107 protein-coding genes and 4 pseudogenes (1 of these 111 running past the window's edge) are annotated in these 114,413 nt (G+C 57.0%); 52 read left to right on the top strand and 59 right to left on the bottom strand.

The features are described 5' to 3' along the window. Positions 1–185 carry the 5' portion of a zinc-dependent alcohol dehydrogenase family protein gene (locus IEX86_RS11100; protein WP_188866181.1) on the bottom strand. It extends 832 nt beyond the left edge of the window, so the window shows 185 of its 1,017 coding nt (coding positions 1–185); the start codon lies at positions 183–185; the stop codon falls past the left edge of the window. A 193-nt stretch (positions 186–378) separates the two neighbouring features. On the opposite strand from IEX86_RS11100, the gene IEX86_RS11095 reads away from it, so the two are divergent. Both IEX86_RS11095 and gloA2 read left to right on the top strand, forming a co-directional pair. Then, complete coding sequence (locus tag IEX86_RS11095) at positions 379–1,548, top strand: lactonase family protein (protein WP_188866180.1); 1,170 nt, start codon at positions 379–381, stop codon at positions 1,546–1,548. Next, entirely contained in the window at positions 1,548–1,931 is a 384-nt protein-coding gene (gloA2, locus tag IEX86_RS11090; RefSeq protein ID WP_188866179.1) for an SMU1112c/YaeR family gloxylase I-like metalloprotein, read from the top strand. The genes IEX86_RS11095 and gloA2 overlap by 1 nt, the downstream gene beginning before the upstream one ends. Before the next feature lie 63 nt (positions 1,932–1,994). On the opposite strand, the gene IEX86_RS11085 is transcribed toward gloA2, so the two are convergent. The 3 genes and pseudogenes from IEX86_RS11085 to IEX86_RS11080 all read right to left on the bottom strand — a co-directional run bounded on the left by IEX86_RS11085 (position 1,995) and on the right by IEX86_RS11080 (position 4,665). Continuing rightward, positions 1,995–3,053: a methyl-accepting chemotaxis protein gene (locus IEX86_RS11085; protein WP_444544329.1), complete on the bottom strand. Its 1,059-nt coding sequence runs from the start codon at positions 3,051–3,053 to the stop codon at positions 1,995–1,997. Between the two features lie 24 nt (positions 3,054–3,077). Continuing rightward, a pseudogene (locus tag IEX86_RS25910) lies at positions 3,078–3,620 on the bottom strand (MCP four helix bundle domain-containing protein); the annotation flags it as partial. A 103-nt stretch (positions 3,621–3,723) separates the two neighbouring features. Beyond that, the gene (locus IEX86_RS11080; RefSeq protein WP_188866177.1) at positions 3,724–4,665 is read right to left on the bottom strand and encodes a choline sulfate utilization transcriptional regulator; all 942 of its coding nucleotides are present in this window, start codon (positions 4,663–4,665) and stop codon (positions 3,724–3,726) included. Between the two features lie 112 nt (positions 4,666–4,777). Between IEX86_RS11080 and betC the strand changes: the two genes are divergently transcribed. Continuing rightward, positions 4,778–6,289, top strand: coding sequence for a choline-sulfatase (gene betC / locus IEX86_RS11075; protein ID WP_188866176.1), 1,512 nt, complete (start codon positions 4,778–4,780; stop codon positions 6,287–6,289). Positions 6,290–6,357: 68 nt separating this feature from the next. Next, positions 6,358–7,278, top strand: coding sequence for a choline ABC transporter substrate-binding protein (locus IEX86_RS11070; protein ID WP_188866175.1), 921 nt, complete (start codon positions 6,358–6,360; stop codon positions 7,276–7,278). Positions 7,279–7,807: 529 nt separating this feature from the next. Here IEX86_RS11070 and IEX86_RS11065 read toward each other — a convergent pair. Next, positions 7,808–8,452, bottom strand: a complete 645-nt coding sequence (locus IEX86_RS11065; protein ID WP_188866174.1) for an HAD family hydrolase — start codon at positions 8,450–8,452, stop codon at positions 7,808–7,810. A gap of 97 nt (positions 8,453–8,549) precedes the next feature. Between IEX86_RS11065 and IEX86_RS11060 the strand changes: the two genes are divergently transcribed. Then, positions 8,550–9,308 carry an SDR family oxidoreductase gene (locus IEX86_RS11060; protein ID WP_188866173.1) on the top strand — a complete coding sequence of 253 codons (759 nt, stop codon included), beginning with the start codon at positions 8,550–8,552 and terminating at the stop codon, positions 9,306–9,308. 125 nt (positions 9,309–9,433) lie between these two features. Continuing rightward, entirely contained in the window at positions 9,434–9,973 is a 540-nt protein-coding gene (locus IEX86_RS11055) for a hypothetical protein (protein ID WP_188866172.1), read from the top strand. A gap of 435 nt (positions 9,974–10,408) precedes the next feature. Here IEX86_RS11055 and IEX86_RS11050 read toward each other — a convergent pair whose 3' ends face one another. Further along, entirely contained in the window at positions 10,409–11,776 is a 1,368-nt protein-coding gene (locus tag IEX86_RS11050; RefSeq protein WP_188866171.1) for a glutamine synthetase family protein, read from the bottom strand. Between the two features lie 22 nt (positions 11,777–11,798). Further along, on the bottom strand, positions 11,799–13,190 hold the full coding sequence (locus tag IEX86_RS11045) for an aspartate aminotransferase family protein (RefSeq protein ID WP_188866170.1): 1,392 nt from the start codon (positions 13,188–13,190) through the stop codon (positions 11,799–11,801). Between the two features lie 173 nt (positions 13,191–13,363). On the opposite strand from IEX86_RS11045, the gene IEX86_RS11040 reads away from it, so the two are divergent. Both IEX86_RS11040 and phoA read left to right on the top strand, forming a co-directional pair. Next, on the top strand, positions 13,364–13,987 hold the full coding sequence (locus IEX86_RS11040) for a glutathione S-transferase family protein (RefSeq protein ID WP_188866169.1): 624 nt from the start codon (positions 13,364–13,366) through the stop codon (positions 13,985–13,987). A gap of 191 nt (positions 13,988–14,178) precedes the next feature. Continuing rightward, positions 14,179–15,648: an alkaline phosphatase gene (gene phoA, locus IEX86_RS11035; RefSeq protein ID WP_188866168.1), complete on the top strand. Its 1,470-nt coding sequence runs from the start codon at positions 14,179–14,181 to the stop codon at positions 15,646–15,648. A gap of 117 nt (positions 15,649–15,765) precedes the next feature. Here the strand turns inward: phoA and IEX86_RS11030 are convergent, their stop codons facing one another. After that, entirely contained in the window at positions 15,766–16,248 is a 483-nt protein-coding gene (locus IEX86_RS11030) for a GNAT family N-acetyltransferase (protein ID WP_188866348.1), read from the bottom strand. A gap of 218 nt (positions 16,249–16,466) precedes the next feature. On the opposite strand from IEX86_RS11030, the gene IEX86_RS11025 reads away from it, so the two are divergent. Genes IEX86_RS11025 through IEX86_RS11015 form a run of 3 tightly spaced genes read left to right on the top strand, consistent with a single transcriptional unit; the run spans position 16,467 to position 19,825 of the window. Further along, positions 16,467–17,837 carry an aspartate aminotransferase family protein gene (locus IEX86_RS11025; protein ID WP_010796407.1) on the top strand — a complete coding sequence of 457 codons (1,371 nt, stop codon included), beginning with the start codon at positions 16,467–16,469 and terminating at the stop codon, positions 17,835–17,837. Between the two features lie 4 nt (positions 17,838–17,841). Then, positions 17,842–18,954, top strand: coding sequence for a GNAT family N-acetyltransferase (locus tag IEX86_RS11020; RefSeq protein WP_229685308.1), 1,113 nt, complete (start codon positions 17,842–17,844; stop codon positions 18,952–18,954). After that, positions 18,926–19,825 carry an arginase family protein gene (locus IEX86_RS11015; RefSeq protein ID WP_229685307.1) on the top strand — a complete coding sequence of 300 codons (900 nt, stop codon included), beginning with the start codon at positions 18,926–18,928 and terminating at the stop codon, positions 19,823–19,825. Before IEX86_RS11020 ends, IEX86_RS11015 begins: the two co-directional genes overlap by 29 nt. On the opposite strand, the gene IEX86_RS11010 is transcribed toward IEX86_RS11015, so the two are convergent. From IEX86_RS11010 to IEX86_RS10970, 9 genes are read right to left on the bottom strand one after another with little or no spacing between them, the layout of a single operon-like run. Further along, on the bottom strand, positions 19,798–21,048 hold the full coding sequence (locus tag IEX86_RS11010; protein WP_229685306.1) for a DegT/DnrJ/EryC1/StrS family aminotransferase: 1,251 nt from the start codon (positions 21,046–21,048) through the stop codon (positions 19,798–19,800). The two genes, IEX86_RS11015 and IEX86_RS11010, sit on opposite strands and share 28 nt — an antisense overlap. Next, positions 21,029–21,412: a DMT family transporter gene (locus tag IEX86_RS11005; RefSeq protein ID WP_188866166.1), complete on the bottom strand. Its 384-nt coding sequence runs from the start codon at positions 21,410–21,412 to the stop codon at positions 21,029–21,031. Before IEX86_RS11005 ends, IEX86_RS11010 begins: the two co-directional genes overlap by 20 nt. Further along, entirely contained in the window at positions 21,409–21,783 is a 375-nt protein-coding gene (locus tag IEX86_RS11000; protein WP_188866165.1) for a DMT family transporter, read from the bottom strand. Before IEX86_RS11000 ends, IEX86_RS11005 begins: the two co-directional genes overlap by 4 nt. Further along, on the bottom strand, positions 21,780–22,634 hold the full coding sequence (locus tag IEX86_RS10995) for an alpha/beta hydrolase (protein ID WP_188866164.1): 855 nt from the start codon (positions 22,632–22,634) through the stop codon (positions 21,780–21,782). The genes IEX86_RS11000 and IEX86_RS10995 overlap by 4 nt, the downstream gene beginning before the upstream one ends. Further along, the gene (locus IEX86_RS10990) at positions 22,631–23,380 is read right to left on the bottom strand and encodes an MtnX-like HAD-IB family phosphatase (protein ID WP_229685305.1); all 750 of its coding nucleotides are present in this window, start codon (positions 23,378–23,380) and stop codon (positions 22,631–22,633) included. Before IEX86_RS10990 ends, IEX86_RS10995 begins: the two co-directional genes overlap by 4 nt. Beyond that, entirely contained in the window at positions 23,373–24,278 is a 906-nt protein-coding gene (locus IEX86_RS10985) for an efflux RND transporter periplasmic adaptor subunit (protein ID WP_188866163.1), read from the bottom strand. Before IEX86_RS10985 ends, IEX86_RS10990 begins: the two co-directional genes overlap by 8 nt. Beyond that, positions 24,278–25,018, bottom strand: a complete 741-nt coding sequence (locus tag IEX86_RS10980) for an ABC transporter ATP-binding protein (RefSeq protein WP_188866162.1) — start codon at positions 25,016–25,018, stop codon at positions 24,278–24,280. Before IEX86_RS10980 ends, IEX86_RS10985 begins: the two co-directional genes overlap by 1 nt. A gap of 4 nt (positions 25,019–25,022) precedes the next feature. After that, positions 25,023–26,159, bottom strand: a complete 1,137-nt coding sequence (locus tag IEX86_RS10975) for an ABC transporter permease (RefSeq protein ID WP_188866161.1) — start codon at positions 26,157–26,159, stop codon at positions 25,023–25,025. Then, positions 26,156–27,556 (bottom strand): efflux transporter outer membrane subunit, encoded by a 1,401-nt coding sequence (locus IEX86_RS10970; RefSeq protein ID WP_188866160.1) that lies wholly within the window; start codon positions 27,554–27,556, stop codon positions 26,156–26,158. The genes IEX86_RS10975 and IEX86_RS10970 overlap by 4 nt, the downstream gene beginning before the upstream one ends. Positions 27,557–27,836: 280 nt before the next feature. On the opposite strand from IEX86_RS10970, the gene IEX86_RS10965 reads away from it, so the two are divergent. The 6 genes from IEX86_RS10965 (at position 27,837) to IEX86_RS10940 (ending at position 34,717) form a co-directional block, all read left to right on the top strand. Beyond that, positions 27,837–28,562 carry a response regulator gene (locus IEX86_RS10965; RefSeq protein ID WP_188866159.1) on the top strand — a complete coding sequence of 242 codons (726 nt, stop codon included), beginning with the start codon at positions 27,837–27,839 and terminating at the stop codon, positions 28,560–28,562. Next, positions 28,547–29,704 (top strand): ATP-binding protein, encoded by a 1,158-nt coding sequence (locus IEX86_RS10960; RefSeq protein ID WP_188866158.1) that lies wholly within the window; start codon positions 28,547–28,549, stop codon positions 29,702–29,704. The genes IEX86_RS10965 and IEX86_RS10960 overlap by 16 nt, the downstream gene beginning before the upstream one ends. A 149-nt stretch (positions 29,705–29,853) precedes the next feature. Beyond that, positions 29,854–31,347, top strand: a complete 1,494-nt coding sequence (locus IEX86_RS10955; RefSeq protein ID WP_188866157.1) for a YdgA family protein — start codon at positions 29,854–29,856, stop codon at positions 31,345–31,347. A gap of 218 nt (positions 31,348–31,565) precedes the next feature. Next, entirely contained in the window at positions 31,566–31,883 is a 318-nt protein-coding gene (locus IEX86_RS10950; RefSeq protein WP_188866156.1) for a hypothetical protein, read from the top strand. A 37-nt stretch (positions 31,884–31,920) separates the two neighbouring features. Beyond that, the gene (locus IEX86_RS10945) at positions 31,921–32,250 is read left to right on the top strand and encodes a four-helix bundle copper-binding protein (protein ID WP_188866155.1); all 330 of its coding nucleotides are present in this window, start codon (positions 31,921–31,923) and stop codon (positions 32,248–32,250) included. Between the two features lie 106 nt (positions 32,251–32,356). After that, positions 32,357–34,717, top strand: coding sequence for an FdhF/YdeP family oxidoreductase (locus IEX86_RS10940; RefSeq protein ID WP_188866154.1), 2,361 nt, complete (start codon positions 32,357–32,359; stop codon positions 34,715–34,717). 29 nt (positions 34,718–34,746) lie between these two features. Here IEX86_RS10940 and IEX86_RS10935 read toward each other — a convergent pair whose 3' ends face one another. Next, a complete protein-coding gene (locus IEX86_RS10935) occupies positions 34,747–34,947 on the bottom strand; it encodes a DUF2905 domain-containing protein (protein WP_188866153.1) in 201 nt (66 codons plus the stop codon). Positions 34,948–34,969: 22 nt separating this feature from the next. Here IEX86_RS10935 and IEX86_RS10930 point away from each other — a divergent pair, with 22 nt between their 5' ends. After that, positions 34,970–37,612 (top strand): mechanosensitive ion channel domain-containing protein, encoded by a 2,643-nt coding sequence (locus IEX86_RS10930; protein ID WP_188866152.1) that lies wholly within the window; start codon positions 34,970–34,972, stop codon positions 37,610–37,612. 116 nt (positions 37,613–37,728) lie between these two features. Here the strand turns inward: IEX86_RS10930 and IEX86_RS10925 are convergent, their stop codons facing one another. Further along, positions 37,729–38,280 (bottom strand): gamma carbonic anhydrase family protein, encoded by a 552-nt coding sequence (locus IEX86_RS10925; RefSeq protein ID WP_188866151.1) that lies wholly within the window; start codon positions 38,278–38,280, stop codon positions 37,729–37,731. Positions 38,281–38,461: 181 nt separating this feature from the next. Between IEX86_RS10925 and prlC the strand changes: the two genes are divergently transcribed. The 4 genes from prlC (at position 38,462) to IEX86_RS10905 (ending at position 43,213) form a co-directional block, all read left to right on the top strand. Then, positions 38,462–40,513, top strand: coding sequence for an oligopeptidase A (prlC, locus tag IEX86_RS10920; RefSeq protein WP_229685304.1), 2,052 nt, complete (start codon positions 38,462–38,464; stop codon positions 40,511–40,513). Next, entirely contained in the window at positions 40,510–40,782 is a 273-nt protein-coding gene (locus IEX86_RS10915) for a YheV family putative zinc ribbon protein (RefSeq protein ID WP_188866149.1), read from the top strand. Before prlC ends, IEX86_RS10915 begins: the two co-directional genes overlap by 4 nt. Beyond that, entirely contained in the window at positions 40,782–41,555 is a 774-nt protein-coding gene (locus tag IEX86_RS10910; protein ID WP_188866148.1) for a DUF1835 domain-containing protein, read from the top strand. Before IEX86_RS10915 ends, IEX86_RS10910 begins: the two co-directional genes overlap by 1 nt. Before the next feature lie 107 nt (positions 41,556–41,662). Continuing rightward, complete coding sequence (locus IEX86_RS10905; RefSeq protein ID WP_188866147.1) at positions 41,663–43,213, top strand: phospholipase D-like domain-containing protein; 1,551 nt, start codon at positions 41,663–41,665, stop codon at positions 43,211–43,213. Here IEX86_RS10905 and IEX86_RS10900 read toward each other — a convergent pair whose 3' ends face one another. Further along, positions 43,214–44,077 (bottom strand): LysR family transcriptional regulator, encoded by an 864-nt coding sequence (locus tag IEX86_RS10900; RefSeq protein ID WP_188866146.1) that lies wholly within the window; start codon positions 44,075–44,077, stop codon positions 43,214–43,216. Between the two features lie 104 nt (positions 44,078–44,181). On the opposite strand from IEX86_RS10900, the gene IEX86_RS10895 reads away from it, so the two are divergent. Beyond that, positions 44,182–44,607 (top strand): VOC family protein, encoded by a 426-nt coding sequence (locus tag IEX86_RS10895; protein ID WP_188866145.1) that lies wholly within the window; start codon positions 44,182–44,184, stop codon positions 44,605–44,607. 60 nt (positions 44,608–44,667) lie between these two features. Here the strand turns inward: IEX86_RS10895 and IEX86_RS10890 are convergent, their stop codons facing one another. The 5 genes from IEX86_RS10890 to IEX86_RS10870 all read right to left on the bottom strand — a co-directional run bounded on the left by IEX86_RS10890 (position 44,668) and on the right by IEX86_RS10870 (position 51,159). After that, a complete protein-coding gene (locus tag IEX86_RS10890; protein WP_188866144.1) occupies positions 44,668–45,306 on the bottom strand; it encodes an SCO family protein in 639 nt (212 codons plus the stop codon). Positions 45,307–45,428: 122 nt separating this feature from the next. Continuing rightward, entirely contained in the window at positions 45,429–46,535 is a 1,107-nt protein-coding gene (locus IEX86_RS10885) for a Gfo/Idh/MocA family protein (protein WP_188866143.1), read from the bottom strand. Between the two features lie 127 nt (positions 46,536–46,662). Next, positions 46,663–48,066, bottom strand: a complete 1,404-nt coding sequence (locus tag IEX86_RS10880) for an aminoacyl-tRNA deacylase and HDOD domain-containing protein (RefSeq protein ID WP_188866142.1) — start codon at positions 48,064–48,066, stop codon at positions 46,663–46,665. A gap of 85 nt (positions 48,067–48,151) precedes the next feature. Beyond that, the gene (gene recG / locus IEX86_RS10875; RefSeq protein ID WP_188866141.1) at positions 48,152–50,227 is read right to left on the bottom strand and encodes an ATP-dependent DNA helicase RecG; all 2,076 of its coding nucleotides are present in this window, start codon (positions 50,225–50,227) and stop codon (positions 48,152–48,154) included. Continuing rightward, complete coding sequence (locus tag IEX86_RS10870; RefSeq protein WP_188866140.1) at positions 50,224–51,159, bottom strand: hydrogen peroxide-inducible genes activator; 936 nt, start codon at positions 51,157–51,159, stop codon at positions 50,224–50,226. Before IEX86_RS10870 ends, recG begins: the two co-directional genes overlap by 4 nt. Positions 51,160–51,437: 278 nt before the next feature. Here IEX86_RS10870 and IEX86_RS10865 point away from each other — a divergent pair, with 278 nt between their 5' ends. Further along, entirely contained in the window at positions 51,438–52,292 is an 855-nt protein-coding gene (locus IEX86_RS10865) for an SDR family oxidoreductase (RefSeq protein WP_188866139.1), read from the top strand. Positions 52,293–52,331: 39 nt separating this feature from the next. Here IEX86_RS10865 and ridA read toward each other — a convergent pair whose 3' ends face one another. The 5 genes from ridA to IEX86_RS10840 all read right to left on the bottom strand — a co-directional run bounded on the left by ridA (position 52,332) and on the right by IEX86_RS10840 (position 56,822). Then, a complete protein-coding gene (ridA, locus tag IEX86_RS10860; RefSeq protein WP_188866138.1) occupies positions 52,332–52,712 on the bottom strand; it encodes a deaminase RidA in 381 nt (126 codons plus the stop codon). A gap of 84 nt (positions 52,713–52,796) precedes the next feature. Then, positions 52,797–54,911: a bifunctional GTP diphosphokinase/guanosine-3',5'-bis pyrophosphate 3'-pyrophosphohydrolase gene (gene spoT / locus IEX86_RS10855; RefSeq protein ID WP_188866137.1), complete on the bottom strand. Its 2,115-nt coding sequence runs from the start codon at positions 54,909–54,911 to the stop codon at positions 52,797–52,799. 50 nt (positions 54,912–54,961) lie between these two features. Then, on the bottom strand, positions 54,962–55,234 hold the full coding sequence (rpoZ, locus tag IEX86_RS10850; RefSeq protein WP_188866136.1) for a DNA-directed RNA polymerase subunit omega: 273 nt from the start codon (positions 55,232–55,234) through the stop codon (positions 54,962–54,964). A gap of 84 nt (positions 55,235–55,318) precedes the next feature. Further along, entirely contained in the window at positions 55,319–55,948 is a 630-nt protein-coding gene (gmk, locus tag IEX86_RS10845) for a guanylate kinase (RefSeq protein ID WP_188866135.1), read from the bottom strand. Positions 55,949–55,958: 10 nt separating this feature from the next. Then, the gene (locus tag IEX86_RS10840; protein ID WP_188866134.1) at positions 55,959–56,822 is read right to left on the bottom strand and encodes a YicC/YloC family endoribonuclease; all 864 of its coding nucleotides are present in this window, start codon (positions 56,820–56,822) and stop codon (positions 55,959–55,961) included. 189 nt (positions 56,823–57,011) lie between these two features. Between IEX86_RS10840 and rph the strand changes: the two genes are divergently transcribed. Beyond that, on the top strand, positions 57,012–57,731 hold the full coding sequence (gene rph / locus IEX86_RS10835; protein WP_188866133.1) for a ribonuclease PH: 720 nt from the start codon (positions 57,012–57,014) through the stop codon (positions 57,729–57,731). Positions 57,732–57,745: 14 nt separating this feature from the next. Beyond that, positions 57,746–58,108, top strand: coding sequence for a DUF4870 domain-containing protein (locus tag IEX86_RS10830; RefSeq protein ID WP_188866132.1), 363 nt, complete (start codon positions 57,746–57,748; stop codon positions 58,106–58,108). 48 nt (positions 58,109–58,156) lie between these two features. On the opposite strand, the gene crc is transcribed toward IEX86_RS10830, so the two are convergent. After that, on the bottom strand, positions 58,157–58,936 hold the full coding sequence (gene crc, locus IEX86_RS10825; protein ID WP_188866131.1) for a catabolite repression control protein Crc: 780 nt from the start codon (positions 58,934–58,936) through the stop codon (positions 58,157–58,159). An 82-nt stretch (positions 58,937–59,018) separates the two neighbouring features. On the opposite strand from crc, the gene pyrE reads away from it, so the two are divergent. Then, the gene (gene pyrE / locus IEX86_RS10820) at positions 59,019–59,660 is read left to right on the top strand and encodes an orotate phosphoribosyltransferase (protein WP_188866130.1); all 642 of its coding nucleotides are present in this window, start codon (positions 59,019–59,021) and stop codon (positions 59,658–59,660) included. A 24-nt stretch (positions 59,661–59,684) separates the two neighbouring features. Then, positions 59,685–60,284 (top strand): DUF4124 domain-containing protein, encoded by a 600-nt coding sequence (locus IEX86_RS10815; protein ID WP_373290420.1) that lies wholly within the window; start codon positions 59,685–59,687, stop codon positions 60,282–60,284. Between the two features lie 36 nt (positions 60,285–60,320). Here the strand turns inward: IEX86_RS10815 and argB are convergent, their stop codons facing one another. The 4 genes from argB to coaBC all read right to left on the bottom strand — a co-directional run bounded on the left by argB (position 60,321) and on the right by coaBC (position 65,545). Further along, a complete protein-coding gene (gene argB / locus IEX86_RS10810) occupies positions 60,321–61,223 on the bottom strand; it encodes an acetylglutamate kinase (protein ID WP_188866128.1) in 903 nt (300 codons plus the stop codon). A gap of 65 nt (positions 61,224–61,288) precedes the next feature. Then, the gene (gene algC / locus IEX86_RS25665) at positions 61,289–62,683 is read right to left on the bottom strand and encodes a phosphomannomutase/phosphoglucomutase (RefSeq protein ID WP_195826191.1); all 1,395 of its coding nucleotides are present in this window, start codon (positions 62,681–62,683) and stop codon (positions 61,289–61,291) included. Between the two features lie 1,193 nt (positions 62,684–63,876). Next, positions 63,877–64,332 (bottom strand): dUTP diphosphatase, encoded by a 456-nt coding sequence (gene dut, locus IEX86_RS10800; RefSeq protein ID WP_188866126.1) that lies wholly within the window; start codon positions 64,330–64,332, stop codon positions 63,877–63,879. Further along, positions 64,325–65,545 (bottom strand): bifunctional phosphopantothenoylcysteine decarboxylase/phosphopantothenate--cysteine ligase CoaBC, encoded by a 1,221-nt coding sequence (gene coaBC / locus IEX86_RS10795; RefSeq protein WP_188866125.1) that lies wholly within the window; start codon positions 65,543–65,545, stop codon positions 64,325–64,327. Before coaBC ends, dut begins: the two co-directional genes overlap by 8 nt. A 176-nt stretch (positions 65,546–65,721) precedes the next feature. Between coaBC and radC the strand changes: the two genes are divergently transcribed. Then, positions 65,722–66,396 (top strand): RadC family protein, encoded by a 675-nt coding sequence (gene radC / locus IEX86_RS10790; RefSeq protein WP_188866124.1) that lies wholly within the window; start codon positions 65,722–65,724, stop codon positions 66,394–66,396. A gap of 50 nt (positions 66,397–66,446) precedes the next feature. Here the strand turns inward: radC and IEX86_RS10785 are convergent, their stop codons facing one another. Beyond that, positions 66,447–68,024, bottom strand: coding sequence for an ABC transporter substrate-binding protein (locus IEX86_RS10785; protein ID WP_188866123.1), 1,578 nt, complete (start codon positions 68,022–68,024; stop codon positions 66,447–66,449). Between the two features lie 350 nt (positions 68,025–68,374). Between IEX86_RS10785 and rpmB the strand changes: the two genes are divergently transcribed. After that, entirely contained in the window at positions 68,375–68,611 is a 237-nt protein-coding gene (gene rpmB / locus IEX86_RS10780; RefSeq protein WP_010796458.1) for a 50S ribosomal protein L28, read from the top strand. 11 nt (positions 68,612–68,622) lie between these two features. Further along, positions 68,623–68,778 carry a 50S ribosomal protein L33 gene (rpmG, locus tag IEX86_RS10775; protein WP_010796459.1) on the top strand — a complete coding sequence of 52 codons (156 nt, stop codon included), beginning with the start codon at positions 68,623–68,625 and terminating at the stop codon, positions 68,776–68,778. Positions 68,779–68,888: 110 nt separating this feature from the next. Here the strand turns inward: rpmG and IEX86_RS10770 are convergent, their stop codons facing one another. The 3 genes from IEX86_RS10770 to xpt form a co-directional block, all read right to left on the bottom strand. Further along, positions 68,889–69,287 (bottom strand): YkgJ family cysteine cluster protein, encoded by a 399-nt coding sequence (locus IEX86_RS10770; RefSeq protein ID WP_188866122.1) that lies wholly within the window; start codon positions 69,285–69,287, stop codon positions 68,889–68,891. 152 nt (positions 69,288–69,439) lie between these two features. After that, positions 69,440–70,456 carry an SDR family oxidoreductase gene (locus IEX86_RS10765; RefSeq protein WP_188866121.1) on the bottom strand — a complete coding sequence of 339 codons (1,017 nt, stop codon included), beginning with the start codon at positions 70,454–70,456 and terminating at the stop codon, positions 69,440–69,442. Positions 70,457–70,649: 193 nt separating this feature from the next. After that, positions 70,650–71,222 carry a xanthine phosphoribosyltransferase gene (gene xpt / locus IEX86_RS10760; RefSeq protein ID WP_188866120.1) on the bottom strand — a complete coding sequence of 191 codons (573 nt, stop codon included), beginning with the start codon at positions 71,220–71,222 and terminating at the stop codon, positions 70,650–70,652. A gap of 310 nt (positions 71,223–71,532) precedes the next feature. On the opposite strand from xpt, the gene IEX86_RS10755 reads away from it, so the two are divergent. After that, positions 71,533–73,464, top strand: a complete 1,932-nt coding sequence (locus tag IEX86_RS10755) for a RecQ family ATP-dependent DNA helicase (protein WP_373290419.1) — start codon at positions 71,533–71,535, stop codon at positions 73,462–73,464. A gap of 147 nt (positions 73,465–73,611) precedes the next feature. Here IEX86_RS10755 and IEX86_RS10750 read toward each other — a convergent pair whose 3' ends face one another. Next, positions 73,612–73,782, bottom strand: coding sequence for a hypothetical protein (locus tag IEX86_RS10750; RefSeq protein WP_188866119.1), 171 nt, complete (start codon positions 73,780–73,782; stop codon positions 73,612–73,614). On the opposite strand from IEX86_RS10750, the gene IEX86_RS10745 reads away from it, so the two are divergent. Together IEX86_RS10745 and IEX86_RS10740 are read left to right on the top strand one after the other, a co-directional pair. Then, positions 73,781–74,500: an alpha/beta fold hydrolase gene (locus IEX86_RS10745; protein ID WP_188866118.1), complete on the top strand. Its 720-nt coding sequence runs from the start codon at positions 73,781–73,783 to the stop codon at positions 74,498–74,500. The two genes, IEX86_RS10750 and IEX86_RS10745, sit on opposite strands and share 2 nt — an antisense overlap. A 128-nt stretch (positions 74,501–74,628) precedes the next feature. Next, on the top strand, positions 74,629–75,153 hold the full coding sequence (locus IEX86_RS10740; RefSeq protein ID WP_188866343.1) for a cupin domain-containing protein: 525 nt from the start codon (positions 74,629–74,631) through the stop codon (positions 75,151–75,153). On the opposite strand, the gene IEX86_RS10735 is transcribed toward IEX86_RS10740, so the two are convergent. Together IEX86_RS10735 and IEX86_RS10730 are read right to left on the bottom strand one after the other, a co-directional pair. Then, a complete protein-coding gene (locus IEX86_RS10735; RefSeq protein ID WP_188866117.1) occupies positions 75,154–75,741 on the bottom strand; it encodes a 3-keto-disaccharide hydrolase in 588 nt (195 codons plus the stop codon). It lies immediately after the preceding gene. 4 nt (positions 75,742–75,745) lie between these two features. Then, positions 75,746–75,913, bottom strand: a complete 168-nt coding sequence (locus IEX86_RS10730) for a hypothetical protein (RefSeq protein ID WP_188866116.1) — start codon at positions 75,911–75,913, stop codon at positions 75,746–75,748. On the opposite strand from IEX86_RS10730, the gene IEX86_RS10725 reads away from it, so the two are divergent. The 4 genes from IEX86_RS10725 (at position 75,905) to IEX86_RS10710 (ending at position 81,579) form a co-directional block, all read left to right on the top strand. After that, positions 75,905–76,903 carry an SDR family oxidoreductase gene (locus tag IEX86_RS10725; protein ID WP_188866115.1) on the top strand — a complete coding sequence of 333 codons (999 nt, stop codon included), beginning with the start codon at positions 75,905–75,907 and terminating at the stop codon, positions 76,901–76,903. The two genes, IEX86_RS10730 and IEX86_RS10725, sit on opposite strands and share 9 nt — an antisense overlap. 164 nt (positions 76,904–77,067) lie before the next feature. Further along, positions 77,068–78,867, top strand: coding sequence for a thiamine pyrophosphate-requiring protein (locus IEX86_RS10720; protein ID WP_188866114.1), 1,800 nt, complete (start codon positions 77,068–77,070; stop codon positions 78,865–78,867). A 207-nt stretch (positions 78,868–79,074) separates the two neighbouring features. Beyond that, positions 79,075–80,121: an asparaginase gene (locus IEX86_RS10715; RefSeq protein ID WP_188866113.1), complete on the top strand. Its 1,047-nt coding sequence runs from the start codon at positions 79,075–79,077 to the stop codon at positions 80,119–80,121. 255 nt (positions 80,122–80,376) lie between these two features. Beyond that, a complete protein-coding gene (locus IEX86_RS10710) occupies positions 80,377–81,579 on the top strand; it encodes an MFS transporter (RefSeq protein ID WP_188866112.1) in 1,203 nt (400 codons plus the stop codon). Positions 81,580–81,623: 44 nt separating this feature from the next. Here the strand turns inward: IEX86_RS10710 and IEX86_RS10705 are convergent, their stop codons facing one another. Further along, the gene (locus tag IEX86_RS10705; protein ID WP_188866111.1) at positions 81,624–83,027 is read right to left on the bottom strand and encodes a sugar porter family MFS transporter; all 1,404 of its coding nucleotides are present in this window, start codon (positions 83,025–83,027) and stop codon (positions 81,624–81,626) included. A gap of 302 nt (positions 83,028–83,329) precedes the next feature. Between IEX86_RS10705 and IEX86_RS10700 the strand changes: the two genes are divergently transcribed. The 4 genes from IEX86_RS10700 to IEX86_RS10685 all read left to right on the top strand — a co-directional run bounded on the left by IEX86_RS10700 (position 83,330) and on the right by IEX86_RS10685 (position 86,309). Continuing rightward, complete coding sequence (locus tag IEX86_RS10700; protein ID WP_188866110.1) at positions 83,330–83,932, top strand: nitroreductase family protein; 603 nt, start codon at positions 83,330–83,332, stop codon at positions 83,930–83,932. Between the two features lie 239 nt (positions 83,933–84,171). Then, complete coding sequence (locus tag IEX86_RS10695) at positions 84,172–84,363, top strand: hypothetical protein (RefSeq protein WP_188866109.1); 192 nt, start codon at positions 84,172–84,174, stop codon at positions 84,361–84,363. Between the two features lie 354 nt (positions 84,364–84,717). Next, a complete protein-coding gene (gene shiA / locus IEX86_RS10690) occupies positions 84,718–86,022 on the top strand; it encodes a shikimate transporter (RefSeq protein WP_188866108.1) in 1,305 nt (434 codons plus the stop codon). A gap of 62 nt (positions 86,023–86,084) precedes the next feature. Continuing rightward, entirely contained in the window at positions 86,085–86,309 is a 225-nt protein-coding gene (locus IEX86_RS10685; RefSeq protein WP_188866107.1) for a hypothetical protein, read from the top strand. Positions 86,310–86,315: 6 nt separating this feature from the next. Here IEX86_RS10685 and IEX86_RS10680 read toward each other — a convergent pair whose 3' ends face one another. The 6 genes from IEX86_RS10680 to IEX86_RS10655 all read right to left on the bottom strand — a co-directional run bounded on the left by IEX86_RS10680 (position 86,316) and on the right by IEX86_RS10655 (position 92,245). Continuing rightward, positions 86,316–87,047, bottom strand: coding sequence for a class I SAM-dependent methyltransferase (locus IEX86_RS10680; protein ID WP_229685303.1), 732 nt, complete (start codon positions 87,045–87,047; stop codon positions 86,316–86,318). A gap of 135 nt (positions 87,048–87,182) precedes the next feature. Continuing rightward, the gene (locus IEX86_RS10675) at positions 87,183–87,392 is read right to left on the bottom strand and encodes a cold-shock protein (RefSeq protein ID WP_188866106.1); all 210 of its coding nucleotides are present in this window, start codon (positions 87,390–87,392) and stop codon (positions 87,183–87,185) included. A 273-nt stretch (positions 87,393–87,665) separates the two neighbouring features. Beyond that, positions 87,666–88,217 carry a sugar ABC transporter ATPase gene (locus IEX86_RS10670; RefSeq protein WP_188866105.1) on the bottom strand — a complete coding sequence of 184 codons (552 nt, stop codon included), beginning with the start codon at positions 88,215–88,217 and terminating at the stop codon, positions 87,666–87,668. A gap of 213 nt (positions 88,218–88,430) precedes the next feature. Next, positions 88,431–88,961, bottom strand: coding sequence for a Dps family protein (locus IEX86_RS10665; protein ID WP_188866104.1), 531 nt, complete (start codon positions 88,959–88,961; stop codon positions 88,431–88,433). A 365-nt stretch (positions 88,962–89,326) separates the two neighbouring features. Further along, entirely contained in the window at positions 89,327–91,336 is a 2,010-nt protein-coding gene (gene rep / locus IEX86_RS10660) for a DNA helicase Rep (protein ID WP_188866103.1), read from the bottom strand. 222 nt (positions 91,337–91,558) lie between these two features. After that, positions 91,559–92,245: a hypothetical protein gene (locus IEX86_RS10655; protein WP_188866102.1), complete on the bottom strand. Its 687-nt coding sequence runs from the start codon at positions 92,243–92,245 to the stop codon at positions 91,559–91,561. A 484-nt stretch (positions 92,246–92,729) separates the two neighbouring features. Here IEX86_RS10655 and IEX86_RS10650 point away from each other — a divergent pair, with 484 nt between their 5' ends. From IEX86_RS10650 to IEX86_RS10640, 3 genes are all read left to right on the top strand, one after another. After that, entirely contained in the window at positions 92,730–94,580 is a 1,851-nt protein-coding gene (locus IEX86_RS10650) for a cation:proton antiporter (RefSeq protein ID WP_188866101.1), read from the top strand. Between the two features lie 84 nt (positions 94,581–94,664). Beyond that, positions 94,665–95,267 (top strand): flavin reductase family protein, encoded by a 603-nt coding sequence (locus IEX86_RS10645; RefSeq protein WP_188866100.1) that lies wholly within the window; start codon positions 94,665–94,667, stop codon positions 95,265–95,267. Positions 95,268–95,409: 142 nt separating this feature from the next. Beyond that, complete coding sequence (locus IEX86_RS10640) at positions 95,410–96,726, top strand: Na+/H+ antiporter family protein (protein WP_188866099.1); 1,317 nt, start codon at positions 95,410–95,412, stop codon at positions 96,724–96,726. Between the two features lie 143 nt (positions 96,727–96,869). Here the strand turns inward: IEX86_RS10640 and IEX86_RS10635 are convergent, their stop codons facing one another. Continuing rightward, a complete protein-coding gene (locus IEX86_RS10635) occupies positions 96,870–97,745 on the bottom strand; it encodes a CAP domain-containing protein (protein WP_188866098.1) in 876 nt (291 codons plus the stop codon). A gap of 154 nt (positions 97,746–97,899) precedes the next feature. Beyond that, positions 97,900–98,460: a histidine phosphatase family protein gene (locus IEX86_RS10630; protein ID WP_188866097.1), complete on the bottom strand. Its 561-nt coding sequence runs from the start codon at positions 98,458–98,460 to the stop codon at positions 97,900–97,902. Positions 98,461–99,143: 683 nt separating this feature from the next. Here IEX86_RS10630 and IEX86_RS10625 point away from each other — a divergent pair. From IEX86_RS10625 to IEX86_RS10615, 3 genes and pseudogenes are all read left to right on the top strand, one after another. Next, on the top strand, positions 99,144–99,314 hold the full coding sequence (locus tag IEX86_RS10625) for a con-10 family general stress protein (RefSeq protein ID WP_188866096.1): 171 nt from the start codon (positions 99,144–99,146) through the stop codon (positions 99,312–99,314). 89 nt (positions 99,315–99,403) lie between these two features. Further along, on the top strand, positions 99,404–99,574 hold the full coding sequence (locus IEX86_RS10620; protein ID WP_188866095.1) for a con-10 family general stress protein: 171 nt from the start codon (positions 99,404–99,406) through the stop codon (positions 99,572–99,574). 114 nt (positions 99,575–99,688) lie between these two features. Further along, positions 99,689–99,838: pseudogene (locus IEX86_RS10615) on the top strand (con-10 family general stress protein); the annotation flags it as partial. Positions 99,839–100,037: 199 nt separating this feature from the next. Here IEX86_RS10615 and IEX86_RS10610 read toward each other — a convergent pair. The 4 genes from IEX86_RS10610 to IEX86_RS10595 all read right to left on the bottom strand — a co-directional run bounded on the left by IEX86_RS10610 (position 100,038) and on the right by IEX86_RS10595 (position 104,781). After that, positions 100,038–100,703, bottom strand: coding sequence for a c-type cytochrome (locus IEX86_RS10610; protein ID WP_373290428.1), 666 nt, complete (start codon positions 100,701–100,703; stop codon positions 100,038–100,040). An 11-nt stretch (positions 100,704–100,714) separates the two neighbouring features. Next, entirely contained in the window at positions 100,715–101,698 is a 984-nt protein-coding gene (locus IEX86_RS10605; RefSeq protein WP_188866340.1) for a copper resistance protein B, read from the bottom strand. A gap of 4 nt (positions 101,699–101,702) precedes the next feature. Further along, positions 101,703–103,457, bottom strand: a complete 1,755-nt coding sequence (locus tag IEX86_RS10600; protein ID WP_188866093.1) for a copper resistance system multicopper oxidase — start codon at positions 103,455–103,457, stop codon at positions 101,703–101,705. A gap of 262 nt (positions 103,458–103,719) precedes the next feature. Continuing rightward, positions 103,720–104,781, bottom strand: a complete 1,062-nt coding sequence (locus tag IEX86_RS10595; protein ID WP_188866092.1) for an acyltransferase family protein — start codon at positions 104,779–104,781, stop codon at positions 103,720–103,722. Between the two features lie 358 nt (positions 104,782–105,139). Here IEX86_RS10595 and IEX86_RS10590 point away from each other — a divergent pair, with 358 nt between their 5' ends. Next, positions 105,140–105,577, top strand: a complete 438-nt coding sequence (locus IEX86_RS10590) for a YqaA family protein (protein ID WP_188866091.1) — start codon at positions 105,140–105,142, stop codon at positions 105,575–105,577. A gap of 43 nt (positions 105,578–105,620) precedes the next feature. Here IEX86_RS10590 and IEX86_RS10585 read toward each other — a convergent pair whose 3' ends face one another. Continuing rightward, positions 105,621–107,018, bottom strand: coding sequence for a NorM family multidrug efflux MATE transporter (locus IEX86_RS10585; protein WP_188866090.1), 1,398 nt, complete (start codon positions 107,016–107,018; stop codon positions 105,621–105,623). 127 nt (positions 107,019–107,145) lie between these two features. Between IEX86_RS10585 and IEX86_RS10580 the strand changes: the two genes are divergently transcribed. From IEX86_RS10580 to IEX86_RS25655, 3 genes and pseudogenes are all read left to right on the top strand, one after another. Beyond that, positions 107,146–108,072, top strand: a complete 927-nt coding sequence (locus IEX86_RS10580; RefSeq protein WP_188866089.1) for a LysR substrate-binding domain-containing protein — start codon at positions 107,146–107,148, stop codon at positions 108,070–108,072. Between the two features lie 185 nt (positions 108,073–108,257). After that, positions 108,258–109,373 (top strand): annotated as a pseudogene (locus tag IEX86_RS25660) (Cache 3/Cache 2 fusion domain-containing protein); the annotation flags it as partial. Beyond that, positions 109,368–110,228: a methyl-accepting chemotaxis protein gene (locus tag IEX86_RS25655; protein WP_373290427.1), complete on the top strand. Its 861-nt coding sequence runs from the start codon at positions 109,368–109,370 to the stop codon at positions 110,226–110,228. The pseudogene IEX86_RS25660 and the gene IEX86_RS25655, both read left to right, overlap by 6 nt. 62 nt (positions 110,229–110,290) lie before the next feature. On the opposite strand, the gene IEX86_RS10570 is transcribed toward IEX86_RS25655, so the two are convergent. The 3 genes and pseudogenes from IEX86_RS10570 to IEX86_RS10560 form a co-directional block, all read right to left on the bottom strand. Continuing rightward, positions 110,291–112,279, bottom strand: coding sequence for a BCCT family transporter (locus IEX86_RS10570; protein ID WP_188866087.1), 1,989 nt, complete (start codon positions 112,277–112,279; stop codon positions 110,291–110,293). A gap of 110 nt (positions 112,280–112,389) precedes the next feature. Continuing rightward, entirely contained in the window at positions 112,390–113,895 is a 1,506-nt protein-coding gene (locus tag IEX86_RS10565) for a YifB family Mg chelatase-like AAA ATPase (protein WP_188866086.1), read from the bottom strand. A 129-nt stretch (positions 113,896–114,024) separates the two neighbouring features. Then, positions 114,025–114,267 (bottom strand): annotated as a pseudogene (locus tag IEX86_RS10560) (accessory factor UbiK family protein); the annotation flags it as partial. Positions 114,268–114,413: the final 146 nt, after the last annotated feature.

Below are 114,413 nucleotides of genomic sequence, written 5' to 3'. Positions count from 1 at the left end.
GGCACCAGATCCTTGGGCAGACCGCCGCGCGCATAGCGGCCCGTCGCGACCATGAGGTCACGGTAGTTCAGCGAGGCGGCTTTCATTTTGACCAGGACTTGGCCGCGTCCCGGTTTGGGCGTATCACGTTCGCGCAGGGTCAGGTCGCCATAAGATTCGGCTTTAGGCAGGCAATAGAAACGCATTGTGCTCTCCTGTTTGAGAAATGAGCGGGCTCAGGGCCGCCACAGAATAAGGTTCAAACCGTTACACTTGGGTCGGACCGCATGGAAACGACGAAGCTCAACAGAATGTGTCATAAAGCGAACTGATATTACCGGTTCAGGTCTGTTAGCTAACTTTTTGCCCATGCCTCACTGATCAGAATGAGTAAACGCTATGAAGCTGCCCTCTTTGCTACCACTGTTCCTGCTCGCACCACTGACCGGCATTGCGACTACCGCCAGTGCTGAGCCGGGACTGTACAACCTGCTGGTAGGAACCTATACCAACGGCAGTAGCCAGGGGCTTTATGTCTACCGATTCGACAGTCGCGCTGGGCAGGTTACCGGCCCGCTGCGTGTCGTCAAGGCCTCCAATCCGTCTTACCTTACGCTTGCACGCGACGGCCGTACCGTATTTGTCGTCAACGAGAATGGTCGTGGCAGCCAGGGCGATGACATTGGCCGCACCACGTCCTATCGCTTCGATCCAGAAAGCGGCCGGCTGCAACAAATCAGTCAGGTCAAGACGCTGGGTGATCACCCAACCCATTCAACGCTCAGTCCAGATGGGCAATTCCTGTTCGTTGCCAACTATTCTGTCGAGCCGGAAGGCTCCCTGGTGGCATTGCCGGTGCAAAGCAACGGTGTGCTAAGCCCGGTTGCCCAAATCGAATTCTTCCAGGCCAGCAATACCCATCCCGAGCGGCAGACGTCCGGCCATGTCCACGGAGTGACCTTCACACCCGATGGTCAGTATCTGTTTTCGCCGGATTTGGGGGCTGATAAAGTCTTTGCTTATCGCTACAACCCTGCAAAGCAGGAACGTCCCCTGTCTCCTGCCGAGACGCCCTACACGCCGGTTCCTTCAGGTAGTGGCCCACGTCATATCGTCTTCAGCGGTGATGGCCGCTTCGCCTACCTGACGCTTGAGCTGACCGGGCAAGTCATGGTGTTCGCCCATGAAAACGGCGCACTGCGACAGTTACAGGTCTACACCTTGGCGCCGGAAGGTTTCAGCGGCAAGGTAGGAGCAGGCGCCATCCATCTCTCCAACGATGGCCGCTTCCTCTACGCTGCCAACCGGGGCGACGACAACCATATCGATGTGTTTGCCGTCGATCCGGTGGAAGGCACGCTAACCTTTGTTGATCGCCGCTCCGTCAACGGTCGCGAGCCCCGCGAGTTCAGCATTGATCCGACGGGACGCTACATGCTGGTAGCTAACCAGGGCAGCAGCCAGCTGAAGGTCTTTGCGCGTGATCCGCAGACTGGCAAGCTGGGCGAAGAGTTACAAAGCGTCGACGTAGCCATGCCATCCGACCTGAAGTTTGTGGCGGTGCCCTGATGTTCGACTGTTTGCACCATGTGGCGCTGATCTGCTCTGACTACCCTACCTCCAAGCGCTTCTATACCGAAGTGCTAGGGCTCAAGGTGATAGCCGAAACCTTTCGTGAGGCCCGGCAGTCCTGGAAGCTGGACCTGGCTATTGGTGAACATGCCCAGCTTGAGCTGTTTTCCTTTCCGGACGCGCCGCTGCGCCCTTCACGGCCGGAAGCGCAAGGGCTGCGGCATCTGTCCTTTGCCGTAGAAGACCTGGATGCCGCCGTTGCGCATCTCAAGCAGCATGACGTTGCCGTAGAGCCTATTCGGGTAGACGAGCTGACGCAGAAACGCTTTACCTTTTTCAGCGATCCAGACGACCTGCCTCTTGAACTCTACGAGCGCTAGGGAGCCGTCATCGGGCAATAAAAAAGGCAGCTCCTGGAGCTGCCTTTTTCGTGGGCGTCAGCGTTAGATCTCGAAGCGTTTCACCAGACCGTTCAGGTCCACCGCCAGGCGAGACAGCTCCGCGCTAGCCGCATTGCACTGGGCAGCACCTGTAGCCGATTGGGACGCCAGGTCACGGATGTTGACGAGGTTACGGTCCACTTCACGAGACACCTGCGCCTGCTCTTCCGACGCGCTGGCAATCACGACGTTGCGCTCGTTGATCTCGGCAATGAGCTGGGTGATTTCTTCAAGCGCTGCACCGGCAGACTGGGCGATCGCCAACGTGTTTTGCGCTTGGCTGGCGCTGCTCTGCATGGACGTCACCGCTTCCTGCGTACCGCCTTGAATAGCGCTGATCATCTGTTCGATTTCGCGAGTGGATGACTGAGTGCGATGTGCCAGGGCGCGTACTTCATCGGCCACAACCGCAAAGCCACGACCTGCTTCACCGGCCCGTGCCGCCTCGATGGCTGCGTTCAGGGCCAGCAGGTTAGTCTGCTCGGCAATGGCTCGGATCACGTCCAGTACCTTGCCGATATCGTGGGCTTGTTCTGCCAAACCGCTGACCAGTGTGGACGTCTTGTCCACCTCGCCAGCCATGTGCTCAATGGCTGTAACTGTGTTATCAACCTTGATGCGGCCTTCGTGAGCAGCCTGCGCCGAGCGCTTGGACGATTCGGAGGTGGACACGGCGTTACGGGCCACTTCCTCGACAGCGGTGCTCATCTGGGTCACGGCAGTCGCAGCCTGCTCGATCTCGTGGTTCTGCTGGGTCAGGTTCATGGATGAGCTTTCCGTAACCAGATTCAGCTCTTCTGCCGCAGAGGCCAGTTGTGTGGAGGACGAGGAGATCTGTTCGAGCGCATCACGCAGGTTGCCCTGCATGACGGCGAGGGATTCGAGCAGCTGCCCTACTTCATCCTTGCCTTCTACCTGAACCGGCACACTCAGGTTGCCAGAGGCTACGGCGCGTGCACTGCTCACGGCCTGACCCAGCGGACGTACGATGCTGCGGCTCATGACCCAGGCCAGTAATATGGTGATTACAAACGCCAGAGCGATGGCAAGGCCAACGCCCAGCTTACCGGCGTTATAGGCTGCCTCCGCCTTGTCGGCGGCCTTGCCGGATTCGTCTGCGCTGAGCACGGCCAGCTTCTTGAGCTGGGCTGCCATCTGGTTGGCGTATTCGTTCAGACTCTTGTTGAGTATGGCCGAGGCTGATGGCATATCGCCCGCCAGTGCCAGGCGTGTTACTTCAGCCTGATCGGTAAGATACTTGTCCTGCCACTGCTTGAATTGTGCATAAGCCTCTTTTTCGGAGTCCAGTACCAGGAGCGTTTCATAGCGGGCCTGAGTATCGCGAAGACTTGCCTTGATCTCGCCCGCCTTTTGGCTGTCTTCCTGGCGACGCTGCGTCGTATCCGCAGTAAACAGGCGCAAGGTGAAGACACGGATACGCATCATGTCCATGTTGATCTCGCCCAGCGCATTGATAGCCGGCAACCAATGCGCATCAACCTGCCGTGACTGCTCACGCATGTTGCTCATCTGGCTCATTGAAAACAGGCCGAGCCCTAGAACGATAAGCGCCATCAGGCCAAAGCCTGCAGCCAGGCGGGGAGCGATTTTCAGAGTGCGTAACGCCATGAGTTCATCCTCAAGAACAAGTAGGCAGAAAGCCTTTGCTTGTCCTATCGGTCCAGGCGCTATTAGCTTGATAGACTTTTTACATATCGCAATACAGTGTTTTTCATACACTGAGGCGAAAGCGGTCTAGCACAAGGGTTTCACCGTTGACCTCATTATGCAGCCATCCGACGAACTGCTCGACCAGCCTGCCCCGCCGCTTCCGCTCGGGAATCAATGCATGATAGCCATAGGCGGACGTGGCGCATTCGGTGATTGGCCGACATAGCAACCCTTGCTCGACCAGATTGTCCACCAAATGCCGCCAGCCAATTGCAACGCCCTGGCCGGCAATGGCAGCCTGAATCACCAGCGTGTAATTATCAAAGCTCAGCACCGCTGGAATCGGTGGCGCCTGAATATCCAGTGCCTGGAAGAGCCCCTTCCAGTCGAACCACTTGCTTGAAAGCTCCGGTTTCAAATGCAGCATGGGCAGACTGGCCAGCGTCTGTTTGGGGAGCGGTAGCGTCATGCTCTGAACGAGACGCGGACTACAGACCGGGAAAACCTCTTCTCGAAACAAGGCCAGCGACTCACCGTGCTTGAAGCGACCATCGCCAAAGGTCAGGGCTACATCGATATTTTGCAGATTCGGCCCTGGCATGCGGTCGCTGGTAATAAGGCTGACGTCCAGCTCAGGGTGCAATGCGTGAAAGCGCGGCAGGCGAGGCATTAGCCAATAGGCCGCAAAGGCAAAGTCAGTGGCTACGTTCAACATTTCATGAGGCGCCCGGTGAGTGATGGCCGCAATGCCTGTGTCGATACTGTCCAGTCCTGTCTGCACATGCTCCAGGAGTAATGCGCCAGCGGCAGTCAGCGTAATGCCTCGGTAAACACGATCGAACAGGCGCACTGCCAGCTGCTGCTCCAGCCGCTTGATCTGCTGACTGATGGCAGGCTGTGTCATGCCCAGTTCAGCCGCAGCAGCCGTGAAACTCAGGTGCCGGGCCGCCGCCTCGAAGAGGCGTAAACAGTCAAGCGATAACGGCTCATCCGCTACTGTCATAAGCCCTCCTTATCCAACCTATGCGTTTCCATGTGGTTTACCCATCAACCTCATAGGGTTGACTATGGTTTTACGCACTATCGCATAACTTCCCAGCATAGGACGCGCAGCAATGAAGCAACCCAATATCCTGTTCATCATGGCCGACCAAATGGCGGCACCGCTGCTGCCCTTATACAGATCCGATTCACCTATCCACGTACCCAACCTGCAGCGTTTGGCCGAGCAGGCAGTTGTCTTCGACTCCGCCTATTGCAACAGCCCGTTGTGCGCGCCCTCTCGCTTTGTCCTGATGAGCGGCCAACTGCCCTCAAAAATCGGCGCTTACGACAACGCCGCCGATTTTCCCGCTGATATTCCTACTTACGCGCACTACCTGCGTCGCCTGGGCTATCGCACCGCCCTCTCCGGCAAAATGCACTTCTGCGGGCCGGATCAGCTGCATGGTTTCGAAGAGCGTTTAACCAGCGACATCTATCCGGCCGATTACGGTTGGGCAGTGAACTGGGACGAGCCGGAGGTGCGTGCAAGCTGGTATCACAACATGTCATCCGTGCTGCAGGCCGGGCCTTCCATCCGCACCAATCAGCTGGACTTTGATGAGGAAGTTGTTTTCAAGGCGCAGCAGTACCTCTACGACCATGTCCGTCGCGGTAGCGATGAGCCCTTCTGTCTTACGGTCTCCATGACCCATCCGCACGATCCGTACACCATCACCAAGGAATTCTGGGACCTGTACGAAGAGACGGACATCGCGCTGCCAAGCGTAACCCTGGAGCAGAGCGAGCAAGATCCACACAGTCAGCGTTTGCTCAAGGTGGTCGATCTCTGGGACAAACCCCTGCCCGAGCAGAAGGTTCGTGATGCACGACGTGCCTACTATGGTGCTTGCAGCTACGTAGACGCCAATATCGGCAAGCTGCTCAAGACGCTTGATGAGTGCGGTCTGGCAGATGACACCATCATTGTGTTCTCTGGTGATCACGGCGACATGTTGGGTGAGCGTGGCCTCTGGTACAAGATGCACTGGTTTGAGATGTCTGCCCGCGTACCGCTGATCGTTCATGCGCCCAAGCATTTCGCAGCCCGCCATGTAAGCGCATCGGTCTCAACCATGGACCTATTACCAACACTGGTTGAGTTAGCCGGAGGAAATATTCAGGAAGGCCTGCCCCTGGATGGTCGCTCGCTTCTGCCACACCTGGAAAATCGTGAAGGCCACGATGAGGTAATCGGTGAATACATGGCCGAAGGTACAGACAGCCCGCTGATGATGATTCGACGCGGCCGTTACAAGTTCATCTACTCCGAGCGGGATCCCCTACTCCTGTTTGATCTCGTCAATGATCCACAGGAGCTGGAAAACCTGGCCGCTGCCAGCGAGTACCAATCCGTGCTGGAAGCCTTCGTTCAAGAGGCCCGCGCCCGCTGGGATATGCCTCGCATTCATGCCGAAGTACTAGCCAGTCAGCGCCGCCGCCGCTTTGTGGCTGAAGCCCTGGGCAAGGGAGTTCGTACCAGTTGGGATCACCAGCCATTCGTGGATGCAAGCCAGCAATACATGCGTAATCACATCGACCTGGACGATCTGGAGCGTCGCGCGCGTTACCCCCAACCACTATAAGCAAGGGTTGCCCTAAGCGCGTTGACGGGCCACTGTAGAACCGATAACCACAGCTGAAGGACGCACGCATGAAATCGATACCCACGCTTCTAATGATGGGCGCCGTCATGTTTGGCGCGCAGGCCCAGGCCGAAGACGCCGCTTGCGGTACTGTAAAACTGGCCGATCCGGGTTGGAGCGATATCTCTACCACCAATGCCGTAGCGGGCTTTCTGCTTGAGTCACTGGGCTACCAGAGCAAGGTCGATACGCTTTCCGTGCCTATTGTGTTTGGTGGTTTGAAAGACGGCAAAATTGATGCCTTTTTAGGTAACTGGATGCCTGCGCAGCAAGGTTATTACGATGAGTTTGTTAAAAGTGGCCAGGTAATTGACCTCAAACAAAACCTGAGCGGGACTGAATTTACCCTTGCCGTGCCCAAATACGTGTGGGAGGCCGGAGTAAAAGACTTTGGTGACCTTGCCAAGCATGCAGGCAAATTCAATAAGAAAGTCTATGGCATCGGCTCAGGTGCACCGGGCAACCAATCGATCCAGAAAATAATCGATGGCAACGAGTTTAACCTGGGTGATTGGCAGCTGGTGGAGTCCAGCGAGCAGGCCATGCTGGCGCAGGTGGGTCGCTCCGTGAAGCGCAATCAGTGGGTTGTCTTTCTGGGGTGGACGCCTCATCCGATGAATATCAATTACGACATGAAGTACCTCACCGGTGGTGAGAAATACTTTGGCGAGGCGGGCACGGTTCATACATTGACGCGCAAAGGGTATGCCGAGCAATGCCCAAACGTAGGCCGACTACTCTCTAACCTGTCGTTCACGTTGGATATGGAAAACGCCATCATGAACGAAGTGGTCGAGAAAAAGACCAGCTACGCTGATTCCGTGCAGAACTGGCTTAAAGCCAATCCCGAGGCCATTGAGCCCTGGCTGCAAGGTGTAAAAACCAAGGACGGCAGCGACGCGCTGGCAGCGGTCAAGGCAAAGCTCTAACGCTTATGAGTAGAGCGGGACGGAGCGTACCTCTGTACCCGTTTTTACGCATGCCAGGAGATGAGTGGTGCTCGCAAAGAGCGCCCCTTTTCATAAAATCGTTACAACGGTCCGATACCTTTTCCGCTCCGCCTGGGGCACCTCAGTCGTCTCTCGTACTGGCTACAACCCGCATATTTCCTGCCTTTCGCTCGCTTATGAAACGTCATACGTCAGACATCGTATGAGTTAAATTGCTGTGCAAGATACGCCAATAAATAGTCATACTTATTCCGCTTGGATTAAGCGGTTAATAGAGGTCTTTATCTTGTTGTGTAGTGCGCTATAAATGACGCTACACGCGTTTTGACTGCGCATGACAGGGCAGATCTTTGATATGGAGAGGAAGCTGTAATGTAAGCGAAGCGAGATCTATCGCTGCTTGGCGGCTCCAGGTCCGCCTGAGGCCCTTAGCCCCGTTGACAGGTATCGCTTCGCTATTGGGTAGGTCACATGGTTCTGTAGGGTGGGTGGCGTAGAGCGATGCGCATCAAATCAATGCCCTGCTCAGCTCTTCCAGTGTTTCAAACACAAACCGAGGGGCTTCCGCCTCCAACTCCGTGCGGCCCCCGTAGCCGTAGCACACACCGGCTGCGTCTACGCCATTACGTCGGGCACCTATCAGGTCATGCTTGCGGTCGCCGATCATCAGGCAGGTCTCGGGCTGTAATCTTTCCGTTTCCAGCACATGCTTGATCAGCTCGCCCTTATCCGTACGTGTGCCATCTAGCTCGCTGCCATAAATAGCGTTGAAATATCCTGTCAGCTCAAAGTGGCGCGCGATCTCATTGGCAAACACCCAAGGCTTGGACGTCACTACATACAGGCGGTACCCCTTCTCTTTGAGCGCTGCCAACGTCTCGCGGATGCCTGGGTACGGTGTGTTTTCATACAGACCCTTCTCTTTAAAGCGCACCCGGTAATGCTCAACGGCTTTCCAGGCCTGGGCATCGTCAAACCCGTAGGACGCCATGAATGCACTGTGTAGCGGCGGGCCGATAAAGTGAGTAAGCGTGTCTGGATCGGGCTCAGTAATACCCATTTGGGTTAGCGCGTATTGAATGGACAGCGTGATGCCGAGCTTGGGGTCAGTCAGCGTACCGTCCAGATCGAACAGAAGGTTGGTATAAGGCATGGGACTCTCTTGTCGATGCTGTGGATAACAGAGCCTACCCTAACCGCGCAGGCTGGTTTAGGCTCAGACCTCCCCTAATAAAAAGAAGGATTCATGCATGAACGCAGCCGGTAAAGTCGCGCTTGTCACCGGGGCCTCCCAAGGGATCGGCAAGGCTGTTGCCCAGGCCCTGCTGGACGATGGCTACCGCGTCGTCATCGCTGCCCGTCGCGAAGCGCCGTTGCAGGCGTTTGTGCAAGAGGCTAAAGCTGTAGGTCAGGAGGCTCTGGCTGTTGTATGCGATGTGACGGACGAACAAAGCGTAGACGCGCTGTTCGAGCGCATCAAATCAACTTATGGCCGGCTCGATGTGTTGTTCAACAATGCAGGCATTGGCGCCCAAGCCGTGCCTATCGACGAACTGGACGTCAGCGCCTGGCGCGCCACGGTCGACACCAACCTGACCGGCGTCTTTCTGTGCAGCCGCGCCGCCTTCCGCCTTATGCGTCACCAGAAGCCTCGCGGCGGCCGCATCATCAACAACGGCTCCATCTCCGCCCATGCTCCGCGCCCCTTCAGTGTGGCCTATACCGCTACCAAACATGCCATCACCGGCCTTACCAAATCCCTCTCCCTCGACGGCCGCGCTTATGACATTGCGTGCAGCCAGATCGACATCGGCAACGCTGCCACCGAGATGACCGAGCGCATGAGCACAGGCATTCTGCAAGCCAACGGCGAAAAAGCCATCGAGCCACGAATGGACGTGCAGCATGTAGCGGACGCAGTGCGTTATATGGCCGGTTTGCCGCTGGAGGCGAATGTGCAGTTTATGACGGTGATGGCAACGAAGATGCCGTATGTGGGGCGGGGGTAATACTTAACCAGTAATTTATGAACTCGTTATTTAGAGTTTACTAGCTGTCTTTTTGGGCGGGAGCATGCATTCAAGAAATGATGTATATAAAACTCCTTAACTAATTAATGGTCTAGGAATTCCGCATGAGGTTTTGGTTATTCTTTATCGCGTTAATACTAATTGGTATGTGGTGCGGCCTCAGTGAGATTTTGCTTGGATATATAGATTTATCCTTGGCAAGTTTAAAGCTTCCTAAAAATACAGCTGAATATGGTGATTCTTTAGGTATTTTAAATGGCCTGTTTTCAGCAGTAGCAATATTTCTTGCGCTTATAGCCGTTCTTTTACAAGGTAAGGAGTTAAAAGCTTCCACTAGAGCACAAAATGAACAAGCGGAAGCACTTTTAAAACAAATTATATATCAAAAAGAGTTAAATGATAGAAACTTAGAAATTTCTACCACCATGCTACAGCAACTTAGGCAGCAGCAAATCAAGAATCAGATTCATATTTTACAGGCAAAGCAGCAGTATCATTCTTCAGAAATAGATAGGATGGACAAGGTGCTGGAGAAAATTTCTGGAAATAGAGAAAAAGCGGATCTTTTTGAAAGCTGTGTTGCAAAGAAAAAAGAACACATACATGAGCTTAATAATATTAAAAAGGAAATGAGTAATTTGTAGTTAAAGATAAAATATTGGTGGCTATAAAAAGTGGTTTTGGATTTTAAAATTATTAATTTTATATTGGAGTTGAAAAAATTTGCTCGTGTCGCCAACTAAGCATAACAATGTTTATTGTCCTGTGATATCAGTATCTTCATTCCATGCTGCTTACTCCGTTATGTACAATTAATCGATTTATGGCCTTTCGCTTCAGACTACGGCTTAGCTATTTACGGTCTACCTCAACCTGTTGGGCTTGGTCCTCTTAGTTTTAACGAGCATTGGGGGGATGACGTATATATTAGCTCGGCTCAGATTCAAGAAATTTACCTCATCCAGCCTCTCAAACTAGACACAGTGCAGCCGCGTCCACACCACATTTCTGCTGCTCCCTTCCAAATAGGGTGTGCTTCTCTTTAGCCTGATGACTTTATTCACTGTTTCACCGCGTCATCACACATGCGTCAAATACCACCGCCAATCCTGCTCCCCTACCTCCCCCATGAACTGACGGTACTCGGCCCATTTAATGGCGAGATAGACCTTCAAGAACTCCTCACCCAAAGCCTCCCGTGCCCAGGTTGAAGTTTCCAGACTGCGCAGCGCCGTGAGCCAATCGGTGGGCAGGGTTTCGCGGGCTTGTTGATAGCCGTTGCCGGTGATGGGCTCGCCGGGATCGATTTCTTCACGAATCCCCTTATGAATACCGGAGAGGATCGCGGCGGCGGCAAGATACGGGTTGGCGTCGGCGCCGCAGATGCGGTGCTCGATGTGGCGGCTATGTGCCGGGCCACCAGGAATACGGAAAGAGACGGTGCGGTTGTTAACACCCCAGCTCTTGGCCAGCGGGGCGTAGCTGTTGGTCTGGAAACGACGGAACGAGTTGGCGTTGGGGCAGAAGATCGCCAAGGCGTCATTCAGCGTGGTCATCATGCCGCCAATGCTGTGGCGCAGTAACGGCGTACCGTATGGGTCTTCGCTAGCCATAAGGTTGTTACCGTTGGCATCGGCAAGGCTGACATGCATATGCAGGCCGCTGCCCGTCAAGTCGCCAAAGGGCTTGGCCATAAAGCAGGCCTGTAAACCGTGCCGGTTGGCCACGCCACGGACCAGCCGCTTGTAGCGCACGCCCTCGTCCACCGCCTGCAGCGCATCGAGGCGGTGCTCCAGGGTCAGTTCGATCTGGGATGGAGCGTATTCGGAGATGGCCGTGCGTACCGGCAGCCCTTGTACTTGGCAGGCGGCGTACAGGTCATCCAAAAACGGCTGTAGCTGCTCCAGCTCATATACCCCGTATACCTGCGGGGCCTGCGGGCGGATGCCATTTATTTGCACGGCAGGCTGCGGGCGACCCTGGGCGTCGCGCTGCTTGTCCAGCAGATAGAACTCAAGCTCTACCGCCATGACTGGGTAATAACCGTCCGCCTTGAGTCGATCCACGGTGCGCACCAGCACATGCCGAGGGTCCGCCGGTGTGGCAGGCAGGCCCTTCTCCGGGTGCATGCTCACCTGCACTTGCCCGGTAGGCACGGTGCGCCAGGGTTGCAGCGTCAGACTGCCGGACAGTGGATAGGTCCAGCAGTCGGCATCCGCCACGTCCCAGACGAGCCCTGTTTCGTCGACGTCCTCCCCCTGGATGGTCAGCGCCAGGATAGAGCTGGGCAATGGGCGACCATTCTCGTAGATGGCCAGCAGCTCATCGCGATGCAGGAGCTTGCCGCGTGGAACGCCGTTGGCGTCGATCAGTATCAGCTCGATGCTGCGCACGTCAGGGTGCTGGACAAGAAAATCGCGGGCTTCCTGGGGATCGGCAAAGGTCATGATCAGGCTCTTGTTGTTGGAGTTATATGCGGGCGTTGGGCAGGGCCAGCAGGTCGGTCAGCGCATTATCCAGCGTGGCGATGAGACGATCCACGTCTGCCTTGGTAGTGTCGAGGCAGCACAGCGTCATGTTATGAAATGGCGTGATCAGGATGCCGCGATTGATCAGATACAGGTGCAGCGCCATCTGCAATTCATCATGAAAAGCCGCCTCGGCTTCGGCACCCGTCTTGGGTGGGGCTGGGCAGAACTGAAACTCGCACCGTGCGCCCAGTTCGGTCACAGACCACTTCAAGTCATGTCCGGCGATCAACCGGCGCAAGCCATCGGCGAGGCGCTTGGCTAGCGGCAGCATGTGGGCATAGGCGGCGGACGTCATCACCTGCTCCAGGTTGGCGCGCATGCAGTGCATGGCCAGGGCGTTGGCGGAAAGCGTGGTGCCCATGCCGCTGTGTCCGTGTCCGTGGCTGTGAGCCTGCGCCTGTTCGCGCGCCGTGTGCATGCGCTCGGCTATTTCTGCACTGCAACCAAATACGCCGCAGGGCACGCCGCCGGCGATGGGTTTGCCTATCACAAAAAAGTCTGGCTCAAGGTTCCATAGGCGGGTGCAGCCGCCTATGTCGGTAGAGATCGTGTGAGTCTCGTCGATGATCAACAGCACGCCATACTGGCGGGTCAGCTCCCTGCACTGTTGTAGAAAGCCCGGCTCAGGCAGGACCATGCCGATGTTGGTCATGGCGGGCTCGCACAGCAGTGCGCAGACATCACCTTCGGCCAGGGCCGCTTCCAGGGCTGCCACATCGTTGAAGGGAATGGCGCGGCTGTACTCGGTCAGATCGTACGCTTGGCCAATCAGGCCGGAACGAGGCACCGTCCGACCGTTGCGGTAGCGCACCATCACATCGTCCACCGTGCCGTGGTAACAGCCATCGAACACCAGGAGCGTCTTGCGACCCGTTACGGCGCGGGCCCAGCGCAGCACGTAGCGGTTGGCATCGGTCGCCGTGGCGGTGACCTGCCAATACGGCAAGCCGAAGCGTTCGGCCAGCAACTCGCCGCATACGACTGCATCCTCGCCCGGCAACATGGTGGTAAGGCCGTTGGATGCCTGTTCGGTCAAGGCCCTGGCAATGGGGTCCGGTGAGTGACCAAACATGGTACCAGTGTCGCCCAGGCAGAAGTCGATGTATTCATGGCCGTCCACATCGTAGAAGCGTGCACCCTTGGCACGTTCGACGAACAGCGGCACCGGTGTTGACCAGTCGGCCATCCAGTGCATGGGAACACCCCCGTAAAGCGATTTTCGGGCGCGCTCGGCTAGTGCCACGGAGTTCGGGTTGTTGGCGAGAAAACGCTCACGCTCTTGAGCGGTAAAGGCTTCTACAGCAGATGGGTGGATGCCACTGGCGGTCATGCCGATCACCTCGTTTGGACGTCTCCTCATGCTATGAGCAACCGCGTAAAACGCAAGGCGTTGGCGAGAGAACGTTTTCTGTTAGAAAGGCCTTACACCATGTTCATGTCCGAACCCTGTAAGATTACGACCTTTGCTGCCGTGCGGCCTGACTCCTGTATGAGGTTACAGCCTTGATTCTCTACGATCTGGAACGATCCGGTAATTGCTACAAGATCCGTCTGCTACTGTCTGTGCTGGAGTTGAACTATCAACGGATCAATGTAGACCTTAACGCGGGCGAAAATCGGCAACCGGAGTTCCTGGCGATCAACCCGCGCGGGCAGGTTCCGGTACTGGTTGATGACGAGGTAACGCTGTGGGATTCCACATCGATTCTGGTGTACCTGGCGCGCCAGTATGGCCGAGGCTTATGGCTGCCTACTGATCCGGTCACTATGGCCAAGGTGATGCAATGGCTGGCCTTCGAGCAGAACGAAGGTCGCTATGGGCTGGGCCGTGCCCGTTCAATCAGCCTTAACAACACCTCGGTCTTTGCACGTACCGGCAATCTGGCGGATTGTCAGGCCTTGGGTTTGGCTGGGCTAGAGGTACTGGAGAAGCAACTAACCGGCGAAGAATGGCTGGTGCCGGAAGCCGGCGGCCCGACGATTGCTGATATCGCCTGCTACCCGTACACCGCCATGGCGCCGGAAGGTGGCATTGATCTGACGCCGTTTGTAGCGGTTCAAAAATGGTTACGCCGCATGCAGGCATTGAAGGGTTATGTAGAGCTGCCGAAGGCCGCTCCGGCATGATGTATAGATTGGATTGAGACGACTTGGATTGATACCCAGCAGCCCGTTTGGGTATCAATTGGCTCAATGCAGATCGGACCGTAGCAGGCTTTTTGCCACTGATTTCTGTCATGAAAAGGTCATCTGAGCACGGCACTTTTGGCAGGCCTTGAAACAATCAAGCGCTTGGATCACTGTCAAAAGGATATTCAATGAAGACGATGCCCGCCCGTTGGTCTCAAACGGCCGCACTGTCCACCTCTCTGGTTGCCTCTGCACTGCTCACCGCCTGCGCCACACATACCACTTCTCCCACGTCCGCCGACACCAACAAGGCCGCTCCGGCCAGCTTTTATGCTCGGGGTGCAGCGGGTGACCTCACCCAGCATGGTGGTGCCCGCCGACTGGACGGCGACCTGACACAAGCCTTGAAAGCAACACTTTCGGATCGGCCTGCCAAGAATGTGATCCTGCTGATTGGCGATGGCATGGGCGATTCGGAGATTACGATCGCGCGCAATTACGCTGAAGGTGCAGGCGGCTATTTCAAAGGCATCGACGCCCTGCCGGTCACGGGCCAGTACACCCACTATTCACTGGATCGCAAGACAGGCAAGCCTGACTATGTAACTGACTCAGCGGCATCTGGCAGCGCCTGGGCAACCGGCACCAAGACGTATAACGGTGCCATCAGCGTCGACATCAAAGGGCAACCACAAAAGACATTACTGGAGTTGGCGAAAACGGCTGGGAAGGCGACTGGAAACGTCTCTACCGCTGAAATCCAGGACGCAACGCCCGCTGTGTTGGTCGCCCATGTAACCGGGCGTAAGTGCTACGGTCCGATTGCCACCAGTAAGCAGTGCCCCGCCAATGCGCTGGAAAATGGTGGTGCTGGTTCAATTACCGAACAGCTTTTGAACACACGCCCCGACGTTACGCTCGGGGGCGGCGCAGCGAGCTTTGCCGAAACGGCCCGTGCCGGACAATGGCAGGGCCAGACGCTCTTGCAGCAGGCCCAGGCGCGTGGTTATCGCGTGGTGAGTGACCTTGATTCGCTCAAATCGATTTCTCAGGCCAATCAGCAACAGCCGCTGCTCGGACTTTTTTCCCCTGGCAACATGCCGGTACGCTGGATGGGACCAAAAGCCAGTTACCATGGCAACATTGATCAGCCAGCCGTTACGTGTCGCGTTAACTCCGAGCGGACGGCCAGCGTGCCGACGTTGGCGGACATGACACAAAAGGCCATTGAGCTACTTAATCAGAACGACAAGGGCTTTTTCTTGCAGGTAGAAGGAGCCTCCATCGACAAAGCTGATCATGCGGCTAATCCCTGCGGCCAGATCGGTGAGACCGTAGACCTCGACGAGGCGGTGCAAAAGGCGCTGGCTTTTGCCAAGGCTGACGGCAATACACTGGTCATTGTGACGGCAGACCATGCCCACTCCAGCCAGATCGTCTATCCCGATGTGAAAGCGCCCGGCCTGACCCAGGCTCTGAACACGCGTGACGGTGCAGTCATGACGGTCAGCTACGGCAACTCTGAAGAAAGCGACCAAGGCCATACCGGTGCGCAGCTGCGGATTGCCGCTTACGGCCCTGGCACCGCCAACGTGTCCGGTCTGACTGATCAGACGGATCTCTTCTTTACCATCCGCAATGCCCTGCAGTTGCCCTGATAAAGGCCTTATGTAGCGCTACTCAATGAGCATGCCTCGTTGGGTAGCGCTATGCCCTAGCCAACCTACAATTCAGCAGGCATGTGTCGTGTGGCGATACCCGACGGTACGATCTGGTCAAAGCGCGCGGAACATCACGTAGCAGTCCACCAGCCCTTGGGTGCGGTGACGGTAGGCCTTGGGCAGCGTGCCGACGATCTCGAAACCATGCTTTTTCCACAGGGCGACCGCCACCTGATTGGTGGAGACCACCGAATTGAACTGCATGGCCAGAAAGCCTAGCTCGCGGCCCATTTCCAGTGAGTGGGCACACAAGGCACTGGCAACGCCCTGCCCACGTGCGGCTTCGGCAGTCATGTAGCCGCAGTTGCATACGTGGCTGCCCGGGCCGGCAGCGTTGGGTTTGATGTAATAGGTGCCCAGGATTTGCCCCTCTCGCTCCGCAACAAAGGTGGCCTTGGGCAGCTCGACCCAGAGTTTCCATGCGGCGTCACGGTCCATGGCGGGATCTAAGGCGTAGGTCTCCTGACCGTGGACGACTGCCTGGATGATCGGCCAAACCTGATCAAAGTCGGCGGCGGTAATGGGGCGAATATTCATGGGAGCACTCCTGCGTTCGTTCTGGCCTTGATGATGCCAGCTCACGCCTGAAAACGTTACGTTTGTCGTCTCGCGAAACGTTCTGTTTCATCTCCACACTTTGCACACAATCCCTCGACAGGCCAGCAAGGTTGCCTTTGCACAATGCATGGCAGTTGTCATCGCGCGTCTGCTGTAGACCACGGTGATCCTCACCCAATCGCAGTCTGGAGCAATCCATGAACAACGAAGCCTTGCTGGCTGACGAAGCCAAATACTGTTCTTTTGGCGACACCGTCCACTACGTTAATCCGCCCAAGATTTTTACTGGCTGCGAAGGCAGCTACATGTATGACGCCGAGGGCACACCTTACCTCGACCTGCAGATGTGGTACTCGGCCGTCAACTTCGGCTACAAGAACCCGCGCCTTGACGCCGTAATGCGCAAGCAGCTGGACGTCCTGCCCCAGGTTGCCAGCCAGTATCTGCACCCCACCAAGATCGAGCTGGCCAAGACCATCGCTCAGGACGCCGAGCGCAAGTTTGGTCTGCCGGGCCGTGTGCACTTCAACGTTGGCGGTTCGCAGTCCGTTGAAGATTCGCTCAAGATCGTCCGTAACGCTACCGGCGGCAAGAGCCTGATGTTTGCCTTCGAAGGCGGCTACCATGGCCGTACGCTGGGCGCATCGAGCATCACCTCCAGCTACCGCTACCGTCGCCGTTATGGTCACTTTGGCGAGCGCGCCAACTTCGTACCGTTCCCTTATCCCTTCCGCCGCCCGAAAGGCATGACGGCCGAAGAGTACGGCGAGCACCTGGTGAAGGACTTTGCCCGTAAGTTCGAGAACGAATACCATGCAGTGTGGGACCCAAAGGCGAAGGAGTCGGAATATGCGGCCTTCTACGTCGAGGCTATCCAGGGCACCGGCGGCTATATCGTTCCACCGAAAAACTACTATACCGGCCTGAAAAAGGTCTTGGACGACCACGGCATTTTGATGGTGGTCGACGAGATCCAGATGGGCTTCTACCGTACCGGCAAGCTGTGGTCGATTGAGCATTTTGGCGTGAAGCCAGACATCATCGTCTTCGGCAAGGCGCTCACTAACGGCATGAACCCGCTAGGTGGTGTGTGGGCCCGTGAAGAGCTGATCAACCCCGATGTATTCCCGCCGGGCTCCACTCACTCCACCTTTGCGTCCAACCCGCTAGGTACAGCACTGGGCCTTGAAACCCTGCGCATGACCTCGGAAGTGGACTACGAAAAGCATGTGATGGATCGCGGTGCGTACTTCCTGGAGGGTCTGAAGGACCTGCAGAAGCGCCACAAGGAAATCGGTGACGTTGACGGCCTGGGTCTCGCCCTGCGCGCCGAGATTTGCACCGAGGACGGCTTTACCCCGAACCGCGAGCTGCTGGACAAGATGGTCGATATCGGCCTGGCTGGCGATCTCGAATACCAGGGCAAGAAAACCGGCCTGGTGCTGGACGTGGGCGGTTACTACAAGAACGTCATCACGTTTGCACCGTCGCTGGAAATCTCCTTCGCCGAGATCGATCAGGCGATGGTACTGCTTGACCAGCTGATCACTCGCGCCAAGCAGGCCTGACGCGGTGGGGCTCGAACAAAGGCCCGGCACCGCCGGGCCGCTGTACGGCAATCAGCTCGAGCCTGGGGCGCTGATCGATCAGTTCAGCGCCCATCCGCCCGATGGGTTTCAGGTGCTGCGCCTGCCCCAGGCCACACCGGGCTTCGAGGCGGAATTCGATCTGCTGACTACAGTGGACGGATCGCTCAAGCGCAGGATCGAATCACTTCCCCTTTATCGCCATTGGTCCAAATGGCTGCGTATCCGTACAGCCTTCATCGGCACGACGGTTTCCGAATATGCCCTCTTCCCATCGGCCTGGTCAGCTCGCTCGCTGGTTGAGCGTCTGCGTAAGACGTTGGGTTGGTGCTATTCGATGATGATCATCAAGGATATTCCCCAACACTCCCCCCTGCTCGATGAATCGGCCAATCGGTATGCGGAGCAGCTTCTTGCTGCCTGCAAGGCAGAGGGTTTCGTCCTGGTGGAAGGTCAGGCGCTGGCGTATGTGCCCATCGATTTTGCATCGGTGGAGGAATACCTGGGCCGTCTTTCATCGAGCCGCCGTAAGGATATTCGCCGCAAATGGCGCAAGCGTGAAGACTTGACGATCCGTGAGGTTCCGACGGGCGATGCGCAGTTCCAGCGTGATGAGCTAATCGACGAGTATTACCGGCTATACCTGAATGTGTACGACCAGAGCGAGATTCATTTCGACCGGCTCTCCCGCGGCTTTTTTGAACAGATGTTGCGGGATGACAGTAGCGGCGGAGTGATTTTCGAGTATCACCATGAAGACCGGCTGATCGGTTATAACGTGTGCTTCGTGCATGACGGCAAGCTGATCGACAAGTACATCGGGCTGCAGTATCCCGAGGCGCGGTCGTTTAACCTGTACTTCATCAGTTGGCTCATCAATCTGGACTATGCCCTCAGCCACGGTCTGACCCATTACGTGGCCGGCTGGACAGACCCGGAGATCAAATCTTACCTGGGTGCTTCCTTTACCTTCACCTGTCACGCCGTCTATGTGCGCAACGCCTTGTTGCGGGGTCTGGCGCGACGCTTTTCCCGGTACTTTGAAAGTGACCGCCAATGGAGTGACAGCCGTGAACCAGCCAATCATTCTGGATCTTGATGGTTCTGTCGGTGCGGTGGATAACGCCCTGCGCCTGGACCTGCGTGACTGGCAGGCACGGGTGCGGTTTGGCTGCCGCGTCTCGACTCTCGATGCCTTTGGCCGTGATGTGGTGGGCCGCCTGCCGGTTAACCATGGCACCGTGCTGATGGGCAGCGGCGACTTCCATCACCTGAGCTGGCCGCTCATTGCCCGGCAGACGGCCCGCACGCGGGGCGTTCGGGTGGTGGTGTTCGATAACCATCCCGATAACATGCGCTACCTGTTTGGCATCCATTGCGGTTCATGGGTGCGCCGCGTGGCACTTCTGCCGCAGGTCAGCCATGTCCATGTCGTGGGTATTACTTCACCGGATATCGGTCGAGGCCACGCCTGGGAGAATTACCTGACGCCACTGCGCAGCGGCAAGCTGAGCTACTGGAGCCTGGGGGTGGATACGGGCTGGGCGCGTTGGCTAGGCGTGCAGTCGGCCTTTCGCAACTTTGCCGATGCCGATACCCTGGCCGACACTTTGAGTGAGCTGCTGATACGCGAACAGCAGCCGACATACCTGTCCATCGACAAGGACGTTTTTAGCCCTTCAGTCGTTCGCACCAACTGGGATCAGGGCGTCATGCTTGAGCATCATGTCATGCAGGCGATCGAGGCTTTGCAGGGGCAGCTCCTGGGCAGCGATATTACCGGTGATGTTTCGGTCTATCGGCACCCCAGTGCCTGGAAGCGTTGGCTGAGCGCCGGAGACGGTCAGACATTGGACATCCCCGACCTTACCCTGCAATCCTGGCAGGTGGAGCAGCATGTGCTCAATCAGCGCCTGGTCAATCGGCTGAATGCGGCGCAAGGTTACGAGCGCGTCATGCGCTCGGCGTGACAAGCCTCTTCAATTGCCGCATAGACCACATCGAAATCAGCCTCGCTTAACCAGGGGCTATTACTGATAGCCAGGATTCGACCCGCCAGACGGCGGGCTTCCTGACATTCGACAGGCGGCTTATAGGTAAGCGTCGTATTCAGATAGTGGTAATCCGGCAGGGCATGCACGAAGGGAATGCTCAGACCATAGCCGTTCCCCCAGAGTGCTTCCAGTACAGAGTCACGGGCCTTGCGGCTGGGCATGAGCACTAACAAAACGGGCCAGCTCCCCTCGCCCTCATGACCTTCAAGGGGAACCAGCCCAGAAAGCGTACTCAGGCGCTTGAGCCTGTGTTCGGCCTGTACGCGCTGTTGTGCGAGGAAGTCAGGCAGGCGCTTCAGTGCGCGAACACCCACGGCCTGCCGCCAGGACCCGACCTGATGCAATGTAATAGGCAGGGAAAAATATTCATCGGCCGCAGCGACCCAATCCCCTTTCTTCAGCGCCCGCCGTAGCGGAAGGCCATAGGCGAGCCTCAGACCTGTAGGTCGATAAAGAGCGGCATAGCCCAGTAGCTCAACACTGCGCTTGAGTTCAAGCCAAGGCTTTGGCTGCGCCAGCGTCTGACTGGCATGACGCAATGCCTGACGAACCGTCTCGTCGCGGGCGATGAGCGCACCGCCTTCAAAAATCGTAAGCCCCTTGCCCACCGCCAGGCTGAAAAAGGCAATGTCGCTGCGTGTGCCGATGCTATGACCACCGACACGGCTACCCAAACCTTGGGCGGCATCTTCAATCACCCAGGCCCCTACCGCCCGAGCACATTCGAGCGCTGGGTCGATATCGCTGATCCGGCCGCATAGGTGAGTTGGAACGACGGCCAGGGTCTGCTCGTTGCACAAAGCCTTGAGCATGGATGGATCAAGGTCGAGGCTGTCCGGCTTGAGGTCGCAGAGTTGCAGCTCAAGTCCACACTGAGCTACAGCCAGCGCTACCAGCGGACAGGTATAGGCCGGCACGATGACAGTCGTACGTATGGGCGAGAGCCTTTTCAAGGCTGTGAGAGCAATGACCAGCGCCGCTGTACCGGAACTTTCAAGGTGTACCTGCTCAACGCCCAGAAAGCGCGCCAGGGCGGCGCTCAGGTCGCTATCGCCGCCGGGGAGCAGGTCACGCAGCTGCAGGGGCAAGCCGGCCGTGGGCGGTGTATCGAAGAAGGCCTTACGAGGAAGTGGCTTCACGATGTTCGCCCAGGGCCAGACAAACGATACCCAGTATGATCAGGCCAGCAGCCAGCAGTTGCGGCCAGCCCAGATGCTCGTTGAACAGCCATACGGACAGCAGCATCACGGAGACGATTTCCAGGTGAGACGCGGCAAATGCCGGGCCGACCGGCACGTGCTTGAGCAGGGTCATCCAGCAGAAAAAGGCGCCGATATAGCCTACGAACGCACCGTAGATCCATGGATGGCCGAATACTCGCCACAGCCACTCTGTGGTCATCGACAGGGGTTCGGCATGCATGGCTGCGTATTTGAAGCTCAGCTGCGCCAGGGTGTCGAACGCCATGAGCAGCAGGAAACCAATCAGGTAGAAACGCTTCATGCCTGTATCCCCACCACGGCAACGCCAATGGAAATGAGGCTGATGCCCAGTACCCGTAACGGCGTGAGTTTTTCTGCAAAGAAGAATCGCCCTGCGAGCATGATGGCCACGATGTTGATCGAGCCCAGCAGTACACCCTGGGACAACGGTACCAGCGACAGGAAGGCCAGCCACACGACAAATTCCATCACGTAGCAGCTGATTCCAAGCCACAGCCATGGACGGCGGCTCATCTGTATCCAGTGAGCAAGTCCATCCTTGTCGGCCGAGTCGGTCGCAGCGGCTTTGAACGCCAGCTGACCGACACTATCAATCACCACATTGGCGATCCATAACACGATAACGAGCCCTGGAAAGGTATCGGCTGTCATGCCATGGCCCTGTCCGCTACAGGCGCTACCGTCTGTTGCTTTGCAGCCAGCGCTTTCTGGATGAACGCAACTGTTTCGGAAGCCACCTTGCGCCGCTCACGGTCGACCGTGACCATGTGATAACTGTCTTCCAGCCAGACTGTAGTCACCGGCCCCTTGACCGAGCGCTCTACAAGCCGTGCGTTATGGTCGAGGCTGGCTATATCGTCCTGGGTCGCATGCATGACGAGGCAATGTGAAGTGATATCGCTCAGCTGCTTGCGCACCTGTGTGGCCAGGGCATACATCTCCGCCACGGCCCACCAGGGGTTGCCCGGCAGACCTGCCGCGGCGCTATCGCCAGAGTTCATTTGATCAACGATATAGGCGCGCAGCTTTTCGTCCTTGATGCCGTAGGGCGGCTGCTCGATAAACATCGTCTTGCGGCCGATGCCCAAGGCCTTGCAGATCGGCAGGATGAAGCAGAAGCGCGTGTAGAACGGCATGCTCCAGCCATCATGGCGAAACATGGTGGCTAATGCCGCCACACCGGTCACCCGATCCGGCTGGTCAGCCGCCAGCTTGAGCGCCAGGAGCGCACCCATGGACAGGCCCGCCACAAAGAGGTGGTCGACCTGTTCGCGTAACCGATCTGCCGCCGCGCAAACGCTGGCGTACCAGTCCTGCCAACGGGTTTCAACCAGATCATCGGCAGTGCCGCAGTGGCCGGCCAATTGAACGCCATAGACCGTAAAGCCAGCCTTGTTCAGCCCACGGCCGAACAGGCGCATCTCATTGGGCGTGCCGGTCAGGCCGTGAATTAGAAGGACGCCGGTGCGGCCACCCTCCAGGAAGAATTCATGTTCAGTCATCGAGAGGGTTGCTCTTGAGGAACGAGCTCGTCCAGCCAGGACAGGGCGTCGTTGAAAGTGGAAATCGGTGCGAAGGGATAGCCGCGCTGGCGGCAATGATCGATCAGCTTGTACTTGGCCAGAACAAAGTCGGCACGGCCCGAGACGCAGAAGTCCGAGGTGCTGTCGCCGATGAATAACACGCGTTGCTGGCGCTGGTGCTGAAGGGCAAGCCGCTCGCACTTACAGGTGCCGCTGTCGCGAAGGCAGTGCGGGCTGGCGAATGGGGATGCAAGCTCCCAGCTTCGCTCGCCGGTCTGGGTCAGGTAATTGGCCTGCACAGGCAGCCCGCCCAGGCCGTGACGTCGGAGGATGTAGCGAATCGCATAATCCAGCCCGTCGCTGATGACCTGAATCAACAGGCCCCGCTCGCCGGCCGCCTCGACAAAGGCACGAAAGCCCGGATCAATAGCGATGCCGTCGAGATGCGCGTGAAACTCCTCCTGCGACATGTCCAGCAGCGCGACCTGGCCCTGCATGCAGTCACGAGAGCCAATCTTGCCGGCTTCCCAATCGTCTTCCAGCGCCTGCCAGCCGGGGCGGCCAAAGCGTTCGAGCAGTGAGTCGATCACATCGACCTGGCTGATAGTGCCGTCGAAGTCGCACTGGATCATCCAGGGCTGCGAAGGATTGGGCAAAACCTCGCGAACGACAGGCGTATACGGCCTGAGTGACTCGTCGAGCACGGAGTGTGAAACGTTATTCATGGAAATTCACCCGTACATTCTGGCCGATACGAAGCGTCGGCGGCTGATCGAACGCGAGCAGGCAATCGACCACTCGCACATTGGGATGTCCCTGGCTGCCGTCATCCAGTTGGCTGCTGCCAAAAAGATCGCCCAGGCGCGTGACCTGCGCTTTCAAGGGCGGCTGATCGGGCTCGGCTTCCAGCACGACATCGGCTGTCATGCCCGGCTTCACACGATGGACAAAGCTTTCATTGAGTTCTGCGCGGATTTGCAGCGGGCGCTCCGGCAGGATGACCAGCAGTGGCTTGGCGTCCTCTGGCGAGACGAGTGCGCCCAGGGTGGCGTTGACGCGTACTACCGTACCGGCTTGTGGCGCGTGCAATACGCGCTCGGCCAGACGATTCTTGGCCAGTGCGACATGCTGGCGGGCAATCTCGACTCCTGCCTTGGCGATGGCCTGTGCAGACTCAAACTGCTGTACCTGCTGCTGAGCTTCGGTAGCCTGTTGTGGATCTACCGCGCCCTGCCGAGCTGCCCTCTGAAGCTGTTGTGCGCGCTGGCGTGCTGGCGGCAGGCGCTGCTCTGCCGCTTTTTGCCGCGCCTTTGCCTGGACCAGTTCGGCTTCATGGGTCTTCAGCTCAGTCCGGGCACTCTGGTCGTCCAGAGTAGCCAGTTCTGCGCCACGCTCGACCGTATCGCCCTCGGCCACGGCCAGATGGGTAAGTCGGCCGGGCTGTAGAGGTTTAAGCTCCAGCAGGCCACCTTGCACCTCCACCTTGCCACGCGCCATGGCGACATACGCCGTGGTTTGGGTCGCTGCCGGTTTAGGCTGGCGAGGCGGCTTCTTGTCGGAGCAGCCTGCGAGCGAAACCGCCAGACACGCGGCGAGCAGGCCATGGGTAATACGCATAGTCATCAGGCAAACTCCCTGCGGGCCGCGCTATCTCGTTCGGACGGCCGCCAGTCGCGCTGAATCTGTCCGTCCTCCATTTCCAGGACCCGGTCGGCATGGCGGGTCAGGCGTGGGTCGTGGCTGACACACAGCACGGTCGAGCCTTGTTCATGGGCGATACGCTGCAGCATGCGAGCAACGTTCTGGCCGTTTTCAGCATCCAGGGCACTGGTGGGTTCATCGGCAAACAGCAATTGAGGGCGCTTGGCCAGAGCCCGTGCGAGCGCCACGCGTTGACGTTCGCCGCCAGACAGCGAGGCTGGACGAAGGTCCAGCCGGTGGGACATTCCGACTTCCTTGAGCACCTGCCGGGCGCGTTCCAGGGCATCCTTGTTCGAGAATCCCAGGTAGCCCAGTGGCAAGGCCACCTGCTCTGTGGCCGTCAGGGCCGGGAATAGATTGAAGCCCTGGAAGACAAAGCCGGTGTGCTTCAGGCGAAAGCGCTCAAGGGCGCGCTTGGCCAGTCCACTCAACTCCTGACCAAGGGCACGGGTTTGTCCTTCATCCGGGGCCTGCAAGCCACTGAGCAGTGACAGCAGCGTGCTCTTGCCGCACCCTGATGGACCCGAGATCAAGGTCAGTTCACCGGGATAGATGGAGACGGACAGCTGCTGCAATACATGCAGGCGAACCATGCCCATAAGAAAGGATTTGCTGACCTCATTGGCCTCTAGGCTGGGGGCGGGGCGCATTACAGGAGTCATGTCATTACCTCAGCAGCAGTGCAGGGTCGGCGCGCAGCAGGCCGCGCATGGCGATGAGTCCGGACACGAGCGCAAGGCCCAGAACCAGAGCAGCGCAGATCATTGCTATCGTTATGTTCATGGCAACGGGAACGTCATGGCGGGCCGCCACGCTAAGCAGAACCGTGCTGGTAATCCCTGTGACAAGCAGGCCGAGTCCGCCAACCCAACAGGATTGTTCAAGCACCACTTGGCTGAGCGATCGGAAACTGGCGCCCAAGGCGTTAAGCACGGCATATTCACGGGCAGAGGCAGCCACCATGGCCATCAGCGATTGGCTGGTGATCACCCCGCCAACCAGGCAGACGATGCCCGCCATGAACAGCACGGCGACACCCGCGCCGGTATCGAACATCCAGTAGAGCTGGGAGCGCCAGGCAAACTGTTTGGCCGTCCAGACTTCAAAGGGACCAAAGGATGGGTTGGCGATCAGGCGCGCCTGCGCTGCCTCGACACGGCTGGGCTTGCGCACCTTGGCAACGTAGTAGGTCGGCCCAACGCCTGGACTGTCTTCTCCCTGGAGCAGACGAGCCGTGTCCAGTGAGGCCAGGACATTGACGCCACCCAGACCGCGTAGGCCGGCAATAGCCGCCACCACATGAACACGATGACCGTTGATCCAGGCCGCCTGATCCAGGCTGACGCCTAGCTGATCCAGCTCTGAGCGGTCCACAATAACGGCATTGGGCTCTTCCAGGCGCTGGCGCAGCCCTGAGGAAAGCAGGCTGGAAAACATCATGCCTTTGCGGCCCGTATTGATCCCTGACACAAAGACAGACACGCCACCGCTCTTCTCATGAGTGCCGTGCCAGTCACCTTCCACCCAGAGGTAAGGCTCCACATCGGTAACATCGGGGTCCATGCGCAGACGCATTTCTACATCAGGGCTGATGGTCCGGCCAAAGTTGACGCTTTGAGTGCCGGGATAGCCTGCCCACAAATCGGCGGAAGAAGACGATACATAGACGGCCGCGCTGCCAAAGATACCCAGCACGAGGGCCGCTTGAACCGTTAGCAGGACGCCAGAGAAGCCAATGGCCAGAATGGCGGGCAAAAAGCGGCGCCATTCATGAAACAGTGTTTTGCGAGCCAGGGCGATCATGTGTGCTTCTCCTTGGCCCTGGCGGCGGGAAGTGGTGCGCCGCCGAGGGATTTGTACAACGCCACGAATGCCAGACCCTGGCGCGCCTGTGCGGAGATGAGCTGAAGGGACGCCTGCAACTGATCACGTTGGGTATCGAGCTGCTCCCATTGACTGGTCAGACCCAGCCCCGTCAGGGTTAAGCCGCGTTGTGCGCGCTCGTCCAGGGCCGCTTCAGCCTGTTGCAGCTGCTTTACCCGCTCCTGCTCCAGACCGAAGGCCGCCAGTGCCGCTTCCGTTTGGGCAACACTGTCGAGCAGTACCTGACGGTAACCATTTAGAGCCGCATGCATGGCGTGTTTCTGGGCTTTTTCTACGGCTTTTCGTTGGCCCCAGTCGAAAATAGGCAGATCGATTATCGGGCCGATCATGGGCACACTGTTTGAGCGAACCTTTTCGTACTGCGTCAGGTTGTAGGCATACAGATACGAGATTCCCAAGGCGACACGGGGATACAGGTTGGCATGGGCCAAACCCAGCTCACCGGCTGACTGCAAGACCTCAGCCTCCGCCTGCTGGATATCGGGCCGCGTACGCAGCAGATCACTAGGCACTTGTTGCACCGACACCTGCTCGATACGTGGCAGCGGCCGTACCGTGCTCCAGGTGGCATCCGGTGAGGTCTGTCCTAGCAGGGCGGCCAGGGATTGCTCGGCCCGGGCCTGGATCTGTCGGGGCTGAGTCAAACGCGCCAGGGTCTCGGCGCGTCTGGCCTGGAGCTGCAGGCGCTGATCAGGCGATGCCAGATGGTTGGGAATACGGATGTCTAGCAGGGCCAGTGCTTTCTGATCCAGTGCGACCAGCGCCTCAAGGGTCTGTATCTGCTGTTGGGCGGCACGTAGCTCCAGATAATGCCGGACCACTTCGGAAACCACGGTTACCTGGGCCGCCTGCTGGTCGGCTCTGGCCAGCTTTATCCTGGCCTTTGCCTGTTTCTCGGCGCCCTCGCGTTCACCGAACAGACCCAGATTCCAGATTCCATCCAGGCTGACCTGGAAGAAAGTATCCGTGGCCGAAATTTCCTCGCTGCTGCGGGTCGCCAACGACAGTTGGGGTAGATAGCTGGCGTCAGTCTGTCGCGTCAGTGCATGCGCCTGTTTCAGGCGGCTTGAGGCCTGGGCCAGGGTCAGGTTCTCGGATACTGCACGTGCAACCAGCTGATTCAATACAGGATCGTTAAAGGTTTTCCACCAGCCGTGCAGGTCGACGGCCGGTGCGTCTGGCGCAGCCTGAGAGGCTTGGGCCCAGTGGTCTGGCAGTTTGGCAGGCAGGGTCGGCGTTTCGATCTGCGCACAGCCCGCCAGCACACTGAGTGCCAGGCTGCAGGTAGAGCGAAGAATGACCGGGAAGCGAACCATACGACAAAAAACCTGGACAGCGGGTGTCCAATCGAAAGAGGTTTCTGTAGCCCGAGGCTACGGCGTAAGGGGATTGTGCAAAGTCAAACTTGCGTGGCTTTGCAGGTTTTGTGGAGGAACGATGGAGACGGGAAACACCCGTGTGGATGAATGAACAGGCAGGCGCATAGTCCAAGCAAATACGTGTGAGTTGCCTTAATTTAACGGTCAGCGGAGCTGCTCTCGTAGACGCATCATCCGGCCCGTATACTGCTTCGGACTGAACTCAGAGGCTCTTTATATGAGTAACGACTCTCGGCCATCCGGCCCTCTCGTGTTGTTTGTGGAGGATGAACCGAGCATCTCGGACATTTTGGTGGCCTACCTGCAGCGTGACGGCTTGCGTACCGTGCATACGGCGGACGGGCTTGAAGCCCTGCAGCTGTTCCGCCGTATGCGTCCAGACATCGTGCTGCTTGATATCCGCCTGCCCGGCATGGACGGCGTAGACATCCTCAAGACCATTCGCAACGAAAGCGAGACCCCTGTCATCATGGTCAGTGCTCTTGCCGATGACCTCGACAAGATGCTCAGCCTGCGCCTGGGCGCCGACGATTATGTGGTCAAGCCCTACAACCCGGCCGAAGTCGTGGCACGGGTACGGGCAGTGCTGCGCCGTACCAGTGTCGTCCAGGCACAGTCGCACACCTCTGCACCGCTGCGGGTGGGCCGTCTGGAGATCGACCAACAGGCATACATGGCCCGAGCGTACAGCGAGGACGATGAACCCCAGGTCCTGCCCTTGACGCTGACGGAGTTTCGTCTGCTGAGCACATTAGCCAACCAACCACGGCGATGTTTCTCACGCAGCGAGCTTATCGAAGCCTGCCTGCCGGAAAGCGACGCGCTGGACCGGGTTATCGACTCGCACCTGAGCAAGCTGCGACGCAAGCTTCAGGATGCCGGCTGTGATGATCTGATCGAAACCGTACGAGGCATCGGGTATCGACTATGGCCCGAGTCCTAGACCGCATATGGGTCCGCTTCGGACTGAGTATTGTTGCCACGGTCTTTGTGACCATCGGCCTGCTCTGGGCCACCATATTCGTTTACACCCAGTACGAGTACGACCGCTTCTACAACAACCTGCCTGTCAACATCCGGCAGGAGATGGATCAGCTCGAGGCGCAGGATCAGGACAACAGTCCCCGAATGATCGAGATCTACAGCCAGTACTGGCGGGGCGACCCTTGGGACGGTGAGCAGCTGGCGCTTGTGCTGGGGCTGGTGTTCTGTCTGCCGTTCGGTCTGATCGCCGGGCTCTGGACATCGCGCCTCGTGACCTTGCCGGTAGGGTCCATTGCCGAGGCGGCGAACCGGATCGCCCTGGGCGATTTCAGCGTGAGGGCACACAGCAAGAGCCAGCGTGGCGAGCTGGCGGATCTGGTGCGCGATTTCAACCACATGACCGATTCCCTGGAGTCCCTGGAGCATGAGCGCAAGGCCACTGCGGCTGCCATCTCCCACGAGCTGCGCACACCTATCGCTATCCTGCAGGCTCGGTTACATGCCTTGTGCGATGGCGTTATTCCGGCTGAGCCGCTGGAGTTTCAAAAGCTACTCGAACAGGCTGAACACCTGGGACGGCTGGTGGATGATCTGCATACCCTATCGGTAGCCGATGCTGGGCGCCTGTCGCTGCATATGGTCACGGTGGATCTGGCCGAAGTGGCTCGGGATACCCTGAGCAAGTACGCCAGCCGCCTGGATAGCTATGGTATCGATGCCGAGCTGGCTGTCGAGGCTGCCGATCTCAAGGTCAAGGCCGATGTGGACCGGTTGCGGCAGATCCTCAACAACCTCATTGAAAATGCGCTGCGCTATGCCCGGGAGGGGCGCTGGCTGGAAATCCGCTTGAGTGCCCATGCCGAGCAGGCCGTCATCATGCTGAGCGACGCTGGACCGGGCTTGCCTGATGTCATCAAGGCCAACCTGTTCAAGCGCTTTCAGCGCGCGGATGCGTCACGTAACCGTGCCAATGGTGGCACTGGTCTGGGGCTTGCCATCGTCAAGACGTTAACCGTGCTACAAGGCGGGCGCATTGAGGCCGGCGAGTCAGCACGTGGGGGCGCGCAGTTCAGGATTTACCTGCCATTGAGCCGTGGGTGATTGCTTGACGGCATAGCCTGCCCTGACGGCGATTGGCATAATCACACCGGCTTGCAGGCCTGAGCCGCAAGCCGGACCTTTCGACTGGCCGCGCCGCTTGCGCCCGACCGGATGGAAATGGATTTTCACCCCCTCATACGAGTTATTTCATGAAAAAAGCAGCTGGAATTGCTGTAGGTATTGCTTTGGCTGTTGGAGCAATCGCCGTAGGCGGTGCCTGGTATACAAGTACGCAGTTGGAAGGCGTACTTAACCAAGCGGTCGACCAAACCAATGCACAATGGGCCAAGTCGCTTCCTGATCGATCCGCTCACATAGAGTTGGTCAGCCTTGAAAAAGGACTGTTTAAGAGCACTGCTCACTACCGAGTCGTCATTCCGGGTAGCGGCTTTGGTCTGGACAAGCCAATCGAGGTGCTTATGGTCGATCACCTGGAGCACGGTCCCTTCCCTGCCTCCCGGCTGGCATCTTTCAAACTTGCGCCCGTTATGGCAAGCAGCCATTTCGCTCTGGAAGCTAACCCCAGTCTGCAAGCCTGGTTTGCCGCAGCCAATAATGCTGTACCGGCTTATGGTACCGCAGTGATTGGTTATGACCAGCAGGTGGATGGCACGCTTACGCTGCAACCCTTCGAGCTCAACGAAGGCGACAGGCACGTAGCCTTTTCCGGTGCGGCCGTGAAGTTCAAGACCGACTTTGATCTAAAGCATTATCAGCTCGATCTGGCGGCAGATAGCTTTGCATTTGCCTCGCCTACGGAAAACGGGGCGATGGTCAGGACGACCCTGAAAGGTCTGCGTGTCACGAATGATCGGAGTCTGGGACAAAGCGGGTTCTACATGGGACGCTCGGATGTAGGACTTCAATCGATACAGATCGATGGGGATACCGTCCCGCCGGTTGTTATGCGTGACATCACCGCCCAGGATAATTTGCAGGAGCACGGCATGCGGCTCGCCGATACCATTCTTTATGGTATGGGCGGCATGACCATCGATGGTAAAGAAGTAGGTAGCGCTCGCGCCTCATTTAGCTTCAAGGATGTCGATGCAGAAGCCTTGCAAGGCATGACTACCGTATACGCTCAATATGCCGAGCGTGTGCAGATCGATCCGGAAACCAAGCAGATGCCACCGATGCTGCCGGACGAGCAGGCACGCATGCAGGCTTTTGGCAGTGCGCTACTGGCTGCTAACCCTGTCGTGACGCTGGATGAACTGTCTTTCAAGACGGCCCACGGTGAAAGCCGCCTTGCCATGGCCGTCAATCTGACGCGCCCGGCTCAATACGATCAGATGCAGCCCTCTGAGGTGTACCCGCAGATGATTAGCCTGCTGGACCTGCAAGTTCGCCTCTCCAAGCCGATGATCGGTGATCTGCTTGCGCTCAAGAGTGATCCGTCTCAGGACGCGGCTGACATCGCTCAGCAGGCAAAGGCCGCAGGCGATGCCATAGGCGAAATGGCGGCATCGTCCCAGATGGCACGCGTGGAGGGTGATGACATCGTAACCACGCTGAAGTATGCCAATCACATGGTTGACTTCAACGGTCAGAAAATGACCCCGGAACAGTTTGCCATGATGATGCAAAATACGGCGCTGGCCGCCATCACAATGTCAGCACTCGCGCCCCGAGCGGAGTAGTAGCGGTACGCGCGGCGGCTACACTGTTGCTGCCGCGCCTCATCACCAATACCTTCCTTCTACCCAGACAACAGCGTTACAGCCCCCTACCTGTGACGATTCCATATCTCAGCAAGCACCTGATGGTATAGCGCCAGCTTTCCAGCTCAAGGGATGAAACCTTGGGCAACTCCTGTGGTTCATACCTTAATTACGTGTGACTGCAGGTGATGATGGGCATGAGTATGCGCGCCTCTTTTCCGGTGCTGTTGCTGGGCCTCTTCTTTGGAAGCGGTTACGCCCAGGCATGCTGTGCGCCCGGATCACCGTGTCTGCTTGTGCAGGCAGAGCAAATGGATAAGCGTTACCCGTCGAGTGCTCACGTTACCCAGAGCAGTCTGGCAAAGGTATGTAGCGGCTTGCCTGCTGCATCTTCCGCCGCTATGTGGAAAACACTTGTATGGGCCTCTCTTCCTTCAGATCTCTATACCCCTTCCCGGTATCTCTCCATTTATCTCTCTCAGCCTGATCCACCGCCCAAGGCCGTGCGGGCGTGACATGGTTTTTATCCCTTACCTCAAACGGAGAATGAACATGACTGCTTCCGCTTACGAAACCTGCATCCAGGCCTGCTCTAATTGCGCGCTCGTCTGTGAAATGTGTGCGTCGGCATGCCTGCGCGAAGAAGACGTGAAGATGATGGCGCGTTGTATCCAGCTCGATCGCGACTGCGCTGATCTATGCGCGTTGGCTGCCGTACTGATGACCCGTGAAAGCCCGCTTGCCAAAGAATTTTGCGCGCTGTGTGCCAGGGTCTGTCGTGCCTGTGGCGAAGAGTGCGGCAAGCACGATATGGATCACTGCCAGGCCTGCGCCAAGGCCTGCCTGAGTTGTGCAGAAGAGTGCGAGCGCATGGCTGCCTGATCCTTACTTGCCCGGCACATGTAGTGCCGGGCTCTCTCACCGCTTTGGATTATGGCCAACCGTGAACTGACAAAGTCAGCGGCCATCTGCCTGCAAGGAGCTACGCGTGAATAAACCTCGTTTCAAACCTTATAAATCACCTTCCGGTGGCTGGGGCTCGGCTTTTTCGGTCGCGAATATCCTGATCCGTGAAAAGTCGCCTATTGGCTCCAGCCTTCTTCTGCTCAAACAAAACAAGCCTATCGAGGGGTTTGCCTGTGTCAGTTGCGCCTGGGCAAAGCCACATCCGGCCGGGCCTTTTGAATTCTGCGAGAACGGTGCCAAAGCGACCGCCTGGGAAAATACCAGCAACCGTTGCGGGCCGGAGTTCTTTGCCCAGCACACCGTAACGGAGTTGCTTAACTGGCGTGACTATGACCTTGAACAACAGGGCCGCCTTACCCATCCCTTGCGTTGGAATGCCGAAACCGACAAATACGAACCGGTTACATGGGACGTTGCCTTCCGTGAAATTGGCGACGAGCTAAGGGCCATGGCCGACCCCAATGAAGTGGTGTTCTACGCCTCGGGTCGCGCCGCGCTGGAAACCTCTTATATGTACCAGCTGTTTGCCCGGATGTACGGGACAAACAACCTGCCAGACAGCTCAAACATGTGTCACGAGAGCACCTCTATCGCCTTACCGGAAAGCCTGGGCGTGCCGGTGGCTACTGTAACGCTCAATGACATGGAAAAGACCGATGGCCTGTTTTTCTTTGGCCAGAACGTGGGCACCAGCAGCCCGCGCATGCTGCACCAGCTTGAAGAGGCGCGCCAGCGTGGCGCGCCTATCGTTACCTTCAACCCGATCCGCGAGCGGGGGCTGGAGAAGTTTACCAACCCGCAATCGCCAACCGAGATGGCGACCGGCAAGGAAATCACCATCAGCACGCATTACAACCAGGTTGCCATCGGGGGTGATATCGCAGCCATAGCCGGGATCTGCAAAAAGCTCTTCGAGATGGATGATCAGGCCCGCGCAGCCGGCAAGCCTCGCATACTAGACGTTGAGTTCATTGAGCAGCACACCCATGGCCTTGAAGCCTTCGAGGCAAAGATCCGCAGTTATACATGGGAAGAGTTGGAGCGCCGCTCCGGCCTTTCCCGCAGCACTATGGAATTGGCTGCAATGGTCTATGCCCGCTGCGAGCGCGTTATTGGTGTATACGGCATGGGGCTCACTCAGCACCGTCAGGGTGTGATGAACATTCAGATGCTCGTTAACCTGCTGCTCCTGCGCGGTAACATCGGCAAGGAAGGCGCAGGTATTCTCCCCGTTCGTGGCCACTCGAACGTGCAGGGACAACGCACCGTGGGCATCACGGAAAAAGCCAGCCAGGTGCCTGCAGAAAACCTCAAAAAGCAGTTTGGTTTTGAGCCGCCCAAAGACGATGGCGTGAACACCGTTGAAGCCTGCGAAGGCATCCTGAATGGTTCGATCAAAGGCTTCATTGGGCTGGGCGGAAACTTTGTGCGTGCGGTTCCGGAAACGCTGTTAATGGAGCCGGCCTGGCGCAAACTCGGGCTTACCGTACAGATTTCCACCAAGCTCAACCGAAACCATCTGGTCCATGGCAAGAAGTCTTACATCCTGCCCTGCCTGGGCCGCACGGAGATCGACGTGCAGGCTACCGGTGAGCAGCGCCATACCATCGAGGACAGCACAGGATGCATCCGAGCCTGGCGCGGTGTGGCCAAGCCGGCAGCGCCCAATCTCTTGTCCGAGCCGGCCATTGTGGCGGCGCTGGCCAAAGCAACCCTTGAACCCAATCCACGGCTCAACTGGGATGCCTGGGTAGCAGACTACAGTCTGGTTCGTGAGGCTATCGCCCAGAGCTATCCAGAGATTTTTCATGACTTCAACGTGCGCATGCTGGAGCCCAGTGGTTTTCACCGTCCGCTGGGTGCATCCGAGCGCAAATGGGCAACCGAAACCGGCAAAGCCAATTTCATTACTCCGCAAAAGCTCTCTGCCGATGATGACATTGAAGCTGACTTAAAGCCTACGGACGTGCTGCAGATGATGACGCTGCGCAGCAACGACCAGTTCAACACCACCGTCTATGGCTACAGCGACCGTTTCCGAGGTGTCTATGGTACCCGGGCGGTCATCTTTATGAACCGTCACGACATGGCTCGTCATGGTCTGGCTGAAGGCGACATGATCCAGGCCATGACAGCCGTAGACGATGGTGTCCATCGAGAGGTCGGTCCGCTCCGGGTTACTCCTTACAACATCCCTGAAGGGTGTTGCGGCGGCTATTACCCAGAGTGTAACCCGCTGATTCCGCTCTGGCATTACGCCGAACGCAGCAAGGTCCCTGCAGCCAAGTCCATCCCTATCCGCCTGCGCAAAGTGATTGCAGTGGTCAGCGACCGCAACGTGCCTTCCGAACCAGCCTCGCCAGCGGGTGTGGGCGCAGCATAAAGGACCTGAGCCCTGGCTTGCGTCAGGGCTCAGCGATTGATTAACCACAACACAGCGGACACCACTGCACTGACCAGAATCATGGTGGTGATAGGAAAGAAAAACGAGACGTTCTCCCGTTTAACAACGATGTCACCCGGCAGGTGGCCCAATGGCAAGCGACTCACCCAGGGCCATAAGAAACCGATAGCCACAATCAGCAGGCCAATGACGATCAACGTACGAGACATATCCCAATCCGATCCGAGAGCCATGCATAAACAGATTTCGCAAGTGTGCCTTGCGTTCCTCCTGATCTTTACCTTAGTTCTGACGGCGGGTAACGCCACCGCTGCTGACGAAACGATTTCGCCCAGCGATGCACGACGTGCCGTCAGCGTACTGCAGGATGAGCAGCAGCGGGCCGAGGCTGTGCGTGCACTCAAGGCAATTGCCGATACGGCGCCGGCCAAAGGCCCCGAGACAGCAGCGGCGGATGAGCAGGCAACAGACGATGCCGCCGCAGATACCCCAGCCCCTGCCGAAGCACCTGCTGCCGTAGCAATCGAAGAGAATGGCCTGATTGCCAGAACCCTTCGGCAAGTCAGCCGGTGGGGCGATGGGCTGGAAGATCAGTTGCGCCAGATCAAGCAGGCTGCGCTGGAGTTTCCTGTCTGGCTACGGGCGCATTCTGTCAGCGGCCAGGGTCGGCATATCCTGGGCGAAGCACTGATCGATCTGGCAATCGTATTTGGGGCAGGCCTCGCCCTTGAGTGGGGGCTGCGGTATCTCCTGGGCAGGCCGCGCCGCGCGCTCATCCAGCATGCTCAAGAGGCTGATGAGCGCGCCCTTCGCGAACAGGCGGAGCAGGCGGAAAAGCAGCGCCAGGTTCAGGCAAAGGCGAGAGTCGAGCAAGAGCAGGCCGGGCAGGAGGCTATTGCCAATGCTGCCGAGATCGGTGGTATTCGACCTGCCAGTGAAGAGGTCGCGCTTGTACAAACGACACGCGATGGTGTCGAGCAGATCGAGGCCGTACCCGTGGGTGGTAATAATACTGCCCAGGAGCGGTCAGCCAGCACGGCTACCGATACGGCTGCTCAACCCCCAACGGTCGACGCGATGCCTAAGGATGCCACCACGTCTCTACGGCATACCGCCATGCCGGGTGAGCACTGGAGCACCCTGCGTCACCTGCCCTATGCCCTGGGCTCGCTGATCCTTGATCTGCTGCCACTGGTGCTGTTCTTTGGCGCAGCGGCCTTGATCATACGGGCGCTTTCAGGCGATGAGCAGCGTGTCATGGCAGTCGTACAAGGCTTTGTTGGTGCCTACGTCACCGTTCGCGTCTGCATGGCTGTGGTTCGCCTGTTGATCTCACCAATAGGTCATGGGATGCGCATCATCCGCGTCAGAAACGCTATTGCCCAGACCCTGGAGACCTGGATACGGCTTGCCGTTGTGCTCGCTGCTTTTGGCATCGCGCTGGCCGAGGCAGTTGAGGCATTAGGCGCAGGCCGTGCCGGTCATCTGGCTATCGTTAAACTGTTCTCCCTATTGGTTCACTTCTGTCTGGTTGTTCTTATCTTCAAAGTGCGCAAGCCCGTAGGTGCACTGATCGAAGCGCCAGCCGAGGCAACAGGACCAGTGTCTGCCCTGCGCAATTGGTTGGCACTGGTTTGGGCCTTCTTTGCCGCAGCGTTCGTCATTGGTCTGTGGGTAGTGTGGGCATTAGGCGTTGAAAACGGCTTTCCCAAGCTGATCAACTTTATTGCCCTGTCCGGTGCAGTAGTCATTGCGGCGCGGCTTTTGGCGATCCTGGTGCTGGGCGCAGTGGGTCGTGCCTTCCAACCCAAGCATGATCCATCTGCAGAGGCTGACAATATCCCTGCCCCGTCGATCCGTAGCCGACTGGCTGACCGGTACTACCCGCTCGCGCGTCGGCTCATCACTGCGGTTATTACCGGATGCACTGTCATTGCCTTATTCCAGCTCTGGGGCCTGAATGCGCTGGGCTGGTTTGCCAGCGGCACTATTGGACGCAGCTTGCTTTCTGCCATGCTGACTATTCTGGTGGCTGCCCTTGTGGCAATTATCGTTTGGGAGTCTGCCAACGCGGCGGTACAACGACGTCTAACACGCTGGACGAGCCAGGGGGATCTGGTCCGGGCTGCACGGCTGCGCACACTGCTGCCCATGCTGCGCAGTTTCCTGCTTATCATCATTGTGCTCGTGGTAGGCCTGACGGCGTTGAGCCAGATCGGTATCAACACCACACCCCTGTTGGCCGGTGCGAGCATCATTGGTGTAGCGGTCGGTTTTGGCTCGCAAAAGCTGGTGCAGGACTTTATCACTGGCATCTTCCTGCTCATGGAGAACGCTATGCAAGTCGGTGATTGGGTCACGGTGGCTGGTGTATCCGGTACGGTCGAATACCTGTCGATTCGGACCGTAAGGATTCGAGCAGGCGATGGCTCGTTGCATATCGTGCCGTTCAGCTCAGTCTCCACGGTCAACAACATCAACCGCGGCATTGGCAACGCTTCCATTCGTATCAATGTGGGCTATAACACCGATATCGACCAGGTCTTTAGCGAGTTGAAGGCCATTGGTGCTGAAATGCGTCAGGACCCGGGCTTCAAGGATCTGATCATTAACGATCTGGAAATTTGGGGTGTGGATGCAGTAGACGGCTCGATGGTGACGGTGCTGGGTCAGATGCGTTGTATCGACAAGGGCCGTTGGGGCGTGCAACGTGAAACCAACCGGCGCATTCTCAAGCGATTTCGCGAGCTGGGCATTACCATCGCTGATCCACGCACCTACCTCGTCATGCCAAGCGAGGCCGCCACTACGGACCGGGCGCCCATGCCGCAAGGTATCCCGCCGACAAATAGCCCGCCTGGTTCAGAGGCCTAAGGTCGGCTATGCCGTGCCCATCCCGCAGGTATACGCTCCTGTATGATGGGCAAACGCTTAGCTGAGTGCAGCGATATTTCTGGTCAAACAACAAGGCCGTTACCGACCTTGTTTTCTCATACACCGGGCCGGTCATACCCTTCGGCCAGGTGTTGATCCTTAAGCTTCACATAGTTATTCGCACTGTACTCAAAGAAGTTACGCTCTTTCTCTGTTAACGGCCGCGCCTGTTTGACGGGGCTGCCTACGTAAAGAAACCCGCTTTCCAGCTTCTTGCCCGGTGGGACCAGACTGCCTGCTCCGATAATCACATTGTCTTCTATCACGGCGCCGTCCATGACAATGCTGCCCATGCCCACCAGTATACGATTACCAAGGGTGCAGCCATGCAACGTAACCTTGTGGCCGACAGTGACTTCATCACCTACGATCAAAGGATAGCCGTCCGGGTTGAAGGGGCCAGCATGGGTGATATGCAGAACGCTACCGTCCTGAATGCTGGTACGGGCACCGATGCGCACGCGGTGCATGTCGCCGCGAATTACGGTCAGCGGCCAGATAGAACTGTCTGCGCCCAGCTCCACGTCACCAATGACCACAGCGGTGGCATCGACAAAAGCGCGTTCGCCCAGCACGGGCGTTTTATTCTGGTAAGTGCGAATGGTCACGATAGATACCTTTTCTAATCAGGCGAGCCTTGAGTCTGGTTAAGATGGGCTCCATATAGTCTTCTTTGAGAGCCTTTCGTTGACTGGGTAGGCCCGGCCAATGCGTCCTTTGAGGCAGCATAGCCGTATCCCGGTCGGCGTGGGGCTCAAGCTACCCGTATATATCCTTAAGGGGAACACCGTGAGCGCCAGCAATCCTCTGTTACAGCCCTACGATCTGCCACCCTATTCTGCGATCAAGCCCGAATCTGTCGAGCCGGCCATTGATCAAATTCTGGCAGACAACCGCGCCGCCATTGCCGAGCTGCTGAAGACCCAAAAGGAAAACCCCACCTGGCAGGGGCTGGTCGTGGCGTTCGACGAGCTGAACGACCGCTTGGGCCAGGCATGGAGCCCGGTTACTCATCTGAATGCCGTGTGTAACAACCCTGAGCTGCGTACCGCTTACGAGGCCTGCCTGCCCAAGCTCTCCGCATACTCCACCGAGATCGGGCAAAACAAGGATCTTTTCGAGGCCTACCGGAAACTGTCCGAAAGCGAAGAGGCCAAGGGCTTCGATGCTGCTCAGAAGAAGATTCTCGACAATGCTCTGCGTGATTTCCGTTTATCGGGTATCGATCTGCCGCCTGAACAGCAGAAGCGCTACGGCGAGATCCAGTCGCGCAAGTCCGAGCTGTCCAGCAAGTTTTCCAACCAATTGTTAGATGCTACCCAGGCCTGGACCAAGCATGTGACTGATGAATCTGCTTTGGCTGGTCTGCCAGATTCCGCCAAGGCCCAGATGGCTGCTGCGGCCCAGGCCAAGGGGCTGGAAGGCTGGCTGATCAACCTCGAATTCCCAAGCTACTACGCAGTGATGACTTACGCCGACGATCGCGCTCTGCGCGAGGAAGTCTATGCGGCCTATTGCACCCGCGCCTCTGACCAGGGCCCCAACGCTGGACAATTCAACAACGGCCCAGTGATGGAAGAGATTCTCGACCTGCGTCAGGAGCTGGCGCGCCTGCTGGGCTATGCCAATTACGCCGAACTGTCCTTGGCGACCAAGATGGCCGAGTCCAGCGAACAGGTCCTGAGCTTCCTGCGTGATCTGGCTCAGCGCAGCAAGCCCTTCGCCCAGCGTGACCTGGATCAGCTCAAGGCCTTTGCTGCTGAGCAGGGCGTAACTGATCTCAAGAGCTGGGATACCGGCTACTTTGCCGAGAAGCTGAGACAGGCGCGTTACTCCCTGTCGCAGGAAGAGCTGCGTGCCTACTTCCCCGTCGACAAGGTTCTCTCCGGCCTATTCGCTGTAGTACAAAAGCTCTACGGTATTGAGATCAGCGAAATCAAGGAGGGCTTTGATAAGTGGCATCCTGAGGTTCGTCTGTTTGAGATTACCGAGAACGGCAAGCACGTTGGCCGCTTCTTCTTCGACCTTTATGCCCGTGCCAACAAGCGTGGCGGTGCCTGGATGGACGGTGCCCGTGACAAGCGTCGCAATGCCCAGGGCGAGCTGATCAACCCGATCGCCTACCTCGTCTGCAACTTCACCCCGGCCAGCGGTGGCAAGCCCGCTCTGCTGACCCACGATGAGGTAACCACCCTGTTCCACGAGTTCGGTCATGGCCTGCATCACCTGCTTACCCGCATTGAGCATGCCGGTGTATCCGGTATCAACGGCGTGGCATGGGATGCGGTCGAGCTGCCAAGTCAGTTTATGGAAAACTGGTGCTGGGAGCCGGAAGGTCTGGCGCTGATTTCCGGCCATTACGAGACTGGCGAGCCACTGCTTCAGGAGCTCCTGGACAAGATGCTGGCTGCAAAGAACTTCCAATCTGGCCTGATGATGGTCCGCCAGCTGGAGTTCTCACTGTTCGACTTCGAACTGCACGCGACTCACGGCGATGGCCGTAGTGTGCTGGATGTATTGGAGTCCATCCGAGACGAAGTGTCGGTCATGCGTCCACCTGCTTATAACCGCTTCGCCAACAGCTTTGCCCACATCTTTGCGGGCGGGTATGCGGCTGGTTATTACAGCTACAAGTGGGCGGAAGTTCTTTCGGCCGATGCCTTCTCCAAGTTTGAAGAAGATGGCGTCTTTAATGCCGAGACGGGTCGCGCGTTCCGTGAAGCTGTACTGGCTCGTGGCGGTTCGCTGGAGCCTATGGTGCTGTTCGTGGACTTCCGTGGCCGCGAGCCTAGCATCGATGCCCTGCTGCGCCATTCCGGTCTTACCGAGGAGGCTGCATGAGCGGACCGGTAAAACGCTTCATCGCCGGGGCCGTGTGCCCCGCCTGCCAGACGGTGGACACGATGAAGATGTGGAATGAGGATGGCGTGCCGCACCGCGAGTGCGCCTCCTGCGGCTACGGAGATACGCTCGACGAGCGGGGTAACTCCATTCCCAAGGAGTTGCCTACGCGCGTTAATGCACCTAAGCAGCCTAAGCCTGCGACGGCTCAGGTCAAGGTGGCTCAGTTCTTCCCGAACCCCAAGCTCAAGAAGGATAAGCCTGACTGATGTGGCACGTTGTCTGTGGTGATGTTGCGGCTGAAGGTGTCCGTCAGGTGATTGATACCGAAGCCGCTGCATCCCTACGGATAATGCGTGACGATCTGGCCGTAGGGCCGCTGGTAGATGTACACCAGCCGCCCTGCCCGGTACGGTCGGCATTTTGGAAGGCCGTCTGGCCAGACGATGTTGCCGCTCCTGATTTTTCCTACCAGCTGGCAGACGATGCCAAGTGGCTCGAGCATGTAGCACAAGGCAATCGCCCCATTACTGTCTGGCATGGCGACAGCGCTTCCGAGCAACTCCTGCTCTGCCGTATCGCTGCTGCTCTGCACCATTCTTCTGTTGCGTTATACAGTGTTCCATGTGGAACATATCGTAGCGATGTGCAGGCTCGCCGTGCCGTCGGCCAATGCTCACCTGAGTTGTTGAAGGAGCTGTATAGCCCCGACCCTATCCTGCCAGAGCAGCAACAGAGTCTGGCCAGCGCCTGGCATAAGGCAGTCGAAGCCAAGGCTGATATCAGGCGGTGGATAGGCGGTGCGTTCCAGTACAGCGGTTACGAAACGGTCGACACTATCCTCATCCAGCATTGCACGCCAGAATGGCAACCGCTCGCCCGCGTGATGGCCGAGGTCATGGTACGCAGCGAAGGCTTTTTCGCGACGGATACCTTTCTAGGCTGGCGTGCACATGAGTTGGCCTGTAGGGGCCTCCTTGTCTTGCAAGGGCCTGAAAAGGGCCATTACTCCCAGCAAACGGTCCGCTTGCCAGCTGTCTGAACAGCGAAAGGCACAGGCCGTTCTCATCATGGCTTTCTGCCTTGATCCTCTGAATTTAACTGCAATAAAGGCGTCGAAGGGAAACGCAATTGGTCTGGAGGGAACCTGTGTACGCCCGCTTATTACTGCTGTCTTTCGTTCTGCTGACGGGCTGTGCTCAGGTCCAAACCCCTGTTCCCTCCTCTATGCTCGCGCCTGCGGGTACACACCTCAATACCATGCTTCAGAAGCAGGCTATTCAGCATCCCGGGCAATCGGGGTTTCGCCTGCTGGAATCCAGTACGGATGCCTTTACGGCCCGTGCCGAATTAATCCGCATGGCTCAACGCAGCCTGGACATCCAGTATTACATCGTCCATGACGGCGTCACGACCCGTATGCTGGTTAATGAGCTCCTGGCGGCAGCCGATCGAGGCGTACGGATTCGCTTCCTGCTCGACGACACCAGCAGCGATGGTAATGACTATGCACTCGCCGCCCTGGCCGCGCATCCTAATATTGAGGTGCGCGTATTCAATCCACTGCATGACGGCCGCCGTACCGGTATAACCCGCCAGTTGGGGCGCTTTCTGCATCTGTCGCAACAGCATCGCCGGATGCACAATAAACTCCTGCTAGCCGATAACAGTGTGGCTATCGTAGGGGGACGTAATCTCGGCGATGAGTATTTTGATGCCAAGCCAGAGATGAATTTTACTGACCTTGATCTTTTAGGGGCGGGGCCAGTCGCACACCAGCTTGGCGTGAGTTTCGATCAGTATTGGAACAGTAAAATCAGCCAGCCCATTACGGGGTTTTTGCGTCGTCCTCCTACTGCGTCTGCCTTGAACCGAATGCGCTCCGGACTCAAGCGTTATCTGGAGAGCGAGCGGGTAAAAGACTCTGCGCTTTACAACCGGCTACGCCGTTACGCTACGGCTCCGCAAATGGAGGGCTGGCTTCGCGAGCTGACCTGGGCAAATGGGCAGGCCCTGTGGGATGCCCCGCGCAAAGTCCTGGCGGAGGGTGAGCCGGACCGCATTCTGCTGTTGACCACCCAACTGATGCCTAAGCTAGAGCAGGTGCACAAGGAGCTCTTTCTGGTATCTGCCTACTTTGTTCCAACCCAGACCGGGGTGGACTACCTGAGCGATAAGGCCAGTGAGGGAGTAGACATCCGGGTATTGACCAACTCATTGCAGGCGACAGATGTTCCAGCTGTTCATGGTGGTTATGCGCCCTACCGTGAAGAGTTACTCAGGCACGGCATAAAGCTCTATGAGATGCGCAATCGACCAGAAAAGGGCCTGCATGCCTCCCCTTACAGTTTCGGGCAGTCCGCTTCCAGTTTGCATAGCAAGGCCATGGTGCTGGATCGTGAACATACCTTTGTCGGCTCTTTCAATTTCGATCCACGTTCGATCTTATGGAACACCGAAGTCGGCATCATGGTGGATAGCCCGGTCCTCGCCGGGCACGTTCGCCAGCTGATTCTGGATGGCATGGCCTTGGGTGTCAGCTATCAGGTAAAGCGAGTCGAACGCGATGGAACGACAAAGCTGATCTGGCTGGAAGAGCGTGACGGCAAGCTGTACGAGCTGGATCACGAGCCCGGCGGAGTGTGGCGCCGCTTCAACGCCTGGATCGTACGGGCCGTAGGGCTGGAGCGTATGCTCTGATCAGCCTCTGGCGCTCTGTACACAGTCCAGAAAGAACGATAGCGCAGCCTGCTTGCGCAGGCCTCGACGGCGGATGGCGACCAACTCGCGGTAGAACGTGAGAGGGCCCAGGGAGAGCACGCGTACTCGCGCCTGCGCAAGTTGCAGGCCGGCCAGAGGGATCAGCGCTACACCCAGGCCGCACTCCACCATTCTGACAATAGCCTCCAGCTCGTCGAGCTCCAGCGTCTCACGCACGGTGAGCCGCTGCTGTTGCAGGAATCGACTGACCTGCCGACCACCGAATGAGCCGCGGTCGTAACGGACGAAGGGTTGTGTTGCCAGTAAAGCCAAGGGGTCATCACCCGGCAGCGGTTCGGGTGTGATCAGCACGAATGGCTCCCGGGCCAATGGAATCTCATCCAGCTCCTTGGGCACGGCAAAGGGCGGTTTAATGAGAAGTGCCAAGTCAATTTCGCCCGCATCTACACGCCCCAACAGGTGCAGCGAGACACCGGGAATCAACTTGATATCCACCTGAGGAGCCTCCTGGCGAAAGCGCATCAGTGCTTCGGGCAGCACGCCGGTCTGAACCGTGGCGATCGCACCTATCTTCAACTCACCTTGCCAATGGGCAACGTCTGTGGGGGCGGCCATTTGCTCATACAACGATAGAATCTGCTCTGCCAGCGGAAGCGCCTGCTGGCCTGAGGCGTTAAGGAGGGCTGCGCGGCCGGTTCGGTCGAACAGCCGTACACCTAAATCACGCTCCAGCTGCCGCATCTGCGCGCTAACAGCAGATTGCGTCAAGCCGACCTGCTGCCCGGCGGCTGAAAAGGTGCCATGCCGCGCAACGGCAATAAAAGTCTTCAATTCTCGAAGCACCATCAGCCCCAATATTTTTGCTGCTCGGCAGCAAGAATATTCGTTTTTCTATCGAAACGCTTGCAGCTAACAATAGGGCCTTGCTCACGCTAATGAGGTGTTCCATGGCGCTCTCCCCTTTCCACTTGGCCATTCCCGTTTATGACCTGCCTGCCGCTCGGCATTTTTATGGTGAGGTCTTTGGCTGCTCTGAAGGCCGTAGCAGCGAGCAGTGGGTAGACTTCGACTTTTTTGGCCACCAGCTGGTTATTCACGAGCACCCACGTACCGCCGTACAAGAACATGCTCATACCAATCCAGTGGATGGGCATGATGTGCCTGTACCGCACTTTGGTGTGGTATTGGAGTGGGATGAATGGGAAGCGCTGGCGGATCGCCTGAAAGTGCGCGAAATAAAATTCGTGATCGAACCCTATGTACGTTTCAAGGGCCAGGTTGGTGAGCAGGCCACCATGTTCCTGCTGGACCCTTGCGGCAATGCATTAGAATTCAAGGCATTCAAGGATATCAGCCAGCTGTTTGCCAAATAACGCGGGACGCCGATACTGCTTCTCAGCGTATCGGCGTCTGGATTGATCCGCCTATCGCGGTTAGCGCTTGGCTTCCATCAGTCGGGGCAATTGCTGCGCGAGCAGATCCAGCTTTATAGGTTGGCGTACATACCCTACCGCGCGGCCGTTCGGGTCGATCAGAACCAGGTTGGCGCCGTGGTCTACTGTATAGCTCTGCTGAGTGGTATCAGCCGGAATGAAGGGAATTCCGACGGTATTAGCCAGTGTCTGGGTGTCGGTCATGTCGCCGGCCAATGCCTTGAAGCTAGGGTTGAAGAACTCGATATATTGCTTCAGCCGCTCTGGCGTATCGCGTGCCGGGTCAACAGTCACAAACGTCACGCCCAGCTTGTTACGCTCCTGTTCAGGCAGTTTGGTAAACAACTGTCTAAGCTGCGCCAACGTCGCCGGGCAAACGTCTGGACAAAAGGTATAGCCAAAAAACATCAACCGCCACTGCCCTTTCAACGAGTCCAGCGTAATCGCTTCCTTATCCTGCGTTGTAAAATTAAGAGCAGGCAGGGCCTTGCCCTGAGGCAGCATAACGATGCCGGCATCCATTAGTTCGGTAGGTGTCGGCGCCGCATCGGTTCGGTAAGCGCGATAGCCCAGGGCAGCCACTGCAATAGCAGCCAGGAAGATGGCAAGAATAACAATAAGACGGCGAGCATTAGTCATGGCAGGCAACCTTGAGCAACAGAATATGCATCAGGGTACTGGATGTGGAGCCGCCTCGCACAGTCAGCAGGCTGGATCGACCAGCGAAGCGTTTCAAGACGCTACGCTGGCCGGACAAGGCATCAGGTGGTGGGCTCAGTGGTGTTGATATAGTCTGGTACCTTGGCAAGTGGCAAGGTACGCACCTGCGCCTGAGTAGGGCCTTGTCGGGGTGGTAGCGGCTCCAGGGTCTGGGGTTGTCCGGTTTCCAGCGCACGTTCAATGGCAGCCAGTACACGGATGTCGCGCCAGCCCTCTTCGCCATCCATTTCCGGAGAACGGTCATTCAGGATGCAGTCGGAGAAGTATTCGGTCTCACCCCCAAACTGATCAACGACAGGATGTGCATGCTCCTGGGTTTCGCCTTCAATGGTGGCGCGATAGGTAATCGCTACGCCCTCACCAAAGCCAAAACAGGGAGATGCTTCAAACTCGCCCTTTGAGCCTACAACCTGGAAGCGCTCGGTATTAGGTGCGCTGTAGCTGACGGTGAACTGCGCAAGGCGTTCCTTAGGGAAGCGTAAGGTCACAGAGACCGCGTCATAGGTGGTGATGTTACGTCCGGGTGTATTGACCCCCACGGCCTGCACTTCGATCGGCTCGTCACCAAACAGGTTGCGAACAGCATTGAGCGGATAGGGCCCCATGTCCGGCACCGGTCCTGCCCAATAGCCATTCAGGGCGCGATGATTCTGAGGGTCCAGGGGCTGAGCAAACATGGATGTAAAGATACGGGGGTCGCCAATATCACCCTTGCGGATGCGCTCGACCATTTCAACAGTCCCCGGCTCGCAGTGCAGGCGATAAGCGATCATGAGCTTGGCGCCGGATTTCTTGGAGGCCTCGATGATGGCTTTGCAATCTTCTTCGCTGGTAGCCATGGGCTTTTCCAGCAGTACATGAATACCTGCTTCCAGAGCCGGTACGGCAAATTCACGGTGGCGGAAGTTGGGCGTAGCCAGATAAATGGCGTCGATTTCACCGGAAGACAGCAGTGACGGGAAGTCCTCGTAGCGGTAGCTTTTGAGGTTGTATTGCTTGGCGAGTGCGTCGGCCTTGACCGGATCGCCGGTTACCAACGCGGTCATGACCGAATTGCTGGTCTGTCCAACGCCTGGCATGAACGCGCCCTGGGAAATCCAGCCACCTGCAACAACTGCATAACGGATCTTGCCCTCTGCATTTGGCATATCGCTTATCCTCCATTCAATGGGCAGGCGAAAGGCCCGGCCCTTATCCATGTCGGCAAGCAAGCGAGGGAGGAAGTTCCTCAGACAAGACGACTGCCCGTAAGGAAAGCCGTCTAGCCTGCGGTTTTTAGTGAGGCAACTGAGACGCCAGCTCGCGCAGAGCCGCCTCGGCACCCATGATCCGGCTTAGGCACTCCTGAGCTTTTTCAGGGGTCAGCCCAAGACGCTCGTAGAGCTCGGGAGGAATGGGATGTGCGGGACCGCTACCAATGCCTTCGGCGCGCAGTAGCTGCACGGCCATAAAGGTCAGGTTGGCATAGGTAGCGTTGGGGCCGTCATAGACCGGATAGGCTTGGAAGCGAAGTGCAGCTACCAGCTCTTCCGGCATTTCCCAGTTACGCATCAGCCAGGCGCCGATCTGCTCACGGGTGATACCGATCAGGTGGCGCTCGATCAAGCTGCTGTCCAGATGCGGGTTGGCTTCTACATGGCGGCAGATCAGCGAGAAATGCGGCGGAAAAACATGGGCCAGCACCAGATAACCGAAGTTATGCAGCAGTCCACACAGGTACGCGATACCCATCTCCGGCCGCATCTTGCGTGGCATAGCACGTGCCAGCCCCTCAATGACTGCTGCCGTGAAGATGGACTGTTTCCAGTAGGGCGTTGCGCTTTGCGGATTGTCCTTGGGCAGGCTGATCGTTTTGCCCAGCGTAAGGCCCAAGGCTAAGTTGATAACCAGATCGAAACCCAAGACTCGCACGATGGCATCTTCTACCGAGCGAATCTTGCCAGGCGCAGCGTAATACGGAGAGGACGCCCAACTGATGACTTGGGCTGCCAGCGCCGGATCGGTTTCCACTACGCCTGCCAGATCATCCACCGTTGCCTCGGGATTAACGCGCAACTTGATGATCTTCTCAGCTGTCTTGGACAGCGGTGGAATTTCCAGTGTCTCATCGAGGCGCTGCTTGATACGGCGGGCCGTGAAATGCGTGACGGCACGGGTAATTTCCGCATCGTCCGCTTCCGGGCGCGTCTGGTTGGGCTGGATGTCGAGCAAGGGCTCGCCAAACCGACCTGGGTTGGCTTGAGCCAACAGGCGACGGAAGTCATCGACTGAGACTTCCAGGAGGACATCTTCTTCACCCGACTCCAGCAGCAGATTCGGCTCTTTGAGCAGACGCTCGTCATACAGGCAGGGCGAGCTGCTTAGCGTAGGCAGGCCCGGCAATACCTTGAGCTCGTGCTTGTGCAGCGCCTGAGAGAGCCGGGAGGGCTTCATGACGGTTAGCGTGCGGCCGGTCAGCTCTGACAAACGGTTAAGGTCGAGCAGCTGATTCTGAGGAAACAGAACCATCAGAACCCCAGCCGCGTCATCCAGCAGAACGGCCTGTACGCGTTGGGCATTGGAAGCGAGGCCCGTCGTGGAATTCACTTCACGATAGGACACCCCTAGCCTATCCAGCATTTCCTTGATGGGCGCTGGTGCATGGGGGGTTGGCTCGGAGGTGTGGGCTACGTCAGTCATGGTATTTCCGCTAGGCCAGATGTAGCCAGTATAACTACCTCACGCCGCACTGGAATGCCTCAGACCAAAGGTCGCAAACTTTTATTTAGACCTGGCCATATTGCTGGCCATGGCGTAGCCACCGTTCCAGTAGCGGACTGACATGAGTCGGCCACTTTGCCAACAGCTCCTGGGCTGCATCCCGCACGGCCGGGAGCAGATCGGCGTCACGCATCAGGTCAGCTACCTTGAACTGCAGAAGACCGGTTTGGCGGGTGCCTAGCATTTCCCCCGGGCCACGCAGCTCCAGGTCCCGTTCGGCAATCACGAAGCCGTCGTTGGTCTCCCGCATGATCGCCAGCCGTTCACGGCCAATGTGCGATAGCGGGGGATGGAATAGCAGCACGCAGTGGCTGACGGCGCTGCCCCGCCCTACCCGGCCGCGCAGCTGGTGTAGCTGGGCAAGGCCAAGACGCTCGGGGTTCTCGATGATCATGAGACTTGCGTTGGGTACATCCACCCCAACTTCGATGACTGTGGTGGCCACCAGGAGCTGCAGCTCGCCCGCCTTGAACTGCGCCATGATTTCGGCTTTCTCGGCAGGCTTCATCCGACCATGAATCAGGCCGACCTTCAACTCGCCCAAGGCCAGCGATAATTCTTCGAACGTGGTTTCTGCGGCCTGACACGTCAACTCTTCAGATTCTTCAATCAGTGTGCAGACCCAATAAGCCTGTCGGCCTTCCAGGCAGGCCGCACGAACGCGCTCTACCACTTCTTCGCGGCGGGTGTCGGTGATGGTTACGGTATTAACGGGCGTACGGCCTGGAGGCAGCTCGTCAAGAACTGAAGTATCCAGATCTGCATACGCACTCATGGCCAGTGTGCGTGGAATAGGCGTAGCGGTCATGATGAGCTGATGAGGGCTCAGGCGCCCTTCTACACCTTTCTGCCTCAAGGCCAGCCGCTGCTGAACACCGAAGCGGTGCTGCTCATCGATAATAACCAGAGCCAGTCGCGCAAAGTGGACTTCACTCTGGAACAGGGCGTGCGTGCCTACCACCATTGGCGTGCCGGCTGCGATACGCTCCAGCGACGCTGCGCGCGCCTTGCCCTTGAGCTTGCCCGCCAGCCAGGCAACATCCAGTCCCAGCGGTTCAAACCAGCGCTGGAAGTTAAGGTAATGTTGTTCGGCCAGGATTTCCGTCGGGGCCATCAGCGCGACCTGATACCCGGCTTCGATGGCTTGCAGCGCGGCCATGGCGGCGACAACCGTTTTGCCTGCGCCAACATCGCCCTGGACCAGACGCAGCATAGGCTCATGCTGGGCCAGATCATGGGCGATTTCCGCACCGACCCGCTGCTGTGCGCCGGTGGGTTTGAAGCCCAGGTTAGCCAAGTATTGCTTAGGCAGCTTTTTCGGCGGCGGCAGCGGTGGCGCCTGTTGTGCGCGCATGGTTTCACGCAGGCGCTGCAAGGAAAGCTGATGGGTCAGCAATTCTTCGAAAACCAGGCGTCGCTGAGCCCAGTGATGCCCTATCGCCAGCTCCTCGACATCCGCATCCGGCGGCGGACGATGTAGATAGCGCAAGGCTTCAGCCAGGGGCCCAAGCTTGTATTGTTTTGCCATTTCCGGCGGTAGCCAGTCCGGCAGGCTGTGAGGGCCCAAACGCTCCAATGCCTGCTCGGTCAGTTGCCGCAGGCGCAGTTGCGTCAGCCCTTCGGTGGTCGGGTAGATCGGCGTCAGCGTCTGCTCGACCGGTGCAGGTGCCTCATCTTTCAAGGCCCGGTATTCGGGGTGATAGATTTCAAGCCCCGAGGCGCCGGGCCGTACTTCGCCGTAACAGCGCAAATGCGTGCCACGCTTCATGCCATCTTTTTGCGCCTGGCTGAAGTGAAAGAAACGCAGGCTGAGCGTACCGCTGCCATCCTGCAGGCGAACCAGCAGACTGCGGCGGCGGCCCATGATCACATCGGCGGTCGCCACAACCCCTTCCACGACAGCATCCTGCCCCGGGCGCAAGGCACCAATGGGGACGATACGGGTACGGTCCTGGTAACGCAAAGGCAGGTGGAACAAGACATCCTGCAGATTCTCAAGCCCTACCCTGGCCAACTTCTCTGCCATGGCCGCGCCGATGCCTTTCAGCGTGGTGACCGGAATCGCAGACAGCTCGGTCATGCCGGTTTTACGACTCCCTCAGCTTCAGGTCGTGCGACGGAGCACAGGCGTACCGAGTCGGCCAGCACCTCAATGGCGCGCGGACGCGGGAAGCTGGCACGCCAGGCAATGGCAACCGTACGGTAAGGCACGGGTGCGTTGAACGGGCGAACTTCAATTATGCCGGGTGCATAGTGATGGCTTTCCACCGCCGAGAACGGCAAGACAGATACACCCAGCCCGGAGGCTACCATGTGGCGGATGGTTTCCAGCGAGGAAGACTCAACCTGGGTATGTTTGGCTTCGTCGCCATGCTTGCGCACGGTCGGACAGGCCTCAAGTACCTGATCGCGGAAGCAGTGCCCCTCCCCGAGCAGTAACAGGCTCTTGTCGTTGAGCTGGGAATTGTCAATCGACTTGAGTTCTGTCCAGGGATGGCGTGCCGGCATCATGACGTAGAACGGCTCATCATAGAGCGCCTTGGTCAGGACGTCCGGCTCGCTGAAGGGCAATGCAATGATGATGGCATCGAGTTCACCGGTGCGCAGCTTGTCTCGCAGCACATGGGTGAAATTCTCCTCGATATACAGCGGCATTTCTGGAGCCACGCGATTGAGCTGGGGAACCAGGTGGGGAAACAGATAAGGTCCGATGGTGTAAATGGCGCCAATCTTCAACGGCGCGCTGAGCTGGTTCTTGCCCGCCTGGGCCAGCTCGCGGATACCTTGTGCCTGTTCCAGTACCTTCTGGGCCTGAGCCACAATGCTTTCACCCGTCGGCGTCAGGCGAACCGCACTCTTGCTGCGTTCAAAAATCAGGATGCCCAATTCGTCCTCAAGCTTTTTCACACCCACCGACAGGGTCGGCTGGCTGACATGGCAGCGTTCGGCGGCACGGCCGAAGTGCTGCTCTTGGGCAAGAGTCACGATATAGCGCAGTTCAGTGAGGGTCATGATTGAATCAATCCTTAGAGCCTTTCCATAAACAGCTGCGCACGAGGCTCGGCGAAGTGTCAGGCAAGGCACCATTCCGAAGTAACGGTGACGCTTGAAGGTCGTCCGTTCCGAGTTCGTTCGCCAGACGGGTCAGCTGATGACCAATTAACAAATACTATCACCTGCAAGCATAACGGCTGCTCTTTTTTGAACCAAGCCGTCTTGTAATGCTTGAGGCATAAAACGTGACCCGGCAAGCTACTGTACTCAATGACTTATTGGTGCAGGTACCTCCTATGTCCGCCTTCCCTCGTGTTCTGATTGCCGGCTGTGGTGATGTTGGCAGCCGCCTGGGCGTACGCCTGCAGGCTGCCGGTTGGACAGTGTATGGACTGCGCCGCGCAGTGGAGCAGCTGCCGGACGCTATCCTGCCGGTTGCTGGCGATCTGACAGCCGCCCATGCTCCGGCGCAGTGGCCGACCGAGCCGTTGGACTACGTCGTATATGCGGCTGCTGCAACGCAGCATGATGAGGACGGCTATCGCACCGCCTACGTCGAAGGGCTTCAGCATGTGTTGGCGTGGCTCGGGCAGCATCAGCAGACGCCGCGTCGGCTGCTGTTCATTTCCAGCTCTGGCGTGTATGGGCAGAAAAATGGAGAGTGGGTTGACGAAACTTCGGCTACCGAGCCCGATGGCTATTCTGGAAAAATCTTGCTGGAAGCCGAGCAGGTGGCACAGGCCAGCGGCCTGCCGTCGACCGCTGTTCGCTTGAGCGGTATTTACGGACCTGGCCGCGAGTGGTTGCTCAATCAGGTCCGCCAAGGCTATCGCGTTGCCAGTGAGCCACCCCTGTATGGCAACCGTATCCATGCTGACGATGCCGCAGGACTGCTTGCGCATTTGCTGATGGCCGATCAACAAGGCGCTGCGCTGGACGCTGTCTATCTAGGTGTCGATGATGAGCCTGCCCCACTGCATGATGTGGTCATGTGGTTGCGTGAGCAGTTAGGTGTTACCCACTGGGCGGAGGAGTCGGCTGTGCGCCGTGCCGGTAGCAAGCGCTGCCGTAATACACGTGCCCGTGCATTGGGTTGGATACCGCAGTACCCCAGCTTTCGCGAAGGCTATTCCGCTATCCTGAATGCCTAGGGCAAGCAGGCGCAGCCGTGTGGCTGCGCCCTGAGACGCTTATTCCAGGACCAGGATGCCGTCCATTTCAACCTGGGCGCCCTTGGGCAGCGCCGCTACGCCAATGGCAGCACGTGCCGGATAGGGCTGTTGGAAGTAACGACCCATAATCTCGTTTACCTTGGCGAAGTGGCTGAGATCAGTCAGGAAGATATTCAACTTGGCGATATCAGCCAGCGAGCCTCCCGAGGCTTCCGCTACGGCTTTCAGGTTCTCAAAAACCTGTACGGTCTGCGCCTCGAAGCCCTCTACCAGCTCCATGGTCTTGGGATCCAATGGGATCTGCCCGGACAGGTAAACCGTATTCCCGACCTTAATGGCCTGGGAGTAGGTGCCGATGGCGGCCGGTGCATTCTCGGTATGGATCACGGTCTTGCTCATGAAGTCGCTCCTTTAGCCAGATAACAAAAGCCTGTCGATAGAATCGACAGGCTAGCAGGCATAAGGGATGCGTGGGAAGGTTCGTCAGCTGCGAACGCGGGTGATACCGGCAACGCCTGCAAGTGTACGTAATTTGCGGATGACTCGGGCCAGATGCACGCGGTCGTGTACGCTGACCACAAGCTGGACCACGCTGATCCGGCCATCGCGCTCGTTCATGCTGATCTTTTCAACGTTGGCATCGACCGCCGTCACGCTGGTAGCCAGCATGGCTATCAAGCCACGCTGATGTTCCAGTTGAACACGCAGTTCCACGTTGAACTCGCCAACCACATCCTTTGCCCAGGTCAGCGGAATGCACTTCTCGGGATTCTGGCGAATCTCGGCGATGTTCTTGCAGCTGTCCAGATGCACGACCATGCCCTTGCCGGCAGACAGATGTCCAACAATCGGATCACCCGGAATCGGCGTACAACACTTGGCGTAGCTGAGGACAAGTCCTTCAGTACCACGGATCGCGAGTGGACCTTCGGTTTGCGCCTTGTCTTCCTGGCTTTCGGCATCAGCCGACACCAGTCGACGAGCCACGACATAGGCCATCTGGTTGCCCAGGCCAATCTCTTCCAGGAGGTCTTCAAGCACCACGACTTTGTGTTCCGCCAGAACCGGCAGGATACGCGGCAGGGAAATCTTGGAGAGCTGGGTGTTGAAGTTGGCGAGCGCCTTGTTGAGCAAACGCTCGCCCAGACTGATCGATTCCGACCGTCGCTGCTGCTTGAGCGCATGGCGAATGTTTGTCCGCGCCTTGCCGGTCACCACGAAATTCAACCAGGCAGGATTAGGCCGTGTGCCCGGCGCGGTAATGATTTCCACTGTCTCACCGCTGTTGAGCGGCTGTGACAACGGTGCCAGTCGACGATTAACGCGGCAGGCGATGCAGCTGTTGCCCACATCGGTGTGCACCGCATAGGCAAAGTCGACCGGTGTGGAGCCTTTGGGCAGCTCCATGATCCGGCCCTTCGGCGTAAAGACATAGACCTCGTCCGGGAACAGGTCGATCTTGACGTTCTCGATGAACTCAAGGGAGTTACCCGCACGCTGCTGGAGCTCGAGAATACCCTTGACCCACTGGCGTGCACGAGCATGGGAGCCTTTAGGCTCATCTTCGCCCGATTTGTATAGCCAATGCGCCGCGATCCCGTTATTGGCCATGTCTTCCATTTCGCGGGTCCGAATCTGGATTTCAATCGGTACGCCGTGCATGCCAAACAGTGTTGTATGCAGCGATTGGTAGCCGTTGGCCTTGGGGATGGCAATGTAGTCCTTGAAGCGGCCCGGGATCGGCTTGTACAAGCTGTGTACAGCCCCCAGGACGCGGTAACACGTGTCGACCTTGTCGACGATGAGGCGAAAGGCATAGACGTCCATGATTTCATTGAACGACTTACGCTTGCCCCGCATCTTTTGATAGATGCTATAGAGATGCTTTTCGCGACCGATTACTTCGCCCGGCAGCCCTTCACGTTGAAGGCAGCTGGCCAGTGACTCCTGGATCTTGCTGACAATCTCGCGGCGATTGCCACGGGCTGCCTTCACTGCGCGCCGGATACGCTCGGCACGCATAGGGTGCATGGCACGAAAGCCAAGGTCCTCAAACTCAGCATACATGTTATGCATGCCCAGCCGATTGGCGATCGGTGCGTAGATTTCCAGGGTTTCCTTGGCAATGCGGCGGCTTTTGTCCGGCGGCATGGCATCAAGTGTACGCATGTTGTGCAGCCGGTCAGCCAGCTTGACCAGAATGACGCGAATATCACGCGCCATGGCCATCGCCATCTTCTGGAAGTTTTCTGCCTGAGCTTCGGCTTTTGTCTCGAATTGCATCTGGGTCAGTTTGCTGACCCCGTCCACCAGCTCGGCCACGGTTTCGCCAAACTGCGCTGTAAGCGCTTCCTTGGCAATACCGGTGTCCTCGATAACATCGTGCAACATGGCAGCCATCAGACTCTGATAGTCCATGTGCATGTCGGCGAGAATATTGGCAACGGCAAGCGGGTGGGTCACGTAGGGCTCGCCGCTGCGGCGGCGCTGCCCGTCGTGAGCTTGCTCGGCGTAGTAATAGGCGCGGCGGACCAGGTTGACCTGGTCAGGGCCTAAATAGGACGCGAGCCGTTCAGAGAACGTGTCTATGGCTGGCATGGATGGTTTATCTCCTGCCGGCCCACGTGACGGCTCGTCGGTCCGGCATCTTACAGCGCCTCGCTGTCCGCCTCGTTGTTTTCTTCAAAAGCCGCAAACAGAGGCTCTTCTTCAACGATGTCGTCCAGACGGATTACTTCGTAATCAACCAGGCCTTCAGCGATTTCGCGCAGGGCTACTACGGTCGGCTTGTCATTGTCCCACGGTACTTTGGGTTCTTTGCCGCCGGTGGCGAGCTGGCGTGAACGCTTGGTGGCGAGCATGACCAGTTCGAAACGGTTATCGACGTTATCCAGGCAGTCTTCAACGGTGACGCGGGCCATGGTGTTCCTCGTGACAAGTGATCCCGAAGCGGGAGGACTGTGTAGTCTAAAAAATTGGTGGTACTTAGGGAAGTGCCGTTTGGCTCATGACCGCTGGATCAGGAGCTTTTCGAGCAATTCGTTGTGTCGGCGTTGCTGGCGATCCAGACGCAGCTGTCTGGCACGGAAAACAGATTTGAGGTCTTCCAGCGCCGAGGCAAAGTCGTCATTGATGATCAGGTAGTCATATTCGACATAGTGACTCATCTCACTGACCGCTTCGCGCATGCGTCGCTCGATTATGTCATGGCTGTCCTGCCCGCGATTGTTTAATCGCTGGCGTAGCGCTTCCTGGCTGGGAGGCAGAATGAAAATGGACTGAGCGTGGGGCATCTTGCGGCGCACCTGTTGAGCACCCTGCCAATCGATCTCAAGGATCAGGTCATGACCTTCGGCGAGAGTCTGCTCCAGCTGGCGCTGCGATGTGCCGTAGTAATTGCCAAAGACTTCAGCATGCTCCAGAAAGTCGCCATGTTCCAGCAGACCCTGGAAGGTCGAGACATCCACAAAGTGGTAGTTCACGCCGTCTACCTCCCCCGGGCGCATGGCGCGCGTGGTGTGGGAGACGGATACACGGACTTCAGGCAGGGCATCGAGCAGGGCCTTGACCAAGCTGGTCTTGCCTGCACCCGAGGGCGCCGAAACGATGTAAAGGGTGCCAGGAAGGGCTGTCATAGTGAATGGCCTATTCGATGTTCTGCACTTGTTCGCGCATTTGTTCTATCAGTACTTTGAGATTGACCGCGGCCTGCGTAGAGCGCGGGTCAAAGGCTTTTGAGCCTAGGGTATTGGCTTCGCGGTTGAGTTCCTGCATCAGGAAGTCCAGACGACGACCGGCGGCACCACCCGTCTTGAGCACACGGCTGACCTCGCCCACGTGAGTGCTCAGGCGGTCCAGCTCTTCGGCTACGTCACTTTTCTGGGCCAGCATGACCAGCTCCTGCTCAAGCCGCTGCGGATCGGCTTCAAGGCTCAGCTCGGCAAAGCGGTCGAGAATCTTTTGGCGCTGCGCGGCAAGCATTCCGGGAATCAGCTCGCGAAGCGCCGCAACTTCTACCCGTATGGCCTGCAAACGCTCTTCGATCAGCCGGGCCAGCTCAACGCCTTCACGGTTACGGCCAGCCTTCAGCTCGTCCAATGCAGCCGTGAACAGGGCTTTTGCCTCGGCATTCAGAGCCTGTGGGTCGGCGTTCTGGGAGACCAGTACACCGGGCCAGCTCAGGACGGTCATCGGGTCGATCAGGGCAGGTTGACTGATCATGGACGACAGGCGTTCGGCTGCAGCAATCAGTTGGCCCGCACGCTGTTCATCAATTTGTAGGCTGGGTGCGGCATTCTCTTCGCTGAAACGCAGGGTGCATTCCACCTTGCCACGTGACAGGCCCTGGCGCAGCGCCTCGCGGACACTGCCCTCCAGGTCACGGAACGCCTCAGGCAAACGCAGGTGCGGCTCAAGGTAGCGATGATTGACCGAGCGCAACTCCCAGCTCAGCGTACCGTACACACCCGCGCGTTCAACGCGGGCGAAGGCCGTCATGCTATGCACCATGGAATGTCCTCGCTTAGGCAGTGCGGGAATACTCGGCAACGGTCACGGAAACGTTTTCGCTGCAGAGCGGTCCGCAAAAAAGAAGTAAGTCTACCCCAGCCTGACGGCGGGCCCAACGTAGTGATGTCGCATCATCCTCTATGGGGCCTATAATGACGACCAGTTTTCTCCTGCAACAGGTATCCCTACATGAATCGTCCGAGTGGTCGCGCTGCCGACCAGTTACGCGAGATCCGCATCACCCGTCACTACACCAAGCATGCTGAAGGTTCGGTTCTGGTGGAGTTCGGTGACACCAAAGTGATCTGCACGGTCAGCGTTGAGGCCGGTGTGCCGCGCTTCCTGAAGGGCAAGGGTCAAGGCTGGCTGACAGCCGAATACGGCATGCTGCCACGGGCAACCGGCGAACGTACCCAGCGTGAAGCCTCTCGTGGCAAGCAAGGTGGCCGTACCTTGGAGATCCAGCGTCTGATCGGTCGCTCGCTGCGTGCAGCAGTAGATCTGACCAAGCTGGGCGAGAATACTCTGTACATCGACTGCGATGTTATCCAGGCTGATGGCGGTACCCGCACGGCTTCGGTAACAGGTGCCTGCGTGGCGCTGGTTGATGCCCTGGCGGCGCTCAAGAAGCGTAGCGGCCTCAAGGGCAATCCGCTCAAGCAGATGGTTGCCGCAGTCTCTGTAGGTATCTATCAGGGCGCACCGGTGCTGGATCTGGACTACCTTGAAGATTCCACTGCCGAAACAGACCTGAACGTGATCATGACTGATGCCGGTGGCTTCATTGAGGTCCAGGGCACCGCTGAAGGCGCACCCTTCCAGCCTGAAGAGTTCAACGCCATGCTGGCGCTGGCTCAGAAAGGCATCAAGGATCTGTTCGAGATACAAAAGGCCGTTTTGGCCGACTGACCTGACGAGGGCGTATGAACGAACTACAGCAAGTTCCCAGTGCAGAGGCGCGCCGTTGGGCCATGCTCTGCCACTACTCGGCGTTTCTGTGGTTCGTGGCGCCCATGATCGGCAATGTCATCGGACCGCTTGTCATCTGGCAGTTCAAGCGCGAGACAGATCCTTTCATTGATGACCAAGGCAAGGAAGCGCTCAACTTTCAGCTCACCATTACCGTGGCGACTCTGCTCTGTTGGTTGCTCGCCTGGGTACTGATCGGGTTTCCCCTGATGGTGCTTGTTGGTGTCTGGGGTTTTGTGCTGACGGTTATCGCAGGTCTCAAGGCCAACAAGGGCCGCCCTTACCGGTATCCCTTCTGCTGGCGACCTGTTGTCTGAGCCATAGGCAATAAAAAACCGGCCCCAGGGCCGGTTTTTTATTCATCATCAGATGCTGAGCGCCCAATCGTAATCGATCATCAGCGGAGCATGCTGAGAGAAGCGCGGCTGCCGAGGCAGACGTGCCGAGCGTACGAATCGACGCAGGCCTGGTGTCAGGATCTGGTAGTCGAAGCGCCAGCCCAGGTTCAGGTGCTCGGCCTGCTCGCTGTCCGGCCACCAGCTGAATTGGTCGCCGTCGCGGCTGATCTCGCGCAGGGCGTCTACATAGCCCATATTGCCGATCACTTCGTCCATCCAGGCCCGCTCAGGTGCTAAAAAGCCCGGCATTTGCTGACATTCGCGCCAGTTCTTCACATCGATCTTCTGATGTGCGACGTAGAGCGAACCGCAATAGATGTACTCGCGACGCTTGCGGCGCTGCTTGTTCAGGTAATTAGTGAAGTCGTCCATGAACTTGAACTTGTGGTTCAGCTCATCATCACCACCCATGCCCGAAGGCAGAAGCAGCGTGGCAATACTCACTTTGTCAAAATCGGCTTGCAGGTAGCGTCCGTAACGATCTGCAGTCTCAAAACCCAGGCCGCTAATGACCGCTTTGGGCTGGAGCTTGCTATACAGCGCAACACCGCCCTGGCTAGGTACCTCGGCGTCGCAGGCATAGAGGAAGTAGCCATCCAGTTGGTAGGCAGGGTCTTCCAGATCGAAGGCAGAGGCGCGGGTGTCCTGCAAGCAGATCACGTCGGCATTCTGGGCTTGTAGCCAATTGAGCAACCCTCGCTCAACGGCAGCCTGAATACCATTCACGTTCATACTAATGATCCGCATAAATGGCCCCCAAAAAATCGTGGATGTATGATACCCGAGCTCAAACGCTTTAGCTAAATTCATGCCGCCCGGGATTTTCGTAATGCAGGCGTATCAACGCAATTTCATTCGTTTTGCTATCGAGCGCGGAGTTCTGCGCTTCGGTGAATTCACATTGAAGTCCGGACGTGTTAGTCCGTACTTTTTCAATGCCGGTCTGTTCAACAGCGGAAACGCCTTGGCTCAGCTAGGACGTTTCTACGCCGCTGCGGTCACAGATTCAGGCCTTAATTTCGACGTATTGTTCGGTCCGGCCTATAAAGGGATTCCGTTGGCTGCCGCTACAGCAGTTGCGCTGGCCGAAGAACATGGTCGTGATGTGCCCTGGTGTTTCAACCGCAAGGAGGCCAAGGACCACGGTGAAGGAGGCATGCTGGTAGGTGCGCCATTGGCGGGTCGAGTGCTGATTGTCGACGATGTCATCACTGCCGGTACTGCAATCCGCGAGGTGATGCAGATCATCCAGGCACAAGGTGCTACGCCTGCTGGCGTATTGATTGCATTGAATCGTCAGGAGCGCGGTAAGGGTGAGCTGTCGGCCATTCAGGAAGTCGAGCGAGACTTTGGAATGCCAGTCGTCAGTATCGTGGCCCTGGATCAGGTACTGGAGTATCTGGCCGGTGACACTGAGCTGAAGCAGCATTTGCCGGCGGTTGAAGCCTACCGCGCGAATTACGGTATCTGAACTGACGTATGAGGCGAGATGGCGGTGGCAAGAATAAAAAAGGCGGTGCTTGGGAGCGCCCTGATTTTACTGACAAGTAGTGTTCTGGCTGCTGAGCCCACCACCATCCAGCTGTATCGCTATGTGGATCGTAACGGCGTGACCGTGATCGATCGGCAGGGCGTTCCGGCCGAGTATGCAGGTAAGGGGTACGACATCCTTAACGAGCAGGGACGCGTCATGAAGGTCGTGCCCCCTGCCCCGCCCGCTGAAGAAATTCTCCGACGAGCGGCAGCCAAGCAGCAGGCTCAAGCCGATACGAAACTGCTCAGGCTGTACAGCAGCGTAGCGGACGTCGACCGTGCCAAGACGCGCAAGCTCAATGAGCTGGACGGCTTGGCGGCGGTCAAACGTGGAAATCTTCAGGCCCTCAACCAGCAGCGCGACGCGCTCATGAGTCAGGCGGCTGGCTACCAGCGTGGAGGTCAGGCTGTGCCGGATGATCTGCTTCAGCGCATCGAGTCGCTCAAGGGTGAAGAGCATCGCCTGCAAGGTGAGCTGGATCGCTACATCAAGGATCGCCAGACGGCAGAAGTCAATTTCAATGCGGATCGCGCCCGGATCGTACAGTTGCTGGGTGAATAAGCCACTCAAAAAACGGGGTCTGAGCCCCGTTTTCATTTACAGCTGCTGATTGGTAATCAGGGTTCCAACACCAATATCGGTAAAGATCTCAAGCAGCACGGCATTGGGTACGCGGCCATCAATGATGTGGGCACTCTGCACCCCACCCTGCACGGCTTCCAGAGCGCAGCGAATCTTGGGCAGCATGCCTCCATAAATAGTGCCGTCAGCAATGAGCCTGTTTACCTGCTCTGTGGTCAATCCGGTCAGAACCTGACCTTCTTTGTCCATCAAACCGGCAATATTTGTGAGAAGCATCAACTTTTCAGCCTTGAGCGCTTCAGCCACTTTGCCTGCTACCAGGTCAGCGTTGATGTTGTAGGACTCCCCGTTTGCGCCCACGCCGATAGGGGCGATAACAGGGATGAAATCGCCTGATACCAGCATGTTCAGCAGCTCGGTATTTACACCGCTGACTTCGCCGACCTGACCAATATCAATAATTTCCGGCTTGGTCATCTCAGGCGTCTGGCGCGAGACGGTAAGCTTGGTCGCCCGGATCAGATTGGCATCCTTACCGGTCAAGCCAATGGCACGACCGCCATGACGGTTGATCAGGTTGACGATATCTTTGTTCACCTGGCCGCCCAGAACCATTTCCACTACATCCATGGTCTGGCTGTCAGTGACGCGCATGCCGTCGATGAAGTTGCTTTCGATACTAAGACGCTTGAGCAGATCACCGATCTGCGGGCCGCCGCCATGTACCACGACCGGGTTTATTCCCACGGCCTTCATCAATACGATGTCACGGGCAAAGCCTGCCTTGAGCTCATCGCTTTCCATGGCGTTGCCGCCGTATTTGATTACCAGCGTCTTGCCGACAAAACGGCGAATATAGGGCAGCGCTTCGGAAAGCACTTGGGCGACATGCGAGGCATCATCGCGGCTCAGGGTCATGGCGTACTCCTCAGGTCGATAAAAATAAAGGGCGCCTGGGCGCCCTTTATTCTGCGGTTCGAATGTTAGAACGGCAGGTTCAGGTCAGGCTGAACGGCAAGCAGCTGCTTGCGGAAGACATCCTTGATACGGTCCAGCTCTTCTTGGGTCTCAGCCTCGAAGCGCAGCACCAGTACCGGCGTGGTGTTGGACGCGCGGACCAGACCCCAGCCTTCTTGATAGTCAACACGCACGCCGTCCAGTGTAGTGATCTGTGCGTCACCCCACTTGGCATCGCGCTGCAGGGCATCGATGATGCCGAACTTGCCCTCTTCGGTCACCTGGATATTGATCTCGGGTGTAGAGATGTCTACCGGGAAGGTATCGAAGACCTGCTGTGCAGTGCCTTTCTCCTGGCTCAGGATCTCGAGCAGACGCACGGCGCTGTAGATGCCATCGTCAAAGCCATACCAGCGCTCTTTGAAGAACACGTGACCGCTCATCTCGCCTGCCAGCAGCGCGCCGGTTTCCTTCATCTTCTTCTTGATGAGGGAGTGACCGGTTTTCCACATGATCGGACGACCGCCGTAGCCGGCAATCAGGTTGTTCAGGCGGCGGGTGCACTTGACGTCAAAGATGATATCGGCGCCCGGATTACGGGAAACCACATCCTTGGCGAACAGCATCAGCAGCTGGTCTGGATAGATAATGTTGCCTTCGTTGGTCACGACACCTACGCGGTCGCCATCGCCATCAAAGGCCAGACCCAGGTCGGCGCCGGTTTCCTTGACCTTGGCGATCAGGTCTTCCAGGTTTTCGGGCTTGCCCGGATCCGGATGGTGGTTCGGGAAGTTGCCGTCAACGTCGCAGAACAGCGGGATAACCGTGCAGCCCAGGGCTTCGATCAGTTGGGGTGCAACCACACCGGCTACGCCGTTGCCGCAGTCAACCACGACTTTCAGCTTCTTGGCCAGGACGATGTCGTTCTTGATCTGGTCGAAATAGCGCTCCAGGACGTCCACTTTCTCAACGGTGCCCTGCCCGGTTGCAACGTCGCCGGTCTCGATGCGCTCGCGCAGGCGCTGAATGCTTTCGTTGGCCAGGGTCTCACCGGCAATCACGATCTTGAAACCATTGTAATCCGGCGGGTTGTGGCTACCCGTGAGCATTACACCGGACTTGCCGGCCAGAACGTTGGCCGCGTAGTACAGGACAGGCGTAGGCACCATGCCGATGTCACTGACGGTTGCGCCGGTATCAGCGATACCCTTGATCAGCTGCTCGACCAGTTCCGGGCCGGACAAACGGCCATCACGGCCTACGGCTACGTTGGGCTCGTTACGGGCCAGACTTTCGGAGCCGATGGCACGGCCGATCCAGTAAGCGGTTTCCGGAGTCAGGGAGTCGCCCACTACGCCACGGATGTCGTAGGCGCGAAAAATACTGGTGTTGAGTTTCGGAGCTTGAACGGTGTTGCTCATTAGGGGTTTCTCCAATCCCAGGAGATCCTGGTCTTCGTCGAGGATATCGATATCGAGTATGTCGTCACTGCTTGGAAACATCGGGTCTGTATACGACGCGCTGCCTTGCTTGGCCAACGCCGTTACGGTCGCCTCTGCAGGCGCCGTGACCGAAGCGGTTACCTCGGTGGATTTCGGCGGTGGCCCGACCAGTGCCTGTGTCAAGGGTTCTAGTTGTGAGAACCGCAAAACAGGCCGTTTGGCCACAAGACCGCTAACAAGTTCCTGATGAAAACGGGAGAGACTGCACACATCGTCAACAAGACGCCGGTTTAGGGTCCGCTGTAACAGCAGAAGCCCTAGCCCGGCCCCTGCAAGCGACAGAATTAGCGCCGCTGGTAATGTCCAGAATGGCCAACTGGCAGCAAATGCTGTAGCAGGTGCCACTTCGAGCGTCCAAAGGGGGTTGTTGGTCTTGAAGGCATGTGCCTCGGCGTCAGCCGGTATCCCTCCTTCGGCCAGCCGTTGGGGGGCTACCTGGTTGAAACGCTGGGTCAATTGCCAATGACCGGCCTCCATGGGCATGCCGGCAAGGCCGCTTAACAGCACGCGCAGATCCTGCACCAATAGAACCGTACCCACGACGCGGTTATCAGCCGAGGTGACAGGGGCTGCCGTATACACGAGCCATTTCTGGCCAACCCGATATGCCTCTGATCCCGCAGGCTGCCCTGAGCTGACGCGACGCACCAGGTCTAGAGCGGCGAAGTTCAACGGGCCTGGACGTGCTTCATTCGGTTGGCTGGCGTTCTGGCGGACCAGATGGGCATCAATCAAGCCGCCGTGCTGAAGAATCTGTTCAGCCGATGATCGTAGGTCCTCGTTGGGCTGGGTCAGTGCCTGGACCACCATAGGTTCAATAGCCGTTGCGCGGGCGCGGTTTTCCAGCTGGCTCAGGGCCTGGCTTACGGCCGCTGCCTGCCCCTGCCCCCACGCTTGGGTCAATTGCGACTGGGACGTCTGTTGCAGTGGCTCAATGGCGAGGTTCCACAGCAGGCCCAGTCCCAGGAGGGAGCCGGCCAGTGCAGGTAGAAGACTGGGTAGCAGAGAGACATTCTTGTTCTTTTCTTGGGCGGGGCCTTGGGGTGTGGCCTTGCGCTTGGTGTTTTTCAATGCAGCACCTCGTTTCTGTCCCTGAAAAGCCGGCTCGGCTGTCAGCGAGTACCGGAGTGGCCGAAACCGCCTGAGCCTCGCTCGGTTTCTTCGAACTCGTCTACCAGTTTGAACTGGGCCTGGACGACGGGGACCAGCATAAGCTGGGCAATGCGCTCACCCACGGTAATGGTGAATGTGGTCTGGCCACGGTTCCAGCATGAGACCATCAGTTCACCCTGATAATCCGAGTCGATCAACCCAACAAGGTTGCCTAACACAATCCCGTGCTTGTGGCCCAGGCCCGAGCGCGGCAAGACAAGGGCGGCAAGGCCCGGGTCAGCGATGTAAATGGAAAGGCCGGTAGGAATCAGCACTGTCTGGCCCGGCTCCAGTGTGATGTCTTCCTTGAGCATCGCGCGCAGGTCGAGCCCGGCAGAGCCGGACGTTGCGTAGGCTGGCAAGGGGAAGTCAGTGCCGAGGCGGGGATCGAGAATCTTGGCTTGAAGGTTATGCATGAGTCTGCGCTTGTTTGAGTCGGTTGGCGATAAAGTCGATCAGCTGGCGGGCGATCTTGCCCTTGCTGGTCTGGGCGAAGCGGGTTTCCTGCAGGTCACGATCAATGACGCTGACTGCGTTGTCTTCGCTGTTGAAGCCAATGGCGGGGTTGGCGACATCGTTGGCGACGATGAGGTCGAGGTTCTTGTCCATTAGCTTGCGCGAGGCGTAATCGAGCAGATGCTCGGTCTCGGCAGCAAAGCCTACGCTGAACGGGCGGTCGGAGCGGCGCGCCAGCGTGGCCAGGATATCTGGATTGCGTACCATCTGAAGCAGTAGTCCATCACCGCTAGAGGGGTCTTTCTTGAGCTTGTGCGGAGCAATGACTTCCGGACGGTAATCGGCCACGGCTGCAGCGGCGATCAATACATCACAGGGCATGGCGGCCTCGCAGGCGGCAAGCATGTCGCGGGCACTGACAACATCCACCCGGCTGACCCGATCAGGCGTAGGCAAGTGGACAGGGCCGGTTACCAGCGTGACTCGGGCGCCCGCTTCCACTGCCGCCTCGGCCAGGGCAAAGCCCATTTTTCCGGAGCTGTGATTGGTGATGTAACGAACCGGATCAATGTTTTCCTGCGTAGGGCCTGCGGTAATCAGCATGTGCTGACCCGTCAGGCTCTGACGCGCGAAACAGTCGGCGGCAAGCTGCGCCAGATCATCCGGTTCAAGCATCCGCCCCATACCGACGTCACCACAGGCCTGGCTGCCGGAAGCTGGGCCAAAAAGCCTGAAGCCACGGCTTTTCAGCAATTCGGTATTGGCCAGGGTGGCTGGATCGCGCCACATGGCCTGGTTCATAGCCGGGGCCAGCGCCACAGGCGCATCGGTTGCCAGCACGACTGTGGTCAACAGGTCATTGGCGACGCCCTGGCTCAGGCGAGCCATCAAATCGGCCGTGGCTGGTGCGATCAGTACAAGGTCTGCCCAGCGCGCCAGCTCAATGTGCCCCATGGCTGCTTCGGCCGCCGGATCGAGCAGGTCAAGGTGCACCGGATGGCCTGACAGGGCCTGAAGGGTCAGGGGCGTAATGAATTCGCGACCGCCCTGGGTCATGATGACCCGAACTTCCGCGCCATAGGTGCGCAAGCGGCGCACCAGCTCGGCACTCTTGTATGCGGCGATTCCGCCGCCGACGCCAAGCACGATGCGTTTACGATAAAGCCGTTGCATGAGCCTGCCTTATGTTGAGCCTGACTGGCCCGGAGGCCGGTTACAGGAGCTTTTTATGACGGATATCGCGTCTGAGCGAACGGTAGTCGATAAGCCGTTCGCCAGGCAAAAAGTGCGGCTAAGATAGCACAGCGCCCGCCATGGAGTAGCGGGCCGATATCGACAAGGAGCGTTCCATGAGTATTCGTGACTGGCCTGCCCAAGAGCGGCCCCGGGAGAAGTTATTGGAGCAGGGCGCCGGCGCCCTGACGGATGCCGAGTTGCTGGCCATTTTCTTGCGTACCGGAGTAGCCGGCAAGAGCGCGGTGGACCTGGCGCGCCACTTGCTGCAGGAATTCGGCAGTCTGCGGACGCTTCTCGAAGCTGATCTGACCTCGTTTAGTGCACATCTGGGCCTGGGGCCAGCCAAATTCACCCAGCTACAAGCCGTGCTGGAGATGGGCCGCCGCCATCTGGCCGAACGTCTGCGGCGCGATTCCGCCCTGGAAAGCCCGCAGGCTGTTAAAGATTACTTGAAGGCCCGCCTGCGGCATGAGCCCCATGAAATCTTTGGGTGTCTGTTTCTGGACGCCAAACACCGTGTCCTGGCCTTTGAGGCACTGTTTCATGGGACTATCGATGGGGCTAGCGTCTATCCGCGACAGGTCGTCAAGCGTGCCCTGGCCCACAACGCGGCGGCCCTCATCCTGACCCACAACCACCCTTCCGGCATAGCCGAGCCCAGTCAGTCGGATCGCGTCCTGACTCAACGGCTAAAGGAAGCGCTTTCATTGATCGATGTACGAGTGCTTGATCACTTCATCGTGGGCGAAGGCGAGCCTCTGTCCATGGCTGAGTATGGATGGCTGTAGAAGCATTGGGGCGGCAGGCTATTGCGCGACGCAAGCCTGCCGCCCTCGCCTCATCGGCTGACGCTGACCTTGGAGAAGTCCTGGCGGCCAAAGGGGTTGGCCTGATAGCCCTCTACGCCCTGGCGGGTCAGGACCGAGACAGTGGGGTGAGCCAGCGGTAGCCATAGGGCCTGATCATGAATGATCTGCTGGGCCGTGTGATAACGCTTGGTGCGTTCAGCTTGATTGGCAACGGTCTTGCCTTCGCGGATAGCCGTATCCAGCGTCTGGTCACAGAAGCGGGCAAAGTTGAGGCCCGATTTGACGGAGGCGCACGAGAATTGCGGTGTCAGGTAGTTATCCGGATCGCCATTGTCACCGGCCCAGCCCATGAACAACAGGTCATGTTCACCGTTTTTGGCGCGACGGATCAACTCGCCCCATTCAATCACGCGGATATCGGCCTTGATGCCGATCTTGGCGAGGTCCGCCTGCAGCATCTGCGCGCCCAAGCTAGGGTTGGGATTCAGCAGGCTGCCGCTTGGGCGTGTCCAAATTGTCGTACTGAAACCGTCCTTCTGCCCCGCCTCAGCCAGCAATGCCTTGGCTTTATCTGGATCGTAAGAGTAAGCCGTAATGTCTTTTGCATAGCCCCAGGTAGTGGGCGGATAGATGCCATCGGCCGGTGTGGCGCTATTCTCGAACACGGCCTTCACATAGTTCTTTTTGTCGAACGCCAGGTTGATGGCCTGTCGGACCTTGAGGTTATCAAGGGGTGGATGCTGGGTGTTGATGCCTACGAACGCGGTCATGAATGCTGGCGTCTGGACAACCTTCAGGGTCGAATCCTTCTGCGCATCGGTGACATCCTGCGGTTTGGGCGAGAGTGCAACCTGACACTCGCCACGCTTGATGCGCTGCATGCGGACAGCCGCATCGGGCGTGATGGCATAGATCAGGTTATCCACCTTGGGCTTGCCGCCAAAGTAGGTGGCATTGGCCTCATAACGGATAACCGCATCTTTCTGAAAGCGGTGAAGGACAAATGGACCGGTGCCGATAGGTTCGCTGTTGAGCTGTTCGGGTTTACCGGCCTTGAGCAGCTGATCGGCATACTCGGCGGAATAGATCGAAGCAAACCCCATGCTCAGGGTGGGCAGGAAGGTTGCGTCCGGGTGGTTCAGGATGATGCGTACTTGATGGTCACCCACCTTTTCCACTGACTTGATCAAGTCAGGCCATTGCATGGACTGCGCGTGAGGATAGCCGCCTTTTGCAACCCCATGCCAAGGGTGTTTAGGATCAAGCATGCGCTCAAAGCTGAACACTACGTCGTCCGCACTGAGGTTCCGGCTCGGCTTGAAGTAGTCCGTTTGGTGAAACTTCACATCCGAGCGTAGCGTAAACTCGTAGGTCAGGCCGTCTTCGGAGACCTGCCAGCGCTCGGCAAGGCTTGGAACAAGCTCGCCGCGTGTCGGATCAAACTCCACCAGTCGGTTCATCAGAACATCTGCTGAAGCATTCGTCGTGGTCAAAGAGTTATACTGCACGACATCGAAGCCGTCGGGACTCGCATCGGTACAGACGCTCAACGTAGCGGCCTGGGCCAGCAGGGGCGCGAACAGCAATGGCAAAGCAGCAAAGCGCATGGAGTGCTCCTTCTGATTGAGTAGGTGGCCGTCCATGGAGCTCATGGTGCCAGGGGTCTACGCTAGACCACTGTGCCGTTCATCTCAATGCAATTTCGCGACGAGTGGTTGTGCGCTTTTGTACTTTGCAGCTACGGTGCAGTATCTATGCGGTCTTCAACTGGTCGGCTCGACTAGGTATATCCTTGATACATCAAGGCTCTTCTGGTATAAAACAGCGCTCTTTTTTCGGGGCATGGCTCTGTGAGTGTTGCAGAAAAGCCGACACCGCCCCGACTAAACGGAATTTTCAAACGATTCAAGCGGCCAACCCATGCCGGGTTTGGCATGTGGTTTATGAGGGCTGAGGCATGTCTAGAGTCTGTCAAGTGACCGGTAAGGGTCCGGTTACTGGGAACAATGTTTCCCACGCTAACAACAAAACCCGTCGTCGTTTCCTGCCGAATCTGCACTACCATCGTTTCTGGGTTGAGTCCGAGAAGCGTTTCGTGCGTCTGCGCGTTTCTGCCAAGGGCATGCGTATCATCGACAAGCGCGGTATTGATACCGTACTGTCCGAGCTGCGCACTCGCGGCGAAAAATTCTAAGGAGCTTCATCATGCGTGAATTGATCCGTTTGGTGTCCAGTGCCGGTACCGGTCACTTCTACACCACCGACAAGAACAAGCGCACCAAGCCCGAAAAGATCGAAATTAAAAAATTCGATCCGGTTGTGCGTAAGCACGTGATGTACAAGGAAGCCAAGATCAAGTAATTGATCCTGTCTTTCGTGACCGCTTCGGCGGAATCACGGCACACAAAAAACCCAGCCTAACCGCTGGGTTTTTTGCTTTCTGGCGTGCTGAAAACCGTTGTGCTAGTCGCTTAGCTCTTGGGCTTGTAGGCGCAGTAGCCAGGGCGTGGACCGATCTGCGGGTGGTTGCGGCACGTGTCAGGGCGCTTGTCATAGATCGTGCATAGGCGGCTCTTGCGATCCAGATAGAGGCAATCATTATTCGCTAAGCGAGTTAGCGTAAAGATGCCACTTTTCTGGTTGAAGCGTTCGACGATACCTTCCTTCATGAGGCGTTTAGCAACATTCTTGGGCGGCTCACCTGCTTCAAATTCATCCACAACGCCAATGCGGATCAGGTCCTTGATACGAACCTCCACGGGGAGCGTGCAGCAGGTGGCCATGCACTCACGGCACAACCCTTTGTAGTATTTGGCCCAGGTATCTAGACGGTCGAGTTCGGCAGCAGCGACCAGTTGCGGCTTTTTCATTGATCAATCAGCAGGAGAAGCGGGGCGCGGATGATACCGGGCCTGCCGGGTGTTTGCTTGTCGAATGATCGACCAGAAAGACGGCCCGTCGCTTTTATGTCTGAAGACAGCCCCTGCCCGTAGGCGTTGGTCTACAGGCAGGGTAACCGCTGTTAACGGCGACGGCCTTTTACAAGTGCACCTATGACGAGGCCGCCAAGAACGGCCAGCGCTGTGCTTGCAATGGGATGCTGGGAAGCCTGGGTATACAGGCTGTGTTGCATTTTGGGCCCAGGATTACGGCCGCTGGCCTGGCCATAGTTGCCCGGGGTGTAGTCGGCCGAATACATCTCGCCCTCACGGTTGTTGTCGGGGCGCCCGCTCGGGATGGCGTTAGACAGAAGCTTCTCGCTGATCACGTCGTACAAACGCGGGAAGTTCTGGGCTATCTTGGTCATGACCTTGGCCGGGCTGCCTACAAAGACGTCACGTTGCGGATGGACGGCTGCTTTCAGAATGGCCCGGGCAACCGTCTCAGGGGTATAGACAGGCGGTGGAAGTACCGGCGCACTGGACAGGTAATTCTTGGCGTGGTCGTTGAACAGCGTGTTGATGGAGGCCGGGCGCACCAATGTCACCGAAACAGGTGCCTTCTCCTTCCGCAATTCGACCCGCAATACATCCGTCATCGCTTTGATGGCGTGTTTGCTGGCGCTGTACATGGAATGATAGGGAAGTGGTGCAGCGGACTCGAGGCTACCAATGTTGATGATCGAGCCACCGCGCTCGCGCAGATGGGCCGCTGCGATTTTCGACCCATAAACGGTGCCCCAGAAGTTGGTTTCGAACAGCTGGCGGCAATCTTCGTCACTGACCTCTTCAACCGTGCCCCAGACTGAGGTCGCTGCATTGTTGATCCAGGTATCGAAGCCGCCAAAGGCTTCCAGCGCCTTGTCAGCCACTTTCTGAAGCTCTTCACGCTGGCTTACATCGGCGACCACAGTGACTACCGTACCACTGGCACCACCAAGGTTGTGTTCGATGTCTTGCAGCGCTTCTTCGTTGCGTGCTGCCAGAACCAGACGGGCACCCTGCTGCGCAGCCATTCTGGCTGTCGCAAGACCGATACCGCTAGAGGCACCGGTAATAACGATCACTTGTTCGTTGAGCGGTTTAAGCCTGACGTTCATGTGTCCTCCTTTTCAAAGGAAAAAGGAACCGATTACAGCCATTGGCTGCATCGGGCATTCACATCAGTAGAAGGTCAGGCTTCCAGCGAGGTTCCTTACATCGGGAACCGACTGTCGATCAATCATGAAGGATCGCAGCTGTTTATAGCGAAAAGGCTGCTTTTCCCAGATTGGCAGCCCATTGCGTCTATGCTTAATCGACGAACGTAACCTTGCCGGCTTCGAGCGATTGAACACGGGCCAGCGACTCGACGCGGTAGCCTTGCTTTTCCAGCTCCTGACGACCCGCCTGGAAAGATTTTTCGATCACGATTCCCAGTCCGGCAATAGTGGCACCCGCCTGCTTGATGATGGAAATCAGAGCCTGAGCGGCTTTTCCGTTGGCCAGGAAGTCATCAATGATCAAAACATGATCAGCACTGGACAGGTGCGACGTAGAAATCGCAATAGTGCTTTCGACGCGCTTGGTAAAGGAGTAAACGGTCGAGGTGAGCAGATTTTCGGTCAATGTCAGGGACTGGTGCTTACGAGCAAAAATCACCGGAACGCCCATTTTCAGACCAGCCATGGTGGCCGGTGCGATACCAGAGGCTTCGATCGTGACGATTTTGGTAACACCGGCATCAGCGAAGCGCTTGGCGAATTCCTCGCCGATCTGGCTCATCAGGACAGGATCAATCTGATGATTCAGGAAAGCATCCACTTTCAGGACTTGGTCGGAGAGCACTTGGCCTTCAGCCTGGATCTTGCTTTTAAGGGTGTCCACACAGGTGTTCCTTCAAGGGCGATCAGAGACGGTAAAAAAATACTGTCAACGCCTTGATAAGAGGCGCTGCTGATCAAAATCGTTTAGGGGAAAAGACAATTTTGCCGGATATTAAGACGTATCGACATACCGCTAATAAAAAATAGCGACAATTTTGCTTCATCCTGTCGCTTTGCGGCGTCATAAAGGGCCTGAAGCGCCTTTAGACTCATTAAAAAGCCTGCACACCCTTTGATTGTAACTGACCTCTTGCATGACGGAGCCGGGTCGCCGACCCTGTAATGATTACCCCTATTGCCTCGGAAACCTTGTGATCGAACAGACCCTGGCCGATGTATTCGGCTACACCGCCTTTCGCCCCGGGCAGGACCGGGTGGTCCGTACTGTGCTAGCTGGCCGTTCGGCCGCTGCCATTTTTCCGACTGGTTCGGGTAAATCGTTGTGCTATCAACTGCCCGCCCTGCTTCTGCCGCATCTCACCTTGGTCATCTCGCCTCTGCTGGCTCTGATGCAGGACCAGCTCGCATTTCTTAAGGCCCGTGGAATTGCTGCCGCCAGTATCGATTCGGCACAGCGCCGAGAGGATATTCAAACCACCATGGCCAAGGCCCGCACGGGCGAGCTGAAGGTTCTGATGATTTCAGTGGAGCGGTTGAAGAATGAGCGCTTTCGCCAGTTCATTGCCCAAGTGCCTATCTCGCTGCTAGTGGTCGATGAGGCGCACTGTTTGTCCGAGTGGGGCCATAACTTCCGTCCCGATTACCTTAAGCTTCCCGACTATCAGCGCGACTTCAACATTCCGCAGGTTTTATTACTGACCGCAACGGCCACGCCTCGAGTGATCGCGGACATGCAGGCTCGTTTTGGCATTGCTGACAACGACGTGGTCACGACCGGCTTCTACCGCTCCAATCTGGATTTGCAGGTCGAGCCTGTCAGTGGAGATCGCAAACAACGTTATCTGTTGGAGTGGGTTGCTCCACGGGCCAGGCAGTCCGGGATTGTCTATGTCACTCAGCAGAGGACAGCCGAGCAGCTGGCGGAGGTGTTGGTAAGAGCTGGGATTGATGCCGGGGCTTACCACGCCGGCCTGCCTCACGAGCGGCGTGAGGTTATTCAACAGCAGTTCATGGACGGTACGCTGACCTGTATTGTGGCTACCATCGCCTTCGGCATGGGCATCGACAAGCGCGATATCCGCTACGTGGTCCATTACGATCTGCCTAAATCCGTTGAGAGTTATAGCCAGGAAATCGGGCGGGCAGGACGTGACGGTGAGCAGTCCGAGTGTCTGATGCTGGCTAACCGCGATGCTTTGAATGTGCTGGAAAACTTTGTTTATGGCGACACGCCGGAGCAGAGCGGTATCCAGAGTGTTCTTGAGGATTTGCAGGCTGCGCCGGACGGCGAGTGGTCGCTGCAGCTCAACAGCCTTTCAGACTTAAGCGACATTCGGTTGCTACCGCTCAAGACCTTGCTGGTGCAGTTGGAACTGCAAGGTTTGACCGCGCCTCAATACAGCTATTTCGCGGATTATCGCTTCAAATACATCCGTGAGCCCGAAGCTTTAATCGAGGCGTTTGAAGGCGAGCGCCGCCAGTTTGTCGAGGCTATTGTCGAGACCTCTGTACGGGCGCGTACCTGGTGCACGGCCAACTTTGACCGGCTGCACCGCGAATATCGCGCTGAGCGTGGTCGGGTAATCGCTGCGCTGGAGTGGTTTCATGAGCGCGGCTGGATCGAGCTGGAAAGCAAGCAGATGACGGAGGTATACCGCCGTCTACAGAACGAGATGGATGTCGAGGCGCTGAGTGCGGCGCTGCATCGGTATTTCCAGGAAAAAGAGCAGGCCGAGGTCGCACGGACTCATGCCATGCTTGATCTGTTCGGCAGTGACCGTTGCCTTAGTCGGCGTCTGGCTGAATGGTTTGGTGATACGCAGGCACCTGAACACTGCGGGCATTGCTCGGTCTGTCGTGGCGCGGTGGCTATACTTCCGGCGCCAGCGGCTTTGCCACCATTGGACAGGCAAAGCCCTGAGGCGCTATGTGGCGCCTTTCGGGAGCAGTACATGACATCCAGGGGGCGCGTACCGAGCGTTGAGTCCATGACACGCTTTTTGTGTGGCCTCAGCACGCCCGCCTTTACTCGACTCAAGGCCAGGAGTTTGCCCGGCTTTGCTGCCTTGGAAGCCTACCCTTATGCGCAGGTGAGAACCTGGCTCGCCCAGGCCCCGCTCTAACGGCAGATGACAGAGGCCAGGAATAACTCCGCTGCCCTAAGTGATAACGCGTAAGGTTGCACCGTTGCTATAGGTTCGTCCCAGGCTATGGGGTGAGCGCCCGGTGCCAGGCCGTACTCGTTATCATGTGGTGGGGCCAATAGCGGGCTAAATCAGGGTTACGGCGTCCAGCAATACTGTAGTAATCGCTCTCTGCCGCAGAGCAGATAATGGGTGCGCGGTCCAGCGTGCTTTCGCCAAGGTAAGCGTTAGCAGTACTTGCATCGCTGACGAAGGCCGTATAGAACGCAGCTTTTGCTGCACAGATGAGTCTTTCATGGCCGCCTCCGCCCCACCTGACCCCCGTACTCCGCTCCTGTTTCTTCCTGGTCTTCTTTGTGACGCTGCCTTGTGGCACGCCCAGGCCAGGGGATTGACTGGTGAGGCTGACGTGCAGATCGCTGACCTGACACGCGACGGCAGTATCCCTGATATGGCGAGGCGGGTACTGGCCGAGGCACCGCCCCGGTTTGCACTGGCAGGGCTGTCCATGGGGGGGTATGTAGCCTTTGAGATCATGCGGCAGGCGCCGGAGCGGATTATCCGGTTAGCGCTTGTCGACACCATGGCTAGCCTGGATACGCCTGAACGTACCCGCCAGCGCGTTGGCATGAAGGCGCTAGCCGAGCGTGGCCGCTTCCTGGGCATCAGTCCGCAGCTGCTTCCAAACCTCATCCACCCAAGTCGTATCGGTACGCCAGTAGCCGACGAAGTAATTGCTATGGGCAAGCGGGTAGGGCGTGACGCGTTCCTGCGTCAGCAGCAGGCAATTATTGATCGGCCGGACTCGCTTCCGACATTGGCATCGATTACGGTGCCGACGCTGATTGTTGTCGGTGAAAACGACAGGCTGACCCCGGTTGCTGAAGCGCAAAAGATGCATGCTGGAATTCAGGGATCACGCCTGGAAATATTGCCTGAGTGTGGCCATCTGCCGCCGCTGGAGCTGCCGGAACAGACCACCGAGCTGCTGAAGCATTGGTTGCGTGGTATGTGAAACTTCACACCCGGCTTTTCCTTCAAACCCGGTACATCTACTGGGGGATTGCCATGAGTTCCAAACGTTCTACTTACAATGCCGTACTGTTTGCCTTGAGTTTGGCCCCGGCGGTATCGGCGTTGAGCATGCCCGCTCAGGCAGGTGAGCCGGATCGGCTGTTCTTCAAGGATGACGGCCGTATTCCCAATAGCTCATTCCCGGTACTGGTTTACCGCGCTGTAACACTCGAAGAAAATGACAAGGCGGCTGCCTTCGAAAGGCTGTTTGCCGCAAACGATTGGCCACCACAGTGGCGTGCCGGCATTTTTGACTATCATCACTACCATTCGACTGCCCATGAGGTGCTGGGCGTAGCTTCCGGGCATGCGCGGATCATCCTGGGAGGCGAATCGGGTCAGGAGCTGACAGTAGAGGCGGGGGATGTACTGGTGTTACCCGCAGGCACGGGCCACTGCCGGGTCGAGGAAAGCGATGACTTTATGGTAGTGGGTGCCTACCCAAGTGGGCAGGAAGATTACGATGTTCAGCGCGCCAATGCCGATACTCATGATGCTTCGGTTGCACGTATCGCTCGGGTACCGCTACCCAAGGCCGACCCGGTGACAGGCAAGGACGGGCTACTGCTGAAGGCGTGGCGCCTGCAAGAGTGATTAGAGCAAGGCTTCAACTTGCAGGCAGCGAAAGCAGACCTCATCGCCATGATGCTGGAGAACAATATGGCCCTCCACGAGCCCGAAGTCAGGATTATGTTTGAACTTGCTCTGGCTGATGCTCTGGCGCAGGGCGGCATCCTGTAGGTCGTAACGTAATACACATCGTCCAGCGAGCCAGTGTTCGACTTGGTTTTCATGAACGATGAGTCGGCCGCTCATGAACTCGCCGGGCTGGATCAGGGTGGGTTCGGTAGGTGCCAGTAACTGGTAGAGCGCGCCGTTAGTTGTGAGCGGGTTTTGACCGTCTGGGTGGAGGCTATCGTCTAGCAACTGCATTTCCGGGCCGCCCTGCCAGGATTCCGGCCACGTTTCGGGAACCCGATACAGCACCCCCGCATTTCCACCAGCAGCAAGGCTGAACTCGAACGTCAGGGAAAAATTTCGATACAGTTGGCGGGAGATCAGGTCAATCCGTGCGGCGGCAGGGTCAGCACGCAGGATTCCGCTGTTATCTTTCCAGCTGCCGAGCGGGAAGTCTTCACCTTGATAAGCCCGCCACTGGTGGGCATCGAGTACTTCAAACATGGTATTACGCCTCCTGTAGCGCGATACGCCTGAGCGTAAGACTGACAGCCAATGCGCCCGGTTCAGACCGGTCAACCCGATGGGCGTCGTCACAGCGGATTGAACCCGCCTCCTGGCAGGGCAGTCCGTTGAAAGACACCTCCAACGATGTCAGGGCATAAACATGGCGCATGAATCACCTGTGGTTGTTATCACGGGCGGCACGGCCGGTATTGGCCGCGCAACCGCTCATTACTTTGCACAAGCGGGTTACAAGGTTGCTGTCATCGCCCGAGGCGAACAGGGGCTTACCGATACGGTGGCCGAGCTGGAAGCCTTGGGTAACAAAGCCTTGGGCTGCAAGGCCGATGTGGCTGATGCCGATCAGGTCGAGCAGGCGGCGGAGCGTATAGAAACAGAGCTGGGGCCAATCAACGTCTGGGTCAACGCAGCCATGACTACGGTCCTGGGGGCGTTTGGCGCGATGACTCCAGAAGAGTACCGCCGCGTGACGGATGTGACCTACCTGGGCTGTACCTACGGCACCATGGCTGCCCTCAAGCGCATGAAGGTACGTGACCGTGGCACTATCGTTCAGGTTGGCTCGGCAGTGGCCTACCGGTCGATCCCCCTACAATCCGCTTATTGTGGTGCTAAAGCCGCTATTCGTGGTTTTACCGACTCCCTGCGCAGCGAGCTGATCCACGACAAGAGCCGCGTCCGGCTCACGATGGTGCACTTGCCGGCTCACAACACGCCACAATTTGACTGGGCCCGAAACAAGCTGGGCAAACGCGGTCAGCCATTGCCTCCAATCTATCAGCCTGAAGTGGCCGCCCGGGCTATTTTTGATGCGGCCATGCGCGCGCCCCGTGAGATCTGGCTAGGCAAGACCACCATTCAGGCTATCTTGGGCAATATGGTGGCACCAGGCCTTTTGGATACGGTCATGGCCAAGCAGGCCTATAGCGGTCAGATGACCGATGAGCCGGAAAACCCGGAGCGGGCAGATTATCTCTTCAAGCCGGTCGAAGGGCTGCACCGTACCCATGGTCGCTTCAACCAAAAGGCTAGTAGCAAGGCCATTTCGGTGGATTCGGACATTGTCAGCATGGTCGCCCTTGTAGCTGCAGGCGCCGGGCTGATGGCACTGGCGAAGTTGCGTCGTCTGAAGCCGTTTTAAACGGCTGTGCCCTGCAGTTTGCAAAGCTCCGGTGATACTGATGGCTCAAGGAGGAGCCAGCCATCTATTTTCAGCGTCTGAGGACCTTCTCGTCAGCTAAGCCGGTCTAGGTCATTAAGTACCTATTCCGCTTACGCGCTTACAGCTGATCGAGGGAGGTTCTCATGGCGATGACCGTCGGTGATTTTATAGTCGAACGCTTGTACCAGTGGGGCGTACGCCGCATCTATGGCTACCCGGGTGACGGGATTAATGGCGTCTTTGGCGCTTTGAACCGTTCGAACGAGAAAATCAAATTCATCCAGGCCCGCCATGAGGAAATGGCCGCCTTCATGGCAGCGGCCGATGCAAAGTTTACCGGCGAGTTGGGTGTCTGCATCTCCACTTCGGGCCCAGGTGCCTCGCATTTGCTGACGGGCCTTTATGATGCCCGCATGGATCATGTTCCGGTTCTGGCTATCTGTGGTCAGCAGGCCCGAGCAGCCCTGGGTGGCCACTATCAGCAGGAACTGGATCTGGTGTCCATGTTCAAGGACGTGGCTGGCGCGTTTGTCCAACAGGCCTCGGTGCCCTCTCAGGTTCGTCATCTGGTGGACCGGGCGATTCGTACCGCCGTTGGCGAGCGGCGAGTCACAGCCATCATCCTGCCAAACGATATACAGGAGCTTGAGTACTCTGAGCCCCCGCACAAGCACGGCACCATTCACTCAGGCGTAGGGTACAGTAAGCCCAAGGTTGTGCCTTACGAGGCCGATCTGCAACGGGCTGCCGAGGTCCTCAATGCGGGTGAGAAGGTCGCCATTCTGGTAGGTGCCGGCGCGCTGGGTGCAACAGATGAGGTCATCGCAGTCGCCGAAAAACTGGGTGCAGGTGTAGCCAAGGCGCTGTTAGGTAAGGCTGCTCTTCCTGATGCACTGCCCTGGGTGACGGGCTCCATCGGGCTGCTTGGCACCGAGGCAAGCTACAAGCTGATGAGCGGGTGCGACACGCTCCTGATGATTGGCTCTGGGTTCCCTTATTCCGAATTCCTGCCTGAAGAGGGCAAGGCCCGTGGCGTACAGATCGACCTGAAGGCTGACATGCTTAGCCTGCGCTATCCCATGGAAGTAAACCTTGAGGGCGATTCAGCCGAAACCCTGCGTGCGCTATTACCGCTGTTGCGTGAGAAAACGGATCGCTCCTGGCGTGGCTCTATTGAAAAGTGGCGCAAGGATTCGGACGAGACGCTCAAGGCCCGCGCGCTTACCGATGCCAAACCGATCAATCCGCAACGGGTCGCCTATGAGCTGTCCCCACGCCTGCCGGACCGCGCTATCGTGACCAGCGACTCCGGCTCCTGCGCCAACTGGTTTGCCCGTGATGTACAGATGCGCCGTGGCATGATGTGCTCGCTGTCTGGCGGCCTTGCCTCCATGGGCGCGGCAGTGCCCTACGCCATTGCTGCAAAGTTCGCCCATCCGGACCGCCAGGTGGTGGCATTGGTTGGAGACGGTGCCATGCAGATGAGCAACATGGCCGAGCTCATCACGGTGGCCAAGTATTGGCGTGAATGGGGCAACGGCAAGTGGATTTGTGCAGTCTTCAATAATGAGGACTTGAATCAGGTGACCTGGGAGCAACGCGTCATGAATGGCGATCCCAAATTCGAGGCCTCGCAGAATATCCCTAATGTGGCGTATCACCAATTTGCCGAATCGATCGGTCTCAAAGGCATCTATGTTGATAGTCCCGAGCGCGTGGCTTCTGCCTGGGAAGAAGCGCTGGCCTCTGATCGCCCCGTGGTAATCAACTTCAAGACTGATCCAGACGTTCCTCCACTGCCACCGCACTTCACGTTGGCACAGGCCAAAAGCTTTGCCTCGGCGCTCCTGAGTGGTGACCCGAACGAGGGCGGCATTATCAAGGCCACGGCCAAGCAGGTGCTGAACTCTGTCTTTTCAGGGCATAAGAATAAGGACAAGTGAGAGTAATTGCTCAGCGCTGTTAATGGAGCAGCGCTTGTAGCTGAGTAAAAAGCTCCGCTCCGTCCAACGTTACCTACCTTATAGAACGGGTGGAGCGGCTCGATATTGATTGGCTCTCCCGCGGTTGCAACAGAGCAGGGCATAGTCTTTGCCTACAGAAATGCGCAACCGTAGTTGCGCATTTCTGTTTCACAGTAAGGACATTGCATGGCTGTTCGTTTTGCTTCTGTGTTTCTAGGTGCTGCCTTGGCGCTCTCTGCTTCACCCCTTTTTGCCGCAGACGCCAAGCCCAGTGTTGTCATCTACGCTACCGGCGGCACTATTGCAGGCAGTTCGGCTTCCAGCACCGATACCACCGATTACGATGCTGGCAAGTTAGGTATCGAGACGCTGATCAAGGCAGTGCCAGAGTTGAGTCAAGTGGCGACAGTCACGGGTGAGCAGCTCGCCAACATGCCCAGCCAGGACATGGATCAGAAGACACTGCTAAAGCTGTCTAAGATGATCAATGAAAAGTTCAAAGACCCAGCTGTTCACGGTGTGGTAGTAACTCATGGCACCGACACGCTGGAGGAGACAGCCTTTTTTCTCGACCTGACGGTAAACAGCAAAAAGCCTGTCGTCATAGTCGGAGCGATGCGTCCCGCTACCGCTGTAGGAGCCGACGGACCAATGAACCTGCTCGAAGCGGTAAGCCTGGCAGCCAATGACAAGGCCAATGGGCGCGGGACGATGGTTGTCCTGAACGACCGTATCAGTTCGGCTTTCTACGCCACCAAAACCAATTCGACCACGCCTGATACCTTCCGCGCAGCCGAGCAGGGTTACCTGGGCGGCTTTGTCGGTATCACGCCCCGATTCTATTACTCACCGGCCATACCCACCGGCAAGATGAGTTTTGATGTTTCGAAGGAAGAGAGCCTGCCCAAGGTGGTAATCCTGTACAGCTACCAGGACCAAGACAGTGCGCTTCTCGATGCGGCGATCAAGGATGGTGCAAAAGGAATCGTCATTGCAGGAATGGGCAATGGCTCCATTCCGACGCGTACCAAGGCAACCGTTAAAAAACTCATGGAGCAAGGTATTCCTGTAATTCGTTCCACCCGCACCGGCTCAGGGTTCGTCAGCAAGAAGGAAGAAGGCATTGGCAGCGGATTCTTCAGTCCGCAGAAGTCACGCATTCTTCTGTCGCTGGCATTGGCGAGCGGTGCTGACATGGCCGCTATCGAGCGGTATTTCGGGATGGTGGAGTAGGCTGTACCCGTATGGTGTTAGGTTGATGGGTATTGCAAGGTCAGGCTACACGCCTCGTCCATGCCTATACGTTATGTTCATCGTTTTAGAAAAAGGCATTGAGTGCAATGATACCCATCGTGCTAAACAGCACAGAGCGATACCTCTCAGGGCATTACTCTACCGAACGCTTCGCCATCGCATCCGGTCTACCTCCTTTCCCGATCGCTTCCGGTCGGGCTGCTCAAATAATGATCAATACGCTTAGGAGCAAGCATGCCTGCGAGTGCTTCACAGTCCCGTCGCGCCTTTATCTGGGTGGCCTGTGCTTTCCTGATCACCATGATGGGGACTACGCTGCCCACACCGCTGTATGTGTTTTATCAACAGGAGATGGGCTTTGGCGAGACGTGGGTGACGCTGATCTTTTCCATTTATGCCGCAGGCGTGATTGCGGCGCTGTTGGTGGCGGGGAGCTGGTCCGATCAGCTGGGGCGGCGGCCGATGCTGTTGGCCGGTATTGCCCTGTCGGCCGTTAGCACGGTGATGTTTTTGTTCAGCCACAGTATCGGTGGGCTGATGCTGGCGCGGCTGTTTTCCGGGTTTTCTGCGGGCATCTATACCGGTACGGCCACCGTAGCGGTACTAGAACTGGCGCCTGAGCCGTGGCGCAATGTCTCGACGTTGGTGGCTACGGCTTCCAACATGCTCGGGCTGGGCTTGGGCCCTCTGGTGGCAGGTATTTTGTCCACGTATCTGCCCTATCCAACGCATCTGGTGTTCAGCCTGTACCTGATCTACTTGGCCGTGGCCGCCACAGGCGTGCTGCTGGCCCACGAGACGGTTCAGCGTCCGGCCAGGCCACGATTGCAGATACAGCGGCCCCATCTGCCGCGCGAAATTCGAGTCCTGTTTATCCCTGCCGCGCTTTCGGGCATGGCGGGTTTTAGCGTAGCGGGGCTGTTTACAGCGGTTGTGCCGGCCATTATGGGCCAAGTCATGGGGCATACCCATGGCGTTACCATCGGTGCGGTCATCTGCCTGCTGTTTGTCTCATCCATCATCGGGCAGGCATTGCTGAAAAAGCTGCCTGCACGCTTACACATGACGATTGGCTGCATTGCCCTCTCGCTTGGCACCGCTACCATTGGTGTCAGCATTGCCATTGCACAGGTTGGATTTCTGCTCCTGGGAACGGTAATCGCGGGAGCCGGGCAAGGCATTGTATTTCGGGCCGGTATGAACGCCGTGACAGGTGCGAGCCCGCGGGAGCACAAGGCAGCTGTAACCTCAACGCTCTTTGTGACCTATTACGTAGCGATGTCGCTGCCGGTGATTGGCGTAGGGGTATCGGCAGAGGTATTCGGACTGCGGCAGACGGGTGAGTTCTTTGCTGCTGTAGTCACGCTGGCGCCGCTCCTGGCTATGGTGATCATGTGGAAGGTGCAGCCTCGCCAGCGCGAAGCTGGCAGGGCTTGAAAGGACATGGCCCGGCCATTGCGGATGGGCCATGCATGACAACGTCACTGAGCGCGGCGCTGTTGGTAGGGGTAAAAGCGATGCTCACGTAGCTCGTGCTCGATCTTCTCCAGGCTCTTGCCACGGGTTTCAGGCACGAAGCGCCAGATGAAGACCAGGGCCAGCAACGAGATGCCTGCGTATAACCAGAACGTGTGAGCAGCGCCCAGCCAAGTCACCAGGCTCAGGGTAGTCAGGGTGACAACCAGATCGAAGAACCAGTGGCTGAAGGCTCCAACGCTGGCACCCTTGCCACGTACGAACAGCGGGTAGACTTCCGAGTTGATCAACCAGATGCACACACCAAAGCCGCCACAGTTGAACATCAGGTAGGCCGCTAGACAGCCCACCACTAACCAGCGCTGGGCATCAGTGGTCGGGCCTGCGCCTTGGAACAGGTAGCCCATGATGGCCAGCGCGATGATCGAGCCGGGGATCAGGATCAGCAGGTAGCGACGGCGGCCGATGCGATCCACCAGAAGGCTGCCGATCACGGTCATGATCACCACCAGGATGGTGCTGCAGCCGGTGGCCAGAACCGCCGTCTGATCGGAAAAGCCCGCCTGAGTCAGAATAGTCGGTGCGTAATAGACGAGGGCGTTGTTGCCAGTGATCTGCGAGAACATGGAGATACAGGCGCCCACGAGCAACGCAGGGCGAACCCACGGCTGGAGCAGGTCCCGCCAGGTGCCTTCCGGTGCATCGCTCACGGTCTTGATCTCGGTCAGTTCCTGGCGTGCAGCCGCCTCGTCACCTCGTACGCGCTCCAGCACTGCCAGCGCGTCCTGTTCACGGCCGCGCGACAGGAGCCAGCGTGGACTCTCAGGCAGTACTGACATACCCGCCAGCAGAATCAAAGCCGGTACTACACCCAGACCAAACATCCAGCGCCAGTGCTCGTCCAGCGCAAAACCGGTGAAGTAAGCAACGGTAATGCCGCTGACCACCATGAACTGGAACAGGACGACCAGCTTGCCCCGGTGCTGCGGCGGTGCCACCTCAGCGATATAGACCGGGATGATTTGCGTCGAGCTACCGGCACTCAAACCCAATAAAAAGCGCGACAGGATCAGAACAGTAACGTTAGGCGAAATGGCAGACAGAATTGAACCGAGTGCGAAGACCAGTCCTACCAGAATAATGGTGCGGCGCCGGCCGAGCCGGTCAGAGATCGGGCCAGTGCCCAGGCAGCCGAACAGTGCGCCAAAAATGATGGCGCCCGTGACAAGTTGCTTGAGGGTGTCATTCAGCGCGAACTCTCGGCCAAGGCCAAGAAGGGCAACGCCAATAATGCCGGTATCGTAACCAAAGAGAAGGCCACCCAGGGCGGCAATGATTGCAATGAGAAGAACGAGGCCTTTGCGCGCCGGAGCGGCAGGGGCCGAGAGGGTAAGGCTGGGAGATTCCATGTAATGCTGCCTGCTTTTATTGTATCCAGACGCGCCTGTCAGAACAGGCGAGCCGCTAAAAGACTGCTCTAAGAACGATGGTTTAGAAACAAATTGTCATCAAACGGGGGTTCGATTACTTTTTTGCATAAACGTTTCAGCAGATGTCTAGCGAAGCGGCATTGGCCATATCGATGGAATGAATCAGTACGCTTGATTGGATAAATGCGCGACTATCCTTTACGTTCTGCGCCACGATTTCCAAACGGCCGTTGCGGCTCCAACGCTTGTGCTGGCCTGACTTTTATTTGAAGGAACGCAGTATGAATATCCTCGAAACCATTAACGCCCGTCGCGCCATTCGCCATTACGATGCCTCTCACCGCATGACCGATGATGAGCAGCGCCAGCTGCTGAGCCATGCCCTGCTGGCACCGACGTCGTTCAACCTGCAGCACGTGCGTCTGGTAGCGGTGACAGACCCGGCGCTGCGTCAGCAGATTCGTGCGGTAGGCTGGGATCAGGCCCAGATTACCGATTCCTCGCTGCTCGTCATCGTATGTGCCGATATCGCCAGCTGGGAAAAGAATGCTGCCCGCATCTGGAGCGAGGCGCCGCAGGCCGTGCAGGACTTCATGGTTCCAGCCATTGACGCCTATTACCGCGACAAGCCTCAGGCCCAGCGCGATGAAGCCATGCGTAGCACTGGTCTGGTGGCACAAACCCTGATGTTGGCTGCCAAGGGCATGGATTACGACAGCTGCCCTATGGTTGGTTTTGATTTTGATGCTGTGGCCAAGCTGATCAACCTGCCTGAAGACCATGCCGTCAGCCTGATGATTTCCATCGGCAAGTCTGCTGAGCCGGCCCATCCGCGGACGGGCAAGCTGCCTTACGATGAAGTAGTCATTCGCGACCGGTTTTAAGCTGTCTGTTATCTGGCGTCTGGTCTTTTGATGACGAGATACCTGTGACGGGTATTGCTGCGCTCAACCTGTCCTGCGTATGAATAGTGGGTCGGATGGGTTGAGCTTATAGCGATACCCATCAACTCCAGCAACGTACCCCCTCGCCGAACCAACCGATGATCGGTTGCAACCTCCCGCTGCGATTACCGGACTAAGCTGAAACAGCATTCATCGGTATTTCCTGGGAGGGACTCAAGATGATTACCGGTATTCCTGCACACACCTGCCGTCTGGCCAACTACAGCACACTGCTTGCAGCCAATGAGCTCTGGTGCGCGGATCAGGCACCCCTTAATGATCTCGACGAAGCTGATGGCGAGCTGGAAGATCTCGATCCAGAGACCCGCAATCTTCCGGTGGAAGATCGCAAAAAGTTGATGGATGAGTGACTTATTCGCCAAAGCGAATCTTTTGTCAGTGTCAATCGACTAACGGTCACGTTGTCCATGAGTTGGGTGTGACCGTATAGTTGACCTATCGCCTGTTGCAACACACTATCCCGTCCTTATGGCACGAATTCTTCTTCGTATAGCCACTAAAACTATAAGGACGTCCCCTATGTCTTCTCCTGCGCCTTGCCTGTCTGCCGCGTCCTTTACGATGCGATATTGATCGTTACGCCCCTATCCCTGCTTTACACCCTTCCGACTGTTTTGCCGCCTGTACTTGCAGTGTAAACGTGCCAACGGACGGGTCACCGGACCGGTTTTCACGGTTTGCCTCCAGCTATCAGTACTTCAGCCATGACATTAACGACTTCAACAACCGATGCAGCACCTCAGGGTCGCTCCGATTCACAGGCTCGCAAGGCTGCCCTTGGCAGTTTTGTAGGAGCGGTTGTGGATTGGTACGACTTTCTCCTCTACGGCATCGTAGCCGCGCTGATCTTCAATAAAGAATTCTTTCCCAACGTAAGCCCGGCCATGGGCACACTGGCCGCTTTTGCCACATTTGGCGTGGGCTTTCTATTCCGCCCCTTGGGTGGTTTTGTATTTGGTCACTATGGTGACAAGCTTGGTCGCAAGCGCATGCTGGTACTAACCGTCATGCTTATGGGCGTCTCGACAGCCCTGATCGGTCTGCTACCGACTTATGCGAGCATTGGCTGGTGGGCTCCCGTTTTATTGGTTATTTTGCGTGCTATCCAAGGGTTTGCCGTAGGCGGCGAGTGGGGCGGAGCTGCCTTGATGGCGGTAGAAAGTGCACCACCGCTTAAACGTGCCTTTTACAGCAGCGGCGTGCAGGTAGGCTTTGGCGTAGGGTTGATCCTGGCCACGGGCAGCGTATCGCTACTTGATCATTTTTTGAGCGACGAAGCCTTTCACAGCTGGGGCTGGCGCCTGCCGTTTCTGTTCAGCATTGTGCTTGTGCTGATTGCCCTGTGGGTGCGCTCCAGCATGGAGGAGTCCCGCGAGTTTATTCGAGAGGTCAGCCAGCCTCATAAGGTCGTCAAGCTCCCTATCGTAGAGGCGCTGCGCCGCCACCCGCGTGCCTTTCTGCTGATCATCGCGTTGCGCATGGCTGAACTGTTTACCATGTACATCGTGACAACCTTCGCGCTCAGCTACTCGACAGCCAATCTCGGGCTTTCTCGCGAGCTATTCCTGAATATCGGCCTGCTGGTGGGTGCTATCAGCTGCGTGACCATTCCCTGCTTCGCCTGGCTGGCGGACCGCTATGGGCTGCGCCGCATTTACCTGATCGGCGCCACCATTGGCGTACTCTCGGCTGTGCCTTTCTTTCTGGCCCTGGAAGCGCGTTCGATTGGCTGGATTGTGTTCTTTGCCGTCATGCTCGCCAATATGGCCCATGACATGATTGTAAGCGTACAACAGCCGCTCTTTACGGAAGCGTTTGGCACCGAGTACCGCTACAGCGGGGCGGGTGTTGGTTATCAGGTCGCCAGTGTGATCGGGGGTGGCTTCACACCGTTTATTGCCGCTTCTCTGGTCAGCGCCAATGACGGCTCCTGGCATTTGGTCGCAGCCTATCTGGCCGGTGGTTGTCTGGTGTCATTAATCGTAGCGGCGCGGATGCGCCATCGGTAAGCGGTGCAACCTATCCTAGGATGGCTGGACTAAATAGAGAGTCCAGCCATGAGGATGTCCCTATGCTGACGCACCTGAACCTTTCTGTATTCACGCCTGATTCAAACGTTATAGGCCTTTTCTGCGCTGATCAGGCACCCCTGAATGATCTCGACGAAGCTGACAGCGAACTGGAAAGCGAGCTGGATCCCGAGACCCGTCCGGAAGATATGCCGGAAGATGTACGGGAAAACCTGGAAGAGCCCTCCAGGATTCCTGGTCCGGTTCCTGATCCTGGCCCGCTTTAACAACGCTTAGGCAGACAAGAGGCCTAGTGTGGCTTCATCCCGATGAAAATTCAGGAAGGAACCCTTGTAGGCCTCGCCGGTACTTAGCACGCAGTCTGCCCGTGTGGAGTGAAAGGTATATTCCATCTCCAGCATCTCCTCGCAAAAGCTTGCGCGATGCTGCCGGTCAGGATCAACCATCAGGATTTCCACCTGATCGGCTGAGTGTCGGTCAATAAAATCAGCCAGCATGGCGGGATGATCGTATTCATAGATGAGATCGCTGCCGATGATCAGATCAAACTGGCCTAGCTCAAGATCGGTTCGGCTCCAGTCAGCGACTTCATACCGGACCGGCCCCAGCTTATTCAAACGCAGATTTTCATTTAGAAAGGTAGGAATCAGCGGATGATAGTCGCTGACGGTCATGTTACCGCCGCGGCTATGCACTACCAGGCTGGCTAGCGCAAGACCTGCGCCCAACTCCAGAATGCGTTTACCCTGAAGATCCATGGTTTGCATGGCGGTTGCCAGCACATAACTGGAAGGCCAGACCTGACCAAATAGCGGCCAGCTGTCAGGGGAAATTCCCAAGCGCTCTGCCTCGCCGTCAGGGTCATGATACTGCTGATGATCTTTCAGAGATTGGATGTAGAAATCCATATCGCCGATCGTAACGGTCTGATATTTGACTCGATAGCCGGGCATGTGTGACTCATTAGGCAGGATGATGTTGATATCAAGACGGGTCTTGATCAAACAGGCACCACTCTAAAAGAGCGGTGGCACAGGTGCCGCTGAGCCGATGACGACGAACACGCGGATCGATCGTGTTCCTATAAACCGCAGGCAATAAAAAAGCCCCGCTAGGCGGGGCTTTTTGGATCAGGCGTCTTAGACGACTTGAACCTGATCAGCTTGCATGCCCTTCTGGCCCTTGACGGCCACGAAGGAAACGCGCTGACCTTCGCTCAGGCTCTTGAAGCCAGCGCTTTCGATCGAACGGTAGTGAACAAACAGATCAGGACCGTTCTCAGGCGTGATAAAGCCGAAACCTTTCTCATCGTTGAACCACTTAACGGTACCCGTTTGGCGAGTAGACATGATGTATCTCCAAGGTAAAAATTAAGACTGCGGCGCTGAACCGTTCAGGCCGAGACTGAGATGCGAAAGTAAAACGAGCCAAGGAGATGAAACGTAAAGCAGTACATCAAGCCAGGGTATCGAAGTGACAATTGCAGAGCAGTGACGCCACGATACGCGCTTTTAGCGCTTTGTATACTTTTATTTTTTATCGATCTGACGGATTAGCCACAATCTTGTTAATAATCAATGGCCTGGCAAATGAATTATTTCACGGCCACGGTGTTGAGGCTGTCACAGTTCAACGGTTACCTGAGCAATACGATAACCCAGTCGCTCGGTGAGTTCTTCCATAAACGTTGCCTTAAACCCGGCGCCCGCCCAACCATTAAAAATGAAACCCAGGTTTGAAAAGGCACAAGGCTGCAGGAACAGAAATCCGTTTATGTCATCCTCATGGCCGCATTCGGGGCAGCGGAAATTATCGGTATGTCCTGGCGTCCAGTCTTCCAGACTATCAAACAGAGCTTCACCAATTTCGCGGCGGCACTCGGGGCAGCCTGCTTCCTCTTTGAAACCCTTATCCGGCGTAAAAATGCAGCGCCGCGTGACGATTTCCAATCCATTGATGGCCTGATTGAACGGAAGATGCTCGGGATGCTGGACAACCCGCTGAGCACCGCGTGCAATACCGTAAGCCATGCCGCGAAAGCCGCGGCCACAGGTCGTTACCTGCTCTTGAACAATGTCCTGACGTATTAGCCAGCGTAGCGTGCTTAGCGCCTTGGCTTCATGGCCGGGCAGGGTGGAGATCTGTGGGACGAGGATAAGCTGGTTGTCATACATAAGCGGAATCTGTGTGGTACCCCGAGGTGCTGCTGATGGCAGCACTCAGTCAGAGAAGAGAATAGCGATGCTTTATTCTCGCTTAAATGAGTGAACCCTGCCTTTTAGCAGACATAAAAAATCCGGAACCCTTTCGGATTCCGGACTGGCTTTAACTTGGCTACTGCCGACTTATCGTGTGATAAGTCAGAAGCGCCGTGTCAAAACAGATACTTATTTACCCACAGTCTTGCCCAGGAACCAGGCGCGCTCTTCGGCTTGGTCGATCCACTCTTCCAGCAGGCTGGTAGTGGCTACGTCATTGCCGTCGCTGGTCAGTGTGTGAGTGGTGCGCATAAAGGCGGCCAAGGCTTGGTTGTCGGCATGCAGCTCTTCCAGCATTTGCTGAGCAGTCAGGTCTTCAGCTTCGCTGCTGGCCAGACGCTTCTGCTGCACCATCTGCTCCAGGGAGCGAATGGTTGGCTGGCCAATCTTGCGTGCGCGCTCGGCCATTGGGTCAGTCATAGCGAACAGTTGGGTCGCTTGCTCTTCCAGCAACAGGTGATAGTCGCGGAAGTGTGTGCCATGCATGTGCCAGTGGTAATTCTTGGTTTTGATATACAGGGCGAAAACATCCGACAGCAGGACACTTAGCGCCTTACCAATTTCACCCTGTTGAGTCAGGGTAGCGTCCTGACCAGTGGACGCGCGTGCATTAATGCTTTCAACGGATTTCAGTTCTTGCTTGGCATTTACAGTAGCCATATCTAGACCTCTCTGTTGAATATCGTAAAAAGACCGCCAAAACAGGCGATCACATAAAACCGATATTCAATTGACCCCAAAAAGCCCTGGTTTACTCATGCCTTTTATCCATGAGGGCTATTACCGACGGATATAGCCTTTAAAACGTGAACAAAGCGGCAAGCATGAAATACAGGCTGAACGTTAGGGGGGCAGACAGGTCCGGCAGCTTCTTAGCCTTAATCTCGAGGGAGAAAGTCTAGCCGTTTGTATTTGATAGTTATCGCTGTGCTCCCTCTATCCGACAAAGCTATAGCTCATTGGACAGCGGGGCTTTGGGCAGCCCCTCTAGTGTGCAACGCTCTATCATGGCTCTACCAGCAAGCCTACCGCTTGAGCATTGCCCGCATGGCAGCTAGTGCATCGTTACCCCGTGCCGCCTTTACTTCTACCGGTGCGTCCTCCTGACCTTCCCATTCCAGATCCTCCGGCGGTAGCTCATCGAGGAAGCGGCTCGGCGTGCAATCGATTATTTCGCCGTATTGCTTGCGCTTGGCAGCAAAGGTGAAGGCCAGCGTCTGGCGGGCGCGGGTGATGCCTACGTAGGCCAGGCGGCGCTCTTCTTCCACGCTGTCCGTCTCGATACTGGAGCGGTGCGGCAGGATTTCTTCCTCCATGCCCATGATGAACACATAAGGAAATTCCAGGCCCTTGGACGCATGCAGCGTCATCATCTGCACACCGTCAGCGCCTTCCTCTTCTTCCTGCTGGCGTTCAAGCATGTCACGCAGGACGAGCTTGGCGATGGCCTCTTCAATGGTCATGTCGCCGTCTTCGTCTTTTTCGAGCGTGTTTTTCAACGCGTCGATCAGGAACCAGACATTGCCCATGCGGAATTCGGCCACCTTGTCACTGGAGGCATTCTGGCGAATCCAGTTTTCGTAATCGATATCCATGACCATGCTGCGCAGTGCCATGATCGGATCGTTCTGTGCACACTGCTGGCGCACGCCATCAATGAAGCGCTTGAAGCGGGCAAGGCGCTCGGTATAACGGGCATCCAAGTGCTCGGAAAGGCCCATCTCGTCAGAAGCGGCATACATGGAAATCTGCCGCTGTGTAGCGTAGTTGCCGAGCTTTTCCAGTGTGGTCGAACCAATCTCCCGGCGCGGGACGTTGATGACACGCAGGAAGGCGTTGTCATCATCCGGGTTTACCAGGAGGCGGAAGTAGGACATCAGGTCCTTCACCTCCTGGCGGGAGAAAAAGCTGGTACCGCCTGACAGCCGATACGGAATCTGATGGTGCTGTAACTTGAGCTCCATCAGCTTGGCCTGATGGTTGCCTCGGTAGAGGATGGCAAACTCCGAATACGGCCGCTGCGTTTTCAGGTGTAGGGTAAGGATTTCCAGCGCGATACGTTCGGCCTCGGCGTCCTCATTACGGCAGCGGATCACGCGGATTGGGTCACCATGACCCATCTCGCTCCACAGCTGCTTTTCAAACACGTGCGGGTTGTTGGCAATTAGAATGTTCGCGCATTTCAGGATGCGGCTGGTGGAGCGATAGTTCTGCTCCAGCATCACGACCTTGAGGGAGGGAAAGTCCTCCTTGAGCTGCATCAGGTTTTCCGGCCGCGCACCGCGCCACGCATAAATAGACTGATCGTCGTCACCCACCACGGTGAACTGTGCGCGGTCCTGTACCAGGAGCTTGACCAGCAGGTACTGGCTTGCGTTGGTGTCCTGGTATTCGTCCACCAGCATATAGCGGATGCGGTTGCGCCACTTTTCCAGTACATCGGGATTGTCCTGGAATAGCTTGACCGGCAGCAGGATCAGGTCGTCAAAGTCTACGGCGTTATAGGCCTTGAGCGTGCGCTGATAATGCAGGTACACCACCGCCGCCGTTTGCTCCTTGGGGTTGCGCGCTTTGGCCAGTGCTTCTTCGGGCAGGATCAGGTCATTCTTCCAGTTGCCGATGTAGCTTTTGATCTCGTCAGCACCGTCGTCCCCGGAATACTCCTTTTGCATGATGTCCGAGAGCAGCGCCTTGATGTCGCCCTCATCAAAAATCGAAAAGCCCGGCTTGTAACCCAGCTTGGCATATTCCTTACGGATGATGTTCAGGCCCAGGTTGTGAAAGGTCGACACGGTCAGACCTTTGCCCTCCCCGCCACGCAACAAGCTGCTGACCCGCTCCTTCATCTCCCGCGCGGCCTTGTTGGTAAAGGTCACGGCGCAGATGTACTGGGCGCGGATACCGCACTGCTGAATCAGGTAGGCGATCTTGCGGGTGATCACGCTGGTCTTGCCGGAACCGGCACCGGCCAACACCAGGAGCGGCCCGCTGATGTAATTCACGGCTTCCTGTTGACGAGGGTTCAATCGGGACATGGAGACATCGAGGGCTGGTGGAACAGGCGGCGCATTCTACCAGCGGTGATGGCAGGGCGGGGCGCCGGTTGGCTGATGGCGCTTATATAAAACTGCAGGATGAACTGGCTCGTTTAACGGGCAAAGCGATACCTATTAAAGAAGAGGCATCTTATACGGCCGCTCTGTATGTTGTTGTACGGTGCGTATCCTGTTCCTCTTCCTCATTAATCCTGCAGGTTATCAAGGCGCCGGTGCTATGAACCTCAGCCGCTTCGGATATCCCACCCGCTCAGGATTCAGTGGGGGGCTATCCAGAAATACGGACATGCTCGAACCTACGACCTGGGCGGATTTGACCAGCAGTTCCTGACCGTCACCCAGCCTCACGGTTGCACCGGGCTTGAAGCCTTTACGGTTCATGGTAGTAAGAGGAATAGAGAAGCCCGCTGCCTTTCGGTAGACACCCTTGAGCCAGTCTTCATTCGTGATGTTATTGAGGCGCGTGCTGAACTCTTCCTGAGGGGCAACCTTTGGCAGGACAGGATCGCTGCCGTTAAGCCCCACCGTCAGCCTGCGCGGGTAGCCTACCGTGTTGCCATCCAGGAGCGGGCTATCCACCCACACGGCCATGTTCTTTTCGCCTATCTGTACCTGCTTGATCAACACGACCTCACCTGTCGCCAGGAGTACCTTTGCCTTGGGCTTAAAGGCATTCTGGTTGGTCTGCGTCGCTGGAATCGAGAAGCCCGCTGCCTTGCGGTACACACCGTTCAACCAGTCCTCATTGGTGAAATCATTTATAGGGCTGGCAACCGATGTGTTGGTTTGGCTAGCGGCTGTGGCAGCCGCTGGTTTGGCTGCAGAGGACTCAGCAGCCAACACCGAGTGGCTTCCCAAGGCCAGTGTTGCGAAGGCCAGTGCGGTCATCAATGATCGAGGAAGAGCAGCGGGTAGATTCATATTGTTTTAAGGAGGGCAGGTGAGGGAGCGCGTTGGAGTGCAAAAATGTGAAATAAATCTCTCTTGGCAAAAAAATAATGGCCGTTTGCCAACGATAGGTCAAACAACGTGTTTGTGCCGGAGTGAGTACGCGCTTTAGCCTACTTTTCAGACTCGTCAGGGGCAGCGTTTTCACATGGATGAGTACATAACACTGCGTTGTAGGCACGTATCAGCGCTCGTTGTACAGACCTCGCCTATAGGGCCCCGCTCGTCTCGTAGGCTGACGGTTCAAACCACCATATCTACGATCTACTCGGGCGTTGTCGTTTCCAGTCTTTGTTTCTCAAATCCTGACGTCCGGATGCCGACGTAAGGTCAGGAATTGCCGCAAAGGCGCTACGGTCTAGTCATGACAGCCATCTGTGCTGCTCCTCGCTTGATGCTTCCCCCTCGTATTCCAAGGACCGCTATGCACGAACAACAACTCCTGTTCGCTTTTGCCGGTATCGGCATTATTGCCCTGATGTGCCAGTGGCTGGCCTGGCGGCTGCGTTTACCGGCGATCTTGTTTCTGCTGGTCTGTGGCATTCTTGCTGGTCCGGTCACGGGCTGGCTCGATCCGCAGGCACTGTTGGGGCCACTGCTGTTTCCTGTCGTCTCGATGGCGGTGGCGCTGATCCTGTTCGAAGGCAGCCTTACGCTGTACCTGTCCGAATGGCGAGAGATTGGCAGTGTGGTGCATCGGCTGGTGACGGCCGGTGCAATGGTGACTTGGGCAGTTATCACGATCGCCACCCATTACTTGCTCGACTTTCCTTGGGATTTGGCGCTGCTGTTTGGCAGCATGACGCTGGTAACCGGCCCGACAGTGATCGTGCCGATGCTGAGAGTGGTGCGCCCTCGGGCGTCGGTGGCCAATATTCTGCGCTGGGAAGGTATCGTCATTGATCCTATTGGCGCGTTGTTGGCGGTAGTGGTGTACAGCTTTGTGATTGCCCGCGATGCGGGCAGCGGTGTCAGCCAGAGCCTGACTACTTTCGCTTCGGTAATTGTGTGCGGCTGTGTGTTTGGCTTGGCGGGCGGCTGGTTGCTGGGGCAGGTACTGAAGCGTCAGTGGCTACCGGACTATTTGTACAACCTGGCGAGCCTTTCGGCTGTGCTGGGTATCTTTATCGTGTCCAACCACTTTGTTCATGAGTCGGGCCTCCTGGCGGTCACGCTGATGGGCATGTGCCTTGCCAACATGAAGGATGTGGATGTGCGGGAGATCCTGCATTTCAAGGAGAACCTGAGCGTTCTGCTTATTTCAGGACTGTTCATTCTGCTGGCGGCACGGCTGGACCTCAATGCCTTGCTGGCGCTAGGGCCTTCGGTGCTGATACTGCTTCTTGTGATTCTTTTTGTGGCGCGGCCGTTGAATGTGCTGGTCTCGACCTGGGGTTCGACGCTGTCCTGGCGTGAGCGTGTGCTGCTGGGCTGGATTGCGCCCCGTGGGATTGTGGCGGCAGCTGTCTCGGCGATCTTTGCAATCCGCCTGACAGGTGATGGGAATGACCAGGCGGCGTTGCTGGTGCCGCTTACGTTTGCAGTCATCATCGGCACGGTCGTGCTACAAAGCGCAACGGCTCGCCCGCTGGCCCGTCTGCTCAAGGTGGCCGAACCGGCACCGACCGGCTTTCTGATCATCGGAGCCAACCCAGTGGCTCGTGCCTTGGGTAAGGCCCTGCAACAGCTGGACGTGCGCGTGATGCTGACCGATTCAAACTGGGACAACATCAGCAGCGCGCGCATGGATGACCTGCCCACCTACTTTGGCAATCCGGCCTCGCAACATGCCGAGGCCCACATGGACCTGGTTGGTATTGGCCGCCTGCTTGGCGTATCCCCGGCGGGTGAGTTGAACACCTTGGCCAGCATGAGGTTTCGCCACGAGTTCGGTGCCAACGACCTGTACACCTTGTATAGCGGCAAGGACAGCCAGCGAAGCGATAAACACCGTGCCAGCGAAGAGCATCGCGGTCAGGCGTTTGGTAGTCCTGCCTTTACCTATCCGCAACTGGCCGGGCGGCTGGCGCGAGGGGATGAGATTCGAACTACCCGGCTAACGGAAGGTTTTGGCTGGGATGATTATCAAGCGCTACACGAGGGCAAGGCGCTGGTGCTGTTTGCCCGCGATCCGCAAGACAGGATTCGTGTCGTCACGCCAGACACGACTTGGCAGCCCCAGGCCGGCTGGACGGTAGTGGCGTTGATTGAGCCGACGGAGGAAGACGCGGTAAGCGAGCCGGCCGGGACCGTCACACCTCATCTGCCGGGCTGAACAAGTCCGGCAACTTAATTATGATGACCATCTGCTGCGCCCTGCTGTTACGCATGATTGCGCTTCACTTTTACGGAGTTTTACATGACTGCATCCACCCGCCGCCCCGTTCCTCTGCCCAAGGCTTACCGGCTGCTTAACCACGGGCCGACTGTTCTGGTCAGCGCGGCACATGAGGGCAAGCGCAATATCATGGCGGCAGCCTGGGCGATGGCGATTGATTTCGAGCCGCCCAAGGTGGCGGTGGTTCTGGATAAATCCACCTGGACACGAGAGCTGTTGGAGCAGTCCGGCACCTTTGTATTGAACGTACCGGTGGTAACACAGGCGGATATTGCCCAGACGGTAGGAACCACTTCTGGCCGCGAGCTGGAACGCGGTGGGAAGGACAAGTTTGCGTTGTACGGGCTGGAGACATTCAAGGGCGAACAGGTTGAAGCGCCGCTGCTGGAAGGCTGCGTGGCATGGCTGGAGTGCCGTCTGTTGCCGGAACCGCACAACGAGCAGCAGTATGATCTATTTCTGGGTGAGGTGATTGCTGCCCAGGCGGATGAACGCGTCTTCAAGGAGGGGCACTGGTCATTTGAAGGGCACGATGAGCTGCGCACGTTGCATCATATTGCCGGTGGCCATTTCCTGGTGATTGGCGATTCCGTAGTGGGTACGCCGCTGCCGCCCAAGCAGTAATAGTTGTCTCACTCAACGACCCGGCAGCCTGCCGGGCTGGCCTGGGTAGGTGCGGCTCGGCATCCGCTTTTGACTCCTTCTACTGCATTACGGCAGAGTACGCGCCTTTTGGGATGGGCTTGCACTCCGCTGGAGGATGGTAATGAATGCAGTAGTCGTGGCCGTAGGACTCATGTTGGTCCTCAGTTTGTGCCGCGTAAACGTGGTGATCGCCATGGTCGCCAGTGCGCTCGTCGGCGGCATGCTGGGCGGACTGGGGATGGATGGCACCCTTAAGGCCTTTAATACGGGGCTGGGCTCAGGCGCTACAGTGGCGCTGTCTTACGCCATGCTGGGAGCCTTTGCGGTTGCCATCAGCAAGTCCGGGCTGGCGCATGCGCTGGCGGACAAGGTGCTTGTCATGGTGGGCCGTAGCGAGACTAAGGGCGGCAGCGGGATAAAGTGGATATTGATGGCCATGATTCTGGCTGTTTCTATCTCCTCTCAGAATATCCTGCCGATTCACATCGCCTTTATTCCGTTGCTGATTCCGCCACTCCTGTACGTGCTGACGCGCTTGCAGATTGATCGCCGGCTGATTGCCTGTGTGATGACGTTTGGTCTGGTAACGCCCTATATGTTCCTGCCGGTGGGCTTTGGCACCATCTTCTTGAACGATATCCTGCTGGCTAACGTGGCAAAGGCAGGCGTAGATACCAGTGGTATCAGCATTACCCACGCCATGGCCATCCCAGCACTGGGTATGCTGTGCGGCTTGGTGATTGCGTCTTTCAGCTATCGTCGTAAGCGTGTTTATGATCTGACGCGCCTGGAGCAGGCCAAACATGTCGAGGCGAGCTACAACCCCAAGAGCCTGTTGATGGCAGGCGTGGCCGTTGCAGTGGCCTTTAGCGTGCAGCTGTGGCTGGATTCCATGATCATTGGTGCGCTGGCCGGTTTCCTGGTGTTTTCGGCCTCCGGTGTGGTGCGCTGGAAGGAGTCCGATGACCTGTTTACCGAAGGCATGAAGATGATGGCGGCCATCGGTTTTATCATGATCACCGCTCAGGGCTTTGCTGAAGTGATGACCACAACAGGACAGGTCAATAGCCTGGTAGATGCCTCCGCGGACTGGATTGGTCATAGCAAGGCGGTAGGTGCACTGCTGATGTTGCTGGTCGGCCTTCTGGTTACCATGGGGATTGGTTCGTCATTCTCGACGGTTCCAATCATTGCCGCGATCTTCGTGCCGTTAAGCATGCAGTTGGGTTTCAGCCCGTTGGCCATTGTGGCCTTGATCGGCACCGCCGGAGCGCTGGGAGATGCAGGCTCGCCTGCGTCCGACTCTACGCTCGGCCCAACGGCCGGCCTCAACATGGATGGCCAGCATAACCACATCTGGGATACCGTAGTGCCCACGTTTCTGCATTACAACCTGCCGCTTCTGGTATTTGGTTGGGTTGCCGCAATGGTGCTGTAAGCCTCGTTGAAAACAAAAAGCCGCCTCGAATAGGCGGCTTTTTTATGGGCTGGACAATGATAGGTATCGCTTCGCTCAACCCTTCTGTAGGAAGGGGCAAGAAGAGCCGTTAAGCAGCGCGATACCCGCAGTCCCATTCATATTTAACGCGGCGTTCCAAACACCTGTGTCCAATAGATGACTTCGCTGCTCTTGGGATTCACGGCATAAGCTGTGCCCATCTGGGTATAGTCCGGGTTCATGATGTTGCTGCAATGACCGGGGCTGGCCAGCCAGCCGGAGACAACCTGCTTTGGCGATCCGGGGCCACCGGCGATGTTCTCGCCGATTCGCCGCCACTGGTAGCCCTGCTGCTGGGCGCGTTTATCTACCTGGCTGCCATCTTTGCCGGTGTGGCTGAAGTAGTCGAGCGAGGCCATCTCGCGGCTATGGACTAGGGCAGTGCTGGCCAGCTTGGCATTCCAGGCGAGCGGCTTGGCACTCTTGAACGATTGGCCTCCGCAGCGTCGCGGCGTGGCGCGGGCCTCGTTCACGAGCCTCAGCACCTCTTTCCCGGCAGCCTGCCAGTCACCGATATCGCTTGAGAGAACCGGCTGAGCCAGCACAATTTGCCAGCGATTACCCGAGCGTGAAACGCCAACTTCGGTGTAATGCGCGTCCAGCACAGCTTTGCAGTAGCTTTGGGTTAACACCTGCATCGCTGACGCGGCCCCAGCTGGCGCCGAAAGAGCCATGGCCTGAGTTTTAGCTGCCTGATAACCCGCTGCGCGCAAGGCGTCACGCAATTGCATCCCTTGAGATAGCCGAACCTTGGCCAGCGCCTCGTTGGCAGCGAGGGGGCTAACAGGGGCGGTACGTTGCTCATCGCAGCGCTGTGGGGCCGCGCGGTACTGGTTGATCAGGTCTATAAGCTGGCTGCTGTCGCTGGCGTGTGCGGAAAGCACTATAGGCAGGTTTACCAGCAGGGCTGCACCTAACAAGGATGTGAGACGAAGCGTAGGACGAAGCAAAATAGGCATGGTAATTATTGGCAGAACCGCAACCGATGGGAATAGTGGCCTTTTCAGGCAGGAACAGACAACACCGCGCAAACATGACGATACGTCAATTTGCCTAGAGGGCACCTGAAAAAATCGATATCTGGTTAGTGGGTCACCAGGCGATGAACTGATCTTATGCCTTCTGGTAGACCGTAGGGTGCCAGAAGTCTTTCAAGACCAGATGTAGCGGGCCGGCCCAGCCTTGTTTGCGCAGGTGATGGGCAATCAATACGTTCATAATGCCATGACCCATCAACAGGACCGAGCCGTGTTCCTGAGCAAGTGCGATCAACATGTCGGCGGCCTGCTTGGCCCGCTGGTTAGAGGCAAAGATCGACTCGGTATGGCTGGATAACCCTAAAAACCAGGCTGACCGTAGCATCAGACGCCACATCTTTACCGGAAGCTTGGGCCAGGGCAGATCGAACCCAGGTAGATGTGCTTCGGCAAAGATTTTATCGCACTCGTAAGGACGCTCTCCTGCCAGATGATTAAGTGACTGCATGCAGCGCGAGAGTGAGCTGCATGCCAGCACACCGGCAGTGCTCGCCAGCTGTATAAGATCAGCAGGGAGTTTGCAGCAGATGACATTGGCCGTTTGATAGCCCTCGACCCACTGCATCATCTCTCTTGGCGAAAGCCATTTAGTGCCGGAGTGATCAGGTTTGCCGTGGCGTACAAGAGTGATTTGCATGAAGTCTCCGCTCCCGCGAGTGAGTCCGTTCAAGGGCAGGCAGCGCCTGTAATGCGATAGGACGTTGGGTTTTGGATTTCATTCCAGCGTGTTGGAAAAATAGCTCGGATACTTTTGAGGCCGTACTGATAAGCGATAGCTGCATCTAAAAATCAGTACAAAGGCTAAGTCTGTCAAACAAGAGACATTCCTATCCTTCACCGCTAAAGCCTGTTAGCAATTATCGAGTTTGCCTGGATCGCTTTTTAATGTGAGTTGGTTCCTGTCAGCAAGACCAGCCTGTTTTGAAGGCGTGTTATTGCCGAGCTGTATTTTAAAAAATTAAAGGCAATTCAAGGTTTGTTCAGGATGGGAATTAAGTGTTTATCTGCATGCATAAAGACATCTATTCCTGTTTTCAGGCGAAGCGCTTACCGCTCCGTTATAAGGCAGCAGTGATGAGGGTTAGAGGCTGCTGCATTATTTCTGTGCATTCAGCTTGCTAAGAAAAACTCTTTATAAATCAGCCGCTTCGCTTAAGTACATTACTGATTGACTCGTGCTGATGCCATTCGTCTGCACCGGCTCGAAGCAGGCAAAAAACTGGAACTCCCTGCCATAACGACCCTCAGAAATTACGAGCGCTGATGAAAAACGCTCAGCGAAAACACAGTGCATCACGTCCCATCCATTAGGAGAAAGACATGACTCAGAATAGTAACTCAGGCAACTTCGCTAACGACCGTGAAAAAGCTTCTGAAGCCGGCAAGAAAGGCGGCCAGAACAGCGGTGGTAATTTTGCCAACGATCGCGAAAAAGCGTCCGAAGCCGGGCGCAAAGGTGGTCAAAACAGCCATGGCGGTGGCCGTAGCTGATTGATCACTGAAGGAATGAAGCTGTCGGCTTCATTCAATCTGAACTGAGATGTTTATCAGTCCAGTCTCAATCCATGAGGAGCAAGACCATGACTCAGAATAGCAATCCAGGCAATTTTGCAAACGATCGTGAAAAGGCATCTGAAGCTGGCAAAAAAGGTGGCCAGAACAGTGGCGGTAACTTCGCCAATGACCGCGAGAAAGCATCTGAAGCAGGTAAGAAAGGTGGCGAAAATAGCCATGGCGGCGGCCGTAGCTAAATAACCCCACGTACGGCGGAGCACAGCTTCGTCCACCTAGCTGAACTGACACGTTGTATTTCAGTCCAGTCCCAATCCGAATAGAGGAGAAAGACAGTGGCAAATAACAACCCAGGCAATTTCGCTAACGATCGTGAGAAAGCATCTGAAGCAGGTCGCAAAGGCGGTCAGAATAGCGGCGGTAATTTCGCCAATGACCGTGAAAAGGCTTCTGAAGCTGGCCGCAAAGGTGGTCAGAACAGCCACGGCGGCGGCCGTAGCTAAATAGTCATATCAGGGCAAAGGCTGCCTAGTCTTTGCCCTGACATTTATCCGGCCTGTCCTGGCCAAATTCGGTTTCCATCGGTTTAGACAAGTCCCGCTTTGCTGCCTTCTTTGCTCCTGAAGGCGTGCTTACTCTTTCTCACGTCCTTCATAAATATTATGTTGGCGGCTGGTTTCATTTTATCCACAAGGGTTTTATTTAGTGCACATGGTCTGTGCTATCAGCATGCTTGTGTATAACTTGAGGCAGATCGGTTGGCGGCTTTATTTTGTCCATAGCCTGATTTCTCTGGGTTCCAGGCTCTCCCTGTGGATAGGTACGCAGGCCATGTGAATGACTATTCAGTTGTCCACTGCCATGCGAGTGACCATCACTAGAGGCAACTAACTGCTGATATTGCTCACTATTTAAGGTTGGCAGTTTTTGCAGGAAGGCCACAAGCCCCCAAATGTAGCTATCCTCCATGCTTTTGCCCCAGGCAGGCATACCGGTGGCTTTGATTCCATGCTTGATGATCCAGAACGCTTCGGCCGGATCAGTAATGCTTTGTTGACTTAGATTAGGCGGGGCAGGGTAAAGGCCTTTGCTTAGCTCGGTTTCATCAAGTCCAGGTGCCAAGTGGCAACTTACACACATAGCGTTGTAATTTCCTGCGCCTGAACGGATAAGCGCTTTGTCTTTCAGATCCGGCACTGTTATCCGCTCGGATCGTACTTCGATGGAGCGATCACGCAGCATGACGATCAGGCTCTGCACCGGTTGAAGTTTATAGGGATCGTCCGCCGCGACGCTGATCACGCCGGAATACACCGCCACTGCAGCAATTGCCATAACGGCAACAACTAGCAGCAGGGCGGCTTTCAACATGGCCATGATTAGAACCACATCCGAATACCGGCTACCAGCCGGGCATCATGCGTGTCCTCGCCTTCTTCGCGCGCGTATGATGCGGTCTGGCCATGTGTGTTATTCCACGACACACCTACATAGGGCGCAAATTGCAGCGTGATTTCGTAGCGCAAACGCAGGCCGAATTCGGTTTCAGAGAGGCCTGAGCCTGTGCCACGGGCCTCATCATTCTTGCCGTAAAAGTTAAGTTCAGTGTGAGGCTGCAGGATAAGGTTGTTGGTCAGCATCATGTCGTACTTCGCCTCTAGACGCAGACCCGTCTGGTTGCCTTCACCCAAGAAGGCTGTTACTTCCAGATCCAAGTCCTTGATGGCTTCGCCCTGGATGCCAAACGCTGCCCATGTCTGAGGCGAGCCGGGTTTGAAATCCTGCCGGACACCCACCACCGTTTCCCACCAGGGTGTGATGGCATGACCCCAAAGTGCCTGAATTTCAGCCTCTTCGGTATGACCGTTGGTGCGCTGCCCTTCGGAGCGAAAATTGAAACGGTCTACATCCCCGCCGATCCAGCCTTCGACTTGCCAGTTAAGCGTAGCGCCTCCCTTGGCGTCCTGCCATTCGAGCTGATCGAACAGCAGGTAGCTATGGATGGCGCTGTCGTGGACCGCATGCCCGGCGAGCGGGGGAAAGGCTGCTTCGCGCATGGCGTCAGTCACAGGCGGGATTGGCGTACGGCTTTGGGCAGCTGGCGCACTCTGGGTAGCCGTATGGCTACTGTGCTCCGCGCCGCCATGCTCCATTGATCCGTGGTTCATCGAGCCATGGCCCATGTGCTCATGGGACATCTGGCTGTGGTCCATCTGCCCATGGTTCATGGTGTTATGGGAACCATGCGCCTGTGCCGGACTGCCCGCAGAGGCTGCATCTGCCGCATAGGTAAACGGTGCGCCGCTCAGTAGTAGTGCAAAGGCACAGGCCGGCAGGTGGGACGATAACGGGCTCACTGACATCTCCTTAAACATCGACGATGACCTCGCGGAACATGCCGGTTTCCATGTGGAAAAGCATGTGACAATGGTAGGCCCAGCGGCCTAGTGCATCGGCTGTTACGCGGTAGCTGCGCTTTGAGCCGGGCGGCATGTCGATGGTGTGCTTGCGCACCTTGAACTGGCCGTGCTCGTCCTCCAGATCGCTCCACATCCCATGCAGGTGGATGGGGTGCGTCATCATGGTGTCGTTGACCAGGACAATACGGACGCGCTCACCGTAAGTAAGCCTGATCGGCTCGGCATCCGAGAATTTCATGCCATCGAACGACCAGGCGAAGCGCTCCATGTGGCCCGTCAAGTGCAGCTCTATGGTGCGGCTTGGCTCACGGCCATCCGGGTCGGGAAAAGTGCTTTTAAGGTCGGCATAGGTGAGTACGCGGCGGCCGTTATCCCGCAGCCCCATGCCCGGATCATCTAGTTTGGGCGTAGGTGTCATGGTCTGCATATCGACCAAGGGGTTACCGTTCTCGCTGGCAGGATGTGCCTGCATGGGCATGGCGCCATGCCCGGCATGCGCTGAACCATGATCCATGGCGTTATGATCCATGCCATGGCTAGTGTGATCCATACCTTGCTGGTGCGAGCCCGTATCGCCGTGCCCACCGTGCCCCATGTCCGCCATACTGAGCAGTGGGCGCGGGTCCATGTCCGGCACCGGTGCGCTAAGGCCTTCGCGCACTGCGAGCGTGCCGCGGGCATAGCCGGTCCGGTCCAGAGACTGAGCAAAGATCGTATAGGCTTGCCCATCGGTTGGCTCGACGATGACATCGTAGGTCTCGGCCACGGCGATGCGGAATTCATCCACGCTGACCGGCTCGATAGGAAGGCCATCTGCCGCCACGACCGTCATCTTCAGGCCGGGGATGCGAACATCGAAATAGGACATGGCCGAGCCGTTGATGACGCGCAGCCGGATCTTTTCACCGGGCCGGAAAATGCCGGTCCAATTACCATCCGGCGCGGCTCCGTTCATGAGATAGGTGTAGGTTGCCCCAGTAACATCGGCAAGATCGGTAGGCGTCATGCGCATCTCGGCCCACATGGCGCGGTCCTTTACGGTGGCGGACCAGCCCTTCTCGCTGACATCCTTAACGAAATCGACCAGGGTGCGTTGGTTATTGTTGTAGTAATCAGACTGTTTCTTGAGCGTAGAGAGAATGTGCTCGGGCTTCTCGTCAGTCCAGTCAGTCAGCATCACCACATAGTCGCGGTCATAGGTAAAGGGCTCCGGTTCACGCGGATCAATGATCAACGGACCATAAACACCCTGTTGCTCCTGAAAGCCCGAGTGGCTGTGATACCAGTAAGTACCGTGCTGCTGCACCTTGAAGCGGTATTCGTATAGGCCATCTGGCGCAATGCCGCTAAAGCTCAGGCCGGGCACGCCATCCATCGCGGCGGGCAGAATGATGCCGTGCCAGTGAATGGATGTGGCTTCATCAAGGCGGTTACGGACGCGCAGCGTAACGGTATCCCCTTCACGCCAGCGCAGAAGCGGGCCGGGCAGGGTGCCATTGATGGTCAATGCAGTGCGCTTGGTGCCGGTGATGTTGACGGGCGTTTCACCGATGACGAGATCGAATTCAGTGCCTGACAGTACGGTAGGCTGACCGGGGCTGGTCAGCGCCCAGACCGGCGTTCGCCAGAGGCCCAGGCCCGTCAGTAGACCTCCTGCCGCCAGACCTTTTACAAAGGTGCGTCTCGAAGTAGTGGATGCCATGTGGTTTATTGTCCGAATAGTGTCAGCGAGTCACACGTACAGTAGCGAGAGCTTCTATGAAATTGCCACCGTTAGGGCAAAGTCTTGAAAGATGCCTTTCGGCTCCGTCACGTAGGGACGTTTCATAGACTGCTAAACGCGCTTAACGCTCCACAGGACTGTGACGATCAGCAAGCAGGCGCTATCGGCGATTCAGCGTGAGGAAGGGCTAGGAAGTTGAGCGCTAGAAAAGAAACCAGCCGAATGCTGGTTTCTTTAAGGCTTATACCTTCTGTATATGAGGTGAAACCAGTGAAGGTGTTGTCCAGCGTGTCTTGAGCTTCATCGCAGGGGCTTCAATAAAATGCCACGAGAGGAAAGCCAAGCTCAGCGTGATGATAAAGCTGAGCATTATTAGGGCTGCAAGATTGAAATCAGCACCTAACCATAGGACAAGCAACTGCTGGATCGGGAAACCAAAGATATAAAGGCCATAGGAGAAGTCTCCGTACTTACCAGCCTTGCATAAATAAGGTGTCTTAGCTTGGGCAAAGCAGAGAGCAATATAGGGCAGGGACAGCGCATGAATAATGAACCAAGTGTCATGACCTAGCGTTACTAGCGAGACGAGGAATAATCCCAGCGCAATACGCCAACTCCAGATGATACGGTCTTTATACAAGTACAAGGCCGATCCCGAGAAAAAGTCCAAACCCAACCGAAACAGCTTTGAGAGGGTATGGCTTTCAGTTTCCAAAGCGGGAAGCAGAATGAAATGCCCTATCGCCAGAAGCAGGAAAAGAGGCACTACGGCGTAACGTTTTAATAGTTTAAGCATTCCCAGAATTACAATGCCGCTGTACATCAGTGCTTCGAATGGAAGCGTCCATAGTGAACCGTTAACGATATTGGCATAAGGATTGTCAGCAAAAACGCCAGGTAGCAAGTAATGCGTTAGCAAAAGGGCATTTAATAAATAAGTGGCCGTCACGCTATTGAAAACATATTCATTTAATGGAAGCGTTGTAGCCACAACACCAACAAGCAGAACCGAGAATAGCGTAGCGAGCAACAGGCCGGGGAAAATACGCAGGGCTCGCTTGATAATGAAATGAGCGCGGCTACTGGTTCTAAGATAAGAGCCTGTAATCAGAAAACCACTGATAGCAAAGAAAATATCAACGCCAATATCAGCCAAGTCAGAATGGCCAGTCATATGAAGAAAGGGCTCCTCAGATACCCTGCCAGTCAGCCAGTAGCAATGGCCAAAAATAACAAAAGAAGCAGCAAGTAGCCGTAAAAAGTCAAAGTTATTACTGTGCTTAATATCCTGAAGTATATTCATTACAAGCCCTATGGCATCTCTGGGTTTATTTCTCATCCCGCTCGTACATGCCTGGGCAACTCCGTACAGCTTGAGCTTGGAGCTTAACGTCTCGATAGAATCAGAGGAGGGAAATACAAATGTATAAGATGTATCAGTATGTAAATACAGTTATACATTCACGTGAATGATAATAGTTTATAAAAATTATTAAGACGCTAAAAATTTAATAATGGCAGCGTCACGTGGTTAGTAAGCAATTGTAAGCGAAGCTTATTTTTTAAATGGAAATTTTTCCTATCCCTTTTTCATAATGCAAGGAAATAGCAGTTTATTAACTATCTCGTGTGTGATGAAAATTTGAGTCAGGTGAAATCGAATGCCTGAACTGATGGTATATATCGGATTGTTTCTGGTGGCTCTGGCGGCCGCCACCTTGTTGCCAGCACAGTCCGAAGCAGCCTTGGCTGCGCTGCTCGTAAAGGGCGACTACTCTCTGCCCCTGCTGCTATTGGCAGCGATTACCGGCAATACACTGGGTTCAGTGGTGAACTGGTTTTTGGGTCGCTCAATCGAGCGCTTTCGGCATCGCCGCTGGTTTCCTGTTTCGAGTCATCAACTCGAACGCGCGCAGCGGGGGTATCACCGTTACGGGCGTTGGTCCTTGCTGCTGAGTTGGGTGCCTATTATTGGTGATCCGTTGACGTTAGTGGCAGGTGTCATGCGTGAGCCGCTGCCTGTGTTTATCCTGCTGGTTGGCCTAGCCAAAACGGCTCGCTACTTGGCAGTAACGGCCGTGGTGCTTGGCTGGTACTAGCAAAAGCGCAGGAGCCTCACTGGAAATAATGGATAAGGCCAGCTTAACTGTGAGTAAGCCATTGTTTTGCCTCGCTTGATTCGGCCTCTTCATGATGGAGCAGACCTCGCATATGCCGCTCGAATGCCCATGTCAGCGCAACCGCCGCACAGGCCAGGCCAAGCGCCATACCCCACCAGACGCCGTGGGCATCAAAGCCTAATACCAGCCCTAACAACCAGGCTGCGACAATTCCTATAAAGCAGTAGCAAATCAAGCCGATCAGCATGGCCTGCCGGGCCTGCCGAATGCCGCGCAATGCGCCTGAGGCAATGCCCTGGATGCCGTCGAAGAATTCAAACCAGGCAGCAATGGCCAATAGGCTGACGGCCAATGCCAGAACAGGATGGGTAGTAGGATCGCTCGGATCGATAAACAGGCCTACCAGGCTCTCCGGTATAAGCCAGAACACAATGGCTACTGCCAACATGCAGGTGGCTCCGACAGTAATGCCGATACGCCCGGCCAGACGCGACTGTGCAAACCGACCTGCGCCAAAGTGCAACCCTACGCGTAGGCTGGAGGCGTACGCCAGCCCTACGGGAATCATGAAGGCAACATAGACCAGCTGATTGGCTATCTGGTGCGCGGCAAGCTGGGTGCTGCCCAAGGCACCCATGCAAAGCGCAGCAGCAGCAAACAATGCCGTCTCGACTGCGTAGGTACCACCAATGGGCAGGCCCAGCCGCAGGGTCTCGCTGAGCGCGTTTCGGTTAAAGCGGGGCAGCCTAGGGGCGATGAGATAAGCCGCATAGGCACTGCGTAACCGAATGGTCAGCCCCATGGCCGCCGCCATGACCGTCATGACCAGCGCGGTGATCAGGCCGATGCCTTTAAGGCCAAGGAAAGGCAGGCCCATCCAGCCCTCGATAAAAGCCAAATTGAGCACTAGATTGGCCAGCGCGCCGCCAATGGCAATAGACATCACAGGTCCTGGATGGCCAATGCCGCTGGTAAAGCCTCGCAGAGACATGAACACCAGGTAACCCGGCAGGGCAAAACTTACGGTCCGAATAAAGCTCATCGCCTCATGTGTTGTCGCAGGCGCCTGCCCCAGCGCCAGCAATACAGGCTCCAGATTCCAGAGAATGAGTCCAGCGACCACGGACAGACCCACTGCGATCCAGAGACCTGCACAGGCAACATCTGTTACGCCATTGGTATCGTCCTGACCATGCCGGATTGCTACCAAATTGCCAACAGCTGCAATGATGCCTACGCAGACCACTGTCACAAACGAATAGGTAGCCGCGCCGAGGCCGCCACTGGCCAGCGCGTCAGGGCCAATGCGGCCCATCATTACCGTATCGGTAAAGACCATGGCCACGTAGGCTAGTTGGGCGGTAATCAGCGGAATGGCCAGGCGAGCCAAAGCGGAAAGTTCGGTACGTAGCAAGGTCATGAATGAGTCAAACTCACAAGAACAGGGAGGAGGCATCTGCCAGGCAGGCAGATAGCCCGGCTGATTGTGAGTACACTCGATCAAGCCCACAAACCGAAAATAAACCTGCCTGCTATGAGTTTTAGTCATGCCTGAGTCAACACGTCTACCTCCACTCTATGCCTTGCGGGCCTTTGAATCGGCTGCCCGACATGCCTCTTTCACACGAGCAGCGCAAGAGTTATCTCTCACTCAATCCGCAATCAGCCGGCATATCCGTACCCTGGAGACACATTTTGGCTGCCGATTGTTTGAGCGTTCGGGCCGCCAGCTGTTACTCACAGAGCCTGCCAAACTGCTGTTGCCCGGTATCAGTGAGGGTTTTGAGGCGTTAGGCAGGGCATGTTCTATCTTGTCGGTAGACGAAGGGGTGCTGCGGCTCAAGGCGCCTTCCACCTTATCCCTGCGCTGGTTGTTGGCGCGACTGTCCCGCTTTCGTCAGGCAAACGAAGGGATTGAGGTGCAGCTGACCAGCGCCTGGATGGATTACGATTTCGTGGACTTTCTTCATGAGCCCTTTGATTGTGCGGTGCTCTTGAGCGACGGCCGTTTCCCGGAGGATTGGGAAAGCACCTTGCTGTTTCAAGAGTGGTTGATTCCGGTCTGTTCGCCTGAGGCGGCTGCTGAAGGGCCCTGGGATGTACAACGCTTACGGGAGACCGAACTGCTCCATCCTACGCCCGATCGTCGTGACTGGCGTCGCTGGCTTCAAGTCATGTCGCTGTCAGACGACATATCGATCAGAGGCGGACAAGTATTCGACACGTTGGAGCTCGGAATGGCTGCCGCGTCACGCGGGTATGGGGTATCCATTGGTGACCTTATCATGGTCTTGGAGGACCTCCAGCTTGGGCGGGCGGCCCTACCCTGGCCCTCAGCGGTGGCAAGTGGAGAAGCTTATTATCTGGTATGGCCAAGGGCTCGGCGAAACCCAAAGCGCTTCTCCTTGTTAAGGGATTTTCTTCTGGCTGAAGTCAACGCTATGACATTACCAAACGTGACCTACCACTCATAACGCTCTCTGCGTCATCCATCACTTAAGGGGATCAAGTTGTCCCGCAACCCGCCGATAATAAAACGACCGACTTAGAAGATTTTGCCCCGAAGAGGGCCTTGTGTGTAAAGCATCTCGGGTCGTAAAGCCAACCTAAACAAGAATGCCAGTTGGGGAAACGCTGGTGTTCCTCAGGAGAATACCCCATGTCGGGACGTCGTTTCGGTATCGCCGGGCAGCTTGCAGTTGCCCTGACGGTTATATTGGTCGTGGTAATTACAGGAAGTAGTTTGTTTGCGTTGCGCTCCCTGAGTGTTTCCACAGAAGAAAGCCATCACCATTATCTGGAAGGTGAGGCTGAGTTAGTGGCTAACCAGCTCAATACCTTTCACGATACGTTGAAAATCAGCACCCAGCGCTTGGCGGGCCTGTTTGAGCGCCGCTTTGGTGCAGGGCTTGTACGTGATCCGAGTGAGCGGGTTACAGTCGGGGGCACCTCAACGCCTGTGCTCACGCTTCAGGGCAACCCACTGAACAATGATTTCACATCGGTTGACGAATTCACTGCATTGACTAGCGGTGCCGCTACCGTCTTTGTTCGCGATGGCAATGAGTTCATTCGTGTAACCACGTCCGTTAAGAAAGAGGACGGCACCCGTGCCATTGGCACGCAGCTGGACCACAAGCATCCAGCCTATACCAAGCTGCTGGACGGTCAGCCCTATGTAGGACGTGCCGTGCTGTTCGGTCGTAACTTCATGAACCAGTACACGCCAGTGCGTGATGCTTCCGGTCAGGTTATTGCTGTGCTGTATGTCGGTTTTGACTATACCGATGCACAGAAAAAGCAGTTCGACAGTTTGGCGGCCTTCCGGATTGGTCATGGCGGCTCTCTGGCTATTCTGGACGAGCAGAACAAGTGGCTGATTGCTCCAGCAAACACTACAAAGCCTGATGCTGCACTGGCCGCAGTGGGCATGGACGAGGGTGACGGTCTCATTAGCTGGGAAGATGACAAAGAAGGGTTCCAGAGCGTCTTTGTTCCTGTCCCGGGTGACACCTGGAAGGTGGTAGCAACTGTTCCCCTGTCTGAAGAGCGGGACGTACTGTGGAACGTAGGTCTTAAGCTTGCGTTGGGTAGCCTTTTGGCACTGGCACTTGCCATCGCGGCCTCTGTGATGATGCTGCGCCATAAACTCAAACCGTTGGGTCATTTGGTTAAGCAGGCTGAGGCGTTGGGGCAGGGCCAACTCAGCGTGCGTTTGAAAGTTGAAAGCCAGGACGAAATCGGCAAGCTTTCGCACAGCTTCAATCAGATGGCCGAGGCTCTTTCCAGTACGGTAGAGCGTGTGCGCCATTCGTCTCACGACGTGACCAGTCGCTCCGATGAGCTAAGTACCCTGTCGGGTGTTACCCAGCGTCGTTCGGCTGAGCAGTCTTCGCAGATTGATAGCATGGCCAGTGCCGTTGAAGAGTTCAGCGCCACTGCACAAAACATCGCTGACAGTATGCGTAAGACCGAGCAGCTGACTAACGAGAACGCCGCCGAAACCCGTAACGGTACGGCTTCCATGCGAGAGGCCTCCAAGGCGCTGGAGCAGATTGCCAAGTCCCTGGGTACAACCGCTACTGTGGTCAATACGCTGGGCGAACGTTCGCAGCAAATTGGCGGGATTATCAGTGTGATCAGCGGTATTGCTGAACAGACCAACCTGCTGGCCTTGAACGCTGCCATTGAAGCGGCTCGTGCCGGTGAGCAGGGTCGTGGCTTTGCGGTGGTGGCTGATGAAGTGCGTAGTCTGGCAGGGCGTACCAGCCAGGCCACCCGTGAAATCTCAGAGATGATCGGTTCGGTACAGGATGAAACCAATCGTGCCATGAACTCTATTGACGAAGGTAATCGTCTGATGGAGCAGGGTCTGTCGCTCAACGGCGATGTGGCTCAGGCTCTTGAGCGTATCGAAGCACAGATCGGCCAAGCGGTTGAGCAGTTTACCAGCATTACCCAGGCAACGCAGGAGCAGAGCAGTACAGCCACCGCTTTGAGCCGTAACATACAGGCCATCGCAGTGGATAACGCGTCTCAGCGTGAAGCAGCAGAAGAGCTGGCCAGCACGGCTTATGAGCTGAAGCGTCTGGCAGAAGAGCTGAACCACGAGGTCAATCGCTTCAGTTGATCGCTTGGGAAGCACTCACAAAAAAGCCGGTGCATGCACCGGCTTTTTTATGGCTTCTGCTTTTAGCGAACGATATGCAGGAAGTGCATATGGCGCTCGTACTGATCCAGGATATCGCCAATTATGTCGTCACGGCTCCAGCCCATGACATCATAATCCTGACCTCCTTCCTTCAAGTGCACGTCGGCGCGGAAGTATTTGCGATCCTCTCGCTCGTTCTGATCACTTTGCGTATCGCCCATGACAAAGCTTGGCATGGCGTAGGCGCGCGGGCGCACCTCATACACGAACTCAGGGTTCTCTTCAGGGCCTACTTCAATGCGAACACGCCCATCGTCGCCGTCCTTTACATTGACCAGATAGCTCTGCTTGCGTAACTCTTCAGCGACGGATTCGCACGCAGGCTTGACCACCTCTCCGATAAAGCGCACCACGTGGGTACGGCGGGGAAACATGGCAAGGTTACGTAAACGGCGCTGCCAGCCGCCAGCTGAACGAGGGGCGGGGCGAGAGATATTGAGCGCCTGATAGCGGATACCCCGTTTGGTGGCATCAAGTTTCAATGCCTTGAGCAACCCCCACATTGAACAAAGCAATGCGATAGTAAATGGCAGGGCCGTTGCAATGGTGGCTGTCTGAAGTGCCTTCAGCCCGTCCGCCAGGAGCAGTGCAATCGCGACGACACCCATACAGCAGGCCCAGAATACCCGCTGCCAGACAGGTGTCTTGTCTAGTCCGCCGGAGGCGAGCATGTCGACCACCATTGCACCAGAGTCTGCCGAGGTGATGAAGAACACCACGACCATGATGATGGCTACCATGGAAATGGCTGATGCAAAGGGGAAATGCTCAAGGAAGGCAAAGAGCGCCAGTGAGCTGTCCTTGTTTACGGCATCGCCCAGCGACGTAACTCCTTGCCAGGAAATCATGTGAATGGCGGTATCGCCAAAGACTGTCATCCAGAACAAGGTAAAGCCTGCCGGTACCAGCAACACGCCAGAGACAAACTCGCGGATCGTACGGCCGCGTGAGATACGGGCAATGAACAAACCTACGAAGGGAGACCAGGCCAGCCACCAACCCCAATAGAACAGCGTCCAGCCCCCGATCCAGTCGTTAGGCTTGTAGGCGTAGAGGTTGAAGGTGCGGCTGACAATCTCGGTGAGATACCCACCAGTGTTCTGCACAAAGGTCTGCATGATGAACACGGTTGGCCCCAGGACCAGCACCATAAGGAGCAGTAGCACAGCCAGGCCCAGGTTCAGTTCCGACAAGCGGCGAACCCCTTTGTCCAGACCGGTTGCGACCGACAGGGTCGCCAGCGCGGTGGTGGCAATGATCAGACCGATCTGCACTGGTACTGACACTTCCAGGCCGAACAGGTAGTTGAGGCCGGTATTGATCTGCGCGACGCCAAAGCCTAGAGATGTTGCCACACCCAGGACGGTCCCCAGAATGGCGAAGATATCAACCGCATGGCCGATTGGCCCGTAGATACGTTCGCCAATCAGGGGATACAACGCTGAGCGCAGCGTTAGCGGCAGGCCGTGACGGAAGCTGAAGTAGGCCAGGATCAACGCCACGATGGCATAGATGGACCAGGCATGCAGGCCCCAATGGAAGAACGTGATGATCATTGCCTCACGAGCAGCGTCCACAGTTCCAGCCTGGCCAGTGGGCGGCGACAGAAAGTGCATGACCGGCTCGGCCACGCCAAAGAACATCAGACCGATACCCATGCCTGCTGAAAACAGCATGGCAAACCAGGTGGTACTGCTGTAGTCCGGCTCACTATGGTCTGGGCCTAGCTTGATATCGCCATAGCGGCTCATCCCTAAAAATACGACCGTAAGCAAAATAAGCGCAACGGCCAGGATGTAGAACCAACTGACATTATCGATGATCCAGCCCTGAATCAGGCCAAACGTGGTTTGCGCGTTTTCGTGAAAGGCGCTGGCATAAATAACTAGGGCCAGGATGAGGAAGGTAGAGCCCCAAAAAACCGGGGGATTGAGGGTACGGGTAGGTGGTGATTGGCTTTCGGTGGCCATCAGGCACTTTCTCCTTTTCTGTCGGCGCCAAGGTGGCTGCAAAGGAGTGCCTAGCCGACCCGCTCCGAGGGTCGGCATTCAAACGTGAGGTCGTTGTCGTTCAGGACACCTCAGGCACTCGTGGGTCTGTACTGCAATGCTTCAGCAAGATGAGACCGCAAAATCTGCGGCTCTGCTGCAAGATCAGCTAACGTACGTGCCACCTTGATTACTCGGTGCAGGGCGCGCAGGGACAGCCCCAGCCGTTCACCTGCGCTCTCGATCCACCGCTGGTCGTCTGCCGTCAATGCACAGTGCTGGTGCAAGGCACGCAAATCCAGAAAGGCATTCGCCACCCCTTGGCGAGCCAGTTGCCGCTCACGAGCGGCGGCGACCTGTTCGGCAGCCTGTTGCGTGCTGAGGCGGCTGGAATCGTTCTTTGTGTCAGAGCCGCCTAGACGCACGCTTTCCCGGGCGACAGTGATATGCATGTCGATTCGGTCCAGCAGTGGACCGGAAAGTTTACCACGATAGCGCTGTACCTGGTCAGGTGAGCAGCGGCAGCGACCGGCAGGATCGCCTAGATAGCCGCATGGACAGGGGTTCATAGCGGCTACCAGCTGAAAGCGGGCCGGAAAGCGCACCCGATCCCGGGCGCGAGAAATCACAATCTCGCCACTCTCCAGCGGTTCGCGCAGCACTTCTAGCACCTTGCGATCAAACTCGGGCAACTCATCTAGAAACAGCACACCCTGATGCGCCAGAGTGATTTCACCGGGGCGGGGGCGGCTCCCACCGCCGACCAGAGCCGGGCCTGAGGCAGAATGGTGCGGTTGGCGAAACGGCCGTTGCGGCCAGTGAGCCATAGGCGTGTGGCTCGCCACCGAATGAATGGCTGCCACTTCCAGGGCTTCGACTTCATTTAGCGGTGGAAGCAAACCAGGCAAGCGGCTGGCCAGAAGGGTTTTGCCTGTTCCTGGCGGGCCGGCTAACAGCAGGTTGTGCGAGCCTGCGGCCGCAACCACCAATGCGCGCTTGGCTGCTGCCTGACCTTGCACATCGATAAGGTCGGGATAGGGCCGCTCTTGTCGCCTTAGCCCTTGTGCCTCGTAGGGTGTAATAGGTGTTTGCCCTGCAAAGTGCGCAGCGATCTCCAACAGATGGCCTGCTGCAATGACCTTGAGCCCACCAGCCAGGCTGGCTTCCTCGGCGTTTTCATGAGGCACGATCAGCGTACGTCCAGCCTCGCGCGCAGCAAGCGCCGCGGGTAGCACGCCCTGGACGGGGCGCAGTGCACCGGAAAGCGCCAGTTCACCCAGGCATTCGATATCTGCCAAGGCATCTGCGGGCAGCTGTGCGCTGGCCGCCAGGATGCCTAAGGCAATGGCAAGATCGAAGCGGCCACCGTCTTTGGGTAGATCGGCAGGGGCTAGGTTAAGGGTGATGCGGCGTGCCGGGAAATCGAAGCCAGAGTTAAGGATGGCGCTGCGAACGCGGTCCTTGCTTTCCTTGACAGCTGTTTCCGGCAAACCTACCAGGGTAAGTGCCGGTAGGCCATTGGCCAGATGCGCTTCTACGGTAACGCAGGGGGCTTCCACGCCTACCTGGGCGCGGCTGCAAACGATGGCGAGAGACATGATCACTCCTTGATCAATGTCCCGCCGGCCGGGTTATTCGGCGTTCGGCGGGGTGGATTCCGGTTTGTTGTTCTGGAAGGCCATTTTGGCTGAAGTCGGAGCGTCCTGCGCAGGCTGAGCCGCTGAGGCAGGTTGGTTCTGCCCTTCTAGGTTGGCCAGGCGGGCTTCCAATGCCTCAAGACGGGCGCGGGTGCGTTCGAGTACCAGCATCTGGCTGTCGAATTCCTCACGGCTAACCAGGTCAAGCTTGCTAAAGCCGCTCTGCATCAGCGCCTTGAACTGATTTTCGATATCGGCACGGGGCGAGCCTTCACCAAACAGGCGGCTGGCTTGCTGGGTCAGGGAGTCGAGTAGCGCTTTAGGTGGGAACATACGCTTCATCCATTTAAAAAGTTTGAACCAGTGTATCACGCTCCTTTCCAGCGCCACGATGCCGAACATCTGCACGTTTTTTGTGCGCTCCTCCCGAGCGTTATGCGCCAGGATGGTGCGATCTGCTGCGAAAACGGTTTTATCTC

The organism is Pseudomonas asuensis (assembly GCF_014646755.1).
GTDB classification, from domain to species: Bacteria; Pseudomonadota; Gammaproteobacteria; order Pseudomonadales; family Pseudomonadaceae; genus Chryseomonas; species Chryseomonas asuensis.
This window is presented reverse-complemented; position numbering and strand designations above follow the sequence as displayed.

Coding starts and splice junctions, on each gene's coding strand:
- IEX86_RS10765 (WP_188866121.1), bottom strand. CDS start 70,456: ATGAACGTCAGGCTTAAACCGCTCAACGAACAAGTGATCGTTATTACC.
- IEX86_RS10915 (WP_188866149.1), top strand. CDS start 40,510: ATGAGCGGACCGGTAAAACGCTTCATCGCCGGGGCCGTGTGCCCCGCC.
- pyrE (WP_188866130.1), top strand. CDS start 59,019: ATGCAGGCGTATCAACGCAATTTCATTCGTTTTGCTATCGAGCGCGGA.
- IEX86_RS11005 (WP_188866166.1), bottom strand. CDS start 21,412: ATGAAGCGTTTCTACCTGATTGGTTTCCTGCTGCTCATGGCGTTCGAC.
- IEX86_RS10990 (WP_229685305.1), bottom strand. CDS start 23,380: ATGAATAACGTTTCACACTCCGTGCTCGACGAGTCACTCAGGCCGTAT.
- IEX86_RS10930 (WP_188866152.1), top strand. CDS start 34,970: ATGCATAAACAGATTTCGCAAGTGTGCCTTGCGTTCCTCCTGATCTTT.
- IEX86_RS10960 (WP_188866158.1), top strand. CDS start 28,547: ATGGCCCGAGTCCTAGACCGCATATGGGTCCGCTTCGGACTGAGTATT.
- IEX86_RS10710 (WP_188866112.1), top strand. CDS start 80,377: ATGCCTGCGAGTGCTTCACAGTCCCGTCGCGCCTTTATCTGGGTGGCC.
- IEX86_RS11025 (WP_010796407.1), top strand. CDS start 16,467: ATGAACAACGAAGCCTTGCTGGCTGACGAAGCCAAATACTGTTCTTTT.
- recG (WP_188866141.1), bottom strand. CDS start 50,227: ATGACCGAGCTGTCTGCGATTCCGGTCACCACGCTGAAAGGCATCGGC.
- IEX86_RS11045 (WP_188866170.1), bottom strand. CDS start 13,190: ATGACCGCCAGTGGCATCCACCCATCTGCTGTAGAAGCCTTTACCGCT.
- IEX86_RS10670 (WP_188866105.1), bottom strand. CDS start 88,217: ATGTATGACAACCAGCTTATCCTCGTCCCACAGATCTCCACCCTGCCC.
- IEX86_RS11000 (WP_188866165.1), bottom strand. CDS start 21,783: ATGACAGCCGATACCTTTCCAGGGCTCGTTATCGTGTTATGGATCGCC.
- ridA (WP_188866138.1), bottom strand. CDS start 52,712: ATGAGCAAGACCGTGATCCATACCGAGAATGCACCGGCCGCCATCGGC.
- IEX86_RS10785 (WP_188866123.1), bottom strand. CDS start 68,024: ATGCGCTTTGCTGCTTTGCCATTGCTGTTCGCGCCCCTGCTGGCCCAG.
- IEX86_RS10750 (WP_188866119.1), bottom strand. CDS start 73,782: ATGAAAGACTCATCTGTGCAGCAAAAGCTGCGTTCTATACGGCCTTCG.
- IEX86_RS10770 (WP_188866122.1), bottom strand. CDS start 69,287: ATGAAAAAGCCGCAACTGGTCGCTGCTGCCGAACTCGACCGTCTAGAT.
- IEX86_RS10980 (WP_188866162.1), bottom strand. CDS start 25,018: ATGACTCCTGTAATGCGCCCCGCCCCCAGCCTAGAGGCCAATGAGGTC.
- IEX86_RS10730 (WP_188866116.1), bottom strand. CDS start 75,913: ATGCGCCATGTTTATGCCCTGACATCGTTGGAGGTGTCTTTCAACGGA.
- IEX86_RS10720 (WP_188866114.1), top strand. CDS start 77,068: ATGGCGATGACCGTCGGTGATTTTATAGTCGAACGCTTGTACCAGTGG.
- IEX86_RS11065 (WP_188866174.1), bottom strand. CDS start 8,452: ATGCCTTATACCAACCTTCTGTTCGATCTGGACGGTACGCTGACTGAC.
- argB (WP_188866128.1), bottom strand. CDS start 61,223: ATGACCCTGAGCCGCGATGATGCCTCGCATGTCGCCCAAGTGCTTTCC.
- IEX86_RS10590 (WP_188866091.1), top strand. CDS start 105,140: ATGCCTGAACTGATGGTATATATCGGATTGTTTCTGGTGGCTCTGGCG.
- IEX86_RS10895 (WP_188866145.1), top strand. CDS start 44,182: ATGGCGCTCTCCCCTTTCCACTTGGCCATTCCCGTTTATGACCTGCCT.
- IEX86_RS10955 (WP_188866157.1), top strand. CDS start 29,854: ATGAAAAAAGCAGCTGGAATTGCTGTAGGTATTGCTTTGGCTGTTGGA.
- betC (WP_188866176.1), top strand. CDS start 4,778: ATGAAGCAACCCAATATCCTGTTCATCATGGCCGACCAAATGGCGGCA.
- IEX86_RS10995 (WP_188866164.1), bottom strand. CDS start 22,634: ATGACTGAACATGAATTCTTCCTGGAGGGTGGCCGCACCGGCGTCCTT.
- rpmG (WP_010796459.1), top strand. CDS start 68,623: ATGCGTGAATTGATCCGTTTGGTGTCCAGTGCCGGTACCGGTCACTTC.
- spoT (WP_188866137.1), bottom strand. CDS start 54,911: ATGCCAGCCATAGACACGTTCTCTGAACGGCTCGCGTCCTATTTAGGC.
- IEX86_RS10830 (WP_188866132.1), top strand. CDS start 57,746: ATGAACGAACTACAGCAAGTTCCCAGTGCAGAGGCGCGCCGTTGGGCC.
- IEX86_RS10605 (WP_188866340.1), bottom strand. CDS start 101,698: ATGTCAGTGAGCCCGTTATCGTCCCACCTGCCGGCCTGTGCCTTTGCA.
- IEX86_RS10570 (WP_188866087.1), bottom strand. CDS start 112,279: ATGGCCACCGAAAGCCAATCACCACCTACCCGTACCCTCAATCCCCCG.
- IEX86_RS11055 (WP_188866172.1), top strand. CDS start 9,434: ATGAGGTTTTGGTTATTCTTTATCGCGTTAATACTAATTGGTATGTGG.
- gloA2 (WP_188866179.1), top strand. CDS start 1,548: ATGTTCGACTGTTTGCACCATGTGGCGCTGATCTGCTCTGACTACCCT.
- IEX86_RS11095 (WP_188866180.1), top strand. CDS start 379: ATGAAGCTGCCCTCTTTGCTACCACTGTTCCTGCTCGCACCACTGACC.
- algC (WP_195826191.1), bottom strand. CDS start 62,683: ATGAGCAACACCGTTCAAGCTCCGAAACTCAACACCAGTATTTTTCGC.
- IEX86_RS10625 (WP_188866096.1), top strand. CDS start 99,144: ATGACTCAGAATAGTAACTCAGGCAACTTCGCTAACGACCGTGAAAAA.
- IEX86_RS25655 (WP_373290427.1), top strand. CDS start 109,368: ATGGCCGAGGCTCTTTCCAGTACGGTAGAGCGTGTGCGCCATTCGTCT.
- IEX86_RS10655 (WP_188866102.1), bottom strand. CDS start 92,245: ATGACCGCACTGGCCTTCGCAACACTGGCCTTGGGAAGCCACTCGGTG.
- IEX86_RS10620 (WP_188866095.1), top strand. CDS start 99,404: ATGACTCAGAATAGCAATCCAGGCAATTTTGCAAACGATCGTGAAAAG.
- IEX86_RS10665 (WP_188866104.1), bottom strand. CDS start 88,961: ATGGCTACTGTAAATGCCAAGCAAGAACTGAAATCCGTTGAAAGCATT.
- radC (WP_188866124.1), top strand. CDS start 65,722: ATGAGTATTCGTGACTGGCCTGCCCAAGAGCGGCCCCGGGAGAAGTTA.
- IEX86_RS10880 (WP_188866142.1), bottom strand. CDS start 48,066: ATGACTGACGTAGCCCACACCTCCGAGCCAACCCCCCATGCACCAGCG.
- IEX86_RS10580 (WP_188866089.1), top strand. CDS start 107,146: ATGCCTGAGTCAACACGTCTACCTCCACTCTATGCCTTGCGGGCCTTT.
- crc (WP_188866131.1), bottom strand. CDS start 58,936: ATGCGGATCATTAGTATGAACGTGAATGGTATTCAGGCTGCCGTTGAG.
- IEX86_RS10840 (WP_188866134.1), bottom strand. CDS start 56,822: ATGGTGCATAGCATGACGGCCTTCGCCCGCGTTGAACGCGCGGGTGTG.
- IEX86_RS10640 (WP_188866099.1), top strand. CDS start 95,410: ATGAATGCAGTAGTCGTGGCCGTAGGACTCATGTTGGTCCTCAGTTTG.
- IEX86_RS10635 (WP_188866098.1), bottom strand. CDS start 97,745: ATGCCTATTTTGCTTCGTCCTACGCTTCGTCTCACATCCTTGTTAGGT.
- phoA (WP_188866168.1), top strand. CDS start 14,179: ATGAAGACGATGCCCGCCCGTTGGTCTCAAACGGCCGCACTGTCCACC.
- IEX86_RS10910 (WP_188866148.1), top strand. CDS start 40,782: ATGTGGCACGTTGTCTGTGGTGATGTTGCGGCTGAAGGTGTCCGTCAG.
- IEX86_RS10705 (WP_188866111.1), bottom strand. CDS start 83,027: ATGGAATCTCCCAGCCTTACCCTCTCGGCCCCTGCCGCTCCGGCGCGC.
- IEX86_RS10600 (WP_188866093.1), bottom strand. CDS start 103,457: ATGGCATCCACTACTTCGAGACGCACCTTTGTAAAAGGTCTGGCGGCA.
- IEX86_RS10890 (WP_188866144.1), bottom strand. CDS start 45,306: ATGACTAATGCTCGCCGTCTTATTGTTATTCTTGCCATCTTCCTGGCT.
- IEX86_RS10965 (WP_188866159.1), top strand. CDS start 27,837: ATGAGTAACGACTCTCGGCCATCCGGCCCTCTCGTGTTGTTTGTGGAG.
- IEX86_RS10745 (WP_188866118.1), top strand. CDS start 73,781: ATGGCCGCCTCCGCCCCACCTGACCCCCGTACTCCGCTCCTGTTTCTT.
- IEX86_RS10715 (WP_188866113.1), top strand. CDS start 79,075: ATGGCTGTTCGTTTTGCTTCTGTGTTTCTAGGTGCTGCCTTGGCGCTC.
- IEX86_RS10565 (WP_188866086.1), bottom strand. CDS start 113,895: ATGTCTCTCGCCATCGTTTGCAGCCGCGCCCAGGTAGGCGTGGAAGCC.
- IEX86_RS10675 (WP_188866106.1), bottom strand. CDS start 87,392: ATGTCTACTCGCCAAACGGGTACCGTTAAGTGGTTCAACGATGAGAAA.
- IEX86_RS10885 (WP_188866143.1), bottom strand. CDS start 46,535: ATGCCAAATGCAGAGGGCAAGATCCGTTATGCAGTTGTTGCAGGTGGC.
- IEX86_RS10585 (WP_188866090.1), bottom strand. CDS start 107,018: ATGACCTTGCTACGTACCGAACTTTCCGCTTTGGCTCGCCTGGCCATT.
- IEX86_RS10945 (WP_188866155.1), top strand. CDS start 31,921: ATGACTGCTTCCGCTTACGAAACCTGCATCCAGGCCTGCTCTAATTGC.
- dut (WP_188866126.1), bottom strand. CDS start 64,332: ATGCATAACCTTCAAGCCAAGATTCTCGATCCCCGCCTCGGCACTGAC.
- rph (WP_188866133.1), top strand. CDS start 57,012: ATGAATCGTCCGAGTGGTCGCGCTGCCGACCAGTTACGCGAGATCCGC.
- IEX86_RS11080 (WP_188866177.1), bottom strand. CDS start 4,665: ATGACAGTAGCGGATGAGCCGTTATCGCTTGACTGTTTACGCCTCTTC.
- IEX86_RS10975 (WP_188866161.1), bottom strand. CDS start 26,159: ATGATCGCCCTGGCTCGCAAAACACTGTTTCATGAATGGCGCCGCTTT.
- IEX86_RS10935 (WP_188866153.1), bottom strand. CDS start 34,947: ATGTCTCGTACGTTGATCGTCATTGGCCTGCTGATTGTGGCTATCGGT.
- IEX86_RS10700 (WP_188866110.1), top strand. CDS start 83,330: ATGAATATCCTCGAAACCATTAACGCCCGTCGCGCCATTCGCCATTAC.
- coaBC (WP_188866125.1), bottom strand. CDS start 65,545: ATGCAACGGCTTTATCGTAAACGCATCGTGCTTGGCGTCGGCGGCGGA.
- IEX86_RS11070 (WP_188866175.1), top strand. CDS start 6,358: ATGAAATCGATACCCACGCTTCTAATGATGGGCGCCGTCATGTTTGGC.
- IEX86_RS10950 (WP_188866156.1), top strand. CDS start 31,566: ATGAGTATGCGCGCCTCTTTTCCGGTGCTGTTGCTGGGCCTCTTCTTT.
- rep (WP_188866103.1), bottom strand. CDS start 91,336: ATGTCCCGATTGAACCCTCGTCAACAGGAAGCCGTGAATTACATCAGC.
- IEX86_RS10695 (WP_188866109.1), top strand. CDS start 84,172: ATGATTACCGGTATTCCTGCACACACCTGCCGTCTGGCCAACTACAGC.
- IEX86_RS11050 (WP_188866171.1), bottom strand. CDS start 11,776: ATGACCTTTGCCGATCCCCAGGAAGCCCGCGATTTTCTTGTCCAGCAC.
- IEX86_RS11060 (WP_188866173.1), top strand. CDS start 8,550: ATGAACGCAGCCGGTAAAGTCGCGCTTGTCACCGGGGCCTCCCAAGGG.
- IEX86_RS10630 (WP_188866097.1), bottom strand. CDS start 98,460: ATGCAAATCACTCTTGTACGCCACGGCAAACCTGATCACTCCGGCACT.
- rpoZ (WP_188866136.1), bottom strand. CDS start 55,234: ATGGCCCGCGTCACCGTTGAAGACTGCCTGGATAACGTCGATAACCGT.
- IEX86_RS11030 (WP_188866348.1), bottom strand. CDS start 16,248: ATGAATATTCGCCCCATTACCGCCGCCGACTTTGATCAGGTTTGGCCG.
- IEX86_RS10740 (WP_188866343.1), top strand. CDS start 74,629: ATGCCCGCTCAGGCAGGTGAGCCGGATCGGCTGTTCTTCAAGGATGAC.
- IEX86_RS10870 (WP_188866140.1), bottom strand. CDS start 51,159: ATGACCCTCACTGAACTGCGCTATATCGTGACTCTTGCCCAAGAGCAG.
- shiA (WP_188866108.1), top strand. CDS start 84,718: ATGACATTAACGACTTCAACAACCGATGCAGCACCTCAGGGTCGCTCC.
- IEX86_RS10735 (WP_188866117.1), bottom strand. CDS start 75,741: ATGTTTGAAGTACTCGATGCCCACCAGTGGCGGGCTTATCAAGGTGAA.
- IEX86_RS10645 (WP_188866100.1), top strand. CDS start 94,665: ATGACTGCATCCACCCGCCGCCCCGTTCCTCTGCCCAAGGCTTACCGG.
- rpmB (WP_010796458.1), top strand. CDS start 68,375: ATGTCTAGAGTCTGTCAAGTGACCGGTAAGGGTCCGGTTACTGGGAAC.
- IEX86_RS10865 (WP_188866139.1), top strand. CDS start 51,438: ATGTCCGCCTTCCCTCGTGTTCTGATTGCCGGCTGTGGTGATGTTGGC.
- IEX86_RS10595 (WP_188866092.1), bottom strand. CDS start 104,781: ATGAATATACTTCAGGATATTAAGCACAGTAATAACTTTGACTTTTTA.
- IEX86_RS10985 (WP_188866163.1), bottom strand. CDS start 24,278: ATGACTATGCGTATTACCCATGGCCTGCTCGCCGCGTGTCTGGCGGTT.
- IEX86_RS10970 (WP_188866160.1), bottom strand. CDS start 27,556: ATGGTTCGCTTCCCGGTCATTCTTCGCTCTACCTGCAGCCTGGCACTC.
- IEX86_RS10685 (WP_188866107.1), top strand. CDS start 86,085: ATGCTGACGCACCTGAACCTTTCTGTATTCACGCCTGATTCAAACGTT.
- IEX86_RS10725 (WP_188866115.1), top strand. CDS start 75,905: ATGGCGCATGAATCACCTGTGGTTGTTATCACGGGCGGCACGGCCGGT.
- gmk (WP_188866135.1), bottom strand. CDS start 55,948: ATGACAGCCCTTCCTGGCACCCTTTACATCGTTTCGGCGCCCTCGGGT.
- IEX86_RS10650 (WP_188866101.1), top strand. CDS start 92,730: ATGCACGAACAACAACTCCTGTTCGCTTTTGCCGGTATCGGCATTATT.